Annotated in this window: 92 protein-coding genes and 1 pseudogene (1 of these 93 running past the window's edge); 56 read left to right on the top strand and 37 right to left on the bottom strand. The window is 72.0% G+C overall.

Going from position 1 to position 115343, the window contains the following annotated elements; translation table 11 throughout:
• From lysA to ABZ312_RS03080, 23 genes are all read left to right on the top strand, one after another.
• A protein-coding gene (gene lysA, locus ABZ312_RS03190) for a diaminopimelate decarboxylase (RefSeq protein ID WP_500358242.1) crosses the window boundary here: on the top strand, positions 1–1356 show its 3' portion. 36 nt of this gene lie to the left of the window's left edge; only the last 1356 of its 1392 coding nucleotides appear in the window; the start codon falls outside the window, past its left edge; its stop codon occupies positions 1354–1356.
• 126 nt (positions 1357–1482) lie between these two features.
• On the top strand, positions 1483–2832 hold the full coding sequence (locus ABZ312_RS03185) for a homoserine dehydrogenase (RefSeq protein WP_500325366.1): 1350 nt from the start codon (positions 1483–1485) through the stop codon (positions 2830–2832).
• Between the two features lie 7 nt (positions 2833–2839).
• The gene (gene thrC, locus ABZ312_RS03180) at positions 2840–3928 is read left to right on the top strand and encodes a threonine synthase (protein ID WP_500325364.1); all 1089 of its coding nucleotides are present in this window, start codon (positions 2840–2842) and stop codon (positions 3926–3928) included.
• Positions 3929–4188: 260 nt separating this feature from the next.
• A complete protein-coding gene (gene thrB, locus ABZ312_RS03175) occupies positions 4189–5112 on the top strand; it encodes a homoserine kinase (protein ID WP_500325362.1) in 924 nt (307 codons plus the stop codon).
• A 398-nt stretch (positions 5113–5510) separates the two neighbouring features.
• On the top strand, positions 5511–7457 hold the full coding sequence (gene rho / locus ABZ312_RS03170) for a transcription termination factor Rho (protein ID WP_500358243.1): 1947 nt from the start codon (positions 5511–5513) through the stop codon (positions 7455–7457).
• Positions 7458–7727: 270 nt separating this feature from the next.
• Positions 7728–8852: an LCP family protein gene (locus ABZ312_RS03165; protein ID WP_500325359.1), complete on the top strand. Its 1125-nt coding sequence runs from the start codon at positions 7728–7730 to the stop codon at positions 8850–8852.
• 123 nt (positions 8853–8975) lie between these two features.
• Positions 8976–9200, top strand: coding sequence for a 50S ribosomal protein L31 (gene rpmE, locus ABZ312_RS03160; protein WP_431965655.1), 225 nt, complete (start codon positions 8976–8978; stop codon positions 9198–9200).
• Positions 9201–9314: 114 nt separating this feature from the next.
• Entirely contained in the window at positions 9315–10403 is a 1089-nt protein-coding gene (prfA, locus tag ABZ312_RS03155; protein ID WP_499514030.1) for a peptide chain release factor 1, read from the top strand.
• 16 nt (positions 10404–10419) lie between these two features.
• A complete protein-coding gene (gene prmC, locus ABZ312_RS03150; RefSeq protein ID WP_499514031.1) occupies positions 10420–11265 on the top strand; it encodes a N5-glutamine methyltransferase family protein in 846 nt (281 codons plus the stop codon).
• A 31-nt stretch (positions 11266–11296) separates the two neighbouring features.
• Positions 11297–11944, top strand: a complete 648-nt coding sequence (locus ABZ312_RS03145; RefSeq protein WP_500325356.1) for an L-threonylcarbamoyladenylate synthase — start codon at positions 11297–11299, stop codon at positions 11942–11944.
• Positions 11941–12573: an arsenate reductase/protein-tyrosine-phosphatase family protein gene (locus ABZ312_RS03140; protein ID WP_499514033.1), complete on the top strand. Its 633-nt coding sequence runs from the start codon at positions 11941–11943 to the stop codon at positions 12571–12573. Before ABZ312_RS03145 ends, ABZ312_RS03140 begins: the two co-directional genes overlap by 4 nt.
• A 180-nt stretch (positions 12574–12753) precedes the next feature.
• Positions 12754–14055: a serine hydroxymethyltransferase gene (gene glyA / locus ABZ312_RS03135; protein ID WP_500325354.1), complete on the top strand. Its 1302-nt coding sequence runs from the start codon at positions 12754–12756 to the stop codon at positions 14053–14055.
• Positions 14056–14173: 118 nt separating this feature from the next.
• Positions 14174–15481, top strand: coding sequence for an MraY family glycosyltransferase (locus ABZ312_RS03130; protein WP_500325352.1), 1308 nt, complete (start codon positions 14174–14176; stop codon positions 15479–15481).
• 254 nt (positions 15482–15735) lie between these two features.
• Positions 15736–16149: a Cg1360 family ATP-synthase-associated protein gene (locus tag ABZ312_RS03125; protein ID WP_499514036.1), complete on the top strand. Its 414-nt coding sequence runs from the start codon at positions 15736–15738 to the stop codon at positions 16147–16149.
• 210 nt (positions 16150–16359) lie between these two features.
• Complete coding sequence (gene atpB, locus ABZ312_RS03120; protein WP_431965728.1) at positions 16360–17190, top strand: F0F1 ATP synthase subunit A; 831 nt, start codon at positions 16360–16362, stop codon at positions 17188–17190.
• Positions 17191–17268: 78 nt separating this feature from the next.
• Entirely contained in the window at positions 17269–17511 is a 243-nt protein-coding gene (atpE, locus tag ABZ312_RS03115) for an ATP synthase F0 subunit C (RefSeq protein WP_018563527.1), read from the top strand.
• Positions 17512–17555: 44 nt separating this feature from the next.
• Positions 17556–18101: a F0F1 ATP synthase subunit B gene (locus tag ABZ312_RS03110; RefSeq protein WP_018563526.1), complete on the top strand. Its 546-nt coding sequence runs from the start codon at positions 17556–17558 to the stop codon at positions 18099–18101.
• Positions 18098–18913, top strand: coding sequence for a F0F1 ATP synthase subunit delta (locus tag ABZ312_RS03105; RefSeq protein ID WP_500325350.1), 816 nt, complete (start codon positions 18098–18100; stop codon positions 18911–18913). Before ABZ312_RS03110 ends, ABZ312_RS03105 begins: the two co-directional genes overlap by 4 nt.
• 89 nt (positions 18914–19002) lie before the next feature.
• Entirely contained in the window at positions 19003–20574 is a 1572-nt protein-coding gene (atpA, locus tag ABZ312_RS03100) for a F0F1 ATP synthase subunit alpha (protein WP_431965637.1), read from the top strand.
• Positions 20575–20576: 2 nt separating this feature from the next.
• Positions 20577–21494 (top strand): F0F1 ATP synthase subunit gamma, encoded by a 918-nt coding sequence (locus tag ABZ312_RS03095; protein WP_500325346.1) that lies wholly within the window; start codon positions 20577–20579, stop codon positions 21492–21494.
• Between the two features lie 2 nt (positions 21495–21496).
• Positions 21497–22939 carry a F0F1 ATP synthase subunit beta gene (gene atpD / locus ABZ312_RS03090; RefSeq protein WP_499514040.1) on the top strand — a complete coding sequence of 481 codons (1443 nt, stop codon included), beginning with the start codon at positions 21497–21499 and terminating at the stop codon, positions 22937–22939.
• Positions 22940–23062: 123 nt separating this feature from the next.
• On the top strand, positions 23063–23443 hold the full coding sequence (locus ABZ312_RS03085) for a F0F1 ATP synthase subunit epsilon (protein WP_499516949.1): 381 nt from the start codon (positions 23063–23065) through the stop codon (positions 23441–23443).
• Positions 23444–23542: 99 nt separating this feature from the next.
• A complete protein-coding gene (locus ABZ312_RS03080) occupies positions 23543–23989 on the top strand; it encodes a DUF2550 domain-containing protein (protein ID WP_499514041.1) in 447 nt (148 codons plus the stop codon).
• Positions 23990–24158: 169 nt separating this feature from the next.
• Here the strand turns inward: ABZ312_RS03080 and ABZ312_RS03075 are convergent, their stop codons facing one another.
• Positions 24159–24809 carry a response regulator gene (locus tag ABZ312_RS03075; RefSeq protein WP_500325344.1) on the bottom strand — a complete coding sequence of 217 codons (651 nt, stop codon included), beginning with the start codon at positions 24807–24809 and terminating at the stop codon, positions 24159–24161.
• Positions 24806–26008, bottom strand: coding sequence for a sensor histidine kinase (locus ABZ312_RS03070; RefSeq protein WP_500436294.1), 1203 nt, complete (start codon positions 26006–26008; stop codon positions 24806–24808). Before ABZ312_RS03070 ends, ABZ312_RS03075 begins: the two co-directional genes overlap by 4 nt.
• Before the next feature lie 135 nt (positions 26009–26143).
• Between ABZ312_RS03070 and ABZ312_RS03065 the strand changes: the two genes are divergently transcribed.
• Positions 26144–26695 carry a hypothetical protein gene (locus ABZ312_RS03065; RefSeq protein WP_500358249.1) on the top strand — a complete coding sequence of 184 codons (552 nt, stop codon included), beginning with the start codon at positions 26144–26146 and terminating at the stop codon, positions 26693–26695.
• 10 nt (positions 26696–26705) lie between these two features.
• Here the strand turns inward: ABZ312_RS03065 and ABZ312_RS03060 are convergent, their stop codons facing one another.
• Complete coding sequence (locus ABZ312_RS03060; protein WP_500325338.1) at positions 26706–27278, bottom strand: cob(I)yrinic acid a,c-diamide adenosyltransferase; 573 nt, start codon at positions 27276–27278, stop codon at positions 26706–26708.
• Positions 27279–27519: 241 nt separating this feature from the next.
• Here ABZ312_RS03060 and ABZ312_RS03055 point away from each other — a divergent pair, with 241 nt between their 5' ends.
• The 3 genes from ABZ312_RS03055 to ABZ312_RS03045 all read left to right on the top strand — a co-directional run bounded on the left by ABZ312_RS03055 (position 27520) and on the right by ABZ312_RS03045 (position 31611).
• A complete protein-coding gene (locus ABZ312_RS03055; RefSeq protein ID WP_500358252.1) occupies positions 27520–28368 on the top strand; it encodes a 3-hydroxyacyl-CoA dehydrogenase family protein in 849 nt (282 codons plus the stop codon).
• Positions 28369–28557: 189 nt separating this feature from the next.
• The gene (locus tag ABZ312_RS03050) at positions 28558–28881 is read left to right on the top strand and encodes an STAS domain-containing protein (RefSeq protein ID WP_018563514.1); all 324 of its coding nucleotides are present in this window, start codon (positions 28558–28560) and stop codon (positions 28879–28881) included.
• A gap of 222 nt (positions 28882–29103) precedes the next feature.
• The gene (locus ABZ312_RS03045) at positions 29104–31611 is read left to right on the top strand and encodes an ATP-binding protein (protein ID WP_500436292.1); all 2508 of its coding nucleotides are present in this window, start codon (positions 29104–29106) and stop codon (positions 31609–31611) included.
• Between the two features lie 88 nt (positions 31612–31699).
• Here ABZ312_RS03045 and nucS read toward each other — a convergent pair whose 3' ends face one another.
• A complete protein-coding gene (nucS, locus tag ABZ312_RS03040; RefSeq protein ID WP_500325332.1) occupies positions 31700–32362 on the bottom strand; it encodes an endonuclease NucS in 663 nt (220 codons plus the stop codon).
• A 186-nt stretch (positions 32363–32548) separates the two neighbouring features.
• On the opposite strand from nucS, the gene ABZ312_RS03035 reads away from it, so the two are divergent.
• Positions 32549–32941, top strand: a complete 393-nt coding sequence (locus ABZ312_RS03035; protein ID WP_018563511.1) for an SCO5389 family protein — start codon at positions 32549–32551, stop codon at positions 32939–32941.
• A 53-nt stretch (positions 32942–32994) separates the two neighbouring features.
• On the opposite strand, the gene ABZ312_RS03030 is transcribed toward ABZ312_RS03035, so the two are convergent.
• Complete coding sequence (locus tag ABZ312_RS03030) at positions 32995–34020, bottom strand: LLM class flavin-dependent oxidoreductase (protein WP_500436291.1); 1026 nt, start codon at positions 34018–34020, stop codon at positions 32995–32997.
• A gap of 214 nt (positions 34021–34234) precedes the next feature.
• Between ABZ312_RS03030 and ABZ312_RS03025 the strand changes: the two genes are divergently transcribed.
• On the top strand, positions 34235–34558 hold the full coding sequence (locus tag ABZ312_RS03025) for an Rv1322 family protein (protein ID WP_500358256.1): 324 nt from the start codon (positions 34235–34237) through the stop codon (positions 34556–34558).
• A gap of 28 nt (positions 34559–34586) precedes the next feature.
• Here ABZ312_RS03025 and ABZ312_RS03020 read toward each other — a convergent pair whose 3' ends face one another.
• From ABZ312_RS03020 to mce, 7 genes are all read right to left on the bottom strand, one after another.
• Entirely contained in the window at positions 34587–35453 is an 867-nt protein-coding gene (locus ABZ312_RS03020; RefSeq protein ID WP_500325328.1) for an ABC transporter permease, read from the bottom strand.
• On the bottom strand, positions 35450–36688 hold the full coding sequence (locus tag ABZ312_RS03015) for an ABC transporter ATP-binding protein (RefSeq protein ID WP_500325327.1): 1239 nt from the start codon (positions 36686–36688) through the stop codon (positions 35450–35452). Before ABZ312_RS03015 ends, ABZ312_RS03020 begins: the two co-directional genes overlap by 4 nt.
• A 113-nt stretch (positions 36689–36801) precedes the next feature.
• A complete protein-coding gene (locus tag ABZ312_RS03010; RefSeq protein ID WP_500325325.1) occupies positions 36802–37578 on the bottom strand; it encodes an ABC transporter permease in 777 nt (258 codons plus the stop codon).
• Position 37579: 1 nt separating this feature from the next.
• Positions 37580–38566: an ABC transporter ATP-binding protein gene (locus ABZ312_RS03005; RefSeq protein ID WP_500359867.1), complete on the bottom strand. Its 987-nt coding sequence runs from the start codon at positions 38564–38566 to the stop codon at positions 37580–37582.
• A 131-nt stretch (positions 38567–38697) separates the two neighbouring features.
• Complete coding sequence (locus ABZ312_RS03000) at positions 38698–39630, bottom strand: coiled-coil domain-containing protein (RefSeq protein WP_018563504.1); 933 nt, start codon at positions 39628–39630, stop codon at positions 38698–38700.
• Between the two features lie 103 nt (positions 39631–39733).
• Positions 39734–43630 carry a polarized growth protein Scy gene (gene scy, locus ABZ312_RS02995; protein ID WP_500359866.1) on the bottom strand — a complete coding sequence of 1299 codons (3897 nt, stop codon included), beginning with the start codon at positions 43628–43630 and terminating at the stop codon, positions 39734–39736.
• Positions 43631–43808: 178 nt separating this feature from the next.
• Positions 43809–44237: a methylmalonyl-CoA epimerase gene (gene mce, locus ABZ312_RS02990; RefSeq protein ID WP_361800906.1), complete on the bottom strand. Its 429-nt coding sequence runs from the start codon at positions 44235–44237 to the stop codon at positions 43809–43811.
• Between the two features lie 172 nt (positions 44238–44409).
• Here mce and ABZ312_RS02985 point away from each other — a divergent pair, with 172 nt between their 5' ends.
• Together ABZ312_RS02985 and meaB are read left to right on the top strand one after the other, a co-directional pair.
• Positions 44410–45585: an acetyl-CoA C-acetyltransferase gene (locus ABZ312_RS02985; protein ID WP_500325565.1), complete on the top strand. Its 1176-nt coding sequence runs from the start codon at positions 44410–44412 to the stop codon at positions 45583–45585.
• A 157-nt stretch (positions 45586–45742) separates the two neighbouring features.
• Complete coding sequence (gene meaB, locus ABZ312_RS02980; RefSeq protein WP_499514056.1) at positions 45743–46699, top strand: methylmalonyl Co-A mutase-associated GTPase MeaB; 957 nt, start codon at positions 45743–45745, stop codon at positions 46697–46699.
• Between the two features lie 42 nt (positions 46700–46741).
• On the opposite strand, the gene ABZ312_RS02975 is transcribed toward meaB, so the two are convergent.
• From ABZ312_RS02975 to ABZ312_RS02955, 5 genes are all read right to left on the bottom strand, one after another.
• Entirely contained in the window at positions 46742–47218 is a 477-nt protein-coding gene (locus tag ABZ312_RS02975) for a MarR family winged helix-turn-helix transcriptional regulator (RefSeq protein ID WP_500325319.1), read from the bottom strand.
• Positions 47219–47282: 64 nt separating this feature from the next.
• Complete coding sequence (locus tag ABZ312_RS02970; RefSeq protein ID WP_500325318.1) at positions 47283–48059, bottom strand: AIM24 family protein; 777 nt, start codon at positions 48057–48059, stop codon at positions 47283–47285.
• A complete protein-coding gene (locus ABZ312_RS02965) occupies positions 48056–48706 on the bottom strand; it encodes an AIM24 family protein (protein WP_499514059.1) in 651 nt (216 codons plus the stop codon). Before ABZ312_RS02965 ends, ABZ312_RS02970 begins: the two co-directional genes overlap by 4 nt.
• Positions 48706–49344 (bottom strand): AIM24 family protein, encoded by a 639-nt coding sequence (locus tag ABZ312_RS02960; RefSeq protein WP_500325314.1) that lies wholly within the window; start codon positions 49342–49344, stop codon positions 48706–48708. The genes ABZ312_RS02965 and ABZ312_RS02960 overlap by 1 nt, the downstream gene beginning before the upstream one ends.
• Positions 49345–49347: 3 nt before the next feature.
• Complete coding sequence (locus ABZ312_RS02955; protein WP_500325313.1) at positions 49348–50175, bottom strand: DUF2127 domain-containing protein; 828 nt, start codon at positions 50173–50175, stop codon at positions 49348–49350.
• Positions 50176–50385: 210 nt separating this feature from the next.
• Here ABZ312_RS02955 and ABZ312_RS02950 point away from each other — a divergent pair, with 210 nt between their 5' ends.
• Together ABZ312_RS02950 and ABZ312_RS02945 are read left to right on the top strand one after the other, a co-directional pair.
• Positions 50386–50739: a DUF3817 domain-containing protein gene (locus ABZ312_RS02950; RefSeq protein WP_500325311.1), complete on the top strand. Its 354-nt coding sequence runs from the start codon at positions 50386–50388 to the stop codon at positions 50737–50739.
• Entirely contained in the window at positions 50736–51029 is a 294-nt protein-coding gene (locus ABZ312_RS02945) for an MTH1187 family thiamine-binding protein (protein ID WP_500325309.1), read from the top strand. The genes ABZ312_RS02950 and ABZ312_RS02945 overlap by 4 nt, the downstream gene beginning before the upstream one ends.
• A 36-nt stretch (positions 51030–51065) precedes the next feature.
• Here ABZ312_RS02945 and ABZ312_RS02940 read toward each other — a convergent pair whose 3' ends face one another.
• On the bottom strand, positions 51066–52040 hold the full coding sequence (locus ABZ312_RS02940) for an ArsR/SmtB family transcription factor (RefSeq protein WP_500436289.1): 975 nt from the start codon (positions 52038–52040) through the stop codon (positions 51066–51068).
• 78 nt (positions 52041–52118) lie between these two features.
• Here ABZ312_RS02940 and ABZ312_RS02935 point away from each other — a divergent pair, with 78 nt between their 5' ends.
• Together ABZ312_RS02935 and ABZ312_RS02930 are read left to right on the top strand one after the other, a co-directional pair.
• Entirely contained in the window at positions 52119–53342 is a 1224-nt protein-coding gene (locus ABZ312_RS02935) for an MFS transporter (protein WP_500436287.1), read from the top strand.
• A 72-nt stretch (positions 53343–53414) separates the two neighbouring features.
• Positions 53415–53654: pseudogene (locus tag ABZ312_RS02930) on the top strand (MFS transporter); the annotation flags it as partial.
• A gap of 103 nt (positions 53655–53757) precedes the next feature.
• On the opposite strand, the gene ABZ312_RS02925 reads toward ABZ312_RS02930, so the two are convergent.
• The gene (locus tag ABZ312_RS02925) at positions 53758–55383 is read right to left on the bottom strand and encodes a M4 family metallopeptidase (protein WP_500436285.1); all 1626 of its coding nucleotides are present in this window, start codon (positions 55381–55383) and stop codon (positions 53758–53760) included.
• Positions 55384–55800: 417 nt separating this feature from the next.
• Here ABZ312_RS02925 and ABZ312_RS02920 point away from each other — a divergent pair, with 417 nt between their 5' ends.
• The 3 genes from ABZ312_RS02920 (at position 55801) to icmA (ending at position 58555) form a co-directional block, all read left to right on the top strand.
• On the top strand, positions 55801–56307 hold the full coding sequence (locus ABZ312_RS02920; RefSeq protein ID WP_499514067.1) for a MarR family winged helix-turn-helix transcriptional regulator: 507 nt from the start codon (positions 55801–55803) through the stop codon (positions 56305–56307).
• A gap of 59 nt (positions 56308–56366) precedes the next feature.
• Positions 56367–56702, top strand: a complete 336-nt coding sequence (locus tag ABZ312_RS02915; RefSeq protein WP_500325301.1) for a DUF3817 domain-containing protein — start codon at positions 56367–56369, stop codon at positions 56700–56702.
• A gap of 152 nt (positions 56703–56854) precedes the next feature.
• Complete coding sequence (gene icmA / locus ABZ312_RS02910; protein ID WP_500325299.1) at positions 56855–58555, top strand: coenzyme B12-dependent isobutyryl-CoA mutase large subunit; 1701 nt, start codon at positions 56855–56857, stop codon at positions 58553–58555.
• A 98-nt stretch (positions 58556–58653) separates the two neighbouring features.
• Here icmA and ABZ312_RS02905 read toward each other — a convergent pair whose 3' ends face one another.
• Both ABZ312_RS02905 and ABZ312_RS02900 read right to left on the bottom strand, forming a co-directional pair.
• Entirely contained in the window at positions 58654–59787 is a 1134-nt protein-coding gene (locus ABZ312_RS02905) for a DUF3103 family protein (RefSeq protein WP_500436283.1), read from the bottom strand.
• Between the two features lie 202 nt (positions 59788–59989).
• On the bottom strand, positions 59990–60607 hold the full coding sequence (locus tag ABZ312_RS02900) for a TetR/AcrR family transcriptional regulator (protein ID WP_500325295.1): 618 nt from the start codon (positions 60605–60607) through the stop codon (positions 59990–59992).
• A 189-nt stretch (positions 60608–60796) separates the two neighbouring features.
• Between ABZ312_RS02900 and ABZ312_RS02895 the strand changes: the two genes are divergently transcribed.
• The 4 genes from ABZ312_RS02895 (at position 60797) to ABZ312_RS02880 (ending at position 64950) form a co-directional block, all read left to right on the top strand.
• Complete coding sequence (locus tag ABZ312_RS02895) at positions 60797–61756, top strand: tetratricopeptide repeat protein (protein WP_500325293.1); 960 nt, start codon at positions 60797–60799, stop codon at positions 61754–61756.
• Between the two features lie 620 nt (positions 61757–62376).
• Positions 62377–63000 carry a DUF6230 family protein gene (locus ABZ312_RS02890; protein ID WP_500325291.1) on the top strand — a complete coding sequence of 208 codons (624 nt, stop codon included), beginning with the start codon at positions 62377–62379 and terminating at the stop codon, positions 62998–63000.
• A gap of 92 nt (positions 63001–63092) precedes the next feature.
• The gene (locus ABZ312_RS02885) at positions 63093–63704 is read left to right on the top strand and encodes a DUF6114 domain-containing protein (RefSeq protein ID WP_500325289.1); all 612 of its coding nucleotides are present in this window, start codon (positions 63093–63095) and stop codon (positions 63702–63704) included.
• The gene (locus ABZ312_RS02880) at positions 63694–64950 is read left to right on the top strand and encodes a hydrogenase expression protein HypF (protein WP_500325287.1); all 1257 of its coding nucleotides are present in this window, start codon (positions 63694–63696) and stop codon (positions 64948–64950) included. The genes ABZ312_RS02885 and ABZ312_RS02880 overlap by 11 nt, the downstream gene beginning before the upstream one ends.
• 114 nt (positions 64951–65064) lie before the next feature.
• Here the strand turns inward: ABZ312_RS02880 and pyk are convergent, their stop codons facing one another.
• From pyk to pta, 3 genes are all read right to left on the bottom strand, one after another.
• Positions 65065–66489 carry a pyruvate kinase gene (gene pyk / locus ABZ312_RS02875; RefSeq protein ID WP_499514076.1) on the bottom strand — a complete coding sequence of 475 codons (1425 nt, stop codon included), beginning with the start codon at positions 66487–66489 and terminating at the stop codon, positions 65065–65067.
• A gap of 109 nt (positions 66490–66598) precedes the next feature.
• On the bottom strand, positions 66599–67750 hold the full coding sequence (locus ABZ312_RS02870) for an acetate kinase (protein WP_500436281.1): 1152 nt from the start codon (positions 67748–67750) through the stop codon (positions 66599–66601).
• A gap of 23 nt (positions 67751–67773) precedes the next feature.
• On the bottom strand, positions 67774–69852 hold the full coding sequence (gene pta / locus ABZ312_RS02865) for a phosphate acetyltransferase (protein WP_500325283.1): 2079 nt from the start codon (positions 69850–69852) through the stop codon (positions 67774–67776).
• Between the two features lie 158 nt (positions 69853–70010).
• Between pta and ABZ312_RS02860 the strand changes: the two genes are divergently transcribed.
• On the top strand, positions 70011–71036 hold the full coding sequence (locus tag ABZ312_RS02860) for an ATP-dependent 6-phosphofructokinase (RefSeq protein ID WP_499514079.1): 1026 nt from the start codon (positions 70011–70013) through the stop codon (positions 71034–71036).
• Positions 71037–71043: 7 nt separating this feature from the next.
• On the opposite strand, the gene ABZ312_RS02855 is transcribed toward ABZ312_RS02860, so the two are convergent.
• Together ABZ312_RS02855 and ABZ312_RS02850 are read right to left on the bottom strand one after the other, a co-directional pair.
• Complete coding sequence (locus tag ABZ312_RS02855; protein ID WP_500325281.1) at positions 71044–71727, bottom strand: response regulator; 684 nt, start codon at positions 71725–71727, stop codon at positions 71044–71046.
• A complete protein-coding gene (locus ABZ312_RS02850; protein WP_500436279.1) occupies positions 71724–73358 on the bottom strand; it encodes a sensor histidine kinase in 1635 nt (544 codons plus the stop codon). Before ABZ312_RS02850 ends, ABZ312_RS02855 begins: the two co-directional genes overlap by 4 nt.
• A gap of 143 nt (positions 73359–73501) precedes the next feature.
• Between ABZ312_RS02850 and ABZ312_RS02845 the strand changes: the two genes are divergently transcribed.
• The 5 genes from ABZ312_RS02845 to fxsT all read left to right on the top strand — a co-directional run bounded on the left by ABZ312_RS02845 (position 73502) and on the right by fxsT (position 84775).
• Positions 73502–74875, top strand: a complete 1374-nt coding sequence (locus ABZ312_RS02845; RefSeq protein ID WP_500325563.1) for a cation:dicarboxylate symporter family transporter — start codon at positions 73502–73504, stop codon at positions 74873–74875.
• Between the two features lie 1390 nt (positions 74876–76265).
• Positions 76266–78623, top strand: coding sequence for an FxsB family cyclophane-forming radical SAM/SPASM peptide maturase (locus ABZ312_RS02840; protein ID WP_500436277.1), 2358 nt, complete (start codon positions 76266–76268; stop codon positions 78621–78623).
• 1 nt (position 78624) lies between these two features.
• Positions 78625–79410: an AAC(3) family N-acetyltransferase gene (locus ABZ312_RS02835; protein WP_500436275.1), complete on the top strand. Its 786-nt coding sequence runs from the start codon at positions 78625–78627 to the stop codon at positions 79408–79410.
• 120 nt (positions 79411–79530) lie between these two features.
• Positions 79531–80874, top strand: a complete 1344-nt coding sequence (locus ABZ312_RS02830; protein ID WP_500436273.1) for a TIR-like protein FxsC — start codon at positions 79531–79533, stop codon at positions 80872–80874.
• The gene (gene fxsT / locus ABZ312_RS02825) at positions 80858–84775 is read left to right on the top strand and encodes an FxSxx-COOH system tetratricopeptide repeat protein (RefSeq protein WP_500436271.1); all 3918 of its coding nucleotides are present in this window, start codon (positions 80858–80860) and stop codon (positions 84773–84775) included. Before ABZ312_RS02830 ends, fxsT begins: the two co-directional genes overlap by 17 nt.
• A gap of 7 nt (positions 84776–84782) precedes the next feature.
• Here fxsT and ABZ312_RS02820 read toward each other — a convergent pair whose 3' ends face one another.
• Complete coding sequence (locus ABZ312_RS02820; protein WP_500325270.1) at positions 84783–85673, bottom strand: alpha/beta fold hydrolase; 891 nt, start codon at positions 85671–85673, stop codon at positions 84783–84785.
• 37 nt (positions 85674–85710) lie between these two features.
• The gene (locus tag ABZ312_RS02815) at positions 85711–86646 is read right to left on the bottom strand and encodes a DUF4231 domain-containing protein (protein ID WP_499514088.1); all 936 of its coding nucleotides are present in this window, start codon (positions 86644–86646) and stop codon (positions 85711–85713) included.
• 163 nt (positions 86647–86809) lie between these two features.
• On the opposite strand from ABZ312_RS02815, the gene ABZ312_RS02810 reads away from it, so the two are divergent.
• Both ABZ312_RS02810 and ABZ312_RS02805 read left to right on the top strand, forming a co-directional pair.
• The gene (locus ABZ312_RS02810) at positions 86810–87589 is read left to right on the top strand and encodes a metallophosphoesterase family protein (RefSeq protein WP_500325268.1); all 780 of its coding nucleotides are present in this window, start codon (positions 86810–86812) and stop codon (positions 87587–87589) included.
• A gap of 165 nt (positions 87590–87754) precedes the next feature.
• Positions 87755–88252: a hypothetical protein gene (locus ABZ312_RS02805; RefSeq protein WP_500325266.1), complete on the top strand. Its 498-nt coding sequence runs from the start codon at positions 87755–87757 to the stop codon at positions 88250–88252.
• A gap of 7 nt (positions 88253–88259) precedes the next feature.
• Here ABZ312_RS02805 and glgB read toward each other — a convergent pair whose 3' ends face one another.
• From glgB to ABZ312_RS02785, 4 genes are all read right to left on the bottom strand, one after another.
• Positions 88260–90890, bottom strand: a complete 2631-nt coding sequence (glgB, locus tag ABZ312_RS02800) for a 1,4-alpha-glucan branching enzyme (protein WP_500436269.1) — start codon at positions 90888–90890, stop codon at positions 88260–88262.
• Between the two features lie 37 nt (positions 90891–90927).
• Positions 90928–92385: a maltokinase N-terminal cap-like domain-containing protein gene (locus ABZ312_RS02795; protein WP_500358372.1), complete on the bottom strand. Its 1458-nt coding sequence runs from the start codon at positions 92383–92385 to the stop codon at positions 90928–90930.
• Positions 92386–92638: 253 nt separating this feature from the next.
• The gene (gene treS, locus ABZ312_RS02790) at positions 92639–94339 is read right to left on the bottom strand and encodes a maltose alpha-D-glucosyltransferase (protein WP_499514093.1); all 1701 of its coding nucleotides are present in this window, start codon (positions 94337–94339) and stop codon (positions 92639–92641) included.
• Positions 94336–96333, bottom strand: a complete 1998-nt coding sequence (locus ABZ312_RS02785; protein ID WP_500358371.1) for an alpha-1,4-glucan--maltose-1-phosphate maltosyltransferase — start codon at positions 96331–96333, stop codon at positions 94336–94338. The genes treS and ABZ312_RS02785 overlap by 4 nt, the downstream gene beginning before the upstream one ends.
• 567 nt (positions 96334–96900) lie before the next feature.
• Between ABZ312_RS02785 and glgP the strand changes: the two genes are divergently transcribed.
• Positions 96901–99537, top strand: coding sequence for an alpha-glucan family phosphorylase (glgP, locus tag ABZ312_RS02780; protein ID WP_500358370.1), 2637 nt, complete (start codon positions 96901–96903; stop codon positions 99535–99537).
• Positions 99538–99626: 89 nt separating this feature from the next.
• Here glgP and ABZ312_RS02775 read toward each other — a convergent pair whose 3' ends face one another.
• From ABZ312_RS02775 to glgX, 5 genes are all read right to left on the bottom strand, one after another.
• Positions 99627–102002: a M4 family metallopeptidase gene (locus ABZ312_RS02775; protein WP_500330387.1), complete on the bottom strand. Its 2376-nt coding sequence runs from the start codon at positions 102000–102002 to the stop codon at positions 99627–99629.
• Positions 102003–102341: 339 nt separating this feature from the next.
• On the bottom strand, positions 102342–104237 hold the full coding sequence (locus ABZ312_RS02770; protein WP_500436267.1) for an ABC transporter ATP-binding protein: 1896 nt from the start codon (positions 104235–104237) through the stop codon (positions 102342–102344).
• Positions 104234–106078, bottom strand: coding sequence for an ABC transporter ATP-binding protein (locus ABZ312_RS02765; protein ID WP_500436265.1), 1845 nt, complete (start codon positions 106076–106078; stop codon positions 104234–104236). The genes ABZ312_RS02770 and ABZ312_RS02765 overlap by 4 nt, the downstream gene beginning before the upstream one ends.
• A 34-nt stretch (positions 106079–106112) precedes the next feature.
• Positions 106113–107312, bottom strand: coding sequence for an MFS transporter (locus ABZ312_RS02760; RefSeq protein WP_500436389.1), 1200 nt, complete (start codon positions 107310–107312; stop codon positions 106113–106115).
• A gap of 135 nt (positions 107313–107447) precedes the next feature.
• Positions 107448–109643 (bottom strand): glycogen debranching protein GlgX, encoded by a 2196-nt coding sequence (glgX, locus tag ABZ312_RS02755; protein WP_500436387.1) that lies wholly within the window; start codon positions 109641–109643, stop codon positions 107448–107450.
• A 334-nt stretch (positions 109644–109977) separates the two neighbouring features.
• Here glgX and ABZ312_RS02750 point away from each other — a divergent pair, with 334 nt between their 5' ends.
• The 5 genes from ABZ312_RS02750 to ABZ312_RS02730 all read left to right on the top strand — a co-directional run bounded on the left by ABZ312_RS02750 (position 109978) and on the right by ABZ312_RS02730 (position 115265).
• A complete protein-coding gene (locus ABZ312_RS02750) occupies positions 109978–111129 on the top strand; it encodes a L,D-transpeptidase (protein WP_500436385.1) in 1152 nt (383 codons plus the stop codon).
• A 202-nt stretch (positions 111130–111331) separates the two neighbouring features.
• Positions 111332–112510 (top strand): L,D-transpeptidase, encoded by a 1179-nt coding sequence (locus ABZ312_RS02745; protein WP_500330475.1) that lies wholly within the window; start codon positions 111332–111334, stop codon positions 112508–112510.
• Between the two features lie 58 nt (positions 112511–112568).
• Positions 112569–113336 (top strand): enoyl-CoA hydratase/isomerase family protein, encoded by a 768-nt coding sequence (locus tag ABZ312_RS02740; protein ID WP_500330390.1) that lies wholly within the window; start codon positions 112569–112571, stop codon positions 113334–113336.
• A 254-nt stretch (positions 113337–113590) separates the two neighbouring features.
• Complete coding sequence (locus tag ABZ312_RS02735) at positions 113591–114088, top strand: ATP-binding protein (protein WP_499514100.1); 498 nt, start codon at positions 113591–113593, stop codon at positions 114086–114088.
• A gap of 289 nt (positions 114089–114377) precedes the next feature.
• Positions 114378–115265 (top strand): scabin-related ADP-ribosyltransferase, encoded by an 888-nt coding sequence (locus ABZ312_RS02730; protein WP_500330391.1) that lies wholly within the window; start codon positions 114378–114380, stop codon positions 115263–115265.
• The last annotated feature ends 78 nt before the right edge of the window (positions 115266–115343 follow it).

The following is a 115343-nucleotide window of genomic DNA, read 5'->3' as shown; positions in this document are numbered from 1 at the left end:
GCCGACGTCCTCCCCGAGGGTCACTACGCGGCGCCGCCCGCCGACCTGAACACCCTGGACCCCCGGGTCTGGGCCCGTACCGTCACCCGGGACGCCGAGGGCGTCGCCACCGTCGGCGGACTGGACGTCCGCGGCCTCGCGGAGGAGTTCGGCACCCCCGCCTACATCCTGGACGAGGCCGACTTCCGGGCCCGCTGCCGTGCCTGGCGCGAGGCCTTCGGCGCGGACGCCGACGTCTTCTACGCGGGCAAGGCGTTCCTGTCCCGCGCCGTGGTGCGCTGGCTGAACGAGGAGGGGCTCAACCTCGACGTGTGCTCCGGCGGGGAACTGGCCGTGGCGCTGTCCGCGGGGATGCCGGCCGACCGGATCGCGCTGCACGGCAACAACAAGACCACCGAGGAGATCCGCCAGGCCGTCGAGGCCGGGGTGGGACGGATCGTGGTGGACTCGTTCCAGGAGATCGTCCGGGTGGCGGACGCCGCGCAGAAGCTGGGCAGGCGGCAGCGGGTGCAGGTCCGCGTCACGGTCGGCGTCGAGGCGCACACCCACGAGTTCATCGCCACCGCGCACGAGGACCAGAAGTTCGGTTTCTCCCTGGGCGGCGGGGACGCGGCCGAGGCGGTGCGCCGGGTGCTGCGCCTGGACTCGCTCGAACTGGTCGGCATCCACTCGCACATCGGCTCGCAGATCTTCGACACCTCCGGCTTCGAGGTGGCGGCGCACCGGGTGACCGGCCTGCTGCGGCAGATCCGCGACGAGCACGGGGTGGAGCTGCCCGAGATCGACCTCGGCGGCGGCCTCGGCATCGCGTACACCCCGGACGACGACCCGCGCGAGCCGCACGAGATCGCCAAGTCGCTGGGGGAGATCGTCTCCCGCGAGTGCCGGGGCGCGGAGCTCGCCGTCCCGCGGCTGTCGGTCGAGCCGGGCCGGGCGATCGTGGGCCCGACGGCGTTCACCCTGTACGAGGTGGGGACGATCAAGCCGCTGGAGGGCCTGCGGACGTACGTGAGCGTGGACGGCGGCATGTCGGACAACATCCGCACCGCGCTGTACGACGCCGAGTACAGCGTCGCGCTGGTGTCGCGGTCGAGCGACGCCGAGCCGATGCTGAGCCGGGTCGTCGGCAAGCACTGCGAGTCGGGCGACATCGTGGTGCGCGACGCCTTCCTCCCCGCCGACCTGGCGCCCGGCGACCTGCTGGCGGTGCCGGCGACGGGTGCGTACTGCCGCTCGATGGCCAGCAACTACAACCACGCCCTGCGCCCCCCGGTGGTCGCCGTCAAGGACGGCGAGGCCCGGGTGATCGTCCGGCGCGAGACGGAAGAAGATCTCCTGCGTCTCGACGTCGGCTGACGTGAAATCTCACATAGAAGGAGACCGGTCTCGCGATCCGGACAGCACGTGGAAACTTCCGTCCGGTGCGTGAGACTGGGACCGTCCAAGAGGCTTGAAAAGCCGTAAACCGCGAAGCGAGGTCGGATGATGCGTACGCGTCCGCTGAAGGTGGCGCTGCTGGGCTGTGGTGTTGTCGGCTCAGAGGTGGCGCGCATCATGACGACGCACGCGGACGACCTCGCCGCGCGGATCGGCGCACCGGTGGAGCTCGCCGGCATCGCGGTACGGCGGCCCAACCGGGTGCGCGCGGGCGTGCCCGCCGAGCTGCTCACCACCGACGCGACCGCCCTGGTCAAACGCGGGGACATCGACGTGGTCGTCGAGGTGATCGGCGGCATCGAGCCCGCCCGCTCCCTGATCACCACCTCCTTCGAGCACGGCGCCAGCGTGGTGTCCGCCAACAAGGCGCTGCTGGCCGCCGACGGCGCCGCGCTGCACGCCGCGGCCGTCGAGCACGGGGTGGACCTCTACTACGAGGCCGCGGTCGCCGGCGCCATCCCGCTGATCCGCCCGCTGCGCGAGTCGCTGGCCGGCGACAAGGTCAACCGGGTGCTGGGCATCGTCAACGGCACGACCAACTTCATCCTCGACAAGATGGACACCACCGGCGCCGGCTACTCCGAGGCGCTGGACGAGGCCACCGCGCTGGGCTACGCCGAGGCCGACCCCACCGCCGACGTGGAGGGCTTCGACGCCGCCGCCAAGGCCGCGATCCTGGCGGGCATCGCCTTCCACACCCGGGTGACCATCGACGACGTGCACCGCGAGGGGATCACCGAGGTCACCGCGTCCGACATCGCCTCGGCCAAGAAGATGGGCTGCACGGTGAAGCTGCTGGCGATCTGCGAGCGCAGCGCCGACGGCCGTTCGGTCACCGCCCGCGTCCACCCGGCGATGATCCCGCTGACGCACCCGCTGGCCAGCGTGCGCGAGGCGTACAACGCGGTCTTCGTGGAGGCCGCGGCCGCCGGCCAGCTGATGTTCTACGGCCCCGGGGCGGGCGGCTCGCCGACGGCCTCCGCGGTGCTGGGCGACCTGGTGGCGACCTGCCGCAACAAGCTGGCCGCCACCACCGGGCCGGGGGAGTCGGCGTACGCGCAGCTCACCGTCAGCCCGATGGGTGACGTGGTGACGCGGTACCACATCAGCCTGGACGTGGCGGACAAACCGGGTGTCCTGGCCCAGGTGGCCACGGTCTTCGCCGAGCACCAGGTGTCGATCGACACCGTTCGTCAGCAGGGAAGGAATCCGGGCGGCGGCGACGGAGTCGTCGTCGAGCAGGGTGGTGGCGGGCGACGGGAGGGCGGGGAGGCGTCGCTCGTCGTCGTCACCCACCGGGCGCCGGACGCGGCGCTCGCGGCGACCGTCGAGGCGCTGCGCAAGCTCGACACCGTCCGGGGCGTCGCCAGCATCATGCGTGTGGAAGGGGAGTAATCCAGCGATGAACGCAGTGTCTGCCGGCCGCGTGCCGGCCACCCACCAGTGGCGCGGCCTCATCGAGGAGTACCGGGAGCGGCTCCCGGTCGGCGCGGCGACCCCCGTGGTCACGTTGCTGGAGGGCGGGACCCCGCTGGTCCCCGCCCAGGTGCTGTCCGAGCGCACGGGCTGCGACGTGTACCTGAAGGTGGAGGGCGCCAACCCCACCGGCTCCTTCAAGGACCGCGGCATGACCATGGCGATCTCCAAGGCGAAGGAGGAGGGCGCGCAGGCGGTCATCTGCGCCTCCACCGGCAACACCTCCGCCTCGGCCGCCGCGTACGCGGTGCGGGCCGGGATGGTGTGCGCCGTCCTGGTGCCGCAGGGCAAGATCGCGCTGGGCAAGATGGGCCAGGCGCTGGTGCACGGGGCGCGCATCCTTCAGGTGGACGGCAACTTCGACGACTGCCTGGACCTGGCCCGCGGCCTGTCCGACAAGTACCCGGTGGCGCTGGTCAATTCGGTGAACCCGGCCCGTATCGAGGGCCAGAAGACCGCCGCCTTCGAGATCGTGGACGCGCTCGGCGACGCGCCGGACATCCATGTGCTGCCGGTCGGCAACGCCGGGAACATCACCGCCTACTGGAAGGGCTACCGCGAATACCGCGCGGACGGCGTGTCGACGCGCAATCCGCGCATGTGGGGCTTCCAGGCCGCCGGCGCCGCGCCGATCGTGCTGGGCCACCCGGTGCGCCAGCCGCAGACGATCGCCACCGCGATCCGGATCGGCAACCCGGCGTCGTGGCAGTTCGCCGAGGAGGCGCGGGACGAATCCGGGGGCCTGATCGACTCGGTGACGGATCGTCAGATCCTGTCGGCGTACCGGCTGCTCGCCGCGCAGGAGGGCGTCTTCGTCGAGCCGGCCTCCGCCGCGAGCGTCGCCGGGCTGCTGAAGGCCGCCGAGCAGGGCGCGGTCGACCCTGGCCAGCGGATCGTCTGCACCGTCACCGGCAACGGCCTGAAGGACCCCGACTGGGCGGTCGCCGGCGCGCCGCAGCCCATCACGGTCCCGGTGGACGCCGACACCGCCGCGGACCGGCTCGGGCTGCTCTGACCCCACGGGACGACAGGGGCGCACGGAACCGCACGCGACACGCATCACGCGCTGTCCGTGCGCCCTATGTCGCAGGAGAACCTTCCTTCGATAGGCTTGGCCCACACCGGCGCCGCCGCACGCCGTTCTGGCCCATGCCATTGGCATCCTCCTCGCGGGATCCCCTTGGTACGGTCCCCCAAGTCCTCGCCGCCGTACGGCAACGATGCCGCGGCATCGCGAGGCAGAAACGCCCTGGAAACAAGGAGAGTCATCGAACGATGGCCGGACCAGCCTTCCGCGCCGCCGCCGTCCGAGTGCGGGTCCCCGCGACCAGCGCCAACCTCGGACCGGGCTTCGACGCCTTCGGCCTGGCGCTCGGACTCTACGACGACGTCGTGGTCCGGGTGGCCGACTCCGGTCTGCACGTCGACATCGCCGGCGAAGGCGCCGACTCGCTCTCCCGCGACGAGAACCACCTGGTCGTACGGTCCCTGCGCACCGCCTTCGACCTGCTCGGCGGTCAGCCGCGCGGCCTGGAGGTCGTGTGCGCCAACCGCATCCCGCACGGCCGCGGCCTCGGTTCCTCCTCCGCCGCCATCTGCGCGGGCATCATGGCCGCCCGCGCGGTGACGATAGGCGGGCAGGAGAAGCTCGACGACGCCGCGCTGCTGGAACTGGCCAACGAGATCGAGGGCCACCCGGACAACGTCGCCGCCTGTCTGCTCGGCGGCTTCACACTGGCCTGGACCGAGGGCGGGGCCGCCCACGCGGTCCGTATGGACCCCTGCGAGTCGGTCGTTCCGGTGGTCTTCGTGCCGGGCAGGCCGGTGCTGACCGAGACCGCCCGGGGGTTGCTGCCGCGCACCGTCCCGCACGTGGACGCCGCGGTCAACGCGGGACGCGCCGCACTCCTGGTCGAGGCCCTCACCCGGCGCCCCGACCTGCTGCTCCCCGCCACCGAGGACCGGCTGCACCAGGAGTACCGGGCGCCCGCGATGCCGGAGAGCACGGCACTGGTGAACCGGCTGCGCGCCGAGGGCGTCCCCGCTGTCATCTCGGGTGCGGGACCCACGGTGCTGGCGCTGGCGGACGAGGACACCGCCGACAAGGTCTCCCGGCTGGCGGCCGAGGGGTGGGCGGCGAACCGCCTGGCCCTCGACGCGGCGGGGGCGAGTGTGCTGCCGCTCGCTGTGGGGCAGTGACACGATTGCCGGTCGTAGAGAGGGGGAATGTTTGTTGGATCCGGTAGTGTTAATCTCATTGCTGCACCCGTGGACTCAGGCGCCCGCCTGCTGGACCTGTTGTCCCGGTGCCTTGTGTCCCGCATCGGGACCGCCCATTCTTCCGGGAGCCTCCCACACCGCATAGGCAGCCTGCCTGGGCAGTGCCGAGCACGCTCCGGAGACGGCGCGGGTGACGTTTCACCCGAGAGTGGACTCTCACCTCGCCGGTAACTGTGTTTTTTTGTTCCACATCATTTCCTCCGCCATCAGGCGGACCACCGCCCCGGGTCCGGCGTAAGTGATAAGGACCGGATCCGGACAGCACGACCGGTCGCCGAGCCAGACAGGCCGACGTCCGCTCCAGGGAAGGACCCTTCGTGAGCGACACCACCGATCTGATGGGCGTACGCGCAGACAGCCCTGTCGCCGCGTCCGATGCTGCCGCGCCTGCCACCGGTGCTGCCACTGCCCCCGCCGCGCGGCGCCGCCGCGCCGGTACCGGTCTTGACGGCATGGTCCTGGCCGAGCTGCAGCAGCTCGCCTCCGGTCTCGGCATCAAGGGCACCGCGCGGATGCGCAAGAGCCAGCTCATCGAGACCATCAAGGCCGCGCAGTCCGGCAGCGGCGCCAAGGCCACCGCCTCCGAGGGCGCGCCCGCCGCCGAGAAGCCGAAGCGCCGGGCGACCTCGCGCACCCGTACGGGTGAATCCGCCGAGGCCGGGAACCAGGGCGCCGAGCAGCAGCCGAAGCAGATCGAGATCCCCGGCCAGCCGGCCGGCGAGAAGACCGCACCCGCGGCCAAGGCCAAGGCGGAGTCCGCCAAGGCGGAGTCCGCCAAGGCCGAGCAGTCCGCCGAGGGCCGTGCCGAGGCCGCCGTGGACAGCGCCGAGGGCAGGTCCGGCGACGCCAAGGGCGGCGACGAGCGCCGCGAGAGCCGCCGCGACCGTCAGCGGGACCGTCAGCGCGACCGCCGCAAGGGCGGCGAGGACGGCGGCCAGCAGCGTCAGCAGCAGGGCGGCGGCCCCCAGGGCCAGCAGCAGGGCGGCGGTCCGCAGGGCGGCGGCCACCAGGACGACGACGAGTTCGACGGCAGCGGCCGCCGGCGCCGGGGCCGTTACCGCGACCGCCGCGGGCGGGGCGGCAACCGCCGCGACGACTTCGCGGGTGAGCCGCAGGTCGCCGACGACGACGTCCTGATCCCGGTCGCGGGCATCCTCGACATCCTCGACAACTACGCGTTCATCCGGACCTCGGGCTACCTGCCCGGCCCGAACGACGTGTACGTCTCGCTCGCCCAGGTCCGCAAGAACGGCCTGCGCAAGGGTGACCACGTCACCGGTGCCGTCCGGCAGCCGAAGGACGGCGAGCGCCGCGAGAAGTTCAACGCCCTGGTGCGCCTGGACTCCGTCAACGGCATGGCGCCGGAGAGCGGCCGCGGCCGTCCGGAGTTCGGCAAGCTCACCCCGCTGTACCCGCAGGAGCGGCTGCGGCTGGAGAACGAGCCCGGCCAGCTGATCACCCGGATCATCGACCTGGTCGCCCCGATCGGAAAGGGCCAGCGCGGCCTGATCGTGGCCCCGCCGAAGACCGGTAAGACGATCATCATGCAGGCCATCGCCAACGCGATCACCCGCAACAACCCCGAGTGCCACCTGATGGTCGTCCTCGTCGACGAGCGTCCGGAAGAGGTCACCGACATGCAGCGGTCGGTGAAGGGCGAGGTCATCTCCTCGACCTTCGACCGTCCCGCCGAGGACCACACCACCGTCGCCGAGCTCGCCATCGAGCGCGCCAAGCGGCTGGTGGAGCTGGGCCACGACGTCGTCGTCCTGCTGGACTCCATCACCCGTCTGGGCCGCGCGTACAACCTCGCGGCGCCCGCCTCCGGCCGCATCCTGTCCGGTGGTGTCGACTCGACCGCGCTGTACCCGCCGAAGCGCTTCTTCGGTGCCGCGCGCAACATCGAGGACGGCGGCTCGCTGACCATCCTGGCCACCGCGCTGGTCGAGACCGGCTCGCGCATGGACGAGGTGATCTTCGAGGAGTTCAAGGGCACCGGCAACATGGAGCTCAAGCTCGACCGGAAGCTCGCCGACAAGCGGATCTTCCCCGCGGTGGACGTCGACCCGTCCGGCACCCGCAAGGAGGAGATCCTGCTGGCTCCGGACGAGCTGAACATCGTCTGGAAGCTGCGCCGGGTGCTGCACGCGCTCGACTCGCAGCAGGCGATCGAGCTGCTGCTGGACAAGATGAAGCAGACCAAGTCCAACGCCGAGTTCCTGATGCAGATCGCCAAGACCACCCCGGGCGGCAACAACGACTGACGCCCCGGCGTCGGCACGGCCCAGGAGGCCGGTCCCGTCACTTCGGTGACGGGACCGGCCTTCCGTCGTCCCCGGCCGCTCGTGCGCGGCCGCTCGTGCCCGCCCGCGGCACCGACCGGATGGCTCTCACCTGCGGCGGATCCGGCGCGTCCCGAGGCGGGGCGCTCCCGGACCCGCTGTCATTGCCCTGTGCGGGCACCTCTCCCGTGCCTGATCGGGCACGGGAACGGGTACCCCAACCATGAGGAGCCGATCAGGACAGAGGAGCCGATGGCCGATCACGCGGACGACGGACGAGCCGCCCGGCGACGCCGGCGCAGCCCCCGCCGACGGGCCCTGCGGATCACCGCCTGGGTCGTGGCGACGTTCCTCCTGCTGGCCACCACCGCCGTCGGCTGCCTCTACCTCAAGCTCAACGGCAACATCAGGGGCATCGACATCAACGCCCTCCTCGGACGCGACCGGCCGGCCGACGTCGACAACGGCTCGATGGACATCCTCGTCCTCGGCTCCGACTCCCGCTCCGGCAGCAACCAGAAGGCCGGCGGCGGCCAGGACGACGGCACCGCCCGCTCCGACACCGCGATGATCGTCCACGTCTACCAGGGGCACCACCGGGCGAGCGTGGTGAGCATCCCCCGCGACACCCTCGTCGACCGCCCGGCGTGTGCCGAGCCCGGCGGCGGCACGGCCCCGCCCCGCCGGGGCGAGATGTTCAACGAGGCGTACTCGATCGGCGGCCCGGCCTGCGCGGTCAAGACGGCCGAGACGATGACCGGCATCCGCATGGACCACTACATCGAGGTCGACTTCTCCGGCTTCCAGCACCTCATCGACGCCCTCGGCGGCGTCACCGTCACCACCAGCCAGGCCATCAGCGACAACCGGAGCCATCTGCACCTGCCGGCCGGCACGCACCACCTCGACGGCAAGCAGGCCCTCGGCCTGGTCCGCACCCGTCACGGGGTGGGGGACGGCAGCGACCTGGGCCGGATAAGGCTGCAGCAGGCCTTCCTCAGCGCCCTGGTGGACCGGGTGAACAGCATCGGGCTGCTGAGCTCGCCGACCCGGCTCTACGAGATCGCCGACACCGCCACCGGCGCCATCACCACCGACTCGGAGCTGGCGTCGGTGAAGAAGCTGGTCGGCCTCGGGGAGAGCCTGAAGGACCTGGGCTCCAAGGACATCAACATGGTCACCATGCCGGTGCGCTACGACCCCGCCGACCCCAACCGCGTCCTGCCGATCCCCGACCAGGCCGAGCAGGTCTGGGCCGCGCTACGGGCCGACAAGCCGATCCCCAGGTCCGCCACGAAGGGCTCGGCGGGTGATGACGTCGACACGAACGGTGTGGTCAGGAGCTCCTCGCAGCCGTCCGCGACGGGATCGGAATAGATCGCCGCGGACCCCGGTTTGGGCAGATGCGGCCAGTGCTGGCAGACTGGTACGTCGGCCCCGGTTCACGTGACGCAAGCCCGCAGCACGACCCGGGACCCTCCCGAACACTAGGAGAATCCCTTGAAGCGCGACATCCACCCGGAGTACGTGGAGACGCAGGTCAGCTGCACCTGCGGCAACTCGTTCACCACCCGCAGCACCGTCACCGAGGGCGTCATCCGCGCCGACGTGTGCTCCGCGTGCCACCCGTTCTACACGGGCAAGCAGAAGATCCTCGACACCGGTGGCCGCGTGGCCCGCTTCGAGGCCCGCTTCGGCAAGGCGGCCGGGTCCGCCAAGAAGTAGCGACCCGAAAGCGCCGGTCCACGGCTGCCCGGATATCCTCCGGCGGCCGGACCGGCGCTTTGTCGTCCCAGGCTGGTACACCGGCGTTCACCCCTTCCAGAAGCAGGGATCCTGATGTTCGAGGCGGTCGAGGAACTGATCGGCGAGTACGCCGACCTCGAGAAGAAGCTTGCCGACCCGGCGGTCTTCGCCGACCAGGCCAACGCGCGCAAGCTCAACAAGCGCTACGCGGAGCTGACCCCCATCATCGGCACCTACCGCGGCTGGAAGCAGACCGGCGAGGACATCGGCACCGCGCGCGAACTGGCCGCGGACGACCCCGACTTCGCCGCCGAGGTGAAGGAGCTGGAGAAGCAGCGCGAGGAGCTCACCGAGCGCCTGCGGCTGCTGCTCGTCCCGCGTGACCCCAGCGACGACAAGGACGTGATCCTGGAGGTCAAGGCGGGCGAGGGCGGCGAGGAGTCCGCGCTGTTCGCCGGCGACCTCCTGCGCATGTACCTGCGCTACGCCGAGCGCCAGGGCTGGAAGACCGAGATCATCGACGCCAACGCCTCCGACCTCGGCGGCTACAAGGACGTCCAGGTCGCGGTGAAGACCAAGGGCGGCAACGGTGCCACCGAGCCCGGCCAGGGCGTCTGGGCCCGGCTGAAGTACGAGGGGGGCGTGCACCGCGTCCAGCGCGTGCCGGCCACCGAGTCGCAGGGCCGGATCCACACCTCCGCCGCCGGTGTGCTGGTGACCCCCGAGGCCGACGAGGTCGAGGTCGAGGTCAACGCCAACGACCTGCGGATCGACGTCTACCGCTCCTCGGGCCCCGGCGGCCAGTCGGTCAACACCACCGACTCCGCGGTGCGCATCACCCACCTGCCCTCCGGGCTGGTCGTCTCCTGCCAGAACGAGAAGAGCCAGCTGCAGAACAAGGAGTCGGCGATGCGCATCCTGCGCTCCCGGTTGCTGGCCGCCGCGCAGGAGGAGGCCGAGCGCGAGGCCTCCGACGCCCGCCGCAGCCAGGTGCGGACGGTGGACCGCAGCGAGCGCATCCGCACCTACAACTTCCCGGAGAACCGCATCTCCGACCACCGCGTCGGCTTCAAGGCGTACAACTTGGACCAGGTCCTCGACGGGGAACTGGACGCGGTGATCCAGGCCTGCGTCGACGCCGACTCGGCCGCCAAGCTGGCTGCCGCGGGCGACGGAAGCTGAACCGGAGGCGGAGAACGTGAACCTGCTGCTCGCCGAGGTCGCCCAGGCGACCCAGCGGCTGGCCGACGCCGGCGTTCCCTCGCCGCGGTTCGACGCCGAGGAGCTCGCGGCGTACGTGCACGGGGTGAAGCGCGGCGCGCTGCACACCGTCGCGGACGCCGACTTCGACGCGCGCTACTGGGAGGCCGTGGCCCGCCGTGAGGCCCGCGAGCCGCTGCAGCACATCACGGGCCGCGCGTTCTTCCGGTACCTGGAGCTCCAGGTGGGCCCCGGGGTCTTCGTGCCCCGCCCGGAGACCGAGTCGGTCGTCGGGTGGGCCATAGACGCCGTGCGCGCCATGGACGTCGCCGAGCCGCTCATCGTCGACCTGTGCACCGGTTCGGGCGCCATCGCGCTCGCCCTGGCTCAGGAGGTGCCGCGCAGCCGGGTGCACGCGGTGGAGCTGTCCGACGAGGCGCTGGTGTGGGCCCGCAAGAACGTCGAGGGCAGCAAGGTCGACCTGCGGCAGGGCAACGCCCTGGAGGCCTTCCAGGACCTCAACGGCCAGGTGGACCTGGTGATCTCCAACCCGCCGTACATCCCGCTCACCGAGTGGGAGCACGTGGCGCCGGAGGCCCGCGACCACGACCCCGAGATGGCGTTGTTCTCCGGTGAGGACGGCCTGGACACCATCCGCGGCATCGAGCGCACCGCGCACCGGCTGCTGCGGCCGGGCGGGGTCGTCGTCATCGAGCACGCCGACACCCAGGGCGGCCAGGTGCCCTGGATCTTCACCGAGGAGGCCGGCTGGGCGGACGCCGCCGACCACCCCGACCTCAACAACCGTCCCCGGTTCACCACTGCCCGCAAGGCGACGCCGTGACCACGGCGCCACACGTCATGGAGGTCTGCTGATGGCACGGCGTTACGACTGCTCGGACGCGACGGACCGGGTTGCCGGACTGCGCGAGGCCGCGTCCGCCGTACGCCGCGGCGAGCTCGTGGTGCTGCCCACCGACACCGTCTACGGGATCGGCGCGGACGCGTTCAACACCGAGGCCGTCGGCGACCTGCTGGAGGCCAAGGGCCGGGGCCGCAACATGCCCTCGCCCGTCCTGGTCGGCTCCCCGAACACCCTGCACGGCCTGGTCACCGACTTCAGCGAGCAGGCCTGGGAGCTGGTCGACGCCTTCTGGCCGGGCGCCCTCACCCTCGTCGCCCGTCACCAGCCGTCGCTCCAGTGGGACCTGGGGGACACCCGCGGCACCGTGGCCGTCCGCATGCCGCTGCACCCGGTCGCCATCGAACTGCTGACCGAGACCGGCCCGATGGCCGTCTCCAGCGCCAACCTGACCGGTCACCCCTCCCCGCAGGACTGCGACGCGGCGCAGGAGATGCTCGGCGACTCCGTCGCGATCTACCTCGACGGCGGCCCGACGCCCGCGGCCGTACCGTCCTCGATCGTGGACGTCACCGGCAAGGTGCCCGTCCTGCTGCGGGCGGGCGCGATCAGCGCGGAGCAGCTCCGTGAGGTCGTCCCCGACCTGGAGGTCGGCAATTGACACCGCCCATACCCGGGCAGTGGGATCACGGCGAGCGCCCGTTCCGCATCCTCCACGTCTGCACCGGCAACGTCTGCCGCTCGCCCATGGCCGAGCGGCTGACCCGGCACGAGCTGACGCTGCGGCTCGGTGACGGCGCCGCGGGGATCGTCGTGGAGAGCGCCGGCACCTGGGGGCACGAGGGCTCGCCGATGGAGGCGCACGCCGCCACGGTGCTCGCGGAGTACGCCGCCGACCCCACGGGGTTCCTCGGCCGCGAACTCCTCGACGACCACGTGATCGACGCCGACCTCGTTCTGACCGCGACCCGCGACCACCGCGCCCAGGTGATCTCCATGGGGCACGCGGCGGGGCTGCGCACCTTCACGCTCAAGGAGTTCACCCGGCTGGTGAAGGCGATAGACCCGGCGACGCTGCCGGAGGGCAGCGTGACCGAGCGCGCGCGGTCCCTGGTGCGCGCCGCGGCGGCCCTGCGCGGGTGGCTGCTGGCGCCCACCCCCGACGCGGACGAGGTGTACGACCCGTACGGCGCCCCGCTGACGTTCTTCCGCAGCATCGGCGAGGAGATCCACGACGCGCTGGACCCCGTCCTGACCGCGCTCACCGGGATGCCGGCGCCCACCGCCTGACCGCCCCGGGCGGAAGGTTTCAGCACGACGCACGTGGCCCTCGGGGCGGCTGCCGCGGCACGGCGGCGCGGCCCCTGGCGGAAACCCGGCCCCCGGTGGAGCACAACGCGGCGCGAAATGTCCGGAAGGGTGCAACAGTGGCAGGTGAGAACCTTCCCAGCCGCCCCCGGGAGCGCCGCCATGCCCACCGCGGAAGCGTCTTCACCCCACATAGTCACCCCCACGCTCCCGGCCTGGGGCCGCGGCTTCGACGAGCTGCGCGCCCATGACCCCGAGCTGGCCGACATCCTCCTCGGGGAGGCCCAGCGGCAGGCCTCGTGCCTGCAGTTGATCGCCGGCGAGAACTTCACCTCCCCGGCCGTCCTGACGGCGCTCGGCTCGCCGCTCGCCAACAAGTACGCCGAGGGCTACCCCGGTCACCGCCACCACGCCGGGTGCGAGCTGGTGGACCTGGCCGAGCGGCTGGCCGTCGAAAGGGCCACACGGTTGTTCGGAGCCGCGCACGCGAACGTGCAGCCCTACTCCGGCTCCTCGGCCGTGCTGGCCGCCTACGCGGCCCTCCTGGTCCCCGGTGACACCGTCCTGGCGATGTCGCTGGCCCACGGCGGCCACCTCACCCACGGATCCGAGTCGAACTTCTCCGGCCGCTGGTTCCGCTTCGCCGGCTACGGGGTGACGCGGGGCGAAACCTTCGAGGAGGGCGGCCTGATCGACTACGAGCAGTTGCGGGTCCTGGCCCACCGCCACCGCCCGAAGGCGATCGTCTGCGGCGGCATCGCCTACCCCCGGCACATCGACTACGCCGTCTTCCGGGAGATCGCGGACGACGTCGGCGCGTACCTGATCGTGGACGCCGCGCACACGCTCGGCCTGGTCGCCGGCGGGGCCGCCCCCAACCCGGTGCCGTACGCGGACGTGGTGTGCGCCACCACGCACAAGACGCTCCGCGGCCCGCGCGGCGGGCTGGTCCTGTGCGGCGCGGACCTGGCCCGGCGCATCGACCGGGCGGTCTTCCCGTTCTCGCAGGGCGGCCCCCACATGCACGCCGTCGCGGCGAAGGCGGTGGCCCTCGCGGAGGCGGCGCGGCCGGAGTTCGCGCTCTACGCGCACCAGGTCGTCGCCAACGCCCGCACGCTCGCCGGGGCGCTCGCCGCGCGCGGCCTGCGCATCGCCACCGGCGGCACGGACACGCACCTGATCGCCGCCGACGTCTCGGCCCTGGGGGTCACCGGGATGCGCGCCCGCGGGCTGTGCGCGGCCGCCGGGATCGTGCTGGACAAGTACACGCTGCCGTACGACACGGAGCCCTGCGCGGCCGGTTCCGGCATCCGTCTGGGCACCGCGTCGGTGACCACCCAGGGGATGGGCGAGGAGCAGATGCCGCAGGTCGCGGACCTGATCGTGCGGGCGCTGCGGGAGGAGCGGGGACTGGCGGGCGAGGTCGCGGAACTGGTCGAGGGCTTCCCTCCGTACCCCGGCTGAGACGCGCTTCACAGGGGGCGCGGGCCGACCCCGGGAGTGGTGTGTGCAACCCTGGGTACCCGCTGTGAGTCTTCGTCTGTGTTTACAGTCGCCACCCGGACGCGAATAGGGTGTGGCCGTGCGCGAGTACCTCTTGACCCTCTGCGTGGCAGCCGCCGTGACCTACCTCCTCACGGGGCCGGTGCGGAAGTTCGCCATCGCGGCGGGCGCCATGCCCGAGATCCGTGATCGTGACGTCCACCGCGAACCCACGCCACGCCTCGGCGGCATCGCCATGTTCGGCGGTCTGTGCGCGGGCCTGCTGGTGGCGGCCCACCTGACCAACCTCAAGAGCGTCTTCGAGCTCTCCAACGAGCCACGGGCACTGCTCTCCGGCGCCGGGCTGATCTGGCTGCTGGGCGTGCTGGACGACAAGTGGGGCGTGGACGCGCTGATCAAGCTGGGCGCGCAGATGATCGCGGCCGGCGTGATGGTGCTGCAGGGTCTGACCGTGCTGTGGCTGCCGATCCCGGGCAAGGGCATCGTCGCGCTCACACCGGTGCAGTCGACCCTGCTGACCGTGGCCCTGGTCGTGATCACGATCAACGCGGTGAACTTCGTCGACGGACTCGACGGACTCGCGTCCGGAATGGTGTGCATCGCCGCGATCGCGTTCTTCATGTACGCCTACCGCATCTGGTACGGATACGGCATCGAGGCCGCCGCCCCGGCGACGCTGTTCAGCGCGATCCTCATCGGGATGTGCCTGGGCTTCCTTCCGCACAACTTCCACCCCGCGCGGATCTTCATGGGTGACTCGGGCTCGATGCTGATCGGCCTGGTGCTGGCCTCCGGCGCGATCTCCATCACCGGCCAGACCGACCCCGACGCCATCACCAACCTCACCGGCTCGACCCGGGACACCACGCACTTCATGGTGCCGGTCTACATGCCGCTGCTGCTGCCGCTGACGCTCATCGCGATCCCGGCGGCCGACCTGGTGCTGGCCATCGTGCGCCGCACCTGGAACGGGCAGTCGCCGTTCGCCGCCGACCGCGGCCACCTCCACCACCGGCTGCTGGACATCGGCCACTCGCACAGCCGGGCCGTGTGGATCATGTACTTCTGGTCCGCGCTGATCTCCTTCGGCGCGGTCGCCTTCTCGGTCAACTCCTCCAGCCTGTGGATCGTCCTGGGCATCGTGATGCTGAGCGCCATGGGACTGATCGCCCTGCTCATGCCGCGCTTCCGGCCCCGGGCCCCGCGCTGGGCCGAGGCGTTCGTCCCGCCGCGCTACCGCCGTACCCGGGTGGAGGCGGCGCAGGCGGCGCACGCCGCCGCGGCGGCCACGATCGCCGCGGGGGAGGCCCCCGGCGTCAACGGCGCGACCGCGCTCAGTGCACGGTCCCTGGTGGACGCCGGACGGGGCGCGGGCACCCGTCCGTAGGCCGGCCGCGCCGTAGCACAGCCGTGGTGCGGCGTCAGGTAGGCGCCACGACGGTTACTCCTTCCGTGTGACAGGTCACACACGAACCGGGTAAAGACCTCATCAAATAGTTTGTGATACCGTTCACGAGAACCCGGAATCAAGCCGAAAGACCCTAGTGCGATGGTCTTCCGGCGTGAGGCATGTCCTCGCAGCCGGGCTACCCTCGTCCTCGACGACCCCTGTACCCCAACCTCGCCGGAGGAGCTGCCGCCATGCAGTCCAACGACGTCCGAACGCTCCTGAACTGCGCCGTGCCCGCCGCTGCCGCGGGGGTGATCGCGGTGGCTGTGTCAGGCATGCTCGCGGGCGGCAAGGGCGCGATCGGCGCGGGCTTCGGCGCGGTGGTGGTGATCGTGTTCATGGGAATCGGTCTGACGGTGCTTCAGCGCACCGCCCGTTCCTATCCCACGCTGTTCCAGGCGATGGGCCTGATGCTCTACACCGTGCAGCTGCTGCTCCTGGCCATCGTGCTGGCCGTGTTCAAGCACACGACGCTGTTCGACACCCAGGTGTTCGCCTTCACCCTGCTCGGTACGACCCTGGTGTGGATCGCCGCCCAGGCCCGTGCTCATATGAAGACCAAGATGCTGTACGTGGAGCCCGGATCCGCCGGAACTCCGTCGTGAACAGCAGGGCCGGTGCGGGCGAACTTCCGCTCGTTTGCTATCGTCCGGTCTCAACTGCGGCAGAGCTGGCGCGGGTGGCAGTCATGCCTTCGCAACAGCCCTTCGGCTCAGCGCCCACCCGCCGCCCCCACATCCGTAAGACCAGTCCAGTGCCGTTCCGTGGCCACGTGCCGCGCCGACACGTAGAGGTTGCCGTACCTATGCGTCACGCTGAAGGAGCTCTCGGTGAGTGATGTAACGACGCTCGCCTTCGAGACGAACTGCCACATCTTCGACGGGTGCGGCTTCCCGGCCCCCGGCCTGCACTCCTTCCTCTTCAAGCCGTTGATCGGCGACGCGGACAGCAGCGCCTACTTCAACAAGACGATGCTGCTGGCGCTGCTGGGCAGCATCGTGATCGTCGGCTTCTTCTGGGCTGCCTTCGCCAAGCCGAAGATCGTCCCCGGCAAGCTGCAGATGGTCGCCGAGGCCGGCTACGACTTCGTGCGCCGCGGGATCGTCTACGAGACGATCGGCAAGCGTGACGGCGAGAAGTACGTGCCCTTCATGGTGGCGCTGTTCTTCTTCGTCTGGATCATGAACCTGTGGTCGATCGTGCCGATCGCCCAGTTCCCCGTCACGGCGATCATCAGCTACCCGGCCGCGCTGGCCGCGATCGTCTACGTCACGTGGATGTCGCTGACCTTCAAGAAGCACGGCTTCGTCGGCGGCTGGAAGAACATCACCGGCTACGACAAGAACCTCGGCGCGGTGCTGCCGATGGTCGTCGGCCTGGAGTTCCTCTCCAACGTGATCGTCCGGCCGTTCACGCACGCGGTGCGACTGTTCGCCAACATGTTCGCGGGTCACGTCCTGCTGCTGCTGTTCACCATCGCCAGCTGGTACCTGCTCAACGGGATCGGCATCGCCTACGCCGGTGTCTCGTTCGTGATGGTCATCGTGATGACCGCCTTCGAGCTCTTCATCCAGGCCGTCCAGGCGTACGTCTTCGTGCTGCTGGCCTGCTCCTACGTCCAGGGCGCGCTCGCCGAGCACCACTGAGCACCCGCGCGACGCACAGCCCCCCGATTGTCCGGTGGCCAACCCCCACCGGTCCGTGAAAGAGAAGGAAGAAACAGCATGTCCGCTGTGAACCTCGCCGCCACCCAGATCCTCGGCAACCTGGGCTCCATCGGCTACGGCCTCGCGGCCATCGGCCCCGGCGTCGGCATCGGCATCATCTTCGGCAACGGTACGCAGGCCCTCGCCCGCCAGCCCGAGGCCGCCGGCCTGATCCGCGCCAACCAGATCCTCGGCTTCGCCTTCTGTGAGGCGCTCGCGCTGATCGGTCTGGTCATGCCGTTCGTCTACCCGACCTCCTGAGTCCGGGCTGACGAGACCAACCCCTTTCGACGGAAGGCACTGATGTGAACGCCCTGGCACAGCTGGCGGCCGAGGAGGCGGAGAACCCCCTCATCCCGCCGATCCCAGAGCTCGTCATCGGTCTCATCGCCTTCGCCATCGTCTTCTTCTTCCTCGCCAAGAAGCTCCTCCCGAACATCAACAAGGTTCTGGACGAGCGGCGCGAGGCCATCGAGGGCGGCATGGAGAAGGCCGAGGCCGCACAGGCCGAGGCTCAGCGGACCCTCGAGGAGTACAAGCAGTCGCTCTCCGAGGCCCGCCACGAGGCCGCGCGTCTGCGCCAGGAGGCGCAGGAGCAGGGCGCCGCGCTCATCGCCGAGATGCGCGCGGAAGGCCAGCGGCAGCGTGAGGAGATCATCGCCGCCGGTCACGCCCAGATCGAGGCCGACCGCCGGTCCGCCGCGCACGCCCTGCGCCAGGACGTCGGCAAGCTCGCCACCGACCTGGCCGGCAAGATCGTCGGTGAGTCCCTCGAGGACACCGCCCGCCAGAGCCGCGTGATCGACCGCTTCCTCGACGAGCTCGAGGAGAAGGCCGAGGCCGCGCGATGAACGGAGCGAGCCGCGAGGCACTGGCCACCGCGCGCGAGCGCCTCGACGCGCTGGCGGACAACACGTCCGTCGACGCGGCGAAGCTCGCCGAGGAGCTGGCCGCCGTCACGGGGCTGCTCGACCGCGAGGGTTCGCTGCGCCGCGCCTTGACCGACCCCGCGCAGCCGGGAGAGGCCAAGGCGGGCCTGGCGCAGGCGGTCCTCGGCGGGCAGATCGGCGGCGAGACGTCCGACCTGGTCGCGGGCATGGTCCGCAGCCGCTGGTCGCAGTCGCGTGATCTGACCGACGCGCTGGAGGAGCTGTCCTACGGCGCCGACCTGATCGCCGCGGAGCGTGCGGGCGTCCTCGACGACGTCGAGGACGAGCTGTTCCGCTTCGGCCGCATCGTCTCCGGCAGCAGCGAGCTGCGGGCGGCGCTGACCGACCGTGCCGCGGGGACCCAGGCGAAGGCGGCCCTGCTGCACTCGCTGCTGGGCGGCCGCGCCAACCCGGTCACCGAGCGGATCGTGGTCCGTCTCGTGACCCACCCGCGAGGCCGTAGCCTGGAGGCAGGGATCGACGCCCTGTCCAAGCTGGCGGCGGCGCGCCGTAACCGCACGGTTGCGGTCGTGGTCTCGGCGGTTCCGCTGAGCGACCGGCAGAAGCAGCGCCTCGGCGCCGCGCTGGCCACGATCTACGGCCGGCAGGTGCACCTGAACCTCGACGTGGACCCCGCGGTCCGCGGCGGCATCTCGGTTCGGGTCGGCGACGAGGTCATCGACGGGACCATCGCGGACCGCCTCGAAGAGGCGAGTCGGCGGATGGCCGGCTGAACCAGCCACCAACTCAAAGAGCAGTACCAGCGGCCCGAGTTGGGCCGTAGCGAATACTTCGGGCCCAACAAGGAGAGCAGGGAACCCAGATGGCGGAGCTCACGATCCGGCCGGAGGAGATCCGGGACGCGCTGGAGAACTTCGTCCAGTCGTACAAGCCGGACGCGGCCTCGCGCGAGGAGGTCGGAACGGTCAGCCTGGCCGGCGACGGTATCGCCAAGGTCGAGGGTCTGCCCTCGGTCATGGCGAACGAGCTGCTGAAGTTCGAGGACGGCACCCTCGGTCTCGCCCTCAACCTCGAGGAGCGCGAGATCGGTGCGATCGTCCTCGGCGAGTTCAGCGGCATCGAGGAGGGCCAGCCGGTGCAGCGCACCGGTGAGGTGCTCTCCGTCGCGGTCGGCGAGGGATACCTGGGTCGCGTCGTCGACCCGCTCGGCAACCCGATCGACGGCCTCGGCGAGATCGAGACCGACGGCCGCCGCGCCCTGGAGCTCCAGGCTCCCGGCGTCATGGCCCGTAAGTCCGTGCACGAGCCGATGCAGACCGGCCTCAAGGCCGTCGACGCGATGACCCCGATCGGCCGCGGTCAGCGTCAGCTGATCATCGGCGACCGCCAGACCGGCAAGACCGCCCTGGCGATCGACACGATCATCAACCAGCGTGACAACTGGCGTTCCGGCGACCCCAAGAAGCAGGTCCGCTGCATCTACGTCGCCATCGGCCAGAAGGGCTCCACCATCGCCGGCGTGCGCGCCGCGCTGGAGGAGGCCGGCGCCCTGGAGTACACCACGATCGTGGCGGCCCCGGCGTCCGACCCGGCCGGCTTCAAGTACCTCGCCCCGTACACCGGCTCGGCCATCGGCCAGCACTGGATGTACGACGGCAAGCACGTCCTGATCGTCTTCGACGACCTGTCCAAGCAGGCCGACGCCTACCGCGCCGTCTCCCTGCTGCTGCGCCGCCCGCCGGGCCGTGAGGCCTACCCGGGTGACGTCTTCTACCTGCACTCCCGCCTGCTGGAGCGCTGCGCCAAGCTCTCCGACGAGCTGGGCGCCGGCTCGATGACCGGTCTGCCGGTCGTCGAGACCAAGGCCAACGACGTCTCGGCGTTCATCCCGACCAACGTCATCTCGATCACCGACGGCCAGTGCTTCCTGGAGTCCGACCTGTTCAACGCGGGCCAGCGCCCGGCGCTGAACGTCGGTATCTCGGTCTCCCGAGTCGGTGGCTCGGCGCAGATCAAGGCCATGAAGTCGGTCGCCGGCCGACTGCGCGTGGACCTCGCCCAGTACCGCGAGCTGGAGGCGTTCGCCGCCTTCGGTTCCGACCTGGACGCGGCCTCCAAGGCGCAGCTGGAGCGCGGCAAGCGCATGGTCGAGCTGCTGAAGCAGGGCCAGTACGCCCCGTTCCCGATCGAGGACCAGGTCGTCTCCATCTGGGCCGGCACCACCGGCAAGCTGGACGACGTGCCCGTCGAGGACATCCGCCGCTTCGAGCGCGAGCTGCTGGACTACCTCCGCCGCGAGAAGAAGGACCTCCTGCTGAGCATCGCCGAGACCGGCAAGCTCGGCGACGACACGGTCGAGGCCCTGACCGACGCGGTCGCGGAGTTCAAGAAGCAGTTCGAGACCTCGGACGGCAAGCTGCTGGGTGAGGGCTGAGCATGGGCGCCCAGCTTCGGGTATACAAGCGCCGCATCAAGTCCGTCACCGCGACCAAGAAGATCACGAAGGCGATGGAGATGATCTCCGCGTCCCGGATCGTCAAGGCCCAGCGCCAGGTCCACGCCTCGTCCCCGTACGCCGACGAACTCACCCGCGCGGTGGCCGCGGTCGCGACCGGTTCGAACACGAACCACCCGCTGACCACGGAGACCGAGAACCCGACGCGCGCCGCGGTGCTGCTCATCACGAGCGACCGCGGTCTGGCCGGCGGCTACTCGTCCAACGCGATCAAGGCCGCCGACCGGCTCACCGAGCAGCTGCGCTCGGAGGGCAAGGAGGTCGTCCACTACATCGTCGGCCGCAAGGGCGTGGCGTACTACGGCTTCCGTGAGCGCGCGATCGAGGACTCGTGGACCGGGTTCACCGACAAGCCGACGTACGCGGACGCCAAGTCGGTCGCCGACCCGCTGATCGAGGTGGTCCTCAAGGACACCGCCGAGGGCGGCGTGGACGAGCTGCACATCATCTTCACGGAGTTCGTGTCGATGCTGACGCAGGCGCCGGTGGAGAAGCGGCTGCTGCCGCTCTCGCTCGCCGACGCCACCGGTGGCGAGGCCCGCAAGGAGGGGGAGATCCTCCCCCTGTACGACTTCGAGCCGTCGGCTGAGGGCGTCCTGGACGCACTGCTGCCGCGGTACGTCGAGAGCCGGATCTACAACGCGCTGCTGCAGGGTGCCGCTTCCGAGCACGCCGCCCGCCGCCGCGCGATGAAGTCGGCGACCGACAACGCCGAGGAGCTCATCAAGACGCTCACGCGGCTTGCCAACCAGGCCCGCCAGGCCGAAATCACCCAGGAAATCAGCGAGATCGTCGGTGGCTCCAGCGCCCTGGCCGACGCGTCTGCGGGGAGTGACTAATCATGACCACCACTGTTGAGACGGCCGCTGCCACGGGCCGCGTCGCCCGGGTCATCGGCCCGGTCGTCGACGTGGAGTTCCCCGTCGACGCCATGCCGGAGATCTACAACGCCCTCACCGTCGAGGTCGCCGACCCGGCCGAGGCCGGCAAGAAGAAGACGCTGACCCTCGAGGTCGCCCAGCACCTGGGCGACGGCGTGGTCCGCGCGATCTCGATGCAGCCCACCGACGGTCTGGTCCGCCAGGCCTCGGTGACCGACACGGGCACGGGCATCACCGTCCCCGTCGGCGACTTCACCAAGGGCAAGGTGTTCAACACCCTCGGTGAGGTGCTGAACGTCCCCGAGGAGAACGCCAACGTCGGCGAGCGCTGGACGATCCACCGCAAGGCGCCCAAGTTCGAGGACCTCGAGTCCAAGACCGAGATGTTCGAGACCGGCCTGAAGGTCGTCGACCTGCTGACCCCGTACGTCAAGGGCGGCAAGATCGGTCTGTTCGGCGGCGCCGGTGTCGGCAAGACCGTCCTCATCCAGGAAATGATCATGCGTGTGGCGAAGCTGCACGAGGGCGTTTCCGTGTTCGCCGGCGTCGGCGAGCGCACCCGTGAGGGCAACGACCTGATCCAGGAGATGGAGGAGTCCGGCGTCCTGGACAAGACCGCCCTGGTCTTCGGCCAGATGGACGAGCCCCCGGGCACCCGTCTGCGCGTGGCGCTGGCCGGTCTGACCATGGCGGAGTACTTCCGCGATGTGCAGAAGCAGGACGTGCTGTTCTTCATCGACAACATCTTCCGCTTCACCCAGGCCGGTTCCGAGGTCTCCACGCTGCTCGGCCGCATGCCCTCCGCGGTGGGTTACCAGCCGAACCTCGCGGACGAGATGGGCCTCCTCCAGGAGCGCATCACCTCGACCCGTGGTCACTCGATCACCTCGATGCAGGCGATCTACGTCCCCGCGGACGACCTGACCGACCCGGCGCCGGCGACCACCTTCGCCCACCTGGACGCGACGACCGTTCTGTCCCGTCCGATCTCGGAGAAGGGCATCTACCCGGCGGTGGACCCGCTGGACTCGACGTCCCGCATCCTGGACCCCCGCTACATCGCGGCGGACCACTACGAGTGCGCCATGCGCGTCAAGGGGATCCTGCAGAAGTACAAGGACCTCCAGGACATCATCGCGATCCTCGGTATCGACGAGCTGGGCGAGGAGGACAAGCTCACCGTCCACCGCGCCCGCCGCATCGAGCGCTTCCTGTCGCAGAACACCCACGCGGCGAAGCAGTTCACCGGCATCGACGGCTCCGACGTCCCGCTGGACGAGTCGATCTCCGCGTTCAACGCCATCGCCGACGGAAAGTACGACCACTTCCCTGAGCAGGCGTTCTTCATGTGCGGTGGCATCGAGGACCTCGAGCGCAACGCCCGCGAGCTCGGCGTCAGCTGACGCCCGTCGCCTGACGGCTCACCGTGGCAGGGGGCGGACCCTGTGTCCGCCCCCTTGCCGCACCCCCGTTATCCTTTGTTTTATGCACCCGCCGGACGGCGGTGGGTGCCGACCCGAGGAGCCATCTTGGCTGAGCTGCACGTCGAGCTGGTCGCAGCGGACCGCAGTGTCTGGTCCGGCGAGGCCACACTTGTCGTCGCACGCACCGAGTCCGGCGACATCGGCGTCATGCCGAACCACGAGCCGCTGCTGGGCGTGCTCCAGTCCGGTCCGGTGACGATCCGCACCAGCGAGGGCGGCACCGTCGTCGCCGCGGTGCACGGCGGTTTCATCTCCTTCGCGGACAACAAGCTGTCGGTGCTCGCGGAGATCGCCGAGCTCGCCGACGAGATCGACGTCCAGCGTGCGGAGCGGGCTCTGGAGCGTGCGAAGGCCGACGCCGACGCCGCCAGTGAGCGCCGCGCCGAGGTCCGGCTGATCGCCGCGACCAGCGGGTCGCGCTGAGCACCCGGCCCACCGGGCCATGAGCCGCGGGAGGCCCGTGAGGGTGTCCCGCGGCTGCAGTATCCCTATTCGTGACACGGAGCGAGGAGGTCGGTGGGCGTGATCCTCGCTTTTCAGGTGTGCGGGGCCCTGGTGGCGGTGGCGCTGCTGGGGCTGTTCGTCTTCGGGCTGCGGCGCCGGCTGATCCAGCGGCCCGGCGGCACGTTCGACTGCAGCCTGCGGATGCCGCCCACCGGGGCCGGCGAACCCTCCGGCAAGGGCTGGGCGTACGGCGTGGCCCGCTACAGCGGTGACCGGATCGAGTGGTTCCGGGTCTTCTCGTACGCGCCCCGGCCGCGCCGGGTGCTGGAACGCTCCGCCATCGAGGTGCTGCACCGCCGCGTCCCGGAGGGGCAGGAGGAACTGGCGCTCCTCTCCGACTCCGTGATCCTGGTCTGCGAGCACCGCGGCACCCGTCTGGAACTCGCCATGAGCGACGACGCCCTCACCGGCTTCCTCGCCTGGCTCGAGGCCGCCCCTCCCGGCCAGCGGGTCAACGTGGCCTGAGGTCTGGTTCCGCCTCCCCGCTGGTTGGGGGTCCCCCCGGACGAAGTCTGGGGGAGGGTCAACGTGGCCTGAGGTCTGGTTCCGCCTCCCCGCTGGTTGGGGGTCCCCCCGGACGAAGTCTGGGGGAGGGTCGACGTGGCCTGACAAGCGCTGTCCGGTCCCGCCGGCCCTACGGCCGTACCGACAGCCCCCATTCCTGCGCCAGCACCGCGGCCTGCACGCGGCTGCGCAGCTCCAGCTTGGCCAGCATGCGGCTGACGTGCGTCTTCGCCGTCGCCTCCGCCATCTCCAGCCGCACCGCGATCTCCGCGTTGGACAGGCCCTCGCCCACGCAGACCAGCACCTCCCGCTCCCGTGGCGTCAGCGCGCCGAGCACGGCGTGGTCGGCCGCCGGACGCGGCCGGGGGCGGGCGAACTCGCCGATCAGCCGGCGGGTCACCGCGGGCGCGATCATCCCCTCGCCGCGGGCCACCAGCCGTACGCCCTCGATCAGCCGGTCCGCCTCGGTGTCCTTCAGCAGGAATCCCGCGGCGCCCGCCCGCAGCGCCCCGAAGACGTACTCGTCCAGGTCGAAGGTGGTGAGGACGAGCACCTCCGCCAGTCGCTCCGCGACGATCTCCCGGGTCGCGGCGACCCCGTCCAGCCGGGGCATCTGGAGGTCCATGAGGATCACGTCCGGGTGCAGCTCGCGGGCGACGCGGACCGCGGCCTCCCCATCGGCTGCCTCGCCGACCACCTCGATGTCCGGCACCGAGCCCAGGATCAGCACCAGCCCCGCGCGTACCGCGGCCTGGTCCTCGGCGACGACCACCCGGATCATGCGTTCCCCTTCATGGGCAGTACCGCCCGTACCCGCCATGTCGTGCCCTCCCGGCCCGCCTCGAAGGTGCCGCCCAGCAGCTCGGCGCGTTCCCGCATCCCGATCAGGCCGCTGCCGGAGCCGGGGGCCCGGGGGTCCGGCCGGTGCCCCGGGCCGCCGATCCGGCAGGGGCTCGCCACGGTCACCGTCAGCGCCTCGCCCTCCTGCTCCAGCAGGACGGGCACCTCACCGGGCGCCGCGTGCTTCAGGACGTTGGTCAAGGACTCCTGCACGATCCGGTAGGCCGCCAGCTCCACGGGCGCGGGCAGCGCGGCGGCGCCCTCGGGGCGCCCGTCGCGCAGTACGAAGGCCGAGTGCGGGGCCGCCGCGCGCATCTGCTCCAGGAGCGCGTCCAGGCCGGCCAGCCGCGGGACGGGGGCCGGTTCCCCGTCCTCGCCCGCCGAGTCGCGCAGCAGCCCGATCAGCCGGCGCATCTCGGACAGGCCCTCGACGCTGTTCTCGCGGATCACTGCCAGCGCCTCGCGGGCCGGGCCCTCGTGGCGGTCCAGGGACAGTGCGGCGGTGGAGTGGATGGCGATCGCGGAGAGGTGGCCCGCCACCATGTCGTGCAGTTCGCGGGCCATTCGGGCCCGTTCGCGGCCCACCGCCTCCCGGCGGTCCAGCTCCGCGAGGAGCGCGGTCTGCTCGGCGCGCAGCCGTTCGTGGGCGGCCTCGTCGCGGTGCCGCCGCACGACCACGCCGGTCCAGGCGGGGGCGACCGAGACCAGGGCACCGACCACACCGATCAGCAGGGACTCGGCGACCGGGTGCACCGCCACGGCGGTGGCGGTGAGCGCGGCCGTGCAGAGCACGCTGACGACGGGCACGACCCGGGTCAGCCGCTTCGGCCCGTACAGGACGGCGGCGTACACGAGGTCGGTGAACATCAGCACGGTCACCAGCAGCGAGCCGATCACGAAATCCGCGCAGAAGGTGAGCACGCCGAGGACGATCGCGACGCGGGGCGCGGTCCGCCGCAGCAGTTCGCACCCGGCCATGACCACCAGCGGGAGCAGCGGCAGCCAGCGGTGGTCGCCCGCCGGATGGTTCCCGGAGTGGGTGTACAGCCCGAACGCCCACATCGCGAGGCCGCCCGTGAGTCCCGACACGGCGATCAGCACGTCGTCCCGCGGCGGGCGCCGGGCGGCGTTGGTCGTCATGGGCCCATCCCAGCACGCGGCGCGGACGGTGCGCGTCGGCCGGTGGTCGGACCCGGTGCGTACACCGAAGGATGCAGCCGGGTCTCATCAGCGCCGACGACGCGCCCCACCGCGGCCGCGGGGGAGCCTTGCGGCATGTTGGTGACCCTGATCGCCGGGTGCGAGATCGCCTTCTGGGTGCTGCTCGGCGCCGGGCTCGCGGTGCGCTACCTGCTGCGCCGGCCCCGGGCCGGCGCGGCGCTGCTGGTGTGCGTGCCCCTGGTGGACCTGGTGCTGCTGGCCGCGGCGGTGGCCGACCTGCGCGACGGTGGCACGGCCGCCGCCCGGCACGGCCTGGCCGCCGCGTACGTCGGCTTCTCCGCCGGCTACGGCCACGGCGTCGTCCGCTGGGCCGACGCACGCTTCGCGCACCGCTTCGCGGGGGGCCCCGAGCCGCCGCCGGCACCGAGGTACGGCAGGGCCCGGGCCCTGCACGAGTGGCGGCTCCTCGGCCGTACCGCGGTGTCCGCCGCGGTCGCGGCCGCCCTGCTGCAACTGGCCGTCTGGCTCGTTGCGGACGCCGGACGCACGGCCGCCCTGCGGGAGTGGCAGGTGCGGATGGCGGCGACGACCGGGATCCACGCGGTCGTCGCGGCGAGCTACACGCTCCGGCCCAAGCGGGGGCCGGCCGCCTCGCCGCGCACCTGAGCGGGCGCGGTCAGCGGTTCTCGCCGGGCACCCACAACACGTCGCCGACCTCCTTGTTGGCCGTACGGGCCAGGATGAACAGCAGGTCGGACAGCCGGTTGAGGTAGGTGGCGGTGAGCGGGTTCATCGTCTCGCCGTGCTCCTCCAGCGCGGTCCACGTGGACCGCTCGGCGCGGCGGACGACCGTGCACGCCTGGTGGAGCAGCGCGGCGCCCGGGGTGCCGCCCGGCAGGATGAAGCTGCGCAGCTTCTCCAGTTCCTCCAGGAAGCGGTCGCAGTCCGCCTCCAGCCGGTCCACGTAGGTCTGCTCGACGCGCAGCGGCGGGTACTTGGGGTCGGGGACGACGGGCGTCGCGAGGTCGGCGCCGACGTCGAAGAGGTCGTTCTGGACCCGTACGAGGACGGTCACGACCTCTTGCGGGAGCGCGCCGAGGGCGATCGCCACGCCGATCGCCGCGTTCGCCTCATTGGCGTCCGCGTAGGCCGAGATGCGGCTGTCGGTCTTGGCCGTACGGCTCATGTCGCCGAGGGCGGTGGTGCCGTCGTCCCCGGTCCGCGTGTAGATGCGCGTCAGATTGACCATGTGTCGAGCGTAGTCAGGCAGCGCCCGGGGCGCGCCCCGCGACGGGCCCGAGGCGCGGGAGGCGGATGCGGACTCCGGGGGCGGTCCCGGTCAAACTGGACGCGGTTCGCCTGCAACTGGGCGCCGGGGCCCTCAACTGTGCGACGAAGGACACAGGGTGACCCGCCTCTCTTCCTGCTGCGCTCCGCTGTGAAGCGACGTTAAGGTCCCGGCAACAGCATCGAGAAGATAGGTGTGTGCCGTGGCGAAGAAGCTCGCCGTCATCGGAGCCGGCCTGATGGGCTCCGGCATCGCGCAGGTGTCCGCACAGGCGGGTTACGAGGTCGTCCTGCGTGACATCACGGTCGAGGCGCTGGCCAGGGGCAAGGGCGGGATCGAGGCGTCCTACGAGAAGTTCGTCGCCAAGGGGAAGCTCACCGCGCAGGACGCGGCCGCCGCGCTCGCGCGCATCACCACCACCACCGACCTGGACGCGGCCGCCGACGCCGACATCGTCGTCGAGGCCGTCTTCGAGAAGATCGAGGTCAAGCAGGAGATCTTCCGCGCGCTGGACAAGATCGCCAAGGCGGACGCGGTGCTGGCCTCCAACACCTCCGCCATCCCGATCACCAAGATCGCGGCGGTGACGGAGCGCCCGGAGAGCGTGGTCGGCACCCACTTCTTCTCGCCGGTCCCGCTCATGCAGCTGTGCGAGCTGGTCCGCGGCTACAAGACCGGCGACGCGACCCTGGCGCGCGCCAAGGCCTTCGCCGAGGAGATCGGCAAGACGACCATCGTCGTCAACCGGGACGTGGCCGGCTTCGTCACCACCCGGCTGATCGCGGCGCTCGTCGTCGAGGCCACCAAGCTCTACGAGTCGGGCGTCGCCACGGCCGAGGACATCGACATCGCCTGCAAGCTCGGTTTCGGCCACGCGATGGGTCCGCTGGCGACCGCCGACCTCACCGGCGTCGACATCCTGCTGCACGCCGCCGACAACATCTACACCGAGTCCCAGGACGAGAAGTTCGCCCCGCCGGAGCTCATGCGGCGCATGGTCGACGCGGGCGCGCTCGGCCGCAAGAGCGGCGAGGGCTTCTACCGCTACTGACGGAGCGTCAACCGGAAGGGCCCGGTCCGGTGCGGATGGCCGGAGGACTGGGCCCCTCGGACCCCTCCTGTCACTCGCAAGGGTGAATTCGGTATCGGTTCGCTCACAGACGGCAACCTCTTCGTACGACGGACCGTCAGTTACGTAGAACCACGGCAGTTCCACCCATTCACTCCACGGGGAGGCGTAATGCACATCAGGGGCGATCACGCCGAGCTGGTCGTCGGGGGCCGCCTCGACGTCCGCACCGCGGCGGACGCCCGCAAGGTCCTGCACAGCGCCGTGGACGGCGGCCACGGCGACCTCGTGCTCGACCTGACCGAACTCGACTCGTGGGACGCGACGGGTCTGGGGGTCATCATGGGGGCGCACCGCCGCTGCGGCCGGGCCGACCGGCGCCTGGTCCTGCGGGGCGTGCCCGCGCAGATGCAGCGCCTGCTGGTCGCCACGCGGCTGCACCGCATCCTGGTCATCGAGGGGGGAATCGCGGCAGAAGCACTGCCGCGGACCTAGCGCACCCACCGGGCGCGCTGAGACGCAAGCGGCAACCCCGGACAGATTCGGACGCAAGGGCGGCATCGCCGCCCTGGGCTTCGCACACGCTGCGGGAAGGTTTAGGGTTCGGTTCCGGCGTGCCTCAACCCCGTACGCCGAGGAGGGGAGCCGGACCGGTCCCACGGCGCGACCACGGGCCCGGTGAGGCCCTGCTGCGACGCAAATGGGGGGCGGAGACTAATGGACCCACACGGACCCGACATGACCGGTGACGAGTACGGCGCACGACAGGACTCCACGGGCTTTGCCGACGTGACATCGGCCGGCGGCGCGGAGGACGGCACCGCGCCGACGCCGCGCGTCGGCCGGCCGCCGCGCGACCCGCTCGCCCTGGAGGTCGGGGCGGGCACGGGGGACGGCGACGCGCCACGCGTCGTCGAACTCCTCGTGGGCGACTGCAGGCTGACCCTCAACCCCGTCGACGGCAGCGAGGTCAGCTCCCTCGCCCCCGGCGACCTGCCCGCACCCGTTCGGCGCACGGCGGAGGAACGCGCCGCGCTGACCGCCGCCGCCCGGCCGACGGTGCCGCCGGGGCCACGCGCCCCCGAGCTCCCGCTGCTGGAGCGCGAGGAGGAGCGCAAGCGCCTGGTGCGGCTGCTCTCCCGGGGCCGTTCGGTGCGCGTCACCGGGCCCTCCGGCGCCGGCCGCAGCGTGCTGCTCGACGCGGTGGCCCGGGCCTGCGAGGACCTCGCCCCCGACGGCGTGATCCGGCTCTCGGGCTACCGGCGGACCCCCAGCGACCTGCTGCAGGAGCTCTTCGCCACCGTCTACGACACCGAGGACTACCGCCCCGAGCGCAGCCGCCTGCTGGAGCTGCTGCGCGACATCGGCGGGGTCGTCGTCCTGGACGACCTGGAGTTCGGCGGCGCCTCCCTGGAGGAACTGCTCGCGGCGGCGCCCGAGTGCGCCTTCCTGGTGTCCGCGACGCCCGACGTGCCGGCCCCCGCCGGCGACTCCCTGGTCGAAGAGGTCTTCCTTCCCGGACTGCCCCGGGTCGCCTGCCTGGAACTGCTGGAGCTCTCCGCGGGCCGCCCCCTGGTGGAGGAGGAGACCGCCTGGGCGGCCGACCTGTGGTTCGAGTCCGAGGGCCTGCCGCTGCGCTTCGTCCAGGCCGGTGCGCTGCTGCGGCAGCGCGACGCGCTCGGGGCGGAGATCCTCGCGGCCGACGAGTCCGTGTGGGGCGACGTGGACGCGACGGACGAACTTTCCGTCGACGCGCCCTTCGGCACCGAGCCGGGCGCGTCGGCCTCGCACGTGCCGCTGCCCTCGCTCGCCGAGAGCGCCGCGCCCGCCGCCCTGCTCGCCTCCCGCCTCGGCGCCTCGGCGCAGGAGGCGCTGCGCTTCGCGGTGGCCCTGGGCGGCGAGTGCCCGCACCAGGCCCACCTGCCGGCGCTCGTCGGCGACACCCACGGCGATGCGGCGCTCGGCGAGATCGTGGCCGTCGGGCTCGCCGTCCCCGTCGCGGCGCACCACCGCCTGGCGGCCGGTGTGAGCAGCCAACTGGCCCTGGTGGACGGACTGGCCGCGGAGGCCGCCGCCGAGGGCTCACCGCAGGCGCTGGCCGCAGCCCAGCACTACGCCTGGTGGGCCGGGCACCCCTCCGTCACCCCGAAGCGCGTCGCCGCCGAGGCGGAGGCCATCCTCGGTGCCCTGAGTGCCGCCCGCGACGGCGGGCACACCAGCGCGGCCGTGCTCCTGGCCCGTGCGGTGGCGCCCGTCCTGGCGGCCGCCATGCACTGGAGCGCGTGGGAGCGTGCGCTGCGCGTCGGCCAGGAGGCCGCCCGGCTCGCCGGGGAGGTGGCCGAGGAGGCGTACTTCCTCCACGAACTCGGCGTCCTGGCGCTGTGCCTCGGCAACCTGGACCGGGCCCGCAGCGAACTGGAGGCCTCGATAGCCCTGCGCGGCGCCCTCGCGGACCGTCAGGGCACCACGGTGGGGCGCCGCACCCTCGCGCTCGTCGTGGACCGCGCGGGCGGCCCTGTGCCCGGTACGGGCCTCGCGGGCGTCGAGACCCCGGCGGCGGGCACCGACATGTCCGATGCGCCCGCGACGATCATCAGCAAGCGCCTTGCCGCGGCGGCCGCCGCCCCGCGCCGGATCGCCCTCACCGGTTCCCGCCGCAACCTCGTCGCCGCCGGCGCGGGCGCCCTGCTGGCCGCCGTCCTCGGCACCGTCGTCACCCTCGGCACGACGGCCTCCGGCGGTGACCAGAACACACCCATGAACGTCAAGCCGGTCGAGTCCGCCCAGGAGGACAACGCGGACGATGGCTTCCCGGCCGAGGACGCCCCGAGCCCCGGCTCCAGCCGACGGCCCAGACCCTCCGCGAGCGGCACCACGCCGGGGTCCACCGGCGCGCCGGGCGCGCCGGGCGGTGCGGTCGACCCGGGTACGGGCGACGGGGAGACCGAGCAGCCGGGGGGCGGGGAGACGTCACCGACGAAGAAGCCGGGCGGTGGGACCCCCGGAAAGCCGACGCCGTCGAAGACGCCGACCAAGTCGCCGACACAGCCCTCGACCACGCCGAGCAGCGAGCCCCCGACGTCCCCCCCGGCGTCGCCGGATCCCACGGAGACGACCGAGCCCAGCGACACCACCAGCGCCGGCGGGCCCTCCGAGACCGCGGTCGCCACCACGGATCCCGGTACCCCGGTGGACGAGTCCTCCACGTCCGGAACGATCGCCTGACCGGCGCCCGTCACGGCGCGGCCGCGGTGGTCTGCCGACCGCCGGGCCGCGCCGTGGTGCGTGCCCGCGGCCGCTCCGGGACCTGGGGTCAGAAGAGGCGGAGCTTGTCGTCCTCGATGCCGCGCAGCGCGTCGTAGTCGAGGACGACGCAGTCGATGCCGCGGTCCGTGGCGAGGACGCGCGCCTGCGGCTTGATCTCCTGGGCCGCGAAGACGCCCTTCACGGGCGCCAGCAGGGGGTCCCGGTTGAGGAGTTCGAGGTAGCGGGTGAGCTGCTCGACGCCGTCGATCTCTCCGCGGCGCTTGATCTCGACGGCGACGGTCGTGCCGGACGCGTCCCGGCCCAGGATGTCCACCGGGCCGATGGCCGTCGGGTACTCGCGGCGGACGAGGCTCCAGCCCTCGCCGAGCACCTCCATGCGGTCGGCCAGCAGCTCCTGGAGGTGGGCCTCGACGCCGTCCTTGATCAGGCCGGGGTCGACCCCGAGTTCGTGCGTGGAGTCGTGCAGCACGTCCTCGATGGTGATGATCAGCTGCTCGCCGGCCTTGTTGGTGACCGTCCAGACCCCGTCCCCACCCTCCTTGAGCGTGCAGGGCGGCGACATCCAGTTCAGCGGCTTGTAGGCACGGTCGTCGGCGTGGACGGAGACGCTGCCGTCGGCCTTGACCAGGAGCAGCCTGGTGGCCGACGGCAGATGGGCGGAGAGCCGGCCCGCGTAGTCCACGGAGCAACGGGCGATGACGAGACGCATGGTCGGCAACGTTACTCGCTACCGGGCGCGGTCGGAAAATGGCCTGTTGTGAGCGCTCGCGCCTAGTGTCATGGGACCTCTCCGCCTACGGTTGTGGGTGGAAGCCGTCGCGCGGGAGAACTCTGGGCGGCTTCTCTCCGTAGTCCGTCTGACTCCTCGGACAGGGGGGTCACGAGAGGAGTACTCATGTCGCTCGACGTCTCACCGGCCCTCCTCGAACAGGCCGAGCGAGGCGAGGTCGACGAACGGGAATTCGTCGACTGCGTCCGGACTTCCCTGCCTTACGCATGGGACATGATCAGCTCTCTGGCGGCACAACTCAAGGTGGACGGCGGCGAGTTCGCCGACAACCAGGTACCTCCGCCGGACGAGCACGCGCGCGGGCAGCTGCTCCGCGCCCTGGCGAGTGACGCGATACGGGGGGCCCTGCAGCGGCACTTCGGGGTCCGGCTGGCGTTCCAGAACTGCCACCGGGTCGCGGTGTTCCCGCTGGACCCGGCGGTCGACGGGCGTTACGCCACCTTCACCTCCGTACGCGCACAGCTGCTGAACCAGTCCCCGGAGCTGCGGGACTGCTGAACCGGGCAGGGTGCTCCCGCCGTTGGTCGCACCACTGCTCTTTGATGTTTCAATCAGGCCAATTGCGGGAGCACTTCGCTGCCGAGCCGCGCCACGTTCTCCTCGGTGGCCGCGAGATCGCCGGAGCCCTCGACGAGCAGGGCGAAGCGGCTGATGCCGGTCCGCTCGGCGGTGGCGGCCAGCCGGTCGGCGCACAGCGCGGGCGGGCCCACGGGGTGGAGGTCGCAGAGGAGTTCGGTGTAGGCGAGCGGATCGCGCATCGTCCGGGGCCGGCCGTCTACCGTGCGGTGCGCGGCGAGACCCCGCTGGAGCCAGCCGGGCATCGCCTTGGTGAGGGTCTCCACGGCGTCCGCACGGCGGTCCGCGATCTGTACGACGCCCGCGGAGACATGTTCCGCCGTGGCCACCATTTCGGGTGAAAGCCCCGCATCGCGCGCCTCGGCCTGCCACATTGCGACCATGGCAGCTTTGTCCTCGTCGCCGCAGTGCATGCCGAGCAGCATCGGCAGACCCCTGCGTGCCGCGAGCCGGACGCTGCCCGGCGAGGTGCAGGCGACGACGACCGGCGGCCCGCTGGGCTCCTCGAACTCGTCCGCCCGCGGCACGACGTCGACCTCGCGGAAGGCGAATCGTTCACCCGAGGCCCCCACGCGCGGCTCACGGAGCCAGCGCAGCAGCAGGTCCAGCGACTCGGGGAAACCCTTCTCGAAGGCGGCGAGTCCGGCGCCGAAGACCTCCAGGTCCACCCAGGGGCCGCCGCGGCCCACGCCCAGCGTGAAGCGGGCGCCCGAGGCGATGTGCAGCAGCGCCGCCTGCTCGCCGAGCGCCACGGGGTGCGCGGTCGGCAGGACGCTCACGGCCGTACCGATCCCGATCCGGCGCGTCCTGCCCAGCAGCAGCGCGGCGAGCGTCACAGCCGACGGGCACACGCCGTACGGCACGAAGTGGTGCTCCGCCAGCCATACGGAGTCCAGCCCGGCCCGCTCCGCCGCCTCTGCGGACCGCACCGCGCGGTGCAGCGCCTCCCCCGGTCCCTGCCCCGGGAACTGGGCGGCGAGGACGAAAGTACCGACACGCATCGTGCTTCACACCTTCCTCGGTGGCCGACACGGCTCCCCTACTGGCACTAACGCCTGACACGTGCCAAAGGCACGGTCCGCGCACCGCGATTTCATGATTTTCGCGGCGATGGCCGGAATGGGGGGTTCCCCGACCGGGTACCCGGCACGGTCCGCGCTACGCGTACGCTGGTTGGCGGCCCCGAGTCCCCCGAACCGCATGAGGTGTGTGCCCGTGTCCCCGCGCCGAAACCGCCCCCGAGGCGCCGCCGGCAGAGCCGAGGAGCGTCCCGAGGCCGGACCGGCCAGGGGCCCGGAGCGTGTGGAGAGCTGGCAGGGCGAGCAGTGGACCGTCCGCCAGCTGAGCGGGAGTCCGGCTGGCAAGCACTACCGCTGCCCCGGTTGCGACCAGGAGATCCCGCCGGGCGTCGGGCACCTGGTGGCCTGGCCGGAGCACGGCGGCGTGGAGGACCGGCGCCACTGGCACACCGCCTGCTGGAACGCCAGGGACCGCCGGAGCGCACGGCTCCAGCGGTCCCGGAACGCCCCCCGGTACTGACCGTGGAGCGGAAGCCCGGTGTCCCGGGTCAGACGTCGCGCTTGGCGAGCGCCGCGTAGGCCGCGCCCAGGGCGACGGCCGTGATGATCGCGAGCCCGATCAACTGGCGCACGCCGTCGGCGTCGCCGTTCTCCAGCATCGGCATCTGGTAGAGCGACGCGATGGCGTTGGGGGAGGAGTACTCGATCAGCTTCTCCTGCACCTTGCGGAGGCTGTCCGACTGCATGAAGATCGCGATGATCAGCGGCAGCAGGACCACGCCCATCATCGTGGTGATCGCGCCCGCGGAGTGCCGCAGCAGCGCGCCCACGGCCAGCGAGAGCAGCCCGAGCAGCGCCACGTACAGGCCGACGCCGACGGTGGCGCCCAGCCACTGGGTGCCGCTCGCGGTGGTGAGGCCGTCCTCGATGACGAGCCGAGCGCCCACGTAGGTGTCGTCGCCCACGGACCTGCCGCCGAAGGTGGCGTAGTTCATCAGCGCGGTGAGCGCGCAGGCCACGGTGGTGACGGTGAAGGTGAGCGCGAAGAAGACGATCGCCTTCGCGGTGAGCACCCGGCCGCGCTGCGGGCACGCGGTGAGGGTCGTGCGGATCATGCCCGTGCCGTACTCGGAACTGATCACCAGCACGCCGAGCGTCATGACGCAGAGCTGGCCGAGGAGCACCCCGAACAGGCCGAAGCCGAGCACCGGGTCGGAGACGTTCTCGGTCGAGCCCAGGCCGACGACGAGCAGGTTGATGCCGAGGATCAGCAGCAGCATGACGCCGAGCGTCCACAGCGTGGAGCGCACCGTACGGATCTTGGTCCACTCGGACTTCAGCGCGTGGCCGAGGTGGGTCCTCTGCACCGGGACGGTGGAGGAGAACTGCGGAGCCGGGTGGACGGGGGCGGTCATCGGGCGTCCTCGACGGGCTGGGTCGGCTGCGGGGCGGGCGGGGCGGCGGGAGCCGCGGGAGCGGCGGGCACCGCCGGCGGTACGGGGGCGCCGGGCGGCACGGGCGGCTGCGCGTACGGGTTCACGGGCGCGGCAGGCGCCGCGCCGGGGGCCGGCGGCACCGGCGCCGCGTACGGCGGCACCGGGGGCTGCGGGTGCCCGTAGCCGTACCCGTACGGCGGTTGCTGCGGGACGGGCTGCGGGTAGGGCGCCTGCGGCGGCATGCCCCAGCCGCCGGGGGCCGGCGCACCGCCGGGCTGCTGCAGGCCCTGCCGCGGGTCGGCGGTGGAGCGGTAGTCGACGGCGCTGTTGGTGAGGCGCATGTAGGCCTCCTCGAGCGAGGCCTGGTGGGGCGAGAGCTCCCACAGCCGCACCTCGGACTCGTGCGCGACGTCGCTGATCCGCGGCAGTTCAAGACCGGTCACGCGCAGCGCGCCGTCCTGTTCCTGCTGCACCTGCGCGCCCGCCTCGGTCAGCGCCTTCGTGAGCCTGTCCCGGTCCGCGGCCACGTCCGGGGTGCGGACCACGGCGAAGCCGGTGGAGTTGCGCGCGATGAAGTCCTTGACGCTCATGTCGGCCAGCAGCTGCCCGCGGCCGATCACGATCAGGTGGTCCGCGGTGAGCGCCATCTCGCTCATCAGGTGCGAGGAGACGAAGACCGTACGGCCCTCCGAGGCGAGCTTGCGCATCAGATGGCGTACCCAGTGGATGCCCTCCGGGTCCAGACCGTTGACCGGCTCGTCGAAGAGCAGCACCTCGGGGTCGCCCAGCAGCGCCGCCGCGATGCCGAGGCGCTGCCCCATGCCGAGCGAGAAGCCCTTGGAGCGCCTGCGCGCGACCTCCTGCAGGCCCACCACGCCCAGCACCTCGTCCACCCGGCGGGCCGGGATCCCGGACAACTGCGCCAGGCACAGCAGGTGCTGGCGCGCGCTGCGCCCGCCGTGCACGGCCTTGGCGTCCAGCAGCGCGCCCACCCGGCGCGGGGCGTTGGGCAGCTGCCGGAACGGCTGTCCGCCGACGGTCACGCGTCCGGCCGTGGGCGTGTCCAGGCCCAGGATCATCCGCATCGTGGTCGACTTCCCGGAGCCGTTGGGCCCCAGGAAGCCGGTCACCATGCCGGGCCGCACCTGGAAGGACAGGTTGTACACGGCCGTCTTGCTGCCGTAGGTCTTGGTGAGGCCGACTGCCTCGATCATGCTCCGCCCCTCGACGAACAGTCCGCGGGGCGGCGCTCGCCCCCATGAGGATTAGGAGGCTAGCGGGGCGGGATCGGTTCCCGCCCCGTGAGGCCGGAATTGCCCGGGAGCGGTCAGGCGTCCCGCTTCTTCAGCAGCGCGTAGCCGCCGATCAGCGCGACGACCACCCACAGCGCCATGATGCCGAGTCCGCCCCACGCGCTGTACGGGGCGGGGTCGTCCGGGGCGATCGTGGCCCGCATGATCTTGCTGCCGGCCTGGTCCGGGAAGTACCGGGCCACCTCCTTGGCGCCCGGCACGGCCGAGAGGATCCCGGAGATCAGGAAGAAGAAGGGGATGAGGATGCCCAGTGAGACCAGCGGGCTGCGCAGCATCGTCGCGACGCCGACCGCGAAGAGCACCATCAGCGTCATGTAGAGGCCGGCCCCGAAGACCGCGCGCAGCACCCCCGGATCGCTGATCGAGGTGTCGAGGTCACCGCCGAGGACGGCCTGCCCGATGAAGAAGGAGACGAAGCTGACGATCACCCCGAGGACGAAGGTGATGCCGGCGGCGACGGCGACCTTGGAGAGGTAGAAGGTCGCACGCTGCGGTACCGCCGAGAGCGAGGCCCTGATCATGCCCGTGCTGTACTCGCTGGAGATGATCAGCACGCCGAAGGTGATCAGCGCGAGTTGACCGAGGAAGAGACCGGACAGGCTCTGGGCGGTGGCGTCGAACTGGGCGCGGGCGCCCTCTTCGATGGTGTCCCACTGGGTGCGGAAGAGCAGGCAGAACAGACCGCTGATGACGATGGTCAGGACGGCGGCGGACGCCAGCGTCCACACGGTCGACCGGACGGTCCTGACCTTGGTCCACTCCGACTGCAGAACAGCGGTGGTCGCTGCCATGTCAGGCTTCCTTTCCGGTGTGCGTGTTCCAGGCGGCGCCCCACTGGGGCGCGGGGGCCGCGGCCTCGCCGGCCTCCGCCGCGGCCCCACCGGCGTGGTACTCCACCGACTCGGCGGTGAGTTGCATGAAGGCCTGCTCCAGGGAGGCCTGCTGGGGGCTGAGCTCGTGCAGCACCAGTTGGTGCCGGGCGGCGAGTTCACCGATCTTGGCGGACTCCGCGCCCTCGATCTCGAAGGCGCCCTCGTCGTCGACCACCGAGGTGATCGACGCGGCCGCCAGCGCGTCCCTGAACTTCTCCGGCTCGGGGGTGCGGACGCGCACGTAGGAGCGGGAGTTCTCGGCGATGAAGTCCGCCATCGTCGTGTCCGCCATCAGCTTGCCGCGGCCGATCACGATCAGGTGCTCGGCGGTGAGCGCCATCTCGCTCATGAGGTGGCTGGAGACGAAGACCGTGCGGCCCTGCGCGGCCAGCCCCTTCATCAGGTTGCGGATCCAGTGGATGCCCTCCGGGTCCAGTCCGTTGACCGGCTCGTCGAACATCAGGATCTCGGGGTCGCCCAGCAGCGCCGCGGCGATGCCGAGACGCTGTCCCATGCCGAGGGAGAACCCCTTGGAACGCTTCTTGGCGACGGGCGCGAGACCGACGGTCTCCAGCACCTCGTCGACCCGGCGGGCCGGGATGCGGTTGGACTGGGCCAGGCACAGCAGGTGGTTGTACGCCGTGCGGCCGCCGTGGATGGCCTTGGCCTCGAGCAACGCCCCGATGTGCTTGAGCGGTTCGTGGAGTTCGCGGTAGTGCTTGCCGTCGATGCGGATGCTGCCGCTGGTCGGATTGTCCAGGTCCAGCATCATGCGCATCGTCGTCGACTTGCCCGCCCCGTTGGGGCCGAGGAAGCCGGTCACCACCCCCGGCCGCACCGTGAAGGTGAGGTCGTCCACCGCGGTCTTGTCGCCGTACCGCTTGGTCAGCCCCTGCAGCTCGATCATGCCGCATACACTATTTGGCCGCGGCGCGCGATGCACGCGGAATTCACGCCCCCGTTTGCGCTCCCGCACACGACCGAGCCCCCTGCCGAGGGGACAGGGGGCTCGATGTGCTCCGGAAGACCGGTGGGACGTCAGCGCTGGGCCGGGACGCCGCGCGAGACGGGCTCGTCGTCGGCGGGGGCGCCGGCCGCGGCGACCGCCGCACCGGTCAGCGTGGCCAGCATCTCGCGGACGTTGGTCAGCTGGGCGTTGATGCTGTCGCGGCGGTTGGTGAGCGCCGCCAGCTCGCGCTCGGATTCGCTGCGGATGCGGTCCGCCTTGGCGTTCGCGTCGGCCACGATGTCCTCGGCCTGGCGCTGCGCGGTCTCCACCGTCTGGCGGGCCCGGCGCTCGGCGTCGGTGCGCAGCTTCTCGGCCTCCAGGCGGAGCTGCTCGGCGCGGTGCTCGATCTCGGCGAGGCGCTTCTCGGCCTTGGCCTGACGGGACGCCAGGTCACGCTCGGACTGCTCGCGGCGCTTGGCCAGGTTGGTCTCGAAGTCGGCCGCGGCCTGGGCCGCCTTGGCGCGGGTCTCCTCGAAGAGGGCGTCCGCCTCCTCGCGCTTGGCCTGCGCGTCCTTCTGCGCGTCGGCGCGCAGCTGGCCGGCCTCACCCTTGGCCTTCTCGACGATGCGCTCGCCCTCGTCCTCGGCCTTGGTCTTGCGCTCGGCGGCGTAGGACTCGGCGTCGTTGCGCACCTGGGTGGCGGCGGACTCGGCCAGCTCGCGGTGCTGCTCGGCGGCCCGGCGGGCCTCCTCGCGCAGGTCCTTCGCCTCCTCCTCGGCGAGGCGGAGGATCTTCTCCACCCGCGCGCCGAGACCGGCGTACGACGGCTCGGCGTCGTTGACCTGCGCCTGCGCGTTCTGGGTCTCGAGGTGGAGTTCCTCGATGCGCTTCTCCAGCGCATTGATCCGGGCCAGTGCACTGTCACGGTCGGCGACGAGCTTGGTGATGCGGTCGTCCACCTGCCCGCGGTCGTATCCGCGCCGCACGAGCTCGAAGCCGAAGGGGGAGGAAGTGTCGCTCATGGGGTTCCTGTCAATTCAGACCGGGTGGGGTGATAGGGGGAATCCTAGGGGCCCAAGCGGCGTGTCTTACAGTCACTGTCCAGTAACTGTGCACAATGACCGCTCAATCGAGTGGCGCATCGTCGGACCGCTTGCTCCCTGTCCGGGTCGTGCCGGCCGCTGCACCTGCAGTGACCGTGTTCTTACCGTTCTGCGTGGCGTTCTGACTGTTGCTCTTTCCCCCGTCGATCGGCTGCTGGAATGACTCCAGTGCCTCAAGGACATCCTGCACACGGGTGATCTCCGCGTTGATGTCCTGGCGGCGCCGGCTCAGCACCTCGAGCTCCTTCTTGCCTTCGGTCACGATGCGCTCGGCCTCGGCGCGGGCCTCGCTCCGCACCCGCTCCGCCTCCCGCTCCGTGTCGTTCTTCTTCTGCTCGGCCCCCTTGAGCAGTTCCTCGGCCTTCTTCACCGCGGCGATGCGGACCTTGCTGGCCTCCGCGCTCGCGGTGGACCGGGTCTCCTCGGCCCTGGCCTCGGCTTCCGTGACCAGCTCGCGGGCCTTGGCCTCGGCCTTCTCCAGCTGCTCGGTGGCGGCCTCGACCAGCTTGTCGACCCGCTCGCCCGCCGACTTCATCGTGGCGGCCGACTCGCTACGGGCCCGCTCGTGCAGTTCCTCGACCTCGGCCTCGACGCGCTGCCGCAGCTCCTCCGCGCGCTCGCGGATGGCGGTGGCGTCCCTGCGGGCCTCCTCCAGCAGCGTGTCGGCGTCCGTACGGGCCCGCTCCACCATGCCGTTGCTCTCGGAGGTGGCCTCGCCGACGATCCGGTCGGCCTCCTTGCGGGCGGCGCCGACCATCGTGTCGGCCTGCTCCTCCGCGGTGGTGCCGATCTTGAGCGCCTCGCCCTGCGCCTGGGAGATCAGCTCGTCCGCCTGCCCCGCGGCCTCGGCGCGGCGCTTGTTGGCGTCCTCGCGCGCCTCGTCCCGGATCCGGTCGGACTCCGAGCGGGCCGCCTCGGCGTCGCGCTCGGCGGAGTCGAGTGCGTCCTTGGCGAGGATGCCCAGCCGCTCCGCTTCGGCGCGGGCCCTGGTGATCAGCTGGTCGGCCTGCTGGGCCGCTTCCGTGCGGCGCTTGTTGGCCTCGTCGCGCGCCTCGTCGAGGATGCGGCGGGCCTCCGCCTCGGCGGTGCCCAGCGCCTCCTCGGCCGCACGGCGGCGCTCCTCGGCGTCGCGCTCGGCGGAGTCGAGTGCGTCCTTGGCCAGGATGGCCAGCCGCTCGGCGTCGCGCTGCGCCTTGCCCACGGTCTCCTCGGCCCGGGCGGCGGCGTCGGCGCGGAGCCGGTCGGCCTCCTCGATCGCCTCGGTGAGCAGCCGGTCGGCCTGTTCCGCGGCCTCCACCCGCTGCCGGTTGGACTCGTCGCGGGTCTCCACCCGCAGCCGGTCCGCCTCCTCGATCGCCTCGCCGACGGTGCGGTCGGCGAGCTGCCGGGCCTCCTCGGCCTCCTCCTGCGACTCGCGCCGCAGCCGCTGGGCGTCCTCGGTGGCGCGCTCGCGCTCGGCGTTGGCGTCCGCGTGCAGCCGGTCCGCGGCCTCCTGGGCCTCGGACCGCAGGCGTTCCGCGGCGTGCTCGGCCGCCGAGCGCAGCCCGGCGATCTCCTCCTCGGCCTGCTCGTGCAGCCCGTTGACCGAGTCCCGCACCTGCTGGGCGGTCTGCTCGGCCGCGCCGACCAGCTCGGCGGCGTGCCGCTCGGCCTCGGCGACCAGCCGTTCCGCCTCGGCGCCGGCCTCCTCCACCCGCTTGCGGGCGGCCGCCAGCAGCTCCTCGCCCTCGCGACCGGCCTGGGCGCGCTCCTGCTCCGCCTCGCCGCGGGCCGCGGCCAGCAACTCCTCGGCCTCGCGGCGGCGGCGTGCGGCCTCCTCCTGGGCGGCGGACAGCGCCTCGGCCGCCTCGGCCCGCAACCGTCCCGCGGTCTCCTGCGCCTCCGAGCGGAGGCGGTCGGCGGTCTCCTGGGCGTCGGTGCGCAACTGCTCGGCCTCGGCGGCGGCGTCGCCCCGCAGCCGGACGGCGAGCTGCTCGGCCTCGGCCCGGGTCTGCGACGCGTCGGCCGCGGCCTCGTCCCGCAGCCGCACCGTCTCCTGCTCGGCCTGCTCCTGCAGCGCCCTGACGCGCTCGGCGACCTCCGTGCGCAGCGTGGCCGCCTCCTCGGCGGTCTCGCGGCGCAGCCGCTCCGCCTCTGTGCGGGCCTCGCGCAGCGCCTCCTCGGCCGCGGTGATGCGGCGCTCGGCCTCCTCGCGCAGCCGGACCAGATCGGCCTCGGCGTCGTCGCGCAGCCGCTGGGCGGCCCGTTCGGCCTCCTCGCGCAGCACCTGGCCGGCGCCCTCGGCGTCCTCTCGTACCTGCTCGGCCTGCTGCTCGGCCTCGGTGCGCACCTGCTCGGCCTCGCCCCGGGCGCGCTCCAGCAGCTCGTCGGCCTGCCTGCGCAGCGCCGCGGCGCGCTCGATCGCCTCGGTACGGGCCTTCTCGGAGTCGACGGTCGCCTTCTGCCGGTGCTCCGCGGCCTCGGCCTTCGCCTTGGTCAGCAGCTCCTCGGCGGACCGGGCCGCCTCCTCGATCTGCTGCACGGCCTCGCGCCGCGCCTCGCCGCGGATGCGCTCGCCCTCGGCGACCGCCTCGGCGCGCAGCTGCTCGGCCTCGCCGCGCAGCCTGCGGGCTTCCTCCTGCAGCTCGACCGTCTTGGCGCGGTACTCCTTGGTGTCGTCCTTGGCGGTGCCGAGCAGCTCCTCGGCCGACTCCTCGGCCTGGCCGCGCAGCCGGTCCGCCTCGGTCTCCGCCTCGCGGCGGATGCGCTCGGCCTCCTCGCTCGCCGCGCGGGTGGTGGCACGGGCGTCCTCGGTGGCCTTGTTGAGGACCTCCTCGGCGGTGCGGGCCGCCTTGGCGAGGGCCGCCGCCGCGTCCTCGGCCGCCTCGGACTTGGCGGTCTCCTGGGCCTGGCTGTGCAGCCGTTCGGCCTCGGTCCTGGCGTCGGCGAGGATCTGCTCGGCCTCGGCCTTGGCGGCCTCCGCCTCCTTGGTGGCCTCGGCGACCAGCCGGGCCACCTCGGCCTTGGCCGTACGGGTGCGCTGCTCGTTGTCGGCGTCGACGGTGGCCAGCCGCTTGGCGGCGTTGGCCGCGGCCTCCTCGCGCAGCCGGTCGGACTCGCTCTGCGCCTCGCGCAGCTTCTCCTGGGCCTCGCGCAGCTTCTCCTCGGCGGAGCGGGAGAGCTCGCCGGCCTGGGTGCGGGCGTGTTCGGTGTCGCTCTGGGTGGAGGCGCGCAGCTGCTCGGCCTGGGTGGTGGCCTCCTGGGCCTGGCTGGCCGCGGCGTTCAGCAGCCGCTCGGCGTCCGCGCGGGCGCGGCGCAGCAACTGGTCGGCCTCGGCGCGGGCGGTCGTGGACTCCGACTCCAGCCGGTCGCGGGCGCCCTCGGCGATCCGCTGGGCCTCGGCGCGGGCGGCGGCCAGCGCGGCCTCCGACTCCGCTCGGGTCTCCTCCATGAGCCGGCGCGCCTGCGCCTCGGCACGGGCGCGGAGCTGCTCGGCCCAGGCCACGTTCTCGTTGACGTGGCTCTCGACGTTGGTGCGGCGATCCGCCAGTTCCTCGTCCAGCCGCCGGCGCCGGGCGACGGCCTCGGCGTGCCACTCGGCCTCCACCCGGGCCTGGTGCTCGGCCTGCTCCTGGAGCAGCCGCTGGGTGGCCGCGCGCGCCTCGCGCAGCTCCCGCTCGGCGTCGGCGCGCAGCTGGTCGGCCTGGATCTGGGCGTTGCGCAGCAACTGGTCGGCCTGGTGGCCGAGGTTGTCGTAGGCAGGACGCGTCGCGAGGTTACGGCGCGCCTCGTGCAGCTTGGCGCGCAGCACCTCGACCTGGTAGCCGAGGTCGTCAGCATGCTGGACGACCTTGTCCCGCTCCTTACGAAGCCGCTCCATCTCGGCCTCGAACTGCGAGAGGTGGTCGTCCTCAACCTCGTAGCGGTCGTAGCCCCGCACTCCGCGGTCCCATCCGTCTCCTGGTGTACCCACCCGCCAACCGAGTGAGATTCCCCGGGGCCCCGTTTACCGCGGGGCCTTGCGGAGAATTGTGTCCGATCCCACGCCGAAGCGCGGGCAGGTACCCCAGCCCACCCCGGGGTCGCCAGGCCACTCTACCGGGGCGAGTCGTCTCCGGTCAGTGGTCCTTGGCCGAGGTGACGAGCTCGGTGAGCACACCGTGGCAGTCCTTGGGGTGCAGGAAGGTGATCCGCGACCCCATGGAACCCGTGCGCGGGCTGTCGTAGAGCACCCGCACGCCCTTGTCGCGGACGGCCGCCGCGTCCCCGTCGACGTCCTCGGTCCCGAAGGCGATGTGGTGCACCCCCTCTCCGTTCTTGGCCAGCCACTTGGCGACGGTGGAGTCCTCGCGGGTGGGCTCCAGCAGCTGGAGGTAGGAGGCCCCGCCGTCGGAGGTCTCGTTGATCTTGAGCATGGCCTCGCGCACGCCCTGTTCCTCGTTCACCTCGGTGTGGAACACCTCGAAGCCGTAGGTGGCACGGTAGAACTCGACGGTCTTGTCGAGGTCGAAGCAGGCGATGCCGATGTGGTCGATTCGCGTCAGCATGACTCCAGTGGACCGCCGGTCCGCATGGTCACGCAACGTGCGCGCGATCACACCGTCTGCCGGGTGACCGCCGGCTCCACCCCTCAGTACATTGACAGCACCCTCGAAAACCATCGTTAACCTTCCCTCCGTGCAAAGGGGCCGCGTCATGACCAGCCAGGCACGAACGTCCGTGATCGTCGCGGGTGCGCGCACTCCCATGGGCCGGCTGCTCGGCTCGCTGCGCACCTTCTCCGGCGCCGAACTCGGCGCCGTCGCCATCAAGGCCGCCCTGGACCGGGCCGGCATCGGCGGTGACCAGGTGCAGTACGTGATCATGGGCCAGGTGCTCCAGGCGGGTGCCGGGCAGATCCCGGCCCGTCAGGCCGCGGTCAAGGCCGGCATCCCGATGAGCGTGCCGGCGCTGACGATCAACAAGGTCTGCCTGTCCGGTCTGGACGCCATCGCCCTCGCCGACCAATTGATCCGGGCGGGTGAGTTCGACGTCGTCGTGGCCGGCGGCCAGGAGTCGATGACCAACGCCCCGCACCTGCTGCCGAAGTCCCGCGAGGGCTTCAAGTACGGCGCCGTCCAGATGCTGGACGCCATGGCGTACGACGGTCTCACCGACGCCTTCGAGGACATCGCCATGGGCGAGTCCACCGAGAAGCACAACACACGCCTGGGCATCGGCCGCGCCGAGCAGGACGAGATCGCCGCGCTCTCCCACCAGCGGGCGGCCGCCGCGCAGAAGAACGGCCTGTTCGAGGCCGAGATCACCCCGGTGGAGATCCCGCAGCGCAAGGGCGAGCCGGTGGTCTTCGCCAAGGACGAGGGCATCCGCGCGGAGACCACGGCCGAGTCGCTGGCCAAGCTGCGCCCCGCCTTCAGCAAGGAGGGCACGATCACCGCGGGCACCTCCTCGCAGATCTCCGACGGCGCCGCCGCGGTGGTCGTGATGAGCAAGGCCAAGGCCGAGGAGCTGGGCCTGGAGTGGATCGCCGAGATCGGCGCCCACGGCAACGTGGCCGGCCCGGACAACTCGCTGCAGTCGCAGCCGTCCAACGCCATCGCGCACGCCCTGAAGAAGGAGGGGCTGTCCGTCGGCGACCTGGACCTGATCGAGATCAACGAGGCCTTCGCGGCGGTGTCCGTGCAGTCCATGAAGGACCTGGGCGTGACACCTGAAAAGGTGAACGTCAACGGCGGCGCCATCGCCCTCGGTCACCCGATCGGCATGTCCGGTGCCCGTATCGTCCTGCACCTCGCCCTGGAGCTGAAGCGCCGCGGCGGCGGCGTGGGCGCGGCGGCCCTGTGCGGCGGCGGCGGCCAGGGCGACGCCCTGATCATCCGCGTGCCGGGCAAGTAGCAGTACGAACGGCGGGTGAGCCGAAGGGGAGCGGCCGTTGCCGAAAGGGAGAGCGCGCGGAGCCCGCGAGGAACGAGCGGGCGAGCACGGTCGACCGTCGGCGACGGCTGAGCGCACCGGAGGCGAACCGAGCCCTGAAAAAAAGAGGAGCACAGCGATGGACGTCCCCACCCTGGTGGAGCAGGCACGGCAGGGCCGCCCGCGGGCGGTCGCCCGGCTGATCTCACTGGTGGAGGGGGCGTCCCCGCAGCTGCGGGAGGTGATGGCCGCGCTCGCGCCGCTGACCGGTGGCGCGTACGTGGTCGGCCTGACCGGCTCACCGGGCGTCGGCAAGTCCACGTCGACGTCCGCGCTGGTCTCGGCGTACCGGCGGGCCGGGAAGCGGGTCGGGGTGCTGGCCGTGGACCCCTCCTCGCCGTTCAGCGGGGGAGCCCTGCTCGGCGACCGGGTCCGGATGAGCGACCACGCCTCCGACCCCGGCGTCTACATCCGCTCCATGGCCACCCGCGGCCACCTGGGTGGTCTGGCCTGGGCGGCGCCGCAGGCGATCCGCGTGCTCGACGCGGCCGGCTGCGACGTGATCCTGGTGGAGACCGTCGGCGTCGGCCAGTCCGAGGTGGAGATCGCCGCCCAGGCCGACACCTGCGTGGTGCTGCTGGCGCCGGGCATGGGCGACGGCATCCAGGCGGCGAAGGCCGGCATCCTCGAGATCGGCGACGTGTACGTCGTCAACAAGGCCGACCGGGACGGTGCCGAGGCGACCGCCCGCGAGCTCAACCACATGCTGGGCCTGGGCGAGGCCCGCGGGCCGGGCGACTGGCGCCCCCCGATCGTCAAGACGGTCGCCGCCCGCGGGGAGGGCATCGACGAGGTGGTCGAGGCCCTGGAGAAGCACCGGGCCTGGATGGAGGAGCACGGCGTGCTCGCGGAGCGCCGGCTGCGCCGCGCGGCCCTGGAGGTCGAGCACATCGCCGTCACCACGCTGCGCGAGCGCATCGGCGACCTCCACGGCGACCGCCGCCTCGGCGCGCTCGCCGAGCGCATCGTCGCGGGCGAGCTGGACCCGTACGCCGCCGCCGACGAACTGGTCGCCGGCCTCACCGAGCAGGCCTGACGCCCGCGCCCGGGGGCGCGGGCGAACGGGCCGCCGGGTGGGTCAGGCCTTGCCGCGCACCGCGCGCAGGTGGTCCGCGACGGGGTGGAGGGCCCTGCGCAGTGCTGCCAGGTCCTCGGCCGGGAGCAGGTCGATGAAGTGCTCCCGGACGGCGACGACGTGGTGCGGGGCGACCTTGCGCATGGTCTCCCAGCCGTCCTCGGTGAGGACGGCGAACAGTCCGCGCCGGTCGGACTCGCAGTTCTCGCGGCGGACCAGGCCCGCGGTCTCCATCCGGCTGATCTGGTGGGACAGCCGGCTCTTGGACTGCAGGGTGGCACGGGCCAGGTCGCTCATCCGCATGCGGTGCTCGGGCGACTCCGAGAGGTTCACCAGGATCTCGTAGTCGTTGTACGTCAGACCGAACGGCTGCAGGTCCCGTTCGAGCTGGTGGGTCAGCAACTTGCTGACCTCCAGGTGGATGCGCCAGGTGCGCTGCTCGTCGGCGGTCAGCCAAAGGGTGCCGGTCTCTGTCTCCATGATGGAATTATACCCAGAAAGTTGAAATCCGGATTATTCGGGGTCCCGATACGTGTCGGTAGCTTCACAGACCGAAGCGGCGCTGCAGGTCCCCGAGCTGTCCCGGGAGCCTCGGCACGCCCTGAGGCATGCCCGGGGCGCCCGCTCCGCCGCCCGGGACGCCGGCCTCGTGCGGGACCGCGCCCGTGGCCTGCTCGGGCATGAGGACCTCGCTCGACTGGAGCAGCACCTGCCCCGCGCCGACGAACTCGAACTGGTGCTCCTCGCCCGAGGTGCCGCCGACGCCGGTCAGCGCCCGCAGGCCGCCCAGTACGCCGCGCATGTACCCGTGGTCGTAATGGTGGCAGGGGGAGGGGCAGTCCGCCCATCCCACCAGCGCCTGCGGGTCGACACGGACCGGAGGCTCGACGAAGTGCACGGCTCCGTTGGAGGCCGCCACGAACTTCCCCGTGCCGATCAGGGTGAGGAAGCCCGGGATGATCGACTGCTTGAGCGACAGGCCCGGCTGGAAGGCCAGCAAGTTGCCCGACCGGATGGTCAGGTTGCCGTCCTCCAGGTCGAAGGAGTTCACGTCGAACGCCCGGTCGGCGAGGATCATCTTGCCCTGGCCCTCGGCGACCACCCAGTCCGAGGCGTGCAGCGGGGAGTGGAAGTTGCTGCGGATCAGGCCGTCGAGGGCGCCGTGGCCGATGCCGTGGAAGCTGATCTGCCCGTAGTAGGCGATCATCTTCCCCTTCTGCAGGAACCACTGGCCCTTCAGGTCGACGCTGAAGGCGTAGGGGTTGACGTTGTCGTCGACCGGCAGGGTGTACGGGTCGTGGACGACGGGTCCGGTGCTCACAGCTTCTCCTCACTCGCCTGCACGTAGACCGTGCCCTGCCCCGACAGCTCCAGCTGGAACGCCTCACCGGAACCGCGGCCCACCATGTCGCGCCAGCCGAGCGCGGTGGACAGCTTGTTGCGTACGTCGCCGCGGTGGGCGACGTACGCCTGGGGGTCGACGTGCACCGGGCGCTGCGGGGTGATCGGCAGCTCGATGACGCCGCCGTGGGCCATCACCGCGACCGCGCCGTGCCCCTGCAGGGTCGTGGTGAACAGGCCCTGACCGGTGACCTGACCGCGGATGACGCCCATGACGCCGCCCTGGGACCCCATGAACATCGTGCCCTGCCGCAGCGAGCCGTCGAAGGCCAGCAGCCGGTCCGCCTCGACGTACAGGGTGTCGCCGGTCAGGTCGACGCAGTGCACGTGGTGGCCACCGTGGCCGAACATCACCGAGCCGTGGCCCTCGACGGTCATCAGCGGCGTCGCCTCGTTGGCGAGCCGGCGGCCGATCATCGAGCCGATGCCGCCCTGGCCGCCCTGCACGTTGGGGGTGAAGCTCACGTTCCCCCGGTAGGCCAGCATCGCGCCGCGCTGGCTGAACAGCCGCTGGCCCGGCAGCACCTGGGCCTCGACCATCTTGGAGTTGACGCGGGTGAACGGCATCAGACCTGCCCCCCGATGGTGTTGCGCTCGCTGGGCTGGACGTACACCAGGCCGTCGCCCTCGAAGCGGATCTGGAAGGACTCGCCGCCCGACTCGCCGATCACCGACCGCCAGCTGATGCCCGCCTGGAAGTGCTGCTGGAGGTTGCCGGTGTGCGCCACGTACGCGCCCGGGTCCACCTGCAGCGGCAGGCCGGGGGCGACGCGCAGCACCACGGCCGGGCCGTCGGAGGTGATCGCCGCCTGGCCGACGCCCTCCACCGTGGTGGTGAACAGGCCGTTGCCCTGCGAGGCACCGCGCAGGCCGGTGAAGGTGGTGCCGGTGCGCAGCGCCGCCTCGGTGGCGAGCAGGTTGCTGGCCTCGACGTACAGCTTCTCCCCGTTCAGGCGGACGAGGTTGATCTCGCTCGCGCGGTCGGCGAAGTAGCAGGTGCCCTGCCCGCGCACCTCCATGACCTCCATCGACTCCCCGGTCAGCCGCCGGGTGACCATGCCGCGCAGGCCCTCACCGCCCCCGGACATCTTCTTGAAGCTCATCTGGCCGTCGTACGCGACCATCGAGCCGTTCTTCGCCTTGACGGCGTCGCCGGCCATGTCCACGGCGAGCACCTTGCTGCCCTGCAATCGAAACTGAGCCACGGGTCAGACCGTATCCGTCCGGGAGGAACCCGTCACCAGGGTCCGCGTCACATGGGGTGCAGTGGTTCCGTGCGGCGCTCCCGCCGCCTCCTCGACCTCCAGCAGCGAGGCGCCGCGGCGCTCGGCCTCGAAGGCCGTGTGACCGCCGCGCAGCCCGAACAGCCGCTTGGAGAGCAGGATGTAGAGGACGGCGAGGACGTTGAGGACCAGCGTGCCGATCTTGAGGTAGCTCACCTTCTCGGTGAGCTCCCAGACCTCCAGCGGCAGGAAGGCCGCGGTCGCCACCACCGTCAGGTACTCCGCCCACCGCTTGGCCGCCCACAGGCCGACGGCCTCGACGATCTCGATCACCGCGTACGCGAGCAGCGCGCCCGCCACGATCAGCAGCGTCGAGTGCCGGTACTCGAAGGTGCGGCGGATGGTGTCCACGACGGGGGAGTGGTCGAGGTCGTAGTGGAAGTGCCGGAAGACCGGGCGGAAGACGGTGAGGTTCTCCTCGAAGAACCGGCGCACCGAGTCCTGCGAGTTGCTGAACCGCCACACGGCCCAGGCCGCGACGACGATGAACGCCCCCCGCAGCAGCCGCTCGACCGCCAGGAAGCGCAGGATGAACAGGTCGCGCAGCGCCCGGCCGCGCGGCACCTCGGGCGCCCGGTCGGCCGGGCCCGAGCCGTGCGGCGCGCCCAGGGCGAAGTCGCCGCAGCGCAGGCAGCGCCACACTTCTCCCAGCGCGGTGTCGGCGCGCAGCCGCTCCCGCAGGTGCGCCTCGTCGGGCGCGTACGTGATGTGCCCGCGCCGGGCGCAGTGCCGGCGGTCCCAGTCCAGCTTCATCCCGCTTCTTCCTCGAGAGGGCGGTTCGTCTTCCGTCGTGGAGGGGGACGCGTCCCGCGCGCCGATGGTTCACCTGTTCCCCCGGGGGCCCCGGGGGCGGGGCGGCCGGAGGGCCGGGTGATAATGGGCGGAACACTTGTGATCGCATTCACAAACACTCGATCGCAGTGCCCACGCCCGCCGCAGTCCCTGTCCCGATAGTGAGGTCCCGTGGACATCAAGACCGCCTCCGCCCTGAACCGGCTCCGCCTGGTCTCCGCCCCAGAGGCGGTCTCCTTCCTGCTCCTGCTGGTCTGCTCGGTGCTCAAGCGCACCACGGACTTCAACGCGGTCCCCGTCATGGGCATGATCCACGGCGTCCTCTTCGTGCTCTACGTCGTGTTCTGGCTGGACGCCTGGAACCGTGCCAAGTGGCCGCTCGGCCGCGCCGCGCTGTACTTCGTGCTGTCCGTCCTCCCCACTGGCGGCTTCTTCGCCGAGCGCAGGCTCCGCCGCGAGGCCGAGGCCGGTGTCATCGCCGCCCGCGCGCGCAAGGAGCTCAAGGAAGGCGTGGTCGAGGCATGATCGTCGCCTTCTCCGTCACCCCGCTCGGCGTCGGCGAGGACGTCGGCGCGTACGTGGCCGACGCGGTCCGTGTGGTGCGCGAGTCGGGGCTGCCCCACCGCACCGACGCGATGTTCACCTCCATCGAGGGCGAATGGGACGAGGTCATGGATGTCGTCAAGCGCGCCGTGGCAGCCGTCGAGGCCCGGGCACCGCGCGTCTCGGTGGTCCTCAAGGCCGACATCCGGCCCGGCGTCACCGACGGGCTCACCTCCAAGGTGGAGACCGTCGAGCGGCACCTCGCGCAGTAGCCGTTCCGCACCCCGCGGCGTTCCGCGTCCCGGCGGTCAGTCGCCGGCCAGCGCGCTGCCCAGCGGGGTGCGCTCGTACAGCACCTGGTGGCCGTAGCGGCGCGAGGTGAGCAACCCTGCGTCCCGCAGGACCGACAGGTGCGCCGACACCGATGACACGGCGAGGCCGTGCCGGTGGGCGAGCGCGGTCGTGGTCGCCGGCTCGCCCAGACCGCCGAGGATGGCCGCCCGGTTGGCGCCGAGCAGCCGCACCAGGGCCCCGGAGGCGGCCTGCGGGGTCTGCCACAGGCCGCCGATGCCGCGCGCCGGATAGACGACGGTGCCCTGCCAGGGCGGGTCGAAGCCCGCCGCGAGGTCCGGCCACACGAAGACGCTGGGCGCCAGGACCAGGCCGTCGCCGCCCAGGTCCCGGTCGTGCTCCGTCGGCTTGTGCAGCGTGAGGGTGCCGTCCGCCCAGCTCAGCGAGGGATGGAGGTCGGCGAAGAGGCCCGTCAGCCCGCCGTCGGCCAGCCGGCGTGCGCGGAAGGCGATGTCGGCCTCCAGCACGGCACGCAACCGGGGCCAGTACGGCGCCACCAGCGTCTCCCAGGCCCGCTCGTACAGATCCGCCAGTTCCCGCACCGCGCGCGCCGGGTCGGCCAGCATCGCCCGGCCGCGCGGGCTGTCGGCGGCGCCCGGGGTGTCCGCCAGCGAACGGGCCATGTCCTGCCGGGCGACCTCCGGATCGGTGGCCCGTACCCGGGCGAGCTCGTCCTCGATGGCCGCCGACGGGCCCAGCGGGGGCGGGCAGAGGAAGTCCGGGCTGTGGCCGGGGCGGGGCATCAGCAGCCACAGCGGGGTGAGGTCGAGGGCCCGGGCCGCCTCACGGGTCTGCCGCAACCACGGCACGTGGTACGTCTGCAGCCCGGGCTCCTTCAGGGTGCGGACGGCCCCCTCGGTCTCCCACAGCGGGGAGAGCGCGAACCGGCAGCGCAACAGGTCGTCCGGTCCGAAGCGCATACGGAACGGCACGGCGGACCCCTGCTCCTCGACTTTCGGCTGGAGCCGAAACACTACGGCGTGCCCCGTCCCGGCCGCCAGGCTGCGCCCATGACGCTGAACACCGACACCACCGCGGCGGGCCCGGCCGCCGGGCGCGGCTACCGCGCGGTCTTCGCCGTACGGGAGTTCCGGGCGGTCTACGCGGCACACGTACTGTCGCTCCAGGGCACCGTGGTCGCCGAGATCGCGCTGTCCGTGCTGGTCTTCCGGCTCACCGGGTCGCCGCTGCTGACCGCGCTCACCTTCGCGCTCGGCTTCGTGCCGTACGCGCTCAGCGGCACCCTGCTCGCCGGGATCTCCGACCGCTTCCCGCCGCGCCGGGTGCTGGTCGTGTGCGACCTGCTGTGCGCAGCGTGCGCGGCCGGGATGGTGCTGCCCGGGACGCCGATCGCGGTCCTGCTCGGCCTGCGGTGCGTGATGGCGATGATCGCCCCGGTGTTCACCGGCACCCGGGCCGCGAGCCTGGCCGACATCCTGCCCGGCGACACCTTCGTGCTGGGCCGGTCCCTGATCCGCATGGTCGCCCAGGGCGCGCAGATCGTGGGCTTCGGCGTCGGCGGGTTCCTGCTGGTCCTCCTGCCGCCCCGGGCCGCGCTGGCGATCACCGTGGCGGCCTTCCTGGGCTCCGCCCTGCTGCTGCGCCTCGGCACCGCGCGGCGCCCCGCGCGCGGCGGCGGCGCGGCGCGCTCCGCCGGCGGCAGCGGCCGCCTGCTGCGGGACCCCCGGGTGCGGTCCCTGCTGCTGCTCTGCTGGATCCAGCCGTTCTTCGTGGTGTTCCCGGAGGCGCTCGCGGCCCCGTACACCGACTCCATCGGCGCCGGCACCCCGGGCCTCGGCCTCTTCATGGCCGCGATGCCCGTCGGCACCGTCCTCGGCGAACTCCTCGCGGGCGCCTTCCTGCCCCCGGCCGCGCGCGCCCGCCTCACCGTCCCCCTCGCCGCGTGCTCCCTCCTCCCGTACGCCCTCTTCGCCCTGCGCCCCTCGCTGCCCCTGGCCGTCGCCGCGATGTTCACCACGGGGCTGACGGCCGCCTACACCCTCGGCCTCGATCAGTGGTTCGTGGCGGCGGTGCCGGAGGGGTTGCGGGGGCGGGCGATGACGTTGCAGTCGGCGGGGTTGATGACGATCCAGGGTCTGGGGATGGCGGTGGCGGGTGGGGCGGCGGAGTTCGTCCGGCCGCATGCGGTGACGGCGGTGGCGGGGGGTGCGGGGACGGTGTGCGTCCTGCTGGTGCTGGCGCGGGTGCGGGGGACTGCCGTCGGCGGGGTGTGAGGGGGCCGGGCGGAGCCCGGCGCAGGCGTCCGAAGCCGGTGAGGCCCCTTGGGGCCGAGCGGTGCGAGGGCGGCCGGGGGAGGTTCAGCTCAGTGGTTCGTGGCGGCGGTGCCGGAGGGGTTGCGGGGGCGGGCGATGACGTTGCAGTCGGCGGGGTTGATGACGATCCAGGGTCTGGGGATGGCGGTGGCGGGTGGGGCGGCGGAGTTCGTCCGGCCGCATGCGGTGACGGCGGTGGCGGGGGGTGCGGGGACGGTGTGCGTCCTGCTGGTGCTGGCGCGGGTGCGGGGGACTGCCGTCGGCGGGGTGTGAGGGGGCCGGGGCGGGTACGCGTGCTCGTGGTGCCGCGGACCGTATGGGGCGGTCCGCGGCACCACGGGTGATGGGGGTGCCGGTCGGGTCAACCGGCCCCGGGTCAGGTGACGTTGACCCCGGTCCACGCGGCGGCGACCGCGTTGTACTCGGCGGAGCCGCTGCCGTACAGGTCCTTGGCCGCGTTCAGGGTCGCGGTGCGGGCCTTGGTGTAGTTGGTGGACGAGGTGAAGTACACCGTCAGCGCGCGGTACCAGATGGCGGCGGCCTTGGCGCGGCCGATGCCGGTGACGGTGGAGCCGTTCTTCGTCGGGCTGTTGTAGCTGACGCCGTTGACGGTCTTGGCGCCGCTGCCCTCCGAGAGCAGGTAGAAGAAGTGGTTGGCCACGCCCGACGAGTAATGGACGTCGAGGTTCTTCACCGAGGACGACCAGTAGTCGGCGGAGGCGCCGTCCTTGGACGGCTTGTCCATGTACCGCAGCGGGCTGCCGTCGCCGTTGATGTCGATCTTCTCGCCGATGAGGTAGTCGGGGGTGTCGGAGGCCAGGTTGGCGTAGAACTCGACCATGGTGCCGAAGATGTCGGAGGTGGCCTCGTTGAGGCCGCCGGACTCGCCGGAGTAGGTCAGGCCGGCCGTGGCGCTGGTGACGCCGTGGGATATCTCGTGGCCCGCGACGTCGAGTGCGGTCAGCGGGTGGGTGTTGCCCGAGCCGTCGCCGTAGGTCATGCAGAAGCAGCTGTCGTCCCAGAAGGCGTTGACGTAGTTGCTGCCGTAGTGGGCGCGCGACAGGGAGCCCTTGCCGTCGTTGCGGATGCCGGAGCGGCTGAAGGTGTTCTTGTAGAAGTCCCACGTCGCCGCCGCGCCGAACTGCGCGTCCACGGCCGCCGACTGGCGGTTGGAGGCGGAGCCGTTGCCCCAGACGTCGTCGGTGTCGGAGAAGGTCGTCCCCGTCCCGCTGGTGCGGTTGTTCAGGTCCGTGGTGTAGATGCCGCCGCGGCTCGCGTCCTTGAGGGTGTAGGTGCTGCCGGACTTCGTGGTGGTCAGCGGGACCGAGCCCACGTGGACGCCGGTGCCGCTGCCGGTCTGGATGCCCTCGTAGGCTTGGATCACGGCGCCGGTGGCGGCGTCGGTGATGACGTTCAGCGCGCTGGGGGTGCCGTCGGCCTGGGTGCCGTGGACCACGGTCCGGTACGCCAGGCGGGGCGTGCCGCTGACGGCCCAGACGACCTTCTCGGGGGCCGCGGCCTGCCCGACCGCCTTCAGCGGCTCCTCGCCCTTGACCAGCGGGGTCTTCAGCAGGCCCTTGACCGTCGCCGCGGCCTTCTCCTCGGCGGCCGCGGCCGTGACGGAGGGCGTGAGCGTGGCGGGCGCGATCCTCGCGGTGACCGCGCGCGAGACGGACCGGGTGGCGCCGCTCTTGTCCTGGTGCACCACCAGGTCGCCGCCGAGCACCTCCAGGCCGGCGTAGGTGCGGTCGTAGCGCAGGTGACGGGTGCCGTCGGGGTCGACGACGACGTCCCTGACGGTCAGCTGCTCGCGGTCGCCGAGCCCGAGGCTCCCGGCGAGGCCGGCGGCCTTGCCGCGGGCGTCGGACAGGGCCTGCGCGTGGGCGGCGGCGAGGGCCGGAGCGGTGGGGGCGCTCTGGGCGTTCGCGGCGAAGGACTGGAGACCGCCGGCCAGGAGCGCCGAGGCGGCGGCAAGGGTGCCGAATGCCAGCTTCTTGCGCAATGTGACTCCTTGGGTCCCGTCGCGTGGGGGCGACGGGCGAGGACTCCGGGCAGGTGGGCGCCCGGAGCGGTGTGGGGGACGCGCGGTGTTCCGCGCGGCAAGGAGCCTCGCACCGAACGACGGGTTAATGACAGGTGCACTTCATGCATTGGCCGGTTCGTGCGACGGTGGCCCCGGCCCATGCGGCCATCTCCCGGCCCAAAGGGTGACAACTCCGTCCCACGAGTAGGGGAAACCCTCCCCGGGGAGGGCGGCTTTCCGGTCACGATCCGCGGCTCGGGTGGCTGAAACACCGCGGTAATACGTGTGACGGGAGCCCGGCGTATGATCACGCGCACCGTGGCGCCGGTGAGGCGCGGCGTCCCGCCCCGCGAGACGCGGCTGCCCAGCATGTGACCGACGGGTAGGCTCGGGCCTGTGCCCAAGCCGCTGAGCCTGCCCTTCGACCCCATCGCCCGTGCGGACGACATCTGGACCCGGCGCTGGGGGCGCGTGCCCTCGATGGTCGCGATCACGTCGATCATGCGCGCCCAGCAGATCCTGCTCTCCCAGGTCGACTCCGTCGTCAAGCCCTACGGGCTGACCTTCGCGCGCTACGAGGCCCTGGTGCTGCTGGCCTTCAGCAAGGAGGGCGAGCTGCCGATGTCCAAGATCGGCGAACGCCTCATGGTGCACCCCACCTCGGTCACCAACACCGTCGACCGGCTGGTCGCCGCCGGCTTCGTCGCCAAGCGGCCCAACCCCAACGACGGGCGCGGCACGCTCGCCTCCATCACCGTCAAGGGCCGCGAGGTGTGCGAGGCCGCCACCGAGGACCTCATGGGGATGAAGTTCGGGCTCGGCGCGTACGACGACGAGCAGTGCGCGGAGATCTTCGACCTGCTGCGGCCGCTGCGCATAGCGGCGGGGGACTTCGAGGAGTGACGCGCGCCACGGCCGGGGCCGGGGGAAGCGCCGGAATCGCACCGGTTACGCTCGTCCGCATGAAGCAGAGTGTTCTGACCCGGTACCGCGTGCTCGCCTACGTGACGGGCGTGCTGCTGGTGCTGCTGACCATCGGCGTGATCGCCAAGTACGTGCTGGAGGTCGACGGCGCCGCGGGCTTCACCAAGGTCGTCAGCATCGCCCACGGCTGGCTGTACGTCCTGTACCTGGTCTTCGCCTTCGACCTGGGCTCCAAGGCGAAGTGGCCGCTCGGCAAGCTGGCGTGGGTGCTGCTGGCCGGGACGATCCCCACCGCCGCGTTCTTCGTCGAGCGCAAGGTGAGCCGCGAGGTCACCCCGCTGGTGGCCCCCGCGGGTGAACCCGTCAAGGTCTGAGACCGGCCTGACCTGCGGTTTCCTCCCCTCGTTCGACGGACGGGGGGTTCCGCCGTCGACAGGTACTAGGACGTCCTAGTATTTTCGCCTTGTAGGGGTCATCCTCGTGGTACGGGGACCGGCCCGGAAGGCGAGAGAGGCGGAGACACGGCATGGACGCTGCAGCCATCGAGGAGGGGCGCAGCCGCTGGCAGGCGCGCTACGACACCGCGCGCAAGCGCGAGGCCGACTTCACCACCCTCTCCGGCGACCCGGTCGAGCCCGTGTACGGCCCGCCCGCGGGTGCCGAGGTGCCCGGCTTCGAGCGGATCGGCTGGCCCGGTGAGTACCCCTTCACGCGCGGTCTGCACGCGACGGGTTACCGGGGCCGTACGTGGACGATCCGCCAGTTCGCCGGTTTCGGCAACGCCGAGCAGACCAACGAGCGCTACAAGATGATCCTCGAGGCGGGTGGTGGCGGCCTGTCCGTCGCGTTCGACATGCCCACCCTCATGGGACGCGACTCCGACGACCCCCGCTCGCTGGGTGAGGTCGGCCACTGCGGTGTCGCCATCGACTCCGCCGCCGACATGGAGGTCCTCTTCAAGGACATCCCGCTCGGCGACGTCACCACCTCCATGACGATCTCCGGTCCCGCGGTGCCGGTCTTCTGCATGTACCTGGTGGCCGCCGAGCGCCAGGGCGTCGACCCCGCCGTGCTCAACGGCACCCTGCAGACCGACATCTTCAAGGAGTACATCGCGCAGAAGGAGTGGCTCTTCGCCCCCGAGCCGCACCTGCGCCTGATCGGCGACCTGATGGAGCACTGCGCGGCGGGCATCCCCGCGTACAAGCCGCTGTCGGTCTCCGGCTACCACATCCGCGAGGCCGGTTCCACGGCCGCGCAGGAGCTCGCCTACACCCTCGCCGACGGCTTCGGCTACGTGGAGCTGGGCCTGTCGCGCGGTCTGGACGTCGACACCTTCGCGCCGGGCCTGTCCTTCTTCTTCGACGCCCACCTGGACTTCTTCGAGGAGATCGCCAAGTTCCGCGCCGCGCGCCGGATCTGGGCCCGCTGGATGCGCGACGTGTACGGCGCGAAGACCGACAAGGCGCAGTGGCTGCGCTTCCACACCCAGACGGCCGGCGTCTCGCTGACCGCCCAGCAGCCGTACAACAACGTCGTGCGTACCGCCGTCGAGGCCCTGGCCGCGGTCCTCGGCGGCACCAACTCGCTGCACACCAACGCCCTGGACGAGACGCTGGCGCTGCCCAGCGCCCAGGCGGCGGAGATCGCGCTGCGCACGCAGCAGGTGCTGATGGAGGAGACCGGCGTCGCCAACGTGGCCGACCCGCTGGGCGGTTCCTGGTACGTCGAGGCGCTGACCGACCGCATCGAGGCGGACGCGGAGAAGATCTTCGACAAGATCAAGGAGCTCGGCGCCCGCGCCGTGCCGGACGGCAGGCACGCGGTGGGCCCGATCACCTCGGGCATCCTGCGCGGCATCGAGGACGGCTACTTCACCGGCCGGATCGCCGAGGCCGCCTTCGAGTACCAGCGCGCCCTGGAGAAGGGCGACAAGAAGGTCGTCGGCGTCAACTGCCACACCGGCTCCGTGACGGGCGACCTGGAGATCCTGCGGGTCAGCCACGAGGTCGAGCGGGAGCAGGTCCGTGTGCTCGCCGGCCGCAAGGGCGAGCGGGACGACGCGGCCGTCCGCAAGGCGCTGGAGGCGATGCTGACCGCCGCCCGGGACGGCAGCAACATGATCGGGCCGATGCTGGACGCGGTGCGGGCCGAGGCCACCCTGGGCGAGATCTGCGGGGCCCTGCGCGACGAGTGGGGCAGCTACACGGAGCCCGCGCGCTTCTGACGAACCGCGCGGGGCCCGGCGGGAACAGCGCGTGTTCCCGCCGGGCCCCGCTGCCGTGCCCGCCGCCCCCAAAAGCCCGGGGGCGGCGGGCACGCTGCTCAGAACTGCTCGACGAAGTACGGCTGGAGGGTCATCCAGCCGTTGCCGCGGGCGCCGTAGCGGGTGCCGTTGTCGCTCTGCGCCAGCGTGTACCAGGAGTCGACGTAGTCCGGGTCGTCCGTCCACCAGTCGTCCGGGATGGCGTCCAGGACCGCGTTCACCAGCGGGATGTAGGTGCCCTGGTCGGCGATGGTCAGCAGGATTCCCGCAATGGCCTTGGCCAGGTCGCGGTAGTTGGTGCTGCCGTCGTCCTCCATCATCACGGCGTCGGCGAGGTTGTACTTGTACAGCGACCAGTTGACCAGGATCTGGTTCGGGCTGTACGTCGTCCCGTCGTTGTCCAGGTACGGCATGTCGACGGGGTCGACCCGCACGAGGCCGTCCTGGCCGAATCCCGTGACGAGGGTGTAGATCTCGGCGTCGCCCTTGACCCACGGCTCCTCGTCGTCGGAGAGCCGGACCTGGGTGATGCGCGTGGTCCAGAAGCCGGCCGCGGCCGCCGAGGCGGAGGACGGCGCCGCGGGGCGCCGGGCGGACGAGGTCAGACCCTGGCGGCCCAGCTCCGACTGGAGGACGTCCAGACCCGCGGCCAGTGCCTTGGAGCCGTCGATGTCGACGACGTACACCGGGTGGGTGGGAGCGCTGCGGGCGTCGAGGCGGTGGGCCCGGCCCCGGCTGTCGTAGGCGGTGACGGTGCGGACGTCCTCGTCGGAACTGGCCGCGGCCACCCACGGGGTGACGCCGGAGGCCAGCGCCCCGCGCATCGAGTCGTCCCCGAGCCGCAGCCGCAGCAGGGAACCGACGTCCGCGCCGAGGCCCTTGGCGGCGGCGATCCGCCGGTCGGCGTCGGCGAGCGCGGGCCGCAGCTGCGGGCCGGCGAGCTCGGTGACGGCCACCTCGTCCGAGGCCAGCGCCGCGTGGCGGACGCGGGCGCGCCATGAGGCGTCGGAGAGGGAGCCGGCGATGGCGCGCGCCGCCTGTTCCTCCGCCACGGTGACGGCGGACGACGGGGCGTGGGCACGCGGGGTGGCGGACGCGGGGAGCGCGGTGGCGCTCTGTGCGGCCGTCAGGGCGATCAGCGAGGCGGCGACGGTGGCGACGACGCCGCGCCGAGCGGGGTGAGGGTGTCTCACGTGGATCGATCCTCCTGGGGGCGAGCGATCAATGGGCGCGCTGACAGGGTGGAACGAGGGAACGCCGAGCAACGGCCATGCCTGGCCGCCGGGTTGTCTATGCGAGTAGATGACCCGCCGGTAATCATGACGATGACATGCCATGCGGGCAAGAGGTGCCGCGGCTCCTTCGAGCAAAGGGAAGCCGAACTCCCGGCGACGGCTAGGACGTTGACGCTGCCGCGAGCCCGCCCAGCAGGACGGTGGTGAAGCGGGCCGCCCAGTCGGCGTCCACCGGTTCGCAGCTGACGAGCGCGCGGTGCACCACGGCGCCCGCGATCACGTCGAAGATCAGGTCGATCTGCGGCGCGGGGTCGCCGTCGTCCGGCGGGATCTCCCCGCGCTCCTGGGCGCGCCGGCGGCCCTCGATGACCAGGCGCTTCTGCCGGTCGACGATCGCCTCCCGGATCCGCTGCCGCAGTGCCTCGTCGTGGGTGGCCTCGGCGACCACCGCCATGAGCGCGGTCTTGGTGGCGGGCTGCTCCAGCAGGGCCGCGAACTGCAGGACCACGCCCTCCACGTCGGCCCGCAGGCTGCCGCGGTCGGGCAGTTCGAGCTCGTCGAAGAGCGCGGCGACCGCGTCCACGGCGAGCTCGTTCTTGTTCGCCCAGCGCCGGTAGAGGGTGGTCTTGGCGACGCGCGCGCGGGCCGCGACGTCGCCCATGGTGAGCTTGCCCCAGCCGAGCTCGACCAGGGCCTGCCGCGCGGCGTCCAGGATCGCCCGGTCGGCCTCCGCACTGCGGGGGCGTCCGGTCCTTCTGCCTGTTTCACGCGCGCACATGGCTGGGAACCCTATCCCCGTTGCGTATGGTGCGGCCGTACAGTTACGCTACGGGTCGTATCGAAAGGGTGGCGGCCGCCGCGCGGGAGGGGACCTCGCGCCGGACAGCGCGTCACCGTCGCGCGCCGCAGGTGGCGCTTTCGGGGGGCGATTCCCCGGGAACCGCGACGAGGGGGGAGGATTGGTCTCATGCAGCCACGGAACATGTCCATGAGCGGCGTGGTCGACCTCGCCGCGGTGAAGGCGGCCGGAGAGGCCAAGGCGAAGGCCGAGCAGGCCCGCGCGGAAGCCGCCCGCAACGGGGGAGAGCCCGCCGCCCCCGCCCTGGTGACCGAGGTCACCGAGGCCACCTTCGAGAGCGATGTCCTGCAGCGCTCCACCGAGGTCCCGGTCGTCGTCCACTTCTGGACCGACCGCGCGGACGCGAGTGTGCAGTTGCAGGACACGCTGGAGTACCTCGCCGGCGCCTACGCGGGCCGGATCGTCGTCGCGAAGATCGACGTGTACGCGAACCAGCTGCTGGTGCAGCAGTTCGGCGTGCAGGGCATCCCCGCGGTGTTCGCGGTGCTGGCCGGCCAGGCCATGCCGCTCTTCCAGGGCGCCGCACCCGAGGACCAGATCCGCGAGGTGCTGGACCAGCTGGTCGCCGTGGCCGAGCAGCGCTTCGGCATCACGGGCGTACCGGCCGAGGGCGGCGTCGAGGCGCCGGTCGCCGAGGAGCGGCCGCCCACCCCGCAGGAGCTCGCGCTGTCGGCGGCGCACGACGCGCTGGACCAGGGCGACCTCGGTGGCGCGATCCAGGCGTACCGCAACGTGCTCTCGGACGAGCCGGCCAACACCGAGGCGAAGCTGGGCCTGGCGCAGGCCGAGTTGCTGCAGCGGGTGCAGGGCGTCGACGCGCAGGCCGCCCGCAAGGCCGCGGCGGACGCCCCGGCGGACGTGGCGGCGCAGGTCGCCGTGGCCGACCTGGACCTGGTCGGCGGCCATGTCGAGGACGCCTTCGGCCGGCTGGTGGACACCGTGCGGCGCACCGCGGGCGAGGACCGCGACACCGTGCGGCTGCGGCTGCTGGAGCTGTTCGAGGTGATCGGGTCCGACGACCCCCGGGTGACGGCCGCGCGTGCGGCGCTGGCACGGGTGCTGTTCTGACCTGATCACGTAAGGTGGCCGTGCCTCGAAAGCCATTTCGAGCCTCGATCAGGACCGGCCGCGCTTTACCAAATCTTGATGAAGCGCGGCCGCTGTTACTTCCGGTAAGAGAGTGACAGGACTCTGTCCGGATCCATCACGCGATGGGTGATTTTCACACCCCCATCGCAACTACGCAGCGTAGCGGTTATGGTCTAGACCATATCTCCTGGGTTATCGCACCGTTACCCGCTAGTAACGACGCCCCTTGTGCAGCGGCGCCGAATGGACCACGATCGGCCAAGCCCGGTCCGTCGCCGAGCAGTCGGCATCCAGCCGTCCGATCGCCGAACGGGTCCCCACCGGGCCGGGACGCCGATGCTGTGCCAGCAGCGGACGCGGACCGCGGACAGGGGGGTCTCTGCCGTCCGGCGGGGCCTGTCCAGCAGGTTGCGCGAGAGCGTGGCCGTGTGGTTGTCGCTCGGGGGTGATCGCCGATTTTTCGGACAGCGTCGTCCGCTCTTTCCCGCGTGACGGCCGTCGATACGGCGCTCTCCTTCCCGAGGACGTAGCACTTCTCCCATCCCGCCGCAATCCCCACGATTCCGGCCGGAGATGTACGTCCGAGAAGGAGGAAAGTCATGGAGTCGCTCATCCGCGGCGGTACCAGATGGAAGCGGTTCGCCGTCGTCATGGTGCCCAGCGTCGCGGCCACCGCGGCGATAGGCGTGGCCCTGGGTCAGGGCGCGCTCGCCGCTTCGTTCAGCGTTTCGGGCCAGCAGTTCAAGGTCCAGGCCCAGGACCTGCAGGGTGACGGCTTCGTCCAGTACGGAGCCATCGACGTCCAGCACGGCGGCAAGCCGATCCCGGTCGCGGTCTCCGCGTTCGACTCGGCCACGATCACCGGTCTGTGCCAGTCCGTGGTCGTGCCGACGCCGATCGGCGACGTCACGCTGAAGCTGGGCGCCGGCAACGGCGGCAAGAAGGTCGAGGCGAAGAACCTCTACATCGACCTCGACCAGCTCGACGCCGATGCGGAGTTCACCGACATCAACATCGGTGTCGCCGCCGGTGACACCACGCAGGGCCCCGGCATCAAGACCGGTGACAAGACCGACCCCGGTTCCTTCGCCCAGGAGGCCCGGAAGGCTCACCTCACCGGTGTGCAGCAGACCGCGTGGGCGACCAGCGCGGGCACCTTCAAGCTCAGCGGGCTGAGCATGTCGGTGAAGATGGGCTCCGGCGCGAAGTACGAGTGCTTCTAGCCTGACCAGAGGGGGTGGGGGGCACGGGATGCCCCTCACCTTCCTCACCCCCGACTCTTTCTAGAAACGCCAGTCCCAGGGAGCTGTTTTCCATGAGCGCCGAGACACACGGACTGAGGGGCCGGTTCGGCTATTGGCGGTTCCGCTTCCGCGTATGGCGCGGGCAGCGGCCGTTCTGGGCGGGCCTGCTGACACTGCTGGCCGGACTGCCCATCGCGTACTTCCCGTACGCCCATCTCTCGCTCGGCGCGCTGAGCCTGACCATGGCCACCACGGCCGGGTCCGGTTCGCTGATCATCGGCGTGCTGTTGGTCGTACTCGGCCTGACCATGTGGTTCCAGTCGGCGGTGCGGGTCTTCTCGGGCGTCGCGTCGATCCTGCTGTCGCTGGTGTCGCTGGTGGTCTCCAACTTCGGCGGCTTCCTGATGGGCTTCCTGCTGGGCCTCATCGGCGGCGCCCTCGCCGTCTCGTGGGCCCCGGGCGCACCGCCCGCCGACGGCGGCGCGGACCCGGCGGAACTGCCCGGCAGCGGCAAGGGCGACGACGGCGACGCCGGTTACGTGCCGCCGCCCGGTTCCCCCTACGCGGCGGCCTACGGCGAGTACCCGGCCGACCCGGCCGCCGGCCAGGCAGGGACCGCCCCGCAGCACCCGGTGGACGGCGCCGAGACCGTAGACGCGAACGGGAGGCACAGTGCGGGGTGATGAGGTCCAGCCCGCTTCCGGGGTCGCCGCCGGCAGCGGCACCCGTGAGAGAACGGGGCCGCGGCACGCGGCGCCGAGGAAGTCGCTGCTGACCAAGCTGCAGATGCCCGCGGGCAAGGCGATAGCCCTGGCCGCGATGCCGACGGCGGTCCTGATGGGCATGGGACTGACGCCGAGGCTGGCCTCTGCCGACGAACTGCCGAAGAACCCGTTCTCGGGCACGAAGTGCGTCGAGCAGCCCGACGAGCCGGTGGAGTCCGCGACGCCGAGCGCCACCCCGTCGAGCGGCGGCACCAAGACCCCGACCGCGGATCCGTCCGGGAGCCCGTCGAGCGACCCCTCGGGTTCCGCCGGTTCCGGTGACGAGGGCGGCAAGGGCGACGAGAGCGGCGGCGGTTCGTCCGGTGGCACGGGGACGACGGCGCCCACCCCGTCGGCCTCGCCCTCGGCGGCCCAGCAGAACAACCCGCTGGACCCGCTGGGCGTCGGTGACGCCCTGGGCGACCTGCTGGGGCTCAACAAGAAGAGCGAGGGGTCCGCCACGGCGACCTCGACGCCCGCCCCGGGCGCGACCTCGGCCGCTCCCAAGCCGAGCGCCTCCACGGGCACGGTGAAGACGAAGGCCGAGGACACCTCCGACACGCTGAAGAAGACCGTGTCGGAGGCCGTCGAGAAGCTCTCGGAGACCACCGGGAAGGCGACGCAGACCCCGGACCCCTCGCAGAGCTCCCCGGCCGTGTCGGCGGACGGCAAGACCCCGTTCCCGTGCCCGACCCACGACGCGCAGGCCCTGGCGGACGCCGCCTACCAGGAGACGCAGTCGCTGCTGCCCGACGACCCGTGGGTCCTGCGCAGCAGCCTGCTGACCCTGACCGGGCTCGACTACAAGGGCATCGTCGAGGTCAAGACCTGGAGCGGGAAGGTCAAGAAGGTCCTGAAGTTCACCGCCACCGGCGTGGACATCAAGGACCTGCAGCAGGAGGTCGTGGGGCCGAACGGCACCGTCGGGCACGTGGACGCCCGCAAGGGCAGCACCTCGACGATCCGCAACGGCACGGTGACGATGTACACCGAGTCGCTCAAGGGCAACCTCTTCGGGCTCATCCCGATCGAGTTCACCCCGGACACCCCGCCCCCGATCAACGTGCCGGCCGCCTTCTTCACCAACGTCACGGTCAAGCAGGCCGGCCAGTTCGGCGGCACGCTGAAGGTCCCCGGCATGCACGTGTACAACACCGCGGACTGAGCGCGGCCGCACAGGACCCCTCCGGGAGCCGCACGAGGAAACGGCGGAGGGCGCCGTCCCCGCAAGGGGAGGTGCCCTCCGCCGTTCCCGTGTTCCGGGCGGCCCGGCGGCCGGTCAGACCGCGCGGTGGCCGAGGTGGTGGACCCGCACCAGGTTGGTGGTGCCGGGGACGCCGGGCGGGGAGCCGGCCGTGATGATCACGGTGTCGCCCTCGGCGTAGTCGCTGAGCTTCAGCATCTCCTGGTTGACGATCTCGACCATCTCGTCGGTGGTGTTCACGTGCGGGACGACGGTGGTCTGCACGCCCCAGGTGAGCGCCAGCATGTTGCGGGTCGACTCGTCGGTCGTGTACGCCACCACCGTCTGCGGCACGCGGTAGCGGGCCAGCCGGCGGGCGGTGTCGCCGGACTTGGTGAAGGCGACCAGGGTCTTGGCGTCCAGGTAGTCCGCGAGCTCGGCGGCGGCGCGGGCGACGGCGCCGCCCTGGGTGCGCGGCTTGCGGCCGTTGAGCGGCCACAGGCCCTGCTTGAGCAGTTCGACCTCGGCCGCCTCGATGATCCGCGACATCGTCTTCACGGTCTCGATCGGGTACTTGCCGACGCTGGACTCGGCGGACAGCATGACCGCGTCCGTACCGTCCAGGATCGCGTTGGCGACGTCGGAGGCCTCGGCGCGGGTCGGACGGGAGTTGGTGATCATCGACTCCATCATCTGGGTCGCGACGATCACGGGCTTGGCGTTGCGGCGGCAGAGCTCGATCAGCCGCTTCTGCACCATCGGGACCTTCTCCAGCGGGTACTCCACCGCCAGGTCGCCACGGGCCACCATGACGCCGTCGAAGGCCGCGACGACGTCCTCCATGTTGTCGACCGCCTGCGGCTTCTCGACCTTGGCGATGACCGGCACGCGGCGGCCGACCTCGTCCATGACGCGGTGGACGTCGCGGACGTCCTTGGCGTCGCGGACGAAGGAGAGCGCCACCATGTCGACGCCCATGTGCAGGGCGAAGCGCAGGTCCTCGATGTCCTTCTCGGACAGGGCGGGCACGTTGACCGCGGCGCCGGGCAGGTTGATGCCCTTGTGGTCGGAGATGACGCCGCCCTCGACGACCAGGCAGCGGACCCGCGGGCCGTCGACGTCGATCACGCGCAGCGCGACGTTGCCGTCGTTGATCAGGACGGGGTCGCCGGCGCGCACGTCGGCGGGCAGGCCCTTGTAGGTGGTGCCGCAGATGGTCCTGTCACCGGGCACGTCCTCGGTGGTGATGACGAACTCGTCACCGGCGACCAGCTCCACGGGACCGTCCGCGAAGGTCTCCAGGCGGATCTTGGGCCCCTGGAGGTCGGCCAGCACGCCGATGGCACGTCCGGTCTCCACGGAGACCTTGCGCACCCGCTGGTAGCGCTCCTCGTGCTCGGCGTGGCTGCCGTGGCTGAAGTTGAAGCGGGCCACGTTCATACCGGCCTCGGCCAGCGTCTTCAGCTGGTCGTAGGAGTCGACGGCGGGACCCAGGGTGCAGACGATTTTCGCTCGGCGCATGAGGACGATCCTATCGGGTTTGTTCCGCTCCGGAATTTTCCCGTGCGGGGGAGGCATGGACGGTGCGGACGGCGGCCATAGAGTAGAGCCTCCGGGTGGCCGCAACGAGTCACCGGCCGGTGACCAGCGCGTACGTCTGCTGTGCGATCTCCAGTTCCTCGTCGGTGGGGACGACCGCCACCGCGACCCGGCTGCCCGCGGCCGACACCACGCGGGCGGCATGGCCGCGCACCGCGTTGCGCACCACGTCGAGCTCGACGCCCAGGCCCTCCAGGCCGGCCATGGCGGCGGCCCGGACCGCCGCGGAGTTCTCGCCGACGCCCGCCGTGAAGGCGATCGCGTCGACCCGCCCCAGCACGGCGGTGTAGGCGCCCACGTACTTGCGCAGCCGGTGGACGTAGACGTCGAAGGCGAGCTGGGCTGCCGCGTCGCCTTCGGCCATCCGGCGGGCGATCTCCCGCATGTCGTTGTCGCCGCACAGGCCCAGCAGGCCGGAGCGCTTGTTGAGCAGGTCGTCGATCTCCGCCACCGCCATCCCGCCCACGCGGGCCAGGTGGAAGACCACGGCCGGGTCCAGGTCCCCCGAACGGGTGCCCATCACCAGGCCCTCCAGCGGGGTGAGCCCCATCGAGGTCTCCACGCACCGCCCACCGCGCACGGCCGAGGCGGAGGCCCCGTTGCCCAGGTGCAGGACGATGACGTTGACCTCGGCCGGGTCCCTGCCCAGCAGCCGCGCCGTCGCGCGGGAGACGTACGCGTGCGAGGTGCCGTGGAAGCCGTAGCGGCGCACCTGGTGGGCGTCGGCGGTCTCCCGGTCGATCGCGTAGCGGTAGGCGTGCTCGGGGACGGTGGAGTGGAAGGCGGTGTCGAAGACGGCCACCTGCGGCAGGTCCGGACGCAGGTCGCGGGCGACCCGGATGCCCGTGACGTTCGCCGGGTTGTGGAGCGGGGCCAGCGGCACCAGTTCCTCGACGGCGGCGAGCACCTCGTCGTCGATCAGCGTCGGCTCGGTGAAACGCGTGCCGCCGTGCACAACCCGGTGGCCCACCGCGGCCAGCTCGGGTGAGTCCAGGCCGAGGCCGCGGGCGGCGAGCTCCTCCGCGACCGTCTTCAGCGCCTCGGCGTGGTCCGCGACCTCGCCCGGCTCGCCGATCCGCTCGACGATCCCGGCCGCCGGCCGGCTGCCGTCGGCCATGTCCAGCAGCTGGTACTTCACCGACGAAGAGCCGGAGTTGAGGACGAGGACGCGGGTAGCGGTCACGGTGCCTTCCCTGTGGTGGCCGGTCACCGGTCGCCCTGCGCCTGGATGGCCGTGATGGCGACGGTGTTGACGATGTCCTGGACCAGCGCGCCGCGCGACAGGTCGTTGACGGGCTTGCGCAGGCCCTGCAGCACGGGGCCAACCGCCACCGCGCCCGCCGAACGCTGCACCGCCTTGTAGGTGTTGTTGCCGGTGTTGAGGTCCGGGAAGATCAGCACGGTGGCGTTGCCGGCAACCTGCGAGTCCGGCAGCTTGGTGGCCGCGACCTTGGCGTCGACCGCCGCGTCGTACTGGATGGGCCCCTCCACCAGCAGCTCCGGGCGCCGCTGCCGGACCAGTTCGGTGGCCCGGCGCACCTTGTCCACGTCGGCGCCCGAGCCGGAGGTGCCGGTGGAGTACGAGAGCATCGCCACCCGCGGCTCGACCCCGAACTGGGCGGCGGTCTCGGCGGACTGGATCGCGATGTCGGCCAGCTGCTCCGCGTCCGGGTCCGGGTTGACCGCGCAGTCGCCGTACACCAGCACCCGGTCGGCCAGGCACATGAAGAAGACGGAGCTGACGATGGCCGCGCCCGGGGCGGTCTTGATGACCTCGAAGGCCGGGCGGATCGTCGCCGCCGTGGAGTGGACGGCGCCGGAGACCATGCCGTCGGCGAGGCCCTGCTCCACCATCAGCGTCCCGAAGTAGGAGACGTCGGCCACGACGTCGTACGCCAGCTCGTAGCTGACGCCCCGGTGGGCGCGGAGCCTGGCGTAGAGCTCCGCGAAGTTCTCGCGCAGCGGCGAGGTCTGCGGGTCGGTCAGGGTGCAGCCGGGCACGTCGACGTTGACGCCGAGCTCTCCCGCCCGCTTGCGGATGGCGTCCTCGTCGCCGAGCAGGACGATGTCGCAGACGTCCCGGCGCAGCAGGACCTCGGCCGCGTGCAGGATGCGCTCCTCGGTGCCCTCGGGGAGGACCACCCGGCGGCGTCCGGTACGGGCCCGCTCGATCAGCTCGTGCTCGAACATCATCGGGGTGACGCGCTCGCCGCGGACCACCGACAGCCGCTCGGTCAGCTCGGGACCGTCCACGTGCTTCTCGAAGAGCCCGAGCGCCGTCTCCGCCTTGCGCGGGGTGGCCGCGCCCAGCCGTGCCTCCAGGGCGAAGAGCTCGGCGGCGGTCGGGAAGCTGCCGGTGGGCACCGACATGACCGGCGTGCCGGGGGCCAGCCGGGCCGCCAGGGCCATGATCTCCGGGCCGGGCACCTCGTCCAGGGTGAGCAGGATGCCGGCGATGGGCGGGGAACCGGCGGAGTGCGCGGCCAGCGAGCCGATGATCAGGTCCGCCCGGTCGCCCGGAGTGATCACCATGCAGCCGGGGGTCAGTGCGCGGATGAAGGTCGGCAGCATCGCGCCGCCGAAGACGAAGCCCATCACGTCCCGGGACAGTCCGCCGTGGTCACCGAGGAGCACCTCGGCGTCGAGCGCCTCGACGACCTGGGCGACCGTGGGGGCCGACAGCGCCGGCTCGTCGGGCAGCACGTACGCGGGCACCGGGAGCCGGCGGCGCAGCCGCGACGCGGCCTCCTCCAGCACCTCCGGGGGCACCCGGTTGGCGATCATGGCGACGATGTCGCAGCCCAGGCCGGTGTAGGACAGGTGCGCGTTGCGGACCTCGTCCACGACCGAGTCGGCGGTCTGCTCGCGGCCGCCGACCACCGGGATCACCGAGGCGCCGAACTCGTTCGCCAGCCGGGCGTTGATGCCGAGCTCGCCCGGGAGGTTGGTCTCGTGGAAGTCCGAGCCGAGGACGAGCACGGTGGGGAACTCGGTGGCCACCAGGTGGTAGCGGTCCACCAGGCGGGCGATGAGCGCGTCCCGGCCCTGCTCGGCCTGGAGCGCGGCCGCCTCCTCGTAGGTCAGGCCGTGGGCGGTCGCCGGGTCCTGGGTGAGCCGGTAGCGGCTGCGCAACAGCTCGAACATCCGGTCGGGCGTGTCGTGGACCAGCGGCCGGAACACCCCGACGCGGTCCACCTGCCGGGTCAGCAGCTCCATCACGCCCAGCTCGACGACCTGGCGGCCGTCCCCCCTGCCGATACCGGTTACGTACACGCTGCGCGTCACGCGCTCTCTCCGTTCCTGCCCGGCGTGATCCACCCAGTCGGGTGGCGGATATCTGTTGACATTACCGTTCGGTGTGCGTATGGCGCGCGGCGGGTGCGGTGCGGACCTACGATGCGAAAAGGCGACCGTACACGCGACCGGAGGGAGCGTGGAGCGCCATGCGCATCGGAGTCCTCACCGCCGGCGGCGACTGCCCCGGACTCAACGCCGTGATCCGCTCGGTGACCCACCGCGCGCTGACCTACCACGGTGACGAGGTCATCGGCTTCGAGGACGGCTTCAAGGGCCTGCTGGAGGGCCGCTACCGTCCGCTCGACCTCAACTCCGTCAGCGGCATCCTTGCCCGGGGCGGCACCATCCTCGGTTCTTCCCGCCTGGAACGCGCCCGCCTCCACGAGGCCGCCGACAACTGGCGCACCGTGTGCTCCGGCTACGGCCTGGACGTCCTCATCCCCATCGGCGGCGAGGGTACGCTCACCGCGGCCCGGCTGCTCGCCGAGGCCGGCATGCCGGTGGTCGGCGTCCCCAAGACCATCGACAACGACATCTCCGCCACCGACCGCACCTTCGGCTTCGACACCGCCGTCACCGTGGCCACCGAGGCCATCGACCGGCTCAAGACCACCGCCGAGTCCCACCAGCGCGTCATGGTCGTCGAGGTCATGGGCCGGCACGCCGGCTGGATCGCCCTGGAGTCCGGCATGGCCGGCGGCGCGCACGGCATCTGCCTCCCGGAACGGCCCTTCGACCCCGCCGACCTCGTCGCCATGGTCGAGGAGCGCTTCGCCCGCGGCAAGAAGTTCGCCGTCGTCTGCGTCGCCGAAGGCGCCCACCCCGCCGAGGGCACCATGCCGTACGCCCACGGCGAGATCGACGCCTACGGCCACGAGCGCTTCGCCGGCATCGGCGCCCGGCTCGCCGCCGAGCTCGAGCAGCGCATGGGCAAGGAGGCCCGCCCCGTCATCCTCGGCCACGTCCAGCGCGGCGGCGTCCCCACCGCCTACGACCGCGTCCTGGCCACCCGCTTCGGCTGGCACGCCGTGGAGGCCGCGCACAAGGGGGCCTTCGGCTGCATGACGGCGCTGCGCGGCACCGCGGTGGAACTGGTGCCGCTCGCCGACGCGGTGATGGTGCTCAAGCGGGTGCCCGAGGACCGCATGCAGGAGGCGGAGTCGGTCTTCTGACGCTCTGTCACAAGCGGCGCTGCGGTGCCCAGCGGTAGGTGAGTTCCGGCCTGCCGACCTGGCCGTACTGCGGGGCGCGGACCGCGCGGCCGGTCTCCACCAGGTGCTCCAGGTAGCGGCGGGCCGTGATCCGGGAGACGCCCACGGCCTGGGCCGCCGCGTTCGCCGACAGGCCCTCCGCCGCCTCGCGCAGCGCCACGGTCACCGCCTCCAGGGTGGGGCCGCTGAGGCCCTTGGGGAGAACCGAGCCCTCCGGGCTGCGCAGCGCCGCCAGGGCGCGGTCCACCTCGTCCTGGCCGGAGGCCTCGCCGCCGGCCAGCTCGTCGCGGTAGCGCGCCCAGCGCTCCAGCCGGTCGCGCAGGGTGGGGAAGGTGAAGGGCTTCAGCAGGTACTGCACCACCCCGACCGAGACGGCCTGCCGCACCACGCCCAGGTCGCGGGCCGAGGTCACCGCCACCACGTCGGCGGTGTGCCCGGCCGCCCGCAGCGTGCGCACCACCTGGAGCCCGTGCCCGTCGGGCAGGTTGAGGTCCAGCAGGATCAGGTCCACCTGGTGCCGTTCGAGCGCGCGCAGCGCCGCGCTCCCGGAGTGGGCCACCGCGGCCACCGTGAACCCCGGCAGCCGCTCGACGTACAGCCGGTGGGCGTCGGCCGCCACCGGGTCGTCCTCGACGACCAGCACCTTGATCATGTCCGCACCTCCCCGCGCAGCGGCAACCGTACGGTGAAGGTGGCGCCGCCGCCCACCGCCCGCTCCAGGTCCACGGTGCCGCCCGCCCGCCGGGCGGTCTGCTCGACGAGCGCGAGCCCGAGGCCGTGCCCGTGGCTCTTGGTCGTCCAGCCGCGCCGGAAGACCTCGCGCACCACGGCCGGGTCCACCCCGCGCCCGCTGTCGGTGACCCGCAGCAGCAGCTCGCCGTCGTCGGTGCGTGCGGTGACCTCGACGTGCGGGCGCGCCGTCGTCTGCGCGGCGCCCTCGATGGCGGCGTCCAGGGCGTTGTCGATCAGGTTGCCCAGGAGGGTGACGAGGTCCCGGGAGGTCAGCGAGGCGGGCAGCACCCCGTCGTCGATGCGGCTGTCCTCGGTGACCGTCAGTTCCACACCGCGCTCGTTCGCCTCGGCCGCCTTGCCCAGCAGCAGCGCGGCCAGCACCGGTTCCGCCACCGCCGCGACCACGCGGTCGGTCAGCGCCTGGGCCAGCTGCAGTTCGGCGGTGGCGAACTCCACCGCGTCCTGGGTGCGGCCCAGTTCGATGAGGGAGACGACCGCGTGCAGCCGATTGGAGGCCTCGTGCGCCTGGGAGCGCAGCGCCTCGGCGAAACCGCGTACGGAGTCCAGTTCACCGGTGAGCGACTGCAGGTCGGTGTGGTCCCGCAGGGTCACCACGGTGCCCCGGCGCTCCCCGCCGCGCACCGGAGAGGTGTTGACCACCACCACCCGCTCCGCGGTCAGGTGCACCTCGTCCACCCGCGGCTCGGCCGCCAGCAGCGCGCCGGTCAGGGAGGCGGGCAGCCCTAGGTCGGCGACGTAGGAGCCCACCACGTCCCCCGGCAGGCCCAGCAGTTCGCGGGCGGCGTCGTTGCACAGGGCGACCCTGCGGTCGGCGTCCATGAGGATCAGGCCCTCGCGCACCGCGTGCAGCGTCGCCTGGTGGTAGTCGTACATGCGGCTCAGCTCGTCCGCGGCCATGCCGTGCGTGTGGCGGCGCAGCCGGGCGTTGGCGAAGTAGGTGCCGAGGCCGCCGACCGCCAGGGCCGCCGCGGCGATCCCGATCAGCACCGCCAGCTGGTCGCGCACCTGGTCGGTGATGGCCTCGACCGTGATGCCGACGCTGACCAGGCCGACGATCCGGCCGTCGTCCCGGACGGGGGTGACGACGCGCACCGACGCGCCCAGCGTGCCGGTGTACGTCTCCGTGAAGGTGCCGCCCTGCTGGGCGCGCTCTATGTGCCCCAGGAAGGGGCGGCCTATCTGGTCGGTGTCGGGGTGCGTCCAGCGGATGCCGTCCGGGCTCATGATGGTGATGAAGGACACGCCGGTGTCCAGGCGGACCTGCTCCGCGTAGGGCTGGAGCGCGGCGGTGGGGTCCTCGCCGCGGATCGCGGCCGCGACCGAGGGGGCGTCGGCCACCGCCCGTGCGGCCGCCGTGACCCGGTCCCGCGCGGCGTCCTCCGCGCGGCCGGCGGCGTTGACGTAGACGAGCACCGCGATGCCCGCGACCACCATGGCCACGATGACCACCTGCATCGCGAACAACTGGCCCGCCAGGCTGCGCGCACGGCGGCGCGGCCGGGGGCGGTGGAGGCGGGTCGGGAGCGGCATGCCCACCAGTGTGCACAGGTCCCGCGAACACAATGAACGCAAACGTGACCTGGCTCACTGCCCGGGCGCATAGTCGCCGGGACCTATCCAATCGCGGGCGTCCCGGGACGACGTCCGGGTGGACCGAGGAGACGAAGGTGTCAGTGCCGGTACAGAGCCGTACCCAGGGTCGCAGGGACCGTACCCATTTCCTGTACATCGCGGTGGTCGTCGCCGCGATCGCCGGCGCCGTGCTCGGGATGGTCGCGCCCGACGCGGCCGTCGAGCTGAAGCCCATAGGCACCGGATTCGTGAACCTGATCAAGATGATGATCTCGCCGATCATCTTCTGCACGATCGTGCTCGGTGTGGGCTCGGTCCGCCAGGCCGCCAAGGTCGGCAGGGTCGGCGGCCTCGCCCTCGGCTACTTCGTGGTGATGTCCTTCGTCGCCCTGGCCATCGGCCTGGTGGTCGGCAACATCCTCCAGCCCGGCGACGGGCTGCACCTGACCGACGCGCTCAAGGACGCGGGCCAGGCGCAGGCCAAGGACGCCCCGGCCGAGACCCTGCCGGACTTCCTGCTGAGCATCATCCCGGTCACCCTGGTCTCCGCCTTCACCGAGGGCCAGGTGCTGCAGACCCTCCTGGTCGCGCTGCTGGTCGGCTTCGGCCTGCAGGCGCTGGGGACGGCGGGCGAGCCCATCCTGCGCGGCGTCGGCCACATCCAGAAGCTGGTGTTCCGCGTCCTGTCCATGATCATGTGGGCGGCTCCGATCGGCGCCTTCGGCGCGATCGCGGCGGTCGTCGGCTCGGCGGGCGTGGACGCCCTCAAGGCGCTCGCCACGATCATGCTCGGCTTCTACGTCACCTGCCTGATCTTCGTCGTGGTCGTGCTCGGCCTGATGCTCCGCTTCTTCGCCGGGGTCAACCTCTTCCAGCTGCTGAAGTACCTCGGCCGGGAGTTCCTGCTGATCGTCTCCACCTCGTCCTCGGAGTCGGCGCTGCCCCGCCTGATCGCCAAGATGGAGCACCTGGGCGTCAGCCGCCCCGTCGTCGGCATCACCGTGCCGACCGGCTACTCCTTCAACCTCGACGGCACCATGATCTACCTGACCATGGCCTCGCTGTTCATCGCCGACTCGATGGGCCAGCCGCTCGCCATCGGCCAGCAGATCACCCTGCTGCTCTTCATGATGGTCGCCTCCAAGGGCGCCGCCGGCGTCACCGGCGCGGGTCTGGCGACCCTCGCCGGAGCGCTCCAGTCGCACAAGCCGGCCCTGGTCGACGGCGTCGGCCTCATCGTCGGCATCGACCGCTTCATGAGCGAGGCGCGCGCCGTCACCAACTTCGCGGGCAACGCCGTCGCCACGGTGCTGATCGGCACGTGGACCAAGGAGTTCGACCGTGAGCAGGCCCAGCGCGTGTTCGCGGGTGAACTGCCCTTCGACGAGACCACGCTCGTCGACGACGGCCACGGCACGGCCCCCGAGCCCGCCGCCCCCGTGGACACCGGCAAGGAGCCGGTGACGACGGCCTGACCGGCTGTCACCCCTGAACGGTCCCGCCGGGCGGATCCCCCCTCCGCCCGGCGGGACCCGTTTTCGTGCAACGTTCACCCGGTCGTCCCATGGTGCGGCGCGATTTCCTGCCTGGGTGGGCGGGGTGCTTGGGAGCGGTGAAGAGGCGGGCACGAAGGGCTCGTGCGCTGGGCGTGCGCCCGGCGCCGCGATACGCCGGGTGGCGTGACGAGGGGCGGTATCGAGCGGCGCTCGTTCCGCTTCAGAAACTTGGTCCCGAATCGGGAAACCTGTCAACTCCGCTCTCGGATAAAGGAGATAATTGCACGGCCCGGCCATGGTGGGGAGTGCGCGTGCTTGCTGGACTTGACGAAAACGTGCACTTGTCACGGCTCGCTCGTTATGTATGTGCGTCGCCTTTCTGTGTCCGGGATGAGATATTTGCTGCATTCCGGACAATTGGTGTGCGTGCCAAGGCACTCTGAGTGAACGAGGTCCCCGCTATGACTGCCACCCCTGTCTCGAGGGCTGACAATGGCGTGCTGGTCGGGCGTTCGCAGACGCGGCAGAGGGTGCCGCTCGCGGAACTCGCCTCACGCGGCAGCTCGATCGCCTCGCCGGCCCTCAGTCGTGTGATGCCCGCCGCTGCCTCCATCGAGAACACCCCGGTCGCGAGTTTCCAATCATTCTCGAGCAAGTAGGTCGAACGCCTGAGGGTGGGCGTCAAGTCCATGCAATGCCGCGCTCGCCGCGGCTAGCCTCGTAGACCGTTCTGAAGCCGCACGGCCGGTGTGATCCGGCGTGGGATCACCGCATGCCGACGTCAGCCGGAAGCGGCGGGTCCGGGGGCACCCTGGACAAGGCGTCCACGATGGCGACGCGTTGCGCCGTCCGGCTGACGTCCATGCGCCGTTCCACGGGGAGGGCCCCTGCTCGTTGATCTGGCGCGTGAGCGTCGTCCCGGCGCGGCACGGCGTTGAGCAGGTTTGACGTGTGTCACGTCGGCAGGCGTGGCGCGGGGATAGGCGCTACGCGGCGCGCGTGGGGCGGTGAGGATCGTGCCGGTTCAGGCGCGCCGGTCGCGACGGCTCTCCCGTCGGAGGCCTGCTTCGCCCCCAAGTTCGGCTTCTGGTGTGATGCTTCTACGAAAGAAGATCCAAACTAGCCGCGCATCACCGCACTTGATGAGCGAGGATCCGTTATGACTTGCACCTTCCATGTCAGGCGTTCGCTGACCCGGCAGAGGATCCCGTTGGCGGAACTGGCCTGCCGCGGCAGCTGGATTGCCTCGCCCGCCCTCGGCCGCGTGATGCCCGCCGCGGCCTCCGCCGGGAGCGTCCCGGTTGCGGCCTTCCAGTCCTTTAGCAGCAAGTAAGTTGGTCAACTCGGGGAGTTCGGAGGTGCCGCAGTCATGGAGACGCCAGTGCCGAGCAGGCCGTTGTCGCAGTTCGTCCTCAAACTGTACAGCCGGTGTGATCTGGCGTGCGATCACTGCTACGTGTACGAGCACGCCGACACCAGCTGGCGGACGCGGGTCCGCGCCACGCCGGACGAGGTGTTCGCACGTGTGGCGGCACGGATTGCCGAGCATGCCGCGGCGCACAGGCTCCCCGCCGTCCAGGTGGTGTTCCACGGGGGAGAACCCCTGCTGGCAGGCCCGGCCCGCATCCGGCGGGCGGCCGAGGCGCTGCGCCGGGCGCTCGACGGCGTGTGCGCCCTGGAGCTCGGCATCCAGACCAACGCCGTCCTCCTGGACGAGCGGTTCTGCGACGTCTTCGACGAGTTCGGCATCTCGGTCGGCGTCTCCCTGGACGGCGGCCGGGCCGAGAACGACCGCCACCGGCGGTTCGCCGACGGGCGGGGCAGCTACGACCGGGTCGTGGCGTCGCTCGGGCTGCTCCGCGAGCCGCGCTACCGTCATCTGTACGGCGGTCTGCTCTGCACCATCGACGTGGAGAACGACCCGCTGGCGGTCTACGAGGCCCTGATGGCGCTCGAACCGCCCCGCATCGACTTCCTGCTGCCCCATGCCACCCATGACGCGCCGCCCGCGCGCCCCGGCGGCGCCCGGGCGCCCTACGCGCAGTGGCTGCTGACCGTCCACCGCCGCTGGGTGGCCGAGGGGCGCCCGGTGCCCGTGCGGGTCTTCGACTCCGTGCGCCGGATGCTGCGCGGCGGGAGCAGCCTGGTCGAGTCGATCGGCACCGACCCGGTCGACCTGGTCGTCATCGAGACCGACGGGACCTTCGAACAGGCCGACTCGCTCAAGACCGCCTACGACGGCGCCCCGGCCACCGGGATGGACGTGTTCGCCCACTCCCTGGACGAGGTCGCCGCCCACCCCGGCATCGCGGCCCGGCGGCAGGGCAAGGAGGGGCTGTGCGACGAGTGCCGCCGCTGCCCGGTCGTCGACGTCTGCGGCGGGGGACTGTACGCGCACCGCTACCGCACCGGGACCGGATTCGAGAATCCGTCCGCGTACTGCGGTGACCTGATGGAGTTGATCCTCGGCATCCGTGACGCCGAGGAGACGGAACGGGAGGATCCGGTGAGCACCGCCTCGGGGCGGCAGCCCCAGTCCTCGCTGACCGAGGACCAGATCGACCAGCTGGCCGCCGGCTACGGCGACGCCGCGACGGTCGCCGCGCTCGCCGCCGAGCAACTGGAGATCACCCGCGGACTGGTCACCGCCGTCTGGGAGCGCGCTCCCCGGGACGGCAGGACCGCCGCGGTCTGGCGGGTGCTCGCCGAGGCCGACGAGGCCGCGCCGGAGGCCCTGGACGAGGTGTTCGCCCATCCCTACGTCCGGCCGTGGGCCCGGCACTGCCTGGAGACGGGCGGCGCCGGCGGGGCGGACGTGGCGGGGCTCGCCGAATTCGCCGCCGCCGCCGTGGTGCGGGCCGCGGGCCGGTACGGGGCGAGCGTGCGGGTGCCCGTCCGCGACGGCGCGGTACGCCTGCCGGGGCTCGGCCGCGTCCTGGTCGGCGCCCCCGACGGCGCGGACGCCGACGTCGCCGCGACCGCCGACGGCTTCGGCGTGAGCGCCGCCGGCCGCACGGTGAGGATCGGCGCGCACGACCCGGGCGACGCGCGGTGGCACCCCGTACGGCGGGTCGGCCCGGCCGGATGGAGCGTCGCGCTGGAGGACACCGACCCCTACCGCGACGCCCACCAGTGGCCCCTGGTGCCCCGGCAGGACGAGGCCGAGGTCAAGGCCTGGCACGAGGACCTGGTCGCCGCCTGGGACTTCCTCGGCCGTGAGCTGCCCCGCTACGTGCCGGGACTGGCCGCCGGGCTCGGCACCATCACCCCGTTGGTCCTGCCGGGCGACGGCAGCGACATCAGCGGGGCTGCCCGGCAGGCGTTCGGCGCGGTCGGCATCGCACGGCCCGCCTCGCCGGACACTCTGGCCCTGATGGTCGCCCACGAGTTCCAGCACGTGAAACTCGGCGCCGTACTGGACCTGATGGACCTGTACGACCCGGAGGACACCCGCCTCTTCCACGCCCCGTGGCGCCCGGACCCGCGTCCGCTGGAGGGGCTGCTGCAGGGGACGTACGCGCACGTGGCCGTCGCCGAGTACTGGCGCGCGTTGGCCCGCCGGGGCGTCCTGGAAGCGGCCGGGCCCTTCGCCCGCTGGACCCGCGAGACGGCTGAGGCAGTCGACCGGCTGGCCGGCAGCGGATCGCTGACCCCGCTCGGCAGGCGGTTCGCGGACGGGATGGCCCGCACCGTCGCCCCCTGGCTCTCCGAACTGAAAGGGCTCTGAGGTGCACACCCTGGAAAGCCTGACCCGGGATCTGCGCGCGCTGGGCGTGGAGCCGGGGGACGTGCTGCTCGTCCAGGGCTCGCTGAAGGCGATCGGGCCGGTCGAGGGCGGCGGACGCACCGTGGTCGAGGCGCTGCGGGCGGCGCTGGGCGAGCACGGCACCCTGGTCGCGTTCGCGGCGACCCCGGAGAACTCGGTCACCTCCCGGGTTGACCGGCAGCACACGGAGGGCATGGACGAGGCGGAACTGGCCGCGTACCGCGAGGCGATGCCCGCCTTCGACCCGCTGACCACCCCCGTCTCGCCAAGCGTGGGGCGGCTCGCCGAGGAGGTACGGCTGCTCCCGGGAGCCCTGCGCAGTTCACACCCGCACACCTCCTTTACCGCCTTCGGCCCGGCCGCGCGCTTCGTCACCGAGGACCACGAGCTGGAGAGCCACCTGGGCGAGGACTCGCCCACCGCTCGGCTGTACGACCTGCGGGCCCGTGCCCTGCTGATCGGCGTGGACCTGTGGGTCTGCACCGCCTACCACCTCGCCGACTACCGGGTGGTGCCGCCGCCGGACCGCCCTTACCAGGCCTTGGTGCGTACGGCGCACGGCGACAAGGAGTGGGTGCACTTCCAGGCGCCCGACATCGACGACCGCCACTTCCCGCGGCTGGTCCCGGTGGTGGCGCGCGAGTGCGCGGTGTTGGACGGTCCCCTCGGCGACGCGTCCTGCCATCTGGTGCCGATCGCCGACGCCGTGGACGTCATAACCAAGTGGCGGGTGAACAACCGCTGTTGATATAAGCGGGGCAAAAGTGATGTTCATGCACTATTCTGCCGGAGAATGGACGGTTCCTACACTGAGGCTCCCTCACGAGGGGCGGAGGGGCGTCGTGGCGGCGGGCGGGGGAGATGGCGTATGGCATTACCCGTGGGGCAGGGAGACGTCTCGGACAAGCCCTGTTTCTTCCTCAGTTACGCGCACATCCCCAGGAACGACCCCTCGGATCCCGACCCCGACCTGTGGGTCGCCAAGCTCTACAACGACCTGTGCGCGCACATCCTGCAGATGACGACGCTGCCCGCCGGGGTCAAGGCGGGCTTCATGGACCGGGGGATGAACGTCGGCGAGGGCTGGCCGGAATCGCTCGCCGAGGCGCTGGCGCACTGCCAGGTCTTCGTCCCGCTCTATTCGCCCCGCTACTTCCGCAGCCAGCAGTGCGGCAAGGAGTGGTTCGCCTTCTCCCAGCGCGCCGTCCACCACAGGTCCCTGCACGACCGCCCGATATCCGGCATCGTGCCCGCGCTATGGGTGCCGGTCGCCGCGAACGACATGCCGGGCCCGGCCGAGGGACTGCAGTTCAACCACGCGGACTTCGGCGAGGACTACGCCGCCGAGGGCTTCTACGGGCTGATCAAGCTCAGCTACCTCAAGCACGAGTACGAGCGGGCCGTCTACCGCCTCGCACAGCGCATCGTGCAGGTCGTCGAGGACACCAAGATCGCCAAAGGGCGTCACCTCGACTACCACCACGTCCCCAGTGCCTTCGGCCCCCCGGGCACCAGCCGGCCGCTGCGCGTGACGGTGCTCGCCTGCTGCGACGCCGAGGAACTGCCCGCGGGCCGCAGCCCCACCTGGTACGGGCCCTCGCCGCGCGACTGGAACCCCTACCGCCCGCAGAGCAGCCGGCCGCTCGCCGACCACGCAGCCGACCTGGCGCGCAACCTCGACTACCGGGTCAGCGTGGGGGTGTTCGAGGAGGAGCTGGACCGCCTGCTGGACCCCACGCCCACCGCCCCCGGACTGCTGCTGCTCGACCGCTGGGCGCTGGACTCGCCCGCCCGGCGGGAGATGCTGAGCCGCTTCGGCAGCGAGCACCGGCCCTGGGTCAGCGTCCTGGTGCCGTGGAACCGCGCCGACCCGGAGTCGGGCGGCCACGAGGAGGCCCTGCGCCGCCTCGCCGACGACGCCCTCGACCCCAGCCGCGCGGACGGCCCGGGCGGGCGCTTCGTCCGCAACAACATCCCGAGCCTGGAGGCGTTCAGCGACGACGTGCCCAGGGCCGTGGGACGCGCCGCCAAGCACTACGCCGCCCACGCCCCGGCCTTCCCGCCCCAGGGCCCGCACAGTTCGCGCCCCAGGCTCCGGGGCCCGTCCCCAGGGGCGTACGGACCCGAGCGCTCCTCCCCGTACGGCCTGCACGACGACCGCGGCACCACGGAACCCGACAAACCGGAGGGCGAGGATGACCGAGAGCCGTAACGGACGTGTGATCACGTTCTACTCGTACAAGGGCGGCACCGGACGGACCATGGCCCTGGCGAACACCGCCTGGATCCTCGCCGCCAACGGCCACCGGGTGCTGACGGTGGACTGGGACCTGGAGGCCCCGGGCCTCTTCCGCTTCTTCCACCCCTTCCTGGACCCCTCCGCGCTCGCGGCCACCACCGGCATGATCGACCTGATCACCGAGTACCGGGAGGAGGCGCTGCGCGACGTGCCGCGGCCGCCCGACTGGCACCGCCAGTTCGCCCGGGTCCGCCCGCACGCCATATCCCTCAACTGGGCCTTCCCCGGCGGCGGCAGCCTGGACTACCTGTCCGCGGGCCGGCAGGACCGCAACTACTCCACCGCGCTCACCGGCATCGACTGGGACGTCTTCTACGACCGCTTCGGCGGCGGCCAGTTCCTGGACGCCATGCGCGCGGACATGCGCCGCCACTACGACTACGTCCTCATCGACAGCCGTACCGGCCTCAGCGACATCGCCGACATCTGCACCGTCCACATGCCCGACGAGCTGGTGGTCTGCTTCACCCTCAGCGACCAGAGCATCTTCGGCGCCGCCGCCGTCGCCCGTGACATCGAGGAGCGCTACAACGGCCGGGGCATCCGCATCTTCCCCGTGCCCATGCGCATCGACGACGGCGAGAAGGAGAAGGCGGACGCCGGACGGGCCCTGGCCCGCGCCCAGTTCGACGGTCTCCCGGCCGGCATGGACGACGACGAACTCGTCTCCTACTGGGGGTCGGTGGAGATCCCCTACCGCCCCTTCTACGCCTACGAGGAGATCCTGGCGACCTTCGGGGACGCCCCGGGCCTGTCCAGCTCGATGCTGTCGGCCTGCGAACGCCTGACCTCCGTGGTCTCCGGCGGCGCGGTGAACTCGCTGCCCCCGATCGCGGAGTCCGAACGGCTGCGCTGGGCGGCGGAGTTCACCCGGCGCAGGCCCGTCCCGCCGTCCGGCCTGGTGCTGGCGTACGTGCCCGAGGACCGCATGTGGGCGGACTGGATCGAGTGGATCCTGACCCGGGCCGGGTTCCGGGTCGTCCCCTGGGACGTGGAGACCCACACCGCCCCCGCGGAACAGCCCGCCGTGGCCGGGGCCTCCGCCCGCACCCTCGTCGTGCTCTCCGCCGCCTACCTGCGGTCCCGGCGGGCCATGCGGGTGTGGGAGTCGAGCTCGGGCACCGACCCCTCGGGCCCGCAGCACCAACTGCTGCCGATCCGGGTCGGCGACGTCCGCCCCGGCCCGCCGCTGGCCCAGCGCAGCCCGGTCAGCCTGGTGCGGCTCGACCACGCCGCGGCCGCCACCACGCTGCTGCGCGCCCTCGGCCGTGACGACACGGACCTCAGCCCGACCGCCATGACCAACGGCCCGCGCTACCCCGTCGGCGACCCCAAGGTGTCCAACCTGCGGCCCCGCAACACCTTCTTCACCGGCCGCTCCACCGTCCTGGACCGGCTGCGCGACCGCCTGGGCGGCGGCAACCCCTCCGTCCAGCCCTTCCCGCAGACCCTCCACGGCCTCGGCGGCGTCGGCAAGACGCAGGTGGCGCTGGAGTACGCGCACCGCTTCAAGGCCGACTACGACCTCGTGTGGTGGATCGAGGCGGAGCAGGAGGACCGGATCGCGCCCTCCCTCGCCGAACTCGCCCGCCGCCTGGAGCTGAGGGTCGGCGACAGCGTGTCCGAGGCCGCCGAGGCGGCCCGTGAGGAACTGGCCACCGGCACCCGCTTCCCGCGCTGGCTGCTGGTGTTCGACAACGTCGAGGACCCCGAGCGGGTGCGCCGCTTCTTCCCCGGGGGACGCGGCCACATCGTGGTCATCGCCCGGAACAAGCCGCCGACGGGACCGACCGAGCCCCTGGAGATCGAGGTCTTCAACCGCTCGGAGAGCGTGGAGCACCTGCGCCGCCGGGTCGGCGGGATGAGCCGGGAGGACGCCGGGCAGGTGGCCGAGGCGGTCGGTGACCTGCCGCTGGCGGTCGAGGTGGCCGCCGCGTGGCTCGCCGAGACCGCCACCCCCGTCGACGTCTACGTGCACCAGCTCAAGGAGCAGACGACCAAGGCGCTGTCGGTCACCACCGCCGCCGGCTACCCGCGGGAGGTCGGGGCGACCTGGAGCATCTCCATCAGCCGGCTGCGCAACCAGTCCAAGGCCGCCGTCCGGCTGCTGGAGCTGTGCGCGTTTTTCGCGGCCGAGCCGATCTCGATGACCCTCATCGAGAGCGACTCCATGATCCAGGCGCTGCTGCCGCACGACCCCCAGCTGCGCGACCGCTACATGCTCGGCAAGGTCATCCAGGCGCTCAACCGCTTCGCCCTGGCCAAGGTCGACCCGGCCGACAGCAGCATCCAGGTGCACCGGCTGGTGCAGGCCGCCGTGCGCTCGGAGATGTCGCAGGACGACCAGCAGGACACGATGCACGAGGTGCACCGCATCCTCGCCGAGGCCCGGCCGCCGGAGGACGCCATCAACGACCCGGCGAACTGGCCCGGGTTCGAGCTGATCTGGCCGCACCTCGCGCCGTCGCAGGCCGAGGACTGCCGCGAGGAGAAACCACGCCAGCTGCTGGTCAACCGTGTCCGCTACCTGTGGAAGAGCGGCGAACTGGAGCAGGCCAGGCAACTGGCCGAGCAACTGCTCGGCGTGTGGCAGCAGTCCCTCGGCGAGGACGACCTGCAGACCCTCAACCTGCAGTTCGAGCTCGCCAACGTGCTCCGCTCGCAGGGCAAGTACCAGGAGGCCCGGCAGTACGACGAGGACACCCTGGCCCGGCAGACCGCCCTGCTGGCCCCCGGCCACCCGCACACCCTGATCACCGGCGGCAGCCTCGCCGCGGACCTGCGGGCGCTGGGCCTGTTCCAGGAGGCCAGGGAACGCGACGAGCAGATCTACGCCGGCTTCAAGGACATCTTCGGCGAGCAGCACCCGCGCTCGCTCGTCGCGGCCAACAACCTCGCCATCGACTACCGGCTCACCGGGGACTCCGAACTCGCCCGCCGGCTGGACCAGGAGACCGTGGACCGGCGCACCCCGATGCTCGGCGACCGCCACCCGTACACCCTGTCCACCAAGGCCAACCTCGCCCGCGACCTGCGGGAGATCGGCGACTACACCGGTTCCGTCGCGATGCTCGAAGAGGTGATGGACGTCTTCCAGGACGTCCTCAACCCCGACGTGCCCGAGACCCTCCGCAACGCCAAGAGCCTCGCCGTCTCGCTGCGCAAGGCGGGCCGCGCCGCGGAGGCGATGCGGCTCACCCAGGTGACGTACGACCGCTACCTGGAGCGGTACGGGCCCGACGTGCCCGACACGCTCGCCTGCGCGCTCAACCTCGCCGCCGACTACTCGGCGGCCGGCGACAAGGCGAAGGCCCGCGACCTGGCGACCGACGCCCTCGCCGCCTACCGCCGGCTGCTCGGCGACGACCACCCGTTCACCCTGGCCTGCCGCAACAACCTCGCCATCTACCTGCGGGGCAGCGGCAACGCCGAGGAGGCCGTGGCGGTCGGCACCGAAACCCTGGCCGGGCTGGAACGCGCGGTCGGCCCCCGGCACCCCTACACCCTCAACTGCACGATCAACCTGGGCAACGCCACGGGCGAACAGGGGGACACCGACCGTGCCGTGACCCTCCTGGAGACCGCACTGCGCGGCCTCACCGAGCGCTACGGTCCCGAGCACCCGGACGCCCTGGCCTGCGAGATCAACCTGGCCTACGCCCTGCGGCAGTCCGGCCGGCACGCACGGGCGCAGGCGATCCGCAGCAAGGTGCTCCCGGAGTGCGTACGGCTGCTCGGCGAGGAGCACCCCCTCAGCCGGGCCGCCCGCGAGTGGTACCGGGTCAACCGGGACCTGGAGCCGCAGCCGGTGTGAGCGGCGGTCAGGCGGGCATCGACCGCGCCCGACCGCCCCCGGCGGCCGCCCAGGCGAGCACCTTGGGCAGCACCGACAGGGCCGCGAAGTGCGCGGCCCCCGGCTGCACCACCATGCTCGCGCCGGGGATGTGCTCGGCCAGCCAGCGCGAGTGCGCCACCGGCGAGAACACGTCGTCCTCGCCGTGCCACAGCAGCACCGGCGCCGCGATGCGGTCCAGTCCGAACCCCCAGCTACGGTTGAACGCCAGCGTGTCGTCGATCCAGCCGTCGGCCGAGGTGCGCAGCGCCTCCGCGTAGGTGCGCAGCAGCATCGTGCGCAGGCCCGCGTCCGCGATCACCCGCTGGTCCGGCTCCGGCATCTCCTCCCGGAGCACGGCGAGCAGGCTGGCCGGGTCGTCGCGGATGGTGCGGGAGCGCAGTTCCAGCCGGGCGGCGAGCCGCCGTTGCGCCGCGTCGGCGGTGGTGTGGTCGCGGACGTTGGACCGGGTCATCCCCGCGTACCAGGCGAGCCCCTGCGCGTCCCGCGGCGCGAGCCCCACCAGCACCGCCACCCGCGTCACACGGTCGGGCAGCAGCGCGGCGCACGCGAGCGAGTGCGGCCCGCCGCCCGAGCGGCCGACCACCGCGAACGCGTCCAGGCCCATGGCGTCGGCGATCGCCGCGACATCGGCGGCGACGTCCGCGACCCGCCGGCCGGGCAGCCGCTCGGAGCCGCCGTACCCGGGCCGGTCGAAGGAGATCAGCCGCACCCCCAGCCGGTACAGCACGGCGCTGCGCGGCACCGGGCCGAGCCGGCTGCCGGGTGTGCCGTGCAGCAGGAACACGGGCCTGCCCCGCGGATCGCCCCGGGTCTCCACCGCCAGTTCCCGCCCGTCCCTCGCCCGTACGACACGCACTGCGAGCAGCCCCCTCTCGTGTCCCGCGGTCCGTCCCTCACACGCGCATCTCGCGCCTCGCCTGCCAGGTGGTGTGCTCCCGGGACACCGCGTCCTCGGCGTCCCGGGTCAGCTGCGACCACAGGTGCTCGGCATGCGGGTCGTCCAGGTCCAAGGACGCCAGCTGCACCCGGATCAGCTCCAGTTCGTCGGCCGCCACCCGGTACGCCGCGGCCAGCGGGCTGTACTGGCGCAGCTGCGCCCAGGCCGCCACCGAGGCCGTGATGGCCGACACGAAGCCAAGGGTGTCGAAGGGTGACCAGCCGCCCGCCCGCAGCACCAGGAAGAGGACGCCGAGCAGCGGGAAGGCCATCGCCAGCCGTCCCGCCCGGCGCCCGTTCACCTCGCAGCGGACCGCCTTCATCGTGTACCACTCGTGCTGCACCCGGATGCGCTCCCGCAGGTACACGTCGTGCCGCACGCGCAGCGGCGCGTCCCGCAGCCGCCGCATCGCCGGGGTGATGCCCGAGTCGACGTGGGAGGGCAGGGCCCTGCTGCGCCGGAAGGTGTGCAGGACGTCACCGAGCTGCAGCCGGTACAGGGCGTCCGGGTCGCGTTCGTCGCCGGGCGGCGTGAAGGGGTCGGCCCGCACCGAGTACTTCCAGGCGAGCGTCTTCATGGACTCGGCCAGCGCCCGGCCCTCGTACCACAGCGCCTGCGGGTTCTGGCGGTGGATCACCCAGGTGGTCCACGCGGCGTACGCGAACAGGACGGCCGCGAGCCAGGAAGCCCAGTGCAGGCGGCCCGCGGTGGCGTCGAAGGAGCTGAAGACGGAGGCCACCGTGAGCAGCCCGAGCTGCTGGCGCGACAGCCGTACGGTCTGCCACTGGCCCCGCAGTGACGCCCGGTCGGCGGACCGGAACAGGTCCGGGAGCAACTCGCGTTCGCTCACCATCGGCAGCGGCCCCCCGCACTCGCTGAATCCCGCAGTCATCCCAGTATGGGCGTGCCGGGGGCGGCAGCCCAGTAGGCGTCCGGCCGAACTCCCGCTCCCCGCACGCGCCGTGGCCGCGCGGGCGGCGCCGCGCGCGGCACGTCCGTCACGCCCTCGGCGAACGTGCGCCGCACGGGCCGGAGCGGCGGGCAGGCTGAGGGGTGTGCTGACACGAGTCGCGGTCCTGTCCGACGTCCACGGCAACCTGCCGGCCCTGCAGGCCGTACTGGCCGAGCCCGACGTCCGCACCGCCGAGCGGGTGGTCCTCACCGGGGACCACGCGGCGGGCCCGATGCCGGTGCCCACCCTCGACGCGCTGCGCGACCTCGGCGGGCGCGCCCTGTGGATCCGCGGCAACGCGGACCGCGAACTGGTCGAGCACCGCCGTACGGGCAGGACCACCGGGTACCCGGAGTCGGACTGGGCCGCGCGACGGCTCCGCGAGGACCAGGTGACCCTGCTGGCAGGCCTCCCGGACACCGTGGAGCTGGAGGTCGACGGCCCGGGCCGGACGCTGTTCTGCCACGCAACCCCGCGCGACGACGAGGAGATCGTGCTCGTCGACTCCCGCGCCGAGCGCTGGGCCGAGGTGATGTCCGGCGTCGCCCCCGAGGTGGAGACCGTCGTCTGCGGGCACACGCACATGCCGTACGCCCGGGTCGTCCACGGCCGGCTGGTCGTCAACCCCGGGAGCGTCGGTATGCCGTACGGCCGCGGCGGCGCCCACTGGGCGCTCCTGGGCGCGGGCGGCGTCCAGCTGCGTCGCACCGTCTACGACCGCGAGGCGGCGGCCGCACGGATCGTCGCGGAGTCCGGCTTCGACGGCGCGGCGCGGTGGGTGCGGGAGTACGTCCTCGGCTGCCATCCGGCCGAGGCCGTGATCGACGCGTGGGGCCCGCGCGACGGGCGGCCCGCGCTACGAGGCCGCCCTGCGCCACCGTGACGGCGACGCCCCGATGGCCGGCCGCTACGGCCGCTGGCTGGGGGCCCCTTCGACCTGGGCCGCCGCTGCGCCCAGTCCGGCGTCAGCACCCTCACCGTCAGGGTCGACGGCGACCGGGCGTACTTCTTCCTCGACCGGCGCGACGCCCAGGGCGTGGCCACCGCCATGAACACCACCCACGTCGTCCCCGCCGGGGAGTTCCAGCCGCACGCCGACGTGCTGCCGGTCTGGCACTCCGACCTGGACCTGTGGCACAACACGATGCGCGAGTACGCGGAGGAGTTCCTCGGAGCGCCGGACGCCGGGGGCGTCGGCGGGGCGACCCTCGACTACGACACCGACGAGCCGTACGCGAGCATGAACCGCGCCGCCCGCGAGGGCCGGGCCCGCTTCAGCTTCCTCGGGCTCGGGCTCGACCCGCTGAACTGGAAGCCGGAGCTGCTCACCGTCTGCGTGTGGGAGGCCGCGACCTTCGACACCGTCTTCGGCGGCATGACCGAGCGCAACGAGGAGGGTGTGATCGTGGTCGGCCACGGCCACCGGGGGCTGCCCTTCACCGAGGAGAACGTCCTCGGCTACGCCAGGCACCCCCGCACCCACTCCGCGGGGCGGGCCTGCCTGCACCTGGCGTGGCGCAGGCGGGCCGCACTCGGCATCCCGTGACGTACGGTCAGGCCGGCCGCAGCCAGACCGTGGCCAGCGGCGGCAGGGTGAGCTGCACGCTCTCGCGCCGGCCGTTCCAGGCGACCGGCTCGGACTTCAGCGGCTCGGGGTTGGTGACGTCGCTCCCGCCGTACGCGGCGGCGTCGGTGTTGAGCACCTCCCGCAGCGCCTCCACCCCGTCCGGCACGCCGATCCGGTAGCCGTGGCGGACCACCGGCGAGAAGTTGCTGACCGCGACCAGCGGGTTCCCCCCGGCGTCGAGGCGCACGAAGGAGAAGACGTTGTCCTCGGCGGCGCCGCCGTCGAGCCAGGCGAAGCCGTCCGGGGTGGTGTCGAGCTGCCACAGCGCCGGTGTGGCCCGGTAGCAGGTGTTGAGGTCACGGACGAGGTCCCGCACTCCGCGGTGGTCGCCCGCCGCGGAGTAGGTCTCGTCGAGCAGCCACCAGTCCGGCCCGTGGTCGTGGGACCACTCGGCTCCCTGCGCGAACTCCTGTCCCATGAAGAGCAGTTGCTTGCCCGGGTGGGCCCACATGAAGCCGAGGTAGGCGCGGTGGCCGGCGCGCTGCTGCCACCAGTCGCCGGGCATCTTGGCCACCAGCGCGCCCTTGCCGTGGACGACCTCGTCGTGCGAGATCGGCAGGACGTAGTTCTCGCTGTAGGCGTACACCATCGAGAAGGTCATCTCGTTGTGGTGGTACTTGCGGTGCACCGGCTCGTGCTTGATGTACTCCAGCGAGTCGTGCATCCACCCCATGTTCCACTTCAGGCCGAAGCCGAGCCCGCCGAAGCCGGCCGGGCCGACGTGGTGGGTGGGCCGGGTGACGCCGTCCCAGGCGGTGGACTCCTCGGCGATGGTGACGACACCGGGGCAGCGCCGGTAGACGGTCGCGTTCATCTCCTGCAGGAAGGCGACGGCGTCCAGGTCCTCGCGCCCGCCGTACGCGTTCGGCGCCCACTGGCCGTCCTCGCGGGAGTAGTCCAGGTAGAGCATGGAGGCGACGGCGTCCACCCGCAGCCCGTCGATGTGGAACTCCTCGCACCAGTAGACCGCGTTGGCCACCAGGAAATTGCGGACCTCGGTGCGGCCGAAGTCGAACTCCAGCGTCCCCCAGTCGGGATGGTCCCCGCGCCAGGGGTGCTCGTAGAGGTTGGTGCCGTCGAAGTCCGCCAGCGCCCAGTCGTCCTTGGGGAAGTGAGCCGGCACCCAGTCCATGATGACGCCGATGCCCGCCCGGTGCAGCGCGTCCACCAGGTACCGGAAGTCGTCCGGGGTGCCCATCCGGGCGGTGGGGGCGTAGTACGAGGTGACCTGGTAGCCCCACGAGCCGCCGAAGGGGTGCTCGGCGACCGGCATCAGCTCCACGTGCGTGAAGCCCAGGTCGCGCACGTACGCCGGGAGCTGTTCGGCCAGTTCGCGGTACGACAGCCCCGGCCGCCACGAGGCGAGGTGCACCTCGTACACCGACAAGGGCGCCTCGTGCACCGGCACGCGGCCGCGCGAGGCCATCCAGTCGGCGTCCTGCCATTCGTGGCGGGACGCGGTGACGACGGAGGCGGTGGCGGGCGGTGTCTCGGTGCGGCGGGCCATCGGGTCGGCCTTGAGCCGCCGTTGGCCGTCCGGCCCGCAGACCTCGAACTTGTAGCGCTGCCCCTCGCCGACCTCGGGCAGGAACAGCTCCCACACGCCGGACGAGCCCAGTGAGCGCATCGGGAAGGCGGTGCCGTCCCAGCAGGTGAAGTCGCCGACCACCCGCACCCCGCGCGCGTTGGGCGCCCACACGGTGAACCGGGTGCCGGTGACGCCCTCATGGGTCATCGGCTCGGCGCCGAGCGCCTTCCACAACTGCTCGTGCCGCCCCTCGTTGATCAGGTGCAGGTCGAACTCGCCGAGCGCCGGCAGGAAGCGGTACGGGTCGTCCACCTCGCGCTCGTCGCCGTCGTAGGTGACGGCGAGCCGGTACGCGGGGACCTCGGTCAGCGGCAGCACACCGCTGAACAGCCCGTCGCCCTCGTGGTGCAGCACCGTCCGCGCCCCGTCGCCGGTGACGACGGCCACGCTCCGCGCGTACGGCCGCAGCGCCCGGAAGGCCAGGCCGTCCGCCACGCGGTGGACGCCGAGCAGCCCGTGCGGGTCGTGGTGGGCGCCGTCCAGCAGCCGGCGCCGCTCGCCGGGGTCGAGCTCCGGGGCCGGGGGCACATCGCCGGTCACGGGGCCGGCGGCCGGCGCGACCTCGGGCGCGGGCGGCGGCGCCTGGTGGCCGACCCCCGCGGGGGGCGCGGTGCGCGGCGCGGTGCCCGAGGCGGCCGGCCGCCCGGACCCGCCAGGGTCGTAGCCCCGCGCGACGGCCTCGGAGGAGCCGGACGCCTCCGGTCGCGGGCGGTCCGCTGCGGCCGGGCGGGCGCCCTCGGACGCGGGTTCCGCGCCGACGGTCTTCCCCCCACGTGCGGGCTTCGCACCGGCGGCCTTCTGCGGCCCGGCGGCCGAGGCCGGCGGGGTCTGCGGGGCGGCGGGGGGCGGCGGGGGAGCCGAGCCCTCGGACCCGGTGCCGCGTGCGGGACGTGCGGCGCGGGCCCTCCCGTTCCCGCCCGGGCCGGGGGTGCCGGGGGTGGAGTCGGGGAACGGCTGGCGATGGGTCACGGTCAGGTCCTCCTCGGATGGGCGTGGGGGCGCCCGGTCAGGGGGTGCGGCCGTGCGGCGGCTGCGCGAGGCGGCGCACCGCGGCCATGGGGATGGGGAGCCAGGCCGGCCGGTGCCTGGCCTCGTAGAGCACTTCGTAGACGGCCTTGTCGGTCTCGTAGGCGCGTATGACGACGGGCTCGTCCCTCGGATCGGTCCCGGTGGCCTCCGCGTAGCCCGCGCAGAAGGCGGCGCGCTGCGTCTTGGCCCATTCGGGCGCCCCGGAGGCGGACGGGTCGTGGTGCCGGGCGGCGTAGTCGAAGGAGCGCAGCATCCCGGCGACGTCCTGCACCGGGGACGCGGGACGGCGGCGTTCGGGCAGCGGCCGCGCCGGCTCGCCCTCGAAGTCGATCAGCACCCACCCTCCGGGCCCGGTCCGCAGGGCCTGGCCGAGGTGGAGGTCGCCGTGGATGCGCTGGGCGGCCAGCGTCGTGCCGAGCGCCCCGAGTGCGGCGAGGTCGTCGAAGGCGGCCCGCAGCGCCGCGCGGTACGGCCGCAAGGCGGGCACCGCCGCGGCGGCGGCGTCCAGCCGTCCGGCCATCGCGGCGGCGAGCAGTTCGATCTGCGGACGGCGCAGGGTGCTCGTCGGCAGGGCACGCGCCAGCGCCAGGTGGACCTCCGCGGTCGCGCGCCCCAGCGCGTGCGCCTCGCCGGAGAAGTCCGTGCCGTCCTCCACCGCCTGCAGGGCGAGTTCCCAGGCCCCGGCGGAACCGGGCAGGAAACGCTGCAGCACGCCGAGCGTGGCGGGCTCGTCGTACAGGCCCAGCGCCTCGAACCAGGCGGCGGGCGCCGCGACGCGCCGCGAACCGGCCCGCGCGAGGGCGAGCGACAGCTCCAGGTCGGGGTTGGGGCCCGGGGCGACCCGCCGGAACAGCTTGAGGATGAACGTGTCGCCGTAGATGACCGAGCTGTTGGACTGCTCCGCGGTGGACAGCCGCGGCGCCAGCCCCGCCGGGATCGCCGCAGCGGGCTCGGAGCCGAAGCGCAGGTGCCCGGTGCGGCCGGGCGCCCGCAACCGCTCCAACAGCAGGGACGTCAGACGCGGGTCGTGCAGCGCCTCGTAGATGGTGAGGCCGTCCAGGGGTCCGCCGACGGCGTGCCCGACGAGCGCCGGGGCCAGCGCGGGCGGCAGCAGCGCCCGGGTGCCGAGCAGCAACTGGTAGGTGTCGGCTGGCTTCCCGTGCCCGGTGCCCGGCATCCGCTCCTGCACGTCCTGGTGGACGTCGAGCAGAAGATGGAGCAGTCCTGGGGTGCCGAGCCGCCCGTCGGCGGGCAGCAGCTCGGTGGCCGAGACCAGCCCGAAGCCGCTGATCGGCCGCCCCTTCCCGGCGAACCACCGCTGCCGGGGCAGCCATTCCCGCAGCAGCGGGCCGAGCGCGGAGAGCAGTCCCGGTGCCGGGGGCACGGTGGTCCCCGGCCGGACTGCTGAGGTGCGAAGCCACGAGGTGTCCGACATGACGTCCTTTCCTCGGGTGCCGGGCCTGCTGGTTCCCTAAGTGAAGGGGCGCGCTGCGGCGATGGTCCGACGAGTGGGACGTGTCGGACGAATATCATCCGAGCCGGTGGAGCAATTGGCGTACTTGGCGTACGAGGGACAAGGGCCCGTACAGCATCCGATTTGACGCTGGATCCGGCAGGGGGAGCCTGCCCCGGCGGCCCGGCACGAAACCGTGCCGGGCCGCCGGGTCGCCGTCACCCGGCAGGTCCGCCTACGCCACGTCGCGGCGGAGCCGGAACCAGTAGAAACCGTGACCGGCGAGGGTGAGCAGGTAGGGCCACTCGCCGATGGCCGGGAAGCGCACCCCGCCGATCAGCTCGACGGGATGCCGGCCGGTGAAGGCCCGCAGGTCGAGTTCGGTGGGCTGGGCGAAGCGCGAGAAGTTGTTCACGCACAGGACGAGGTCGTCCTTGTACTCGCGCAGGAAGGCCAGGACGGCCGGGTTGGTGGAGGGCAGCTCGGTGTACGAACCGAGTCCGAAGGCCGGGTTCTGCTTGCGGATCTCCACCATCCGGCGGGTCCAGTGCAGCAGCGAACTCGGCGAGCTCATCTGCGCCTCGACGTTGGTGACTTGGTAGCCGTAGACCGGGTCCATGATGGTCGGCAGGTAGAGCCGGCCCGGGTCGCAGGAGGAGAAGCCCGCGTTGCGGTCCGGGGTCCACTGCATCGGCGTGCGCACCGCGTCGCGGTCACCGAGCCAGATGTTGTCGCCCATGCCGATCTCGTCGCCGTAGTAGAGGATCGGCGAGCCCGGCAGGGAGAGCAGCAGGGCGGTGAAGAGCTCGATCTGGTTGCGGTCGTTGTCCAGCAGCGGGGAGAGCCGGCGCCGGATGCCGATGTTGGCCCGCATGCGCGGGTCCTTGGCGTACTCCGCGTACATGTAGTCGCGCTCTTCGTCCGTCACCATCTCGAGCGTCAGCTCGTCGTGGTTGCGCAGGAAGATGCCCCACTGGCAGTTGTGCGGGATGGCCGGGGTCTTGGCCAGGATCTCCGAGACCGGGTAGCGGGACTCCCGGCGCACCGCCATGAAGATGCGCGGCATGACCGGGAAGTGGAAGGCCATGTGGCACTCGTCGCCGCCCTTGGCGTAGTCGCCGAAGTAGTCGACCACGTCCTCGGGCCACTGGTTGGCCTCGGCGAGCAGGACGGTGTCGGGGTAGTGGGCGTCGATCTCCTCGCGCACCATCTTCAGGAAGCCGTGGGTGCGCGGCAGGTTCTCGCAGTTGGTGCCCTCCTCCTGGTACAGGTACGGCACCGCGTCCAGCCGGAAGCCGTCGATGCCGAGGTCCAGCCAGAAGCGCAGGGCGGCCAGGATCTCCTCCTGGACCTTGGGGTTCTCGTAGTTGAGGTCCGGTTGGTGCGAGAAGAAGCGGTGCCAGTAGTACTGCTTGCGTACCGGGTCGAAGGTCCAGTTGGAGCTCTCGGTGTCGACGAAGATGATGCGGGCGTCCTGGTACTGCTTGTCGTCGTCCGCCCAGACGTAGTAGTCGCCGTAGGGGCCGTCGGGGTCCGTGCGGGACTGCTGGAACCAGTCGTGCTGGTCGCTGGTGTGGTTGACGACGAAGTCGATGATCACGCGCATACCGCGTTGGTGGGCGGCGTCCACGAACTCCACGAAGTCGGCCAGGTCCCCGAACTCCGGCAGCACGGCCGTGTAGTCCGAGACGTCGTAGCCGCCGTCGCGCAGCGGCGAGGCGAAGAACGGCGGCAGCCACAGGCAGTCGACCCCGAGCCACTGCAGGTAGTCCAGTTTGGCGGTGAGCCCTTTGAGGTCGCCGATGCCGTCGCCGTTGCTGTCCTGGAAGGACCGTACGAGCACTTCGTAGAAGACGGCCCGCTTGAACCAGTCGGGATCCCGGTCCTTGGCCGGGGTGTCTTCGAACGTGTCAGGTACGGGTTCGTTGACGATCAAGTGGGTGACCCTCCTGTCGATGGAGTAGGTCGCAGGGTGAGGATGTGCGCGGGCGCGCGGCCCGGCTCGAGGCGCACATAGTTGTCCCTGCCCCAGTGGTAGGTCTCGCCGGTGAGCTCGTCGCGCACCGGGGTGGACTCGTGCCACGCGAGGCCGAGTTCCGGCATGTTCAACGAGACGGTCGCCTCCTGGGTGTGGTGCGGGTCCAGGTTGACGACCACCAGTACGACGTCGCTGCCGTCGCCCGAGCGCTTGGAGTACGCCAGCACCGCGTCGTTGTTCACGGGGTGGAAGCGCAGGTCGCGCAGCTGCTGGAGCGCGGGGTGGCGGCGTCGCAGCCGGTTCAGCGTGGTGAGCAGCGGAGCCAGCGAACGGCCTTCGGCCTCGGCTGCCGCCCAGTCACGGGGCTTGAGCTCGTACTTCTCCGAGTGTAGGTACTCTTCGCTTCCCTCGCGCACCGGCGCGTTCTCGCAGAGCTCATATCCGGCGTACACCCCCCATGTGGGGGAAAGGGTCGCGGCGAGTACCGCGCGCGCCTCGAACGCCGGGCGGCCGCCGCGCTGCAGGTAGGCGTGGAGGATGTCCGGGGTGTTGACGAAGAAGTTGGGCCGCATGTAGGCCGCGGCCTCACCGGACAGCTCCGTCAGGTACTCCGTCAGTTCCTGCTTGCCGTTGCGCCAGGTGAAGTAGGTGTACGACTGCTGGAAGCCGATCTGGGCCAGTGTGTGCATCATGGCCGGACGGGTGAACGCCTCCGCCAGGAAGATGACGTCGGGGTCGGTGCGGTTGATGTCGGCGATGACCTTCTCCCAGAAGACCACCGGTTTGGTGTGCGGGTTGTCGACCCGGAAGATCCGCACCCCGTGGTCCATCCAGTGCCGCAGCACCCGCTCGGTCTCCTGCACGATGCCGCTGAAGTCGGCGTCGAAGGCGATCGGGTAGATGTCCTGGTACTTCTTCGGCGGGTTCTCGGCGTACGCGATCGAGCCGTCCGCCCGGGTGGTGAACCACTCGGGGTGCTTGCCGACCCACGGGTGGTCCGGCGAGCACTGCAGCGCGAAGTCCAGCGCGATCTCCAGGCGCAGCTCACGGGCCCGCTCCACGAAGAAGTCGAAGTCCTCGATCGTCCCGAGGTCCGGGTGCACGGCGTCGTGGCCGCCCTCCGCGGAGCCGATCGCCCAGGGGGAGCCCACGTCGTGCGGGCCGGGGTCGAGCGTGTTGTCGGGCCCTTTGCGGAACGCTGCGCCGATCGGGTGGACGGGCGGCAGGTAGACCACGTCGAAGCCCATCGCGGCGATCGCCGGCAGTCGCTCGGCCGCCGTGCGGAAGGTCCCGGACCTCGGTGGCCGGCGGCCCGTGGGGTCCACCACGGCGCCTTCGGACCGGGGGAACATCTCGTACCAGGACCCGAACAGCGCCCGCTGCCGCTCCACCTGGAGGGCCGCCGGCCGCGAGGCGCTCACCAGGTCGCGCAGCGGGTGCCGGTCGAGCACCGCCACCACGTCCGGTGCGAGGGCGGCGGTGTGCCGCTCGGCGGCCGTACGGGAGGTGTCGCGCAGGGCGTCGACCGCGGCCAGCACCACGGCCCGGCCGTCCTTCTTCGGTACCCCGGCCGCCGCGCGCTCGTGCAGCTCGGCCCCCTCGGCGAGGACCAGTTCGGTGTCGATGCCGGCGGGGACCTTGATGCCCGCGTGGTGCCGCCAGGTGGCCACCGGATCGCTCCAGGCCTCCACCGTGTACGTCCAGCGGCCCTCCGCGGTGGGCGTCACCTCGGCGCCCCACCGGTCGGTGCCGGGGGCGAGTTCGCGCATGGGGATCCGTGGCCCGGAGCGTCCCGCGGGGCTGCGCAGGACCACGTTCGCCGCCACCGCGTCATGTCCCTCCCGGAACACCGTGGCGGTGACCTGGAAGGTTTCGCCGACCACGGCCTTGGCGGGGCGGCGGCCGCAGTCGACCAGCGGGCGGACGTCCAGGACGGGGATGCGACCGATCATTGCGCCTCACCAGTTTGTGCGGGTGGCCGGACGGGTACCTTCCGCTCTTTTTATCTGCTCCTTGGGATGCCTGCCTGTGGGCATGACCGCTCCTGTCCGCGTTCACTCGGGTGGGCGGATACGAGTTGTGGTGTGGGAGGGTTCGGCGCCGCGTCGCGCAAGGGTGAGCCTGCCCATTGGATGACGGTCGAATACTCCCCGGGAAGGGGTACTGGCGCGTAAGTTGCGCGCCGGGCCGCCCCGGCGGCGCCCGGACGCAGACAACCGGCCACCGTCCGGCGCCCCGGCGCGCGCGGCCGCCGGGGCGCCGGGTCCCGCCCGTGCCCCGGTCCTGGCCGCCGGTCGTAGCTCCCGCGGTGCGCCCCGGCCCGGGGGTCGTGCTGCGGCTGTCGTAGGCGCCGCCCGACACGCTGACGAGGCGTCCGCCGGGCCGCGCGCGGGTGCGTCGGGACGCCCGGCGCGTCCTGGTGCGCCAGGCGACGGGTGCCGCGCGGCGGCGCCGGGCCGAGGGGTGTTGGGGCCCCGGTTGTCACCACCGCACCGAAAGATGCCGCTACCGTCGGAGATGTGAAGGCTATTCGTCGATTCACCGTGCGAACCGTCCTGCCCGAACCACTACGTCCCCTGGGGGAGCTCGCGCAGAATCTGCGCTGGTCCTGGCACAACGAGACCCGTGAGCTGTTCCAGTCCGTCGACCCCGAGGGCTGGAGAGCGGCGGCCGGCGACCCGGTGCGGCTGCTCGGCGCGGTCTCGAAGGACCGGCTGAACGCCCTCGCCAAGGACCGCAGGTTCCTCCGCCGGCTCGGCACCGCCGTCGAGGACCTCCACGACTACCTCGGCAACCCGCGCTGGTACCAGGGCGCCGCCGAGGCCGGGGAACTCCCCGCCGCCATCGCCTACTTCTCGCCCGAGTTCGGCATCACCGCGGCGCTGCCGCAGTACTCCGGCGGCCTCGGCATCCTGGCCGGCGACCACCTCAAGGCCGCCAGCGACCTGGGCGTGCCGTTGATCGGCGTCGGTCTGCTCTACCGGCACGGCTACTTCCGCCAGTCCCTGTCCCGGGACGGCTGGCAGCAGGAGCACTACCCCGTGCTCGACCCCAACGAGCTGCCGCTGTCGCTGCTGCGGGACGAGGACGGCGGCCCCGTCCTGATCGCCCTGGACCTCCCCGGCGGGCGCAGCCTGCGCGCCCACGTGTGGCTGGCCCGGGTCGGCCGGGTCCCGCTGCTGCTGCTCGACTCCGACGTCGAGGAGAACCACCTCAACGAACGGGACGTCACCGACCGCCTCTACGGCGGCGGCAGCGAGCACCGGCTGCTCCAGGAGATGCTGCTCGGCATCGGCGGCGTCCGTGCCGTGCGCACCTACTGCGCGCTGACCGGGCACCCGGCGCCCGAGGTCTTCCACACCAACGAGGGGCACGCGGGCTTCCTCGGCCTGGAACGCATCCGCGAGCTCGCGGCCGACGGAGAAGGGCTGGATTTCGACTCCGCCCTGGAGGCCGTGCGGGCCGGCACGGTCTTCACCACCCACACCCCCGTACCGGCCGGCATCGACCGCTTCGACCGCGAGCTGCTCGCCCGGCACCTGGGCGACGACGGCGAGCTGCGCGGCGTCGACGTCCAGCGGGTGCTGGAGCTGGGGATGGAGACCTACCCCGGCGGCGACCCCAACGTCTTCAACATGGCCGTGATGGGGCTGCGGCTGGCGCAGCGCGCCAACGGCGTGTCCACCCTGCACGGCGGTGTCAGCCGCGAGATGTTCGCCGGGCTGTGGCCGGGCTTCGACCCGGAGGAGGTGCCGATCACCTCCATCACCAACGGCGTGCACGCCCCCACCTGGGTCGCGCCCGAGGTGTTCCGGCTCGGCGCCCGGCAGGCCGGCGTCCAGAACGCCGAGGACGCGATGACCACCGGGCTCGCCGACACCTGGGAGAGCGTCTTCCGCATCCCCGACGCCGCGATCTGGGAGCTCCGCCGGGAGCTGCGCGAACAACTGGTGCGGGAGGTGCGCCGCAGGGTGCGCGCCTCCTGGCGGCAGCGTGGCGCCGGCTCGGCCGAGCTGGGCTGGGTCGACGACGTCCTCGACCCGGACGTGCTGACCATCGGCTTCGCGCGCCGGGTCCCGTCGTACAAGCGGCTCACCTTGATGCTGCGCGACCAGGACCGGCTGATGGAGCTGCTGCTGCACCCGACCCGGCCGATCCAGATCGTCGTCGCGGGCAAGGCGCACCCGGCCGACGACAGCGGCAAGCGGCTGGTGCAGGAGCTGGTGCGCTTCGCCGACGACCCCAGGGTGCGGCACCGCATCGTCTTCCTGCCGGACTACGACATGGCCATGGCCCAGCACCTCTACCCCGGGTGCGACGTCTGGCTCAACAACCCGTTGCGGCCGCTGGAGGCCTGCGGCACCTCCGGCATGAAGGCCGCCCTGAACGGCTGCCTCAACCTGTCCGTCCTGGACGGCTGGTGGGACGAGTGGTTCGACGGCAACAACGGGTGGGCGATCCCCACCGCGGACGGCTTCGGCGCGGCCGGCGACCCCGACCGCCGCGACGACATCGAGGCGGCCGCCCTCTACGACCTGGTCGAGAACCAGGTCGCGCCCCGGTTCTACGACCGCGGCACGCACGGTCTGCCGGTCCGCTGGATCGAGATGGTCCGGCACACCCTGAGCACCCTGGGGCCGAAGGTGCTCGCCGGGCGCATGGTCCGCGAGTACGTGACCCGGCTGTACGCGCCCGCCGCCCGCGCCCACCGCCTCGCGGGCGGCGGGGAGTCCGTCGAACTCGCCGCGTGGAAGCGGCGGGTGCGGGAGCAGTGGCCGCTGGTCGCGGTCGACCACGTGGAGACCGGTGCCTCGGTCGGCGGCTCCCCGGAGCTCGGGACCACGCTCACCCTGCGCGTCCAGGTGGCCCTCGGCGGCCTGGAGCCCGGGGACGTGGACGTCCAGGTGGTGTCCGGGCGCGTCGACGACTCCGACCGGATCGCCGATCCGACCGTGGTCTCCCTCAAACCGGGCGGGCGGCCGGACCTGGAGGGCCGCTGGCTCTACGAGGGCCCGCTCACCCTCGACCGCACCGGCCCCTTCGGCTACACCGTCCGCGTGCTGCCGATGCACCGGCTGCTCGCCTCGGTCGCCGAGCTCGGGCTGATCGCGGTGCCGCCCGAGGCGACGGGGATGACGGCCGGCGTGCTGCGCTGAGCCGGACGCCCCGGAAGCGGGAACGGGACCGGGCCCCGGCCGTCGTTGACGACGGCCGGGGCCCGGCGTGTGCGGTCAGCCGACGGGGATCAGCTGCTGGTGTTCACCGCGGTGTCGTCGACCACGAAGCTCGTCTGCAGCGAGGAGTCCTCGGTGCCGGTGAACTTCAGGGTGACGGTGGAGCCTGCGAAGGAGTTCAGGCTGAATGACTTCTGGGTGTAGCCCGAGGCCTTGTTGAGGTTGGAGTAGGTGGCCAGGGTGGTCGACCCGGCCGTGACGGTCAGCTTGTCGTACTGGGTGCTGGTGGTCGTCTCGGCGGAGTCGATGTGCAGCCAGAAGGTGAAGGTCGCCTTGCAGCCGGCCGGGATCGTCACCGACTGGGTGAGCGTGTCGGTGTGCGTCGAGCCGTAGCCGTCCAGCCACGCCTTGTACGAACCGCCGTGGGCGGCCTGGCTGCTGGAGTTGGTGATCACACCGCTGGTGGCCGTCCAGGAGGCGCTGCCGGACTCGAAGCCCGGGTTGCCGAGCAGCTGGCTGGAGGCGCAGCTACCGGGGGTGGTGACGGTCCAGGTGAAGGAGGCGGTGCCGGTCTTGGACGCGGAGTCGGTGACCGTGACCGTGGTGTTGTACGTGCCCGCGGCGGACGGGGTGCCGGAGATCAGGCCCGTGGAGGCGTTGATCGACAGACCGGTGGGCAGGCCGCTCGCGGCGTAGCTCAGTGCGCCGCTGTTGGTGCTGCTGGCCTGGATCTGCAGGCTGGCGGCGGTGCCGACGGTGCTGCTCTGGTTGCCCGGGTTGGTGACCGTGACGCCCGAGACGGGCGCGTGGCTGCCGACACCGATGCCCGCGAAGGCGTTCTGCACGCCCGCGTACTGGGCGGAGCCGGCGCCGTACAGGGCCGTCGCGGCGTTCAGGGCGGCGGTGCGGGCGGCCGCGTAGTTGGTGCTGCTCGTCATGTACGTGCTCAGCGCCTTGTACCAGATCTGCAGCGCGGCGGCGCGGCCGATGCCGGCGACGGCGATGCCGTCGGCGGTCGGGCTGTTGTAGCTGACCCCGTTGATGACCTTGGCGCCGCTGCCCTCGGAGAGCAGGTAGAACATGTGGTTCGCCGGGCCCGAGGAGTAGTGGACGTCCAGGTTGCCGATGCCGGAGTACCAGTTGTCCGGCGAGGTGCCGTCGCGGGACGGTTTGTCCTGGTACCGCAGCGGGGTGCCGTCGCCGTTGATGTTGATCTCTTCACCGATGAGGTAGTCACCGATGTCGTTGCTGTTGTTGGCGTAGAACTCGACGCCCGTGCCGAAGATGTCGGAGGTCGCCTCGTTCAGGCCGCCGGACTCGCCCGAGTAGGTGAGGTTCGCGGTGGCGGAGGTGACGCCGTGGCTCATCTCGTGGCCCGCGACGTCCAGCGAGGTCAGCGCGTGGGTGTTGCCCGAGCCGTCGCCGTAGGTCATGCAGAAGCAGCTGTCGTCCCAGAAGGCGTTGACGTAGCCGCTGCTGTAGTGGACCCGCGAGTACGCGGCGACACCGTCGTTGCGGATGCCGCTGCGGCCGAAGGTGTTCTTGTAGAAGTCCCAGGTCGTCTGGGCGCCGTAGGCGGCGTCGGCACCCGCGGTCTGGGTGTTGGAGCCGGTGCCGTCGCCCCAGACGTCGTCGGCGTCGGTGAACAGCGTCCCGGTGCCGGAGGTGCCGCGGTTGAGGTTGTACGTCTTGTGGCCGCCGCGGGTCGTGTCGTACAGCTGGTACGTCGAGCCGGACAGCGTCGTGGTCAGCGACACCTGGCCGCTGTACTGGGTGTTGCCGGTGCCGGTCTTGATGTCCTGGTACCGGTAGAGCTCCTTGCCGGTCACGGCGTCGGTGACGACGTGCAGCCGGCTCGGCGTGCCGTCGTCCTGCAGGCCGCTCACGACGGTCTCCCAGGCGAGCTTCGGCGTGCCCTGGCCGGCCCAGATCACCTTGCGGGCGTCGTCGGCCGCGGGCGCCTGGGCCTTCAGCGTCTTGGCGGTCTTCAGCGCGGCGGTCGTCGCGGCGGACTCGGCGACCTTCGGCGTCGTCGAGGCGACCGTGATCCTCTGGTTCGTGTTGAACGTCGTGCCGACCGTTCCCGTGCCCTTGGCCGGCGTGTGCACCACGAGGTCGCCGCCGAGCACCGGGAGCCCGGCGTAGGTGCGCTCGTAGCGGGTGTGCAGCGTGCCGTCGGCGTCCTTGACGACGTCCTTGACGACCAGCTTCTCCTTGCTGCCCAGACCCAGCGACTGCGCCGTGACGGCCGTGCGGTCGCTCGCGCTCTTGATGAGCGCGGTGCGCTGGGCGGGGGTGAGCTTCGCCTCGAGGGCTCCGGTGCGGAGCTGGCTCGTGTGGGGGGCGGCGTTCGCCGTGGCGGAGGTGGCCGGTATGCCGACGGCGATGAACGCGGCGGTGGCGACCACACTGGCGGCCGCGACTGCCTTGCGGGGGGATCGTCTCACTCGGACTCCTACTGCGTCGGCCGCGGTTGGCGGCCGGGGACAGCCGGGCAGACGGGGTGTGCTGCCCGGGCGGAACTAGCCGTGCGGGTGGGACGTGCGGAGTTCGGCCGGTGCGTCAGCACGAAGCGGTGCGGTGTGTGGGCGTACTGACGGCCGACGGGGGGAAGAGTGCCACTGTTCATGGCTTGGTGTCATGTACGTGGCGAGAAGTTGGCCGAATTCGTCCTTTGAGGGGGACGTCGGGTTCGCATTCCGGACAGGGCGGGGCGAAGCGTGCCGGAAAGCGGCCGGGGCGTGCGGGGCCGGCCGGCCTCGCACGCCCTGGAAGGAGCCGGTGGCTCAGACGAGGCTGTCGCGCCAGGCCTGGTGCAGATCGGCGAAGCGGCCCGCGCCGGAGACGAGTTCGGCCGGGGTGCCGTCCTCCACGACGCGGCCCTGGTCCATCACCAGCACCCGGTCCGCGATCTCCACCGTCGACAGCCGGTGGGCGATGATCACGGCGGTGCGGCCGCGCAGCACCTCGCGCATCGCCTGCTGCACCGCGCGCTCGCCCGGGACGTCCAGCGAGGAGGTCGCCTCGTCCAGGATGAGCACGGCCGGGTCGGCGAGCAGGGCGCGGGCGAAGGCCACCAACTGGCGCTGGCCCGCCGAGATGCGGCCGCCGCGCTTGCGGACGTCGGTGTCGTAGCCCTCGGGCAGCGCCGCGATGAAGTCATGGGCGCCGATCGCCCTGGCCGCGCCCTCGATCTCCTCACGGGTGGCCTCCGGGCGGCCGATGGAGATGTTCTCGGCGACCGTGCCGGAGAAGAGGAACGCCTCCTGGGTCACCATCACCACCCCGCGGCGCAGCTCCGGCAGGGCCAGCTCGCGCAGGTCCACCCCGTCCAGGGTGACCCGGCCGTCGGTCGGGTCGTAGAACCGGGCCAGCAGCTTGGCCAGCGTCGACTTGCCCGCGCCGGTGGCGCCGACCACCGCGACCGTCTGCCCGGCGGGCAGCCGCAGGTCGAAGCGGGGCAGCACCTCGCCGCCCGTGCGGTAGGCGAAGCGGACCCCCTCGAAGGCGACCTCGCGGCCCGGGATGTCCGCCTGCGTGGCCGGTAGCGCCCGCGGTGCCTGCGGCTCGGGCACCGTCGGCCGCTGGGCCAGCAGCCCGGCGATCTTCTCCAGCGAGGCGGCCGCCGACTGGTAGGAGTTGAGGAACATGCCGAGCGGGTCGATCGGCGCGTACAGCCGCCGCAGGTAGAGCACGAAGGCGGCGAGCACGCCCAGCGCGAGCGAGCCGGAGGCGACGCGGTACGCGCCCCACAGCACCACCAGCGCCACCGAGGTGTTGGCGATCAGCCAGGAACTCACGGTGAAGCGGCCCATCTCCAGGATCGCGTCACCGTTGGCCTGCCGGTGGGCGGCGTTGAGCTCGTCGAACGCCTCGTCGTTCGCCTCCTCGCGGCGGAAGGCCTGTACGGGCCGGATGCCGTTCATCGTCTCGGTGAAGCGCACGATGACGGAGGCGATCGCCGCGGAGCGGCGTGTGTAGACCGTGGCCGACCGGCGCCGGAAGATCCGGACGGTCACCACCAGCGGCACCGCGGTGGCGAGCGCGAACAGGCCGAGCCCCCAGTCCAGCCACAGCAGGACCGCCGAGATGTAGAGCACCGACAACCCGACGTTCAGCAGCTCCTGGAGGCCCTCGGTCAGCAGCTCCCGGATCGACTCCACGTCGGAGGTGGCGCGGGCGATGATCCGGCCCGAGGTGTAGCGCTCGTGGAAGTCCAGGCCGAGCGCCTGGGCGTGCCGGAAGATCCGGCCGCGCAGGTCGACCAGCACGTCCTGGCAGACCCGGCCGGCCTGCCGGACGAACGTCCGCTGCAGGAGACCGCCGGCGACGGCGCAGCCGATGTAGCCGACCGCTACCGCGATCAGCGGGCCGTGGTCGTCGCGGCGCAGCGCCGGGATGGCCCGGTCGATGGCCACCGCGACGATGAGCGGGCCCGCCTGCACGGCCGCCTGCTGCAGCAGCAGCACCACGGCCGCCAGCCACACGCGCCGCCGGTGCGGCCCGACCAGTTCCCGCAGCAGGGCGCGTGACGCCCCATCGGGCGCCGGGAGCCGGTCCCGGTCGAAGAGGTCGTCCTCCCGGGCTTGCCGGGCCTCCCGGGCCTCCTCGGTCTCCCGGTGCCCCGCCGGTTCCCCGTCGGCCGACTGTTCGGCAGGCTGCGACTCCGCGACGGAGGTCATCGGGTGCTGCTCCCTTCGAATTGCGGACGGTCCGGCGCGGCGGGCGCGCTCCCGTCCTGGCCGGACATCAGGCGGCGGTAGACCGCGGAGGAGGACAGGAGCTCCTGGTGGGTGCCGACCGCGGTGACCCGGCCCTCCGACAGCAGCGCCACCCGGTCGGCGAGCATCACCGTGGAGGGGCGGTGGGCGACCACCAGCGCCGTCGTGGTGGCCAGCACCTGGCGCAGGGCCGCCTCGACGAGGGCCTCGGTGTGCACGTCGAGCGCGGACAGGGGGTCGTCCAGCACCAGGAAGCGGGGGCGGCCGACGACCGCGCGGGCCAGTGCGAGCCGCTGCCGCTGACCGCCGGACAGGCTCAGGCCCTGCTCTCCCACCTGGGTGTCCACACCCTGCGGCAGCTTGTGGACGAAGTCGCACTGGGCGATCTCCAGCGCCCGCAGCAGGTCCGTCTCGCCTGCGTCGGGAGCGCCCATGAGCACGTTCTCCCGCACGCTGGCGGAGAACAGGGTCGGTTCCTCGAAGGCCGTCGCGACCAGGGAGCGCAGCGCGGACCGGGTGAGCTGCGCGGCGTCGGTGCCGTCCAGCGTGATGCGGCCGCCGGTCGGCTCGTACAGCCGCGGGATGAGCGAGGTCAGGCTCGTCTTGCCGCTGCCCGTCGCGCCGACCAGCGCCACGGTCTCGCCGCTGCGGATGTGCAGGTCGATCCCGGTGAGCAGGTCGGGGCTGCCCTCGGGGGCGTCGGGGTAGCGGAAGCGCACGGCGCTGAAGCGGATGCCGTCGGCGGGCCGCCCGTCCTCGCCGTCGACCGGGCCGGTCCCCGTCCCCGAGCCGGTCTCCGGCGGGATCTCGGTGTCCAGGACCTCGAAGACGCGGTCGGCGGCGGTGGCCGCCTCGTTGCTGAAGGAGAGCAGCCAGCCCAGCGACTCCACCGGCCAGCGCAGCGCGAGCGCCGTGGACAGGAAGGCGACCAGCGTGCCCGCCGACAGGTCGCCGTCGGCGACCTGCACCGCGCCCAGGACCAGCGCCGCGCCCAGCGCCACGTCCGGCAGCGCGGTGATCACCATCCACAGGTCCGCCAGCAGCCCGGCCTTGCGCAGCTCGGTGCCGCGCAGTTCGCGCGACTGCCGACGGAAGGCGTCGGCCTGGCTGCGGTGCCGGCCGAAGGCCTTGATGATGCGGATGCCGAGCACCGACTCCTCGACCAGCGTGGTCAGGTCGCCGACCTGGTCCTGCGCGGTGCGGGAGGCGACCTGGTAGCGCGCCTCGAAGTACGAGCAGAGGATCACCAGCGGCACGACCGGGCCCAGCAGGATCAGCCCCAGCGACCAGCGCTGCACGAACAGGATGCCGAAGCCCGCCGCGATGGTGGCCGTGTTGACCGCCAGGAAGACCATCGGGAAGGTCAGGAACATCCGCAGGATCTGCAGGTCGTTCGTGGCCCGTGAGAGCAGCTGGCCCGAACCCCACCGGTCGTGGAAGGACACCGGCAGGCGCTGCAGCCTCCGGTACAGCTCGGCCCGCATCCCGGCCTCCAGCGCGGCCATGGGGCGCGCCACCAGCCAGCGCCGTACGCCGAAGAGCCCGGCCTCCAGGAGACCGAGCAGCAGCACCAGCCCGCCGCCGAGCCACACCCCTGACGGCTCGTGGTCGGCGACCGGGCCGTCCACGATCCACTTCAGGACCAGCGGGATCAGCAGCGCCAGGCACGACGCGACCACGGCCACGCCCGCGGAACCGAACAGCCGGTGGCTGATCGGCTTCACGTACGGCCACAGGCGCAGCAGTGAGCGCACGGCGGATCGGGAACGATCGGGCTCGGGTTGGTTGGTTGGCTCAGGCATCGTTTCAGAGACTACGTGCGACCACCGACAACCCTCATCCGGATTTTCGGCCGAGGTCGCGCACGGCGGGCACCGCCAGCAGCGCCACGCACACCAGCAGGGTCACCGCACCACCGGCCACCAGCACCGGGCGCGCCCCGAAGACACCCGCCGCCGGCCCCGCGAGGGCCTGCCCGACGGGCAGCATGGCGACCGAGCCGGCGACCTCGTACGCGTGGATGCGGTTGAGGATCTCGCCGGGCACCTGGGTCTGGACGCTGGTGGCCCACATCACACTCCAGAACGCCCAGGCCGTCCCGGCGACCAGCACCGCCGCCGCGACCGCCGGCACCGGCAGCCCGGCGCCGACCGCGGCCGGGTAGAGCGCGAAGCCGAACAGCGCCACGGCCCCGCCCCGCAGCGGCCGGGCCGGCCGCAGCCGTATCGCCAGCAGCCCGCCGAGCGCGGTGCCCGCCCCCAGGGCGGAGGAGACCAGGCCGTACGCCTTCGGGCCGTGCGCCGGCAGGATCTCGCCGGCCGCCAGCGGGGTGACCGGGCCCATGACGAGGATCATGAAGCCCATCCAGATGACGATCACCGACCACATCCAGGTGCGGGCCCGGAACTCCCGCCACCCCTCGACCAGGTCGGCCCGGAAGCTGCTGCGCCGGGCGGCGTCCTGCGGCTCCCGCGCGGTCCGGGCCGGCAGCCGGAGCAGCAGCAGGCAGACGGCGCTCACCGCGTACGTGGCGGCGTGCGCGGCGAACACCCCGCCCGCCGAGGTGAAGGCCACCAGCACGCCGGCGAGCGCCGGGCCGGCCAGCGCCATCAGCGACTCGGCGGTGCGGACCACCCCGTTGGCCTCCTGGACGTCCCGTGCCACCTGGGGCACCGTGCTGGCCACCCCTGGCTGGAACATGGCGCCCGCCACGCCGTTGACGGCGCCGATCAGGCAGATCTGCCAGAGCACGACGTGCCCCGAGAAGAAGAGCCAGGCGGCCAGGGACTGCGTGCCGACCCGCGCCAGGTCGGCGCCGATCATCAGGCCGCGGGCGCTGAACCGGTCGGCGAACACGCCGCCGAGGACGACCAGCCCGGCGAAGCAGGCGGTGAAGGAGGCCATGGCGTAGCCGATGTCGCCGGCGCCGTAACCGTGCTGGAGCAGCCCGGCCGACAGGGCGACGGGCAGCATCGAGTCGCCGAGCATGGCGACGCTGCGGGCGGTGAAGTACAGGCTGAACCCCCGTGACCACAGGCGGTCCCGGGGGGTGGCCGGCAGGGCGTGGCCGGAGGCGCACGGCGGCGAGGGCGGGGGTGCGGAGGTCACGGACGACCAGTGTGGACTGGACCAATCGGCCGAGTCCACACCTTTGCCGCCGCGTCTCGTCCCTCAGACGGCGCGCAGCAGCAGCACCGTCCTCCCCGGCACGGTCAGCGCCTTCCCGCCGCGGTGCCGGCTGCCCGGTGTTTCCGTCTGGTCCTCACGGGAGGTGTCGAGCAGCAGCTCGTACTCCCGGGCCCACGGCCCGCCCGGCAGCGTGAAGCGGACCGGGCGGTGCGAGGCGTGGAAGACCGCCAGGAAGCTGTCGTCGGTGACCGGGCGGCCGCGCGCGTCGCGGTGCGGGATGTCGGCGCCCGACAGGTACATCCCGAGCGTGGACGTGGGGCTGTACCAGTCGCCGTCGGTCATCTCCCGGCCCTGCGCGGTGAACCAGGCCAGGTCCCGCAGGCCCTCGGCGGACTGCGGCCGGCCGGAGAAGAAGGCCCTCCTGCGCAGCACGGGGTGGGCGCGACGCAACGCGATCAGCCGGGCCGTCAGCTCGCGCAGCGAGGCCCAGTCCGGATCCTGCGGCAGCGACCAGTCCAGCCAGCTGATCTCGTTGTCCTGGCAGTACGCGTTGTTGTTGCCGCCCTGGGTGCGGCCCGTCTCGTCACCGGCCACCAGCATCGGCACGCCGGTCGACAGCAGCAGCGTCGAGAGCATGTTGCGCAGCTGACGGCGGCGCAGCCCGCCCACGGCCGGGTCGTCGGTCTCGCCCTCGTGCCCGCAGTTCCAGGCGCGGTTGTCGTTGGTGCCGTCGCGGTTGTCCTCGCCGTTGGCCTCGTTGTGCTTGCGCTCGTAGCTCACCAGGTCGCGCAGGGTGAAGCCGTCGTGCGCGGTGATGAAGTTGACCGAGGCGTACGGACGGCGCCCGCCCCAGGCGTACAGGTCGCTGGAGCCGGACAGCCGGTAGCCCAGGTCGCGCACGTCGTGCTGGGTGCCGCGCCAGAAGTCCCGGACGGTGTCGCGGTAGCGGTCGTTCCACTCCGTCCACAGCGGCGGGAAGGCGCCGACCTGGTAACCGCCGGAGCCGACGTCCCAGGGCTCGGCGATGAGCTTGACCCGGCGCAGCACCGGGTCCTGGGCGATGACGGCGAGGAAGGGGGAGAGCATGTCGACGTCGTGCATCGACCGGGCGAGCGCCGCGGCGAGGTCGAAGCGGAAGCCGTCGACGCCCATCTCGGTCACCCAGTAGCGCAGGGAGTCGGTGATCAGCCGGAGCACCTGGGGCTGGACGACGTGGAGGGTGTTGCCGCAGCCGGTGTAGTCGGCGTAGCGGCGCGCGTCGCCCGGCAGCCGGTAGTAGCCGCGGTTGTCGATGCCGCGCAGGGAGAGGGTGGGCCCGAACTCACTCCCCTCGGCGGTGTGGTTGTACACGACGTCGAGGATCACCTCCAGCCCCGCGTCGTGCAGGGCGCGCACCATCCGCTTGAACTCGCCCACCTGCTGTCCGCGGGTGCCGGTGGCGGCGTAGCCGGCGTGCGGGGCGAAGTAGCCGATCGAGTTGTAGCCCCAGTAGTTGCGCAGGCCCCGGCGCAGCAGGTGGTCCTCGTGCGCGAACTGGTGCACCGGCAGCAGTTCGACGGCGGTCACGCCGAGGCCGGTGAGGTACTCGATCGCCTCCGGGTGCGCCAGCCCGGCGTAGGTGCCGCGCAGTTCGGGCGGGATGCCGGGGTGGCGCATGGTGAAGCCGCGCACGTGCAGCTCGTAGATGACCGAGTCGGCCCAGGGCGTCTTGGGCCTGCGGTCGTCCGTCCAGGGGTCGTCGTCGTCCACCACGACGCCCTTGGGCACGTACGGGGCCGAGTCGCGGTTGTCCCGCACGGTGTCGGCGACCTCCTGCTCCGGCCAGTCGCGGACGTGGCCGTACACCTCGGGGGGCAGCGTGAAGTCGCCGTCGACCGCCCGCGCGTACGGGTCCAGCAGCAGCTTGGCCGGGTTCCAGCGGGCACCGGTCCACGGGTCCCAGCGGCCGCCGACCCGGTAGCCGTACCGGTGGCCGGGCAGGACCCCGGGCACGAAGCCGTGCCAGATCTCATGGGTCAGCTCGGTCAGGGGGACCCGGGTCTCGGCCCCCTCGTCGTCGAACAGGCACAGCTCCACCGACTCGGCGCCGCCCGCCCACAGGGCGAAGTTGGTGCCCGGGCGTCCGTCGGGGCCGGTGTGGAAGCGTGCCCCCAGGGGCTGCGGGCTGCCCGGCCACACCAGCGTGTCCCCGGCCCCGGCGGGCCCCGGCACGGCCGGCGCGGTCTCCGGGCGCGGCAGCGGCACGGCCACGGGGGCGGTCCGGTGGCCGTTCGGGCGCAGCTTTCCGGCCCGGTCGACCGATTCGTCCTCGCGCGTCTCCGACACGTGCTCGCCTCCTGCGGCTCGGGGGACGCCGGACCCGGCCGGCGCCGGCCGTGCCCGTGCGCGGCGCGGTGTCCCTCCGCGCGCGCGTCGCGCCCTCCCGCTTTACCTTCCCGTTCACCCTGCGGCGTCACACGCGTGATCGATCGGACGCGTCGCAGACGTTTCCCCGGGGCCGTCCGGTCGTTGACCGAGCGTGACGACTGCGGTGCGGCGCGCTCTGCGCGCGGGGGCGGGGCTTGCCACCGCCATGTGGCTGGCGGGGATGCTGACGGCGTGCGGGCTCGGGTTCGGGCCGGCGGACAGCGGTGCGGTGGCCGACGACACCCCGAAGGTGTCCGAGGCGAGGATCAGGATCACTCCGGGGGACGGTGCCCGTGACGTGGAGGCGGACGACCCGCTGACGGTCGAGGCCGAGGACGGCCTGCTCACCTCCGTGCACGTCGAGGACGGGGAGGGGGAGGTGGTCGAGGGCGTGTTCACCGCCGACCGTTCCCGCTGGCACGCCCGGTCCAGGCTGTCGCTGTCGGAGAAGTACACGGTGGACGCCGTCGCCGAGGACACGGGGGGCCGGCGCGCCGCCAAGCACGAGGTGTTCACCACCCTCGTCCCCAAGAACACCCTCATCGGCTACTTCACCCCCGAGGACGGGCAGACGGTCGGCACGGGCATGATCGTCTCCCTGGACTTCAACCGGCCGGTCACCGACCGCGCCGCCGTCGAGCGCGCCGTCCGCGTCGCCTCCTCGCCCGCCGTCGAGATCGCCCCGCACTGGTTCGGCGACCGGCGCCTCGACTTCCGCCCCCGCGAGCGCTGGGTCCCCGGCACGAAGGTGACGCTCTCGCTGCGGCTGCTCGACGTCGAGACCGGCCCCGGGGTCTACGGGGTGCAGTCCAAGGACGTCACCTTCGACATCGGCCGGGACCAGACCAGCACCGTCGACGCCGCCGCGCACACCCTGACGGTGCGCCGCGGCGGGCAGGTCACGCGCGTCCTGCCGATCTCGGCGGGCGCCCCGTCCAACCCGACGTACAACGGCGCGATGGTCATCTCCGAGAAGCTCCGGCTGACCCGGATGAACGGGGACACGGTGGGCTTCGGCGGCGAGTACGACATCCCCGACGTCCCGCACGCCATGCGGCTCACCCGCTCCGGCACCTTCGTGCACGGCAGTTATTGGGCCACCCCCGGCACCTTCGGCGCGGCCAACACCAGCCACGGCTGCGTCGGCCTGCTCGACGTGAAGGGCGGCGGGACGGCCACCCCGGCGGGCTGGTTCTTCGCGCACTCGCTCGTCGGCGACCTCGTCACCGTCGTCAACTCCCACGACCGCACCGTCGCTCCCGACAACGGCCTGGGCGGCTGGAACATGGCCTGGGAGCAGTGGGCGGCCGGCGGCTGAGGGCGGGCCCCGCGACTGGGACGGAACGGTGACAATACCGGGATCCACAACACCGGTTCCGTGTGGTTCTCTAAGCGCTAGGTGAGGGGGACTCACCCTTGGGCCACGGGGCCACGGGCCGGTTTTGGGGAGACGTGAGTTGAAGGCGATACAGGGCGCGCCGGGCGCAAGGCGGACCACCTTGGCCCTCGCGGTGGGGGCGATGCTGCTCCTGGTCAGTGCGTGCGGGGGCAGCGCCAGCGGCGACAGCAAGGGCGGGGACAAGGCCAGGCCCGGTGCCTCGGCCTCGCAGGGCGGCAAGGGGGACACGACCGAGTCGCAGGCCGTCGTGACCATCGCGCCCGAGGACGGGGCCGACGAGGTGGCCACGACGGGGGACCTCAAGGTCACCGCGGGCAAGGGCAAGCTGACCTCGGTCGTGGTCAAGAGCGGCAAGGGCGACCCGGTCGAGGGCAAGATATCCGCCGACGGCAGCAGTTGGGAGCCGACCGAGACGCTCGGCACCTCCACCGAGTACTCGGTGGACGCGATAGCCAAGGACGGCGCGGGCCGCGAGTCGGCCAAGCACGCGAGCTTCACCACGGTCACCCCGAAGGACACCTTCATCGGCTTCTTCACCCCCGAGGACGGCCAGACGGTCGGCGTCGGCATGCCGGTCTCGCTCAAGTTCAACCGGGCGATCACCGACAAGAAGGCGGTCCAGGAAGCGATCGAGGTGACCGCGAACCCCTCGGTCCCCGTCGTCGGCCACTGGTACGGCGACCAGCGCGTCGACTTCCGTCCCGAGAAGTACTGGGCCAAGGGCACCAAGATCACGCTCTCCCTGCGGCTGAACGGGGTCGAGGGCGCGAAGGGCGTCTACGGCACCCAGTCCAAGGACGTGCACTACACCATCGGCCGCAGCCAGGTCAGCATCGTCGACGCCGCCAAGCACACGATGAAGGTCTACCGCGACGGCAGCCTGCTGAAGACCATCCCGATCACCTCGGGCGGGCCCGGCACGACGACCTACAACGGCAAGATGGTCATCACCGAGCGGTACAAGGTGACCCGCATGAACGGCGACACCGTGGGCTTCGGCGGTGAGTACGACATCAAGGACGTGCCCAACGCCCAGCGCCTGACCACCTCGGGCACCTTCATCCACGGCAACTACTGGGCCTCGCCCGGCACCTTCGGCAACGCCAACGTCAGCCACGGCTGCGTGGGCCTGCGGGACGTGCGCGGCGGCAACGGCGACACCCCGTCCTCGTGGTTCTACAACAACTCGATGATCGGTGACGTCGTGCAGGTCAAGAACTCCCACGACAAGACCGTGCAGTGGTGGAACGGGCTCAACGGCTGGAACCTGCCGTGGAGCCAGTGGACCCCCGCCTCCTGACGCGCCCCGTGAGGCACGTCGCAGCGTAAACGGGCGTTCACGGATACCCTCGTCGGCCATGACAGTTAATCTCGAGGTCGACGAGGGTGTCGGCACCATCCGCCTGGACCGCCCCCCGATGAACGCCCTGGACGTCGCGACCCAGGACCGGCTCCGCGAAGTGGCGGAGGAGGCCTCCCGGCGCGAGGACGTACGGGCCGTCGTGATCTGGGGCGGCGAGAAGGTGTTCGCGGCGGGCGCGGACATCAAGGAAATGCAGGTCATGGATTACGAGGCCATGGCCGTGCGGTCCCGCGCACTGCAGGACTCCTTCACGGCGGTCGCCCGGATCCCCAAGCCGGTGGTGGCCGCCGTGACCGGTTACGCCCTCGGCGGCGGCTGCGAACTCGCGCTCTGCGCCGACGTCCGGGTCGCCGCGGAGGACGCCAAGCTCGGCCAGCCGGAGATCCTGCTCGGCCTCATCCCCGGCGCGGGCGGCACGCAGCGGCTGTCGCGCCTGGTGGGTCCCGCCAAGGCGAAGGACCTGATCTTCACCGGCCGGATGGTCAAGGCCGACGAGGCGCTCACCATCGGCCTGGTGGACAAGGTGGTCCCGGCCGGGCAGGTGTACGCCGAGGCCCGCGCCTGGGCCGAGCGGCTGGCCCGGGGGCCGGCGCTGGCGCTGCGCGCCGCCAAGGAGGCCGTGGACGCCGGTCTCGAGACCGATCTGGAGACCGGCCTCACCATCGAACGGAACCTGTTCGCAGGGCTGTTCGCGACCGAGGACCGTACGACGGGCATGCGCAGCTTCGTCGAGGAGGGTCCGGGCAAGGCGAAGTTCCGCTAGACCCAACCCGGTTGAGTGACAGCCGGCGCCTGTCGGGTCGCCTTAAGCCGACCTTAAGAGGACCTTAAGGCGACCTGCGCCGGATTCCTCGACCGTTCGTCGTCGGCGCCCCCTTCGCGCAGGTGGGAAGGGTTGTGTGAGATCCATCATTGCCCTTGACATATGCCAGTACGGCAACTCGGAATGACGCGTTCCGCCCCGCCAATTCCCCCGATCCGCCCCGAACCGCCGTCGCGTACGGCCATCATGAGAGCATGGCGGGGCAGCAGGGAGCATCTGAGCAGCCGCAGCGGGTAACGGTCCCGGCGGCGGGGTGGCCGCCCACGGCGGTCGACGATCTGGCGGCGACGTCCCTCGATCTGTTGGGGAATCCCTCCGTGGACGAGGTGCGGCTCTCCTCGCGCCCCGAGTCCGCGGCCACAGCCCGGCGGCTGAGCCGTTCGGTGCTCCGGCTCTGGGGTCTGCCCCAGTTCAACGACGTCGTCGAGTTACTCGTCTCCGAACTCGTCGGCAATGCCGTGCGTCACACCGGGGCCCGTACCTTCGGCCTGCGCATGCTGCGCCGCCGCGGCTGGATCCGGGTGGAGGTGCGCGACCCCTCGCGGGCGCTGCCCTGCCTGATGCCGGTGCGCGAGATGGACGTGAGCGGGCGGGGTCTCTTCCTGATCGACAAGCTCGCCGACCGCTGGGGGGTGGATCTGCTGCCACGCGGCAAGACCACCTGGTTCGAAATGCGGGTCATGGACCGGTGAACGCCAAATGAACAGCTAACCTGCGTTTACAAGGTCAGTGTCCCACCTCACTCCCACATCGTGAGGTTTCAGCTGCGATGTCTCGTATAGTTGTGGAGCAACGACCCCCATGACCCGGGCTCGGTCGTCCCATGGCGTCGTGGATCACACCCCCTGGCTCCACGACGAATCGAGAGGCCCCAGCAGCGTCCCACAACGATGCGCAGGGGCCTCTTTCGTCTTCCGGCGGGACACGCCGACAAGGGTGACCATTCCGGCGACCGGGCGATACCGGGGTGATCGTGGGCATATGATCGCACTGCGCACGCTGCGCCGGCTTTGCGCCGCCGCCCTTTCCCTGGGGGTGCTCGCACTCCCCGTCTGCACGGCCGCCGCGGCCGTCGCCCCGGGTCTTCCACGCGACCCGGCCGTCCCCGAATGGTGCCCCGTCGTTCCCGACCGGCTCTACGCCGCCGCGGACACCAGCGTCGACCTCGACCGGATCAGGCCCGACGAGCCGGCCTGGCGCTCCAACTGCAACGCCCTCTTCCGTGGCGACGACCGCCCTCCGGAGACCGTCTTCAAGGACGGCCTGCGTCCCGAGGACGTGGGCGACGGCGAGTACGACCTGCAGGCCTACGCCCGCCGGGAGCAACCCTCGCCGTTCGTGGCCACCACCTACGACCGCGAGGCCCTGCGGCAGCAGACGGCCGCCTACCACTACTACATCGACGCCCCTGGCGGCATCGAGCTCGACGAGACCCTCGGTACCCGTGAACTGCGTTCGGCCCGTACCGGCGTGGTCTTCCCCGGGGGCATCGCCCGCCAGTTCGTCGTGAAGGCCTGCCCGGTGGACAAGGCCACCAAGGCCGAGCTCACGGCCCGGTGCGTGGTCAACCCCGCGTACTCGCCGTGGCGCGGCTGGCCGGCCCCCGACTGGACGGGGGTGAAGGAGCCCGCCGGCCCCGCTGCACCCGCTGCCCCCTCCGCGCCTCCCGCCGCCCCGTCGGCGCCTCCGGCGGCCAAGCCGGGTGCGTCACCGGCCGGCCGGCCCTCCGCGCCTCCGGCGGCCAAGCCGGGTGCGTCACCGGAGGTCCGTCCCTCCGCACCGCCCGCCGTCCCGCAGGGGACACCGCCCGCCGCCCAGCCGGGCGCGCCACGGTCCTCGGTGGAGGGCGGGGACGGCCCGGTGGGCTGAGGGCGCCCTTCCCGCCGTGCGGTGCGGTGACCGGCCCCGGCCGGTCAAGATCGGAAGGGCGGGGTGTAGGGAAAGAGG

The sequence above is a fragment of the Streptomyces sp. NPDC006207 genome (assembly GCF_040613835.1).
GTDB lineage: Bacteria > Actinomycetota > Actinomycetes > Streptomycetales > Streptomycetaceae > Actinacidiphila.
Note: the sequence above shows the minus strand (reverse complement) of the source record. Positions and strands in the feature narration are given on the sequence as shown.

Excerpts from the sequence above, each read along its gene's own strand:
- ABZ312_RS02935 (WP_500436287.1), top strand. The coding sequence starts at position 52,119 with ATGACGCTGAACACCGACACCACCGCGGCGGGCCCGGCCGCCGGGCGC.
- thrC (WP_500325364.1), top strand. The coding sequence starts at position 2,840 with ATGAACGCAGTGTCTGCCGGCCGCGTGCCGGCCACCCACCAGTGGCGC.
- ABZ312_RS02975 (WP_500325319.1), bottom strand. The coding sequence starts at position 47,218 with ATGGAGACAGAGACCGGCACCCTTTGGCTGACCGCCGACGAGCAGCGC.
- ABZ312_RS03015 (WP_500325327.1), bottom strand. The coding sequence starts at position 36,688 with ATGATCGAGGCAGTCGGCCTCACCAAGACCTACGGCAGCAAGACGGCC.
- ABZ312_RS03165 (WP_500325359.1), top strand. The coding sequence starts at position 7,728 with ATGGCCGATCACGCGGACGACGGACGAGCCGCCCGGCGACGCCGGCGC.
- ABZ312_RS03030 (WP_500436291.1), bottom strand. The coding sequence starts at position 34,020 with ATGCGTGTCGGTACTTTCGTCCTCGCCGCCCAGTTCCCGGGGCAGGGA.
- nucS (WP_500325332.1), bottom strand. The coding sequence starts at position 32,362 with ATGCGTCTCGTCATCGCCCGTTGCTCCGTGGACTACGCGGGCCGGCTC.
- ABZ312_RS03125 (WP_499514036.1), top strand. The coding sequence starts at position 15,736 with ATGCAGTCCAACGACGTCCGAACGCTCCTGAACTGCGCCGTGCCCGCC.
- ABZ312_RS02945 (WP_500325309.1), top strand. The coding sequence starts at position 50,736 with ATGATCGTCGCCTTCTCCGTCACCCCGCTCGGCGTCGGCGAGGACGTC.
- ABZ312_RS02860 (WP_499514079.1), top strand. The coding sequence starts at position 70,011 with ATGCGCATCGGAGTCCTCACCGCCGGCGGCGACTGCCCCGGACTCAAC.
- atpD (WP_499514040.1), top strand. The coding sequence starts at position 21,497 with ATGACCACCACTGTTGAGACGGCCGCTGCCACGGGCCGCGTCGCCCGG.
- ABZ312_RS02745 (WP_500330475.1), top strand. The coding sequence starts at position 111,332 with ATGCTGCTCCTGGTCAGTGCGTGCGGGGGCAGCGCCAGCGGCGACAGC.
- meaB (WP_499514056.1), top strand. The coding sequence starts at position 45,743 with ATGGACGTCCCCACCCTGGTGGAGCAGGCACGGCAGGGCCGCCCGCGG.
- ABZ312_RS03185 (WP_500325366.1), top strand. The coding sequence starts at position 1,483 with ATGATGCGTACGCGTCCGCTGAAGGTGGCGCTGCTGGGCTGTGGTGTT.
- atpA (WP_431965637.1), top strand. The coding sequence starts at position 19,003 with ATGGCGGAGCTCACGATCCGGCCGGAGGAGATCCGGGACGCGCTGGAG.
- ABZ312_RS02785 (WP_500358371.1), bottom strand. The coding sequence starts at position 96,333 with ATGATCGGTCGCATCCCCGTCCTGGACGTCCGCCCGCTGGTCGACTGC.
- ABZ312_RS02955 (WP_500325313.1), bottom strand. The coding sequence starts at position 50,175 with ATGAAGCTGGACTGGGACCGCCGGCACTGCGCCCGGCGCGGGCACATC.
- ABZ312_RS02815 (WP_499514088.1), bottom strand. The coding sequence starts at position 86,646 with ATGACTGCGGGATTCAGCGAGTGCGGGGGGCCGCTGCCGATGGTGAGC.
- pyk (WP_499514076.1), bottom strand. The coding sequence starts at position 66,489 with ATGCGCCGAGCGAAAATCGTCTGCACCCTGGGTCCCGCCGTCGACTCC.
- ABZ312_RS02885 (WP_500325289.1), top strand. The coding sequence starts at position 63,093 with ATGAGCGCCGAGACACACGGACTGAGGGGCCGGTTCGGCTATTGGCGG.
- ABZ312_RS02795 (WP_500358372.1), bottom strand. The coding sequence starts at position 92,385 with ATGTCGGACACCTCGTGGCTTCGCACCTCAGCAGTCCGGCCGGGGACC.
- ABZ312_RS02735 (WP_499514100.1), top strand. The coding sequence starts at position 113,591 with ATGGCGGGGCAGCAGGGAGCATCTGAGCAGCCGCAGCGGGTAACGGTC.
- ABZ312_RS02915 (WP_500325301.1), top strand. The coding sequence starts at position 56,367 with ATGAAGCAGAGTGTTCTGACCCGGTACCGCGTGCTCGCCTACGTGACG.
- ABZ312_RS02765 (WP_500436265.1), bottom strand. The coding sequence starts at position 106,078 with ATGCCTGAGCCAACCAACCAACCCGAGCCCGATCGTTCCCGATCCGCC.
- prfA (WP_499514030.1), top strand. The coding sequence starts at position 9,315 with ATGTTCGAGGCGGTCGAGGAACTGATCGGCGAGTACGCCGACCTCGAG.
- ABZ312_RS03075 (WP_500325344.1), bottom strand. The coding sequence starts at position 24,809 with ATGATCCGGGTGGTCGTCGCCGAGGACCAGGCCGCGGTACGCGCGGGG.
- ABZ312_RS03000 (WP_018563504.1), bottom strand. The coding sequence starts at position 39,630 with ATGAGCGACACTTCCTCCCCCTTCGGCTTCGAGCTCGTGCGGCGCGGA.
- ABZ312_RS02830 (WP_500436273.1), top strand. The coding sequence starts at position 79,531 with ATGGCATTACCCGTGGGGCAGGGAGACGTCTCGGACAAGCCCTGTTTC.
- ABZ312_RS02890 (WP_500325291.1), top strand. The coding sequence starts at position 62,377 with ATGGAGTCGCTCATCCGCGGCGGTACCAGATGGAAGCGGTTCGCCGTC.
- ABZ312_RS03105 (WP_500325350.1), top strand. The coding sequence starts at position 18,098 with ATGAACGGAGCGAGCCGCGAGGCACTGGCCACCGCGCGCGAGCGCCTC.
- ABZ312_RS03020 (WP_500325328.1), bottom strand. The coding sequence starts at position 35,453 with ATGACCGCCCCCGTCCACCCGGCTCCGCAGTTCTCCTCCACCGTCCCG.
- ABZ312_RS02750 (WP_500436385.1), top strand. The coding sequence starts at position 109,978 with ATGTGGCTGGCGGGGATGCTGACGGCGTGCGGGCTCGGGTTCGGGCCG.
- ABZ312_RS02730 (WP_500330391.1), top strand. The coding sequence starts at position 114,378 with ATGATCGCACTGCGCACGCTGCGCCGGCTTTGCGCCGCCGCCCTTTCC.
- ABZ312_RS02770 (WP_500436267.1), bottom strand. The coding sequence starts at position 104,237 with ATGACCTCCGTCGCGGAGTCGCAGCCTGCCGAACAGTCGGCCGACGGG.
- ABZ312_RS02805 (WP_500325266.1), top strand. The coding sequence starts at position 87,755 with ATGAACACCACCCACGTCGTCCCCGCCGGGGAGTTCCAGCCGCACGCC.
- fxsT (WP_500436271.1), top strand. The coding sequence starts at position 80,858 with ATGACCGAGAGCCGTAACGGACGTGTGATCACGTTCTACTCGTACAAG.
- ABZ312_RS03065 (WP_500358249.1), top strand. The coding sequence starts at position 26,144 with ATGTTGGTGACCCTGATCGCCGGGTGCGAGATCGCCTTCTGGGTGCTG.
- ABZ312_RS02840 (WP_500436277.1), top strand. The coding sequence starts at position 76,266 with ATGGAGACGCCAGTGCCGAGCAGGCCGTTGTCGCAGTTCGTCCTCAAA.
- glyA (WP_500325354.1), top strand. The coding sequence starts at position 12,754 with ATGCCCACCGCGGAAGCGTCTTCACCCCACATAGTCACCCCCACGCTC.
- mce (WP_361800906.1), bottom strand. The coding sequence starts at position 44,237 with ATGCTGACGCGAATCGACCACATCGGCATCGCCTGCTTCGACCTCGAC.
- ABZ312_RS03095 (WP_500325346.1), top strand. The coding sequence starts at position 20,577 with ATGGGCGCCCAGCTTCGGGTATACAAGCGCCGCATCAAGTCCGTCACC.
- atpE (WP_018563527.1), top strand. The coding sequence starts at position 17,269 with ATGTCCGCTGTGAACCTCGCCGCCACCCAGATCCTCGGCAACCTGGGC.
- ABZ312_RS03045 (WP_500436292.1), top strand. The coding sequence starts at position 29,104 with ATGGACCCACACGGACCCGACATGACCGGTGACGAGTACGGCGCACGA.
- ABZ312_RS02850 (WP_500436279.1), bottom strand. The coding sequence starts at position 73,358 with ATGCCGCTCCCGACCCGCCTCCACCGCCCCCGGCCGCGCCGCCGTGCG.
- ABZ312_RS03145 (WP_500325356.1), top strand. The coding sequence starts at position 11,297 with ATGGCACGGCGTTACGACTGCTCGGACGCGACGGACCGGGTTGCCGGA.
- thrB (WP_500325362.1), top strand. The coding sequence starts at position 4,189 with ATGGCCGGACCAGCCTTCCGCGCCGCCGCCGTCCGAGTGCGGGTCCCC.
- ABZ312_RS03050 (WP_018563514.1), top strand. The coding sequence starts at position 28,558 with ATGCACATCAGGGGCGATCACGCCGAGCTGGTCGTCGGGGGCCGCCTC.
- ABZ312_RS02855 (WP_500325281.1), bottom strand. The coding sequence starts at position 71,727 with ATGATCAAGGTGCTGGTCGTCGAGGACGACCCGGTGGCGGCCGACGCC.
- ABZ312_RS03035 (WP_018563511.1), top strand. The coding sequence starts at position 32,549 with ATGTCGCTCGACGTCTCACCGGCCCTCCTCGAACAGGCCGAGCGAGGC.
- ABZ312_RS02965 (WP_499514059.1), bottom strand. The coding sequence starts at position 48,706 with ATGCCGTTCACCCGCGTCAACTCCAAGATGGTCGAGGCCCAGGTGCTG.
- ABZ312_RS03060 (WP_500325338.1), bottom strand. The coding sequence starts at position 27,278 with ATGGTCAATCTGACGCGCATCTACACGCGGACCGGGGACGACGGCACC.
- ABZ312_RS03010 (WP_500325325.1), bottom strand. The coding sequence starts at position 37,578 with ATGGCAGCGACCACCGCTGTTCTGCAGTCGGAGTGGACCAAGGTCAGG.
- icmA (WP_500325299.1), top strand. The coding sequence starts at position 56,855 with ATGGACGCTGCAGCCATCGAGGAGGGGCGCAGCCGCTGGCAGGCGCGC.
- ABZ312_RS03070 (WP_500436294.1), bottom strand. The coding sequence starts at position 26,008 with ATGACGACCAACGCCGCCCGGCGCCCGCCGCGGGACGACGTGCTGATC.
- ABZ312_RS02740 (WP_500330390.1), top strand. The coding sequence starts at position 112,569 with ATGACAGTTAATCTCGAGGTCGACGAGGGTGTCGGCACCATCCGCCTG.
- ABZ312_RS03005 (WP_500359867.1), bottom strand. The coding sequence starts at position 38,566 with ATGATCGAGCTGCAGGGGCTGACCAAGCGGTACGGCGACAAGACCGCG.
- ABZ312_RS02900 (WP_500325295.1), bottom strand. The coding sequence starts at position 60,607 with ATGTGCGCGCGTGAAACAGGCAGAAGGACCGGACGCCCCCGCAGTGCG.
- ABZ312_RS02895 (WP_500325293.1), top strand. The coding sequence starts at position 60,797 with ATGCAGCCACGGAACATGTCCATGAGCGGCGTGGTCGACCTCGCCGCG.